The sequence below is a fragment of the Kitasatospora sp. NPDC042419 genome, from assembly GCF_056437345.1.
Genome location: NZ_JBWKAW010000031.1, coordinates 913 through 114,486, shown reverse-complemented (window position 1 = coordinate 114,486; position 113,574 = coordinate 913). Strand labels below are relative to the sequence as shown.

The following is a 113,574-nucleotide window of genomic DNA, read 5'->3' as shown; positions in this document are numbered from 1 at the left end:
GCCAGAAATTCGATGAGGACATCGCGTTCGCCCCGCCGACGCCAGCCCCACTCACCGCAGCTGCTTGACCCGATAGCTGCATGGGGTGTCTTGTCCGCAACGACGTGGTCGGGCCGGGTACGGGGCGCCCCGGCCCGACGCGGGGAACCCGGATTTCTTCCATCACGGCTTCCAGGCGGGTGCAGTCGTTGGTGTTGCCGCCCGTGAGGACGAAGCCGAGCGGGCGGCCGCGTCCGTCGCAGGCCAGGTGGAGCTTGGTGCTCAGTCCTCCACGGGATCGGCCGAGGGCGTGATCGCCCGCTTCGTCCCGGTCGAGTGCCCCCTTTTGCCGCCCGTGGCGTGCTGGTGGGCCCACACGATCGTAGTGATCGGCGGTGAGCTGATGCCCGCGGCGCAGCCGGCCCAGATGCGCACGACCGTCCCGGCGGAGTACGTGGGCCCCGGCGCCCGCTACGGGCTGGGCCTCGCCAGCCGCCCGCTCCCCTGCGGGGGCCTGTCCCGGGGCCACGGCGGCACCCTTCCCGGGTACGTCACCCGGGGCGGTGTGACGGAGGACGGCCGGGCCGTGAACATCGCCGTGACCGCGGTGCCCCCGTCGCCGGGGGCGAAGCAGCGGGTGGCCGACGCCGTCGACGAGGCGCTCTGCCGCTGAGAAGGTGCCGGGCAGTCGATCAACCGCGGGGCGCGTCCGGCGCGTCCGTGACGTGATGTGCCGGCGGTGGTCCTCGCGGTCGAGGCGTCCGCGAAGATCACCGCTGTGTGTCTGCGCGCGCAAGCCGCCCTGTGACTCGTCGACGAGTGCACGGCTGTGACCTGCACCGGTGAGGCCGGTTGGGCGGAACCCACCGGCCGCCCGGGCCAGAACCCACCAGGGCGGCGGAGAACTCACCGTACCCGCCCGACCTCGCCCGCCACGTCTGCCCGCGCCGCGACCGGGCCGCCGGCCCGGTGACATGAGAGCAGGTCCCAGGGGGTGTACGACCTCGACGGTGCGGTGGGCCGGAGCGCGAACTGCCCCGCCCGGGCCCGGGCCGGGCCGCCCCGACGGGAGCCGCCGCGAGGCCGGCTGCACCCCCCGCCGGGCCGTCCGGGGGTTCGGAGGTTCGGCGCCCGGCGCCCCGAAGGGCCGTGGGCCTCGGCGGCCACCGGGGCCGGGCACTGTCCGCGTCCGGCACGGTGGCCGCCGAGGCCCACGGCCCGTGCGGGTCCCGCCCGCGGGCGGGCTACGGAAGGGTGGGGAGGTAGTTCGGGGCGTGGCGGGCCTGGGTGGCCTGTTCGTAGGCGTAGGCGTAGCCGAGGAGGCGGGCGTCGCTGGAGCGGGTCCCGAGGAAGGAGACCCCGAGCGGCAGTCCCTGGTCGGTGTAGCCGGCCGGCACGGTGATCTGGGGGTAGCCGGCCACCACCGAGTTGTCGGTCGTGCTGGCGAACGGGCTGGGGGCGTCGGGCTGGAAGTCCACCGGCGTGGCGGGGAGCGTGGTGGGGGTGACGATCGCGTCGAGCTTGTGGGCCGCGAGGGTGTCGTCGATGGCGCGCCGGGCCAGGTCGACCGCGGCGGCGCGGTGGGCCCGGTACTGCGGGTCGTCCACGTTGCCGTCGCTCTGCTGCGCCATTTCGAAGTACTCCTGTCCGAACCTGGCCATGTCCTCGATGTCGGCGTGCTCCCGGTTGTAGGCGATGAGGCCCGCCAGGTCGGCCGGGTGGGAGCCCGGCGTGGCGGCGAGGTAGGCGTTGACGTCGTGCTTGAACTCGGTCATCAGGGCGGGGAGCAGGTGCTCGTGGAGCTTCTCGGGCTGCGGCACGTCCGCGCCCTCGACCACGGTGGCGCCCAGTGCCTTCAGCCGCCGGACGGTGGCGTCGAAGACCCGGTCCGCGTCGGGGCTGATGCCCGTGTGCCCCTCGCGCCAGACGCCGATCCGCTTGCCGCGCAGCGCCCCCCGGTCCAGCACCGTGCGGTAGTCGGCCGGGAGCGTGCCCGCGGCGGGTGCGGTGGCCGGGTGGAGGGTGGGCCACAGGCGCAGAGCGTGGGTGCGAGCGCCGGAGCGGGCCGGCGCCTTCTCGAAGGCGGTCTTGGTGGCGCCCTTGGCGGGCAGCTCGCACCAGGCGCGGTAGGCGGTGAGCTTGTCGACCGGGGTGTCGGTGCTCTCGTTCTCCCGGTCGACCTCGACCAGGAGCAGCGGCGCCTTGGCGCCGGGGTCGCGCAGCACCAGGTCGGTGAAGAGCGAGCGGCGGTGCGGGATCGCGTGCTCGACCTCGGTGGAGAACGCCTGAAGGTGCCCGAAGCCGGCGCGGGCGAGAAGGCCGGCGGTGGTGACGACGTCCAGGGCGTGCTCGGAGAACGCGGTGTCCGGGCCCTCTCGCTCGGGACGCGGCGCGGCGAGTTTAGTCCCGGCCGGAAAGGGCCGGTGGCTTCGCGGTGACCAGCCGCGGTCAGGGTCCCCGGCTTGCGCGCGGCCGGCTGGAGGCGGGTGAGCGGTCGGCGCCTGCTCTGGCGGAGGCAGCCTGGTCACTGTGGTAAGTCACACGCCGCTTCCTGTGCTGACTGGCAGTCAGTAGTCTGCTGGCTGCGCGCATTGCCGATCCGGGGGTGTTCATGCAAGGGCTCGGTCCGCACGATCCTCGCAGGGTCGGTACGTACGACATCGTCGGCAAGCTCGGCGAAGGAGGCATGGGGCACGTTTACAAGGGCCGGTCATTGGGTGGGCGCTGGGTCGCCGTGAAGGTGGCTCGACCCGAACTCGCTGCAGACCCGGGCTTCCGTCAGCGATTTCGCGCAGAGGTCGCCGCGGCCCGCAGGGTCGGGGGGTTTCATACGGCCCAGGTCGTCGACGCCGATCCCGAGGCTCCGCAGCCGTGGATGGTGACCGCTTTCATAGCAGGTCGCTCAGTCGACCGCGTACTTCTTGAGGACGGGCCGTTCGATGAACCGGCCCTGCGCTCGTTCGGAGCGGCCCTCGCCGAGGCGCTCCAGGCCATCCACGACTGCGGGCTGGTCCACCGCGACCTCAAGCCGGCCAACATTCTCATGTCCGACGACGGTCCAAGGGTCGTCGACTTCGGCATCGCCCGGGCCCTGCAGAACACCCGGCTGACCAACACGGGCACCGTCATCGGCACTCCGGGCTTCCTCGCCCCCGAGCAGATCACCGGCGGGGACGTCGGCCCGGCGGCCGATGTCTTCGCCCTCGGCGCTGTCCTGGCCCATGCCGCAGGCGCTCTCCCCTTCGGCCAGGCCGAACCCGTGGCGCTGATGTACCGGGCCGTCCACAACGAGCCGGACCTCACTGCGGTGCCCGCCGACCTGCGCCCGCTCATTGCCTCCTGCCTGGCGAAGAACCCTCTGCACCGCCCCTCGCCCGGACAACTGCTCGCCTTCCTCGCCGAACCCCGGCCTGCGGCGACAGGATCCGAAAGCACATCGCCGGGCGATGGTGCCGACCGTCAGGCGCCGACGGAGCCTGACCAACCCCACCCGGGCGCCGAGCAACCTCCCGGCACCACCCGCATCTCCCGGCCCGAGCAGGCCCGCAGCGACGCCGTAGTGCTCATGGACAGCGAACGCGCAATATTCCTCCCCCCACTGGGATATTTTCTGGGCGCCATTATTTGGCTGATCAACCTGTTCCGGATGCACAACCAGAAGTATCCGCCAGAACCTGTTTTCTACTGGATTTCAGGAATCTGTATCGCCGGTTGCATCGTAATGACCTTCCGCAGCACAGGCTGGCGAGCCCTGAAGCTCGATGACATAGCGGTAACCGTCATGGTCTCCAATAAGGCCGGCGCCGTCATCCCCTGGTCGGAAATAGTGTCCGTCACACCCCACGCGCAGGAGAGCCTGGGCCGGCAAACCATTCTCGTCAAATTGCGAACACCGGCCGGACTTCCCGTCAACCGCAAGGGCATAGAGGTCAGGACCCCGACCGAAGTCATCCTGCCCCTGCCCTCAGGCGCCCCGATGTCGCATGTGGATAGGCGCCGGGAATTTACCGCCGCGATAGCCCGCTTCGCCCGCCACGTCGACACCAGCAGCCTGTAGAGCCGTTCATCCAGTTCGGCGGCTCCCCCTGGCGGGGCACTCGCACCGGATCAGGGCCAGGCGGCCGTCGTGGAGCAGGACCGCGCACACCCGCGTCCGACCGGCCCGGTGTCCGCGATGGCGGTCACCGCCAGGACCAGGTCGGGCAGGCGGGTTCGTGCCAAACACCTCACGGCGCCAAGGCGTCAAGTTGTCGTCGGGGTCATTCATGGGACTGTCGAACGGACCGGATCTTCGTGCGCCAGAATCGCGGCATGGCGATGGCGCGGCACTGGTACTCCTCGGCTCCCGTTGTGGACGGTCTCTCGTTGCTGGGCGAGCCCGGGTTCTGGGCTGCGCACCTGGTCGACCTGTACGAGGGCGAGTCGCCGGAGGCCTTCGGCGTGGACGTCGCCGATGTCGGCGCCATGCTGGAGCGCCTGCAGGACAAGTCGGCCTGGCCCACGTTCACGGTCCCTCTGGCGAAGGGGTTCTCGATCGTCCTGCACTACAACAGCGGCGAGGACTTCACGAGCACGGACTGCTTCCTGGTCCGCTCAGGCAGCCCCGATGCGGTCCTGGCCAGCACGGGCCAGGACCGCACCGGTCCGGGCCTGTGCTGGCCGGAGCTCGCCGCGATCCTCCGTGCCCCGGAAGGGGTCGATGGTGTGACCGATCCGCATGCCCGTCTGCTCCTGCTCCTGCCGGTGCTGGGCGACTCGGCCGTCCCCGACGAGGCAGTGGAAGCCGTCACCGAGGCACTGGTCGCCCACGGTGCCCCGCAGGGGTGCCAGCCGCTGGCCCGGCACCTGCTCGGAGGCCACCCGATGTGGGGCGCCCAGACGTGGTCGTTCGACGCGGACGCGCGGAGCTGGATCTGCGACGGCGAGCACAGCCCACGACAGACCCCACTCGGTGACCACCTGCCCCAGGACCGGCGCGCCGAGTTGGAGGACTGCTTTGGGGCGGAACAAGATGCCTGAGCCGTATCAGGCGGCAACAGCGATCAGTGGGACGGGGAAAGCAGCCTGCTCGTCGAACAGCCGGCGGGCCTTGAGGCAGTGGTAGAGCCGACCGAGCATGCGGTTGAAGAGGTTTCGCTGCGCGGCGGCGTGCCAGTCGCCGGCATCGTCGCGGCGGCGCCGGTAGTGGGCCTTGGCACCGGGTGAGGCATTGAGCGCCGAGAACGCCCAGGGGTGGCCGGCGTGGTTGAGTCGGTCGTTCTTCATCCAGCGGCGGGTGATGCCGGACTTCTTGCCGGAGGTCCGGGTGACGGGCGAGGCGCCGGCGTAGGCCTTGAGGCCGCGGGGCGTCGGCGAACCGGTCGCGGTCGTCGCCGATCTCGGCCAGGACGCGGGCGCCGAGCTGCATGCCGAGGCCGGGGAAGCTGAGGATGATCTCGGCGTCCGGGTGCTGCGGGAACACCTCCTCGACCGCTTGGGCGAGGTCGTCGGCTGCGGTGCACGCGGCGGTGAGCTGCCCCAGGAGGGCGAGCATCTGCCGGCCGAGCGCATCCTCCACCAGGGCGGGCTGGTGAGCCCAGTCGGAGCGGAAGACCTGGCGCAGCCGGTCGGTGTCGGCCTCGATGCCGCGCCGGCGGCCGGCCCGCTGAGGGCGGCAGCCAGCTGTATGCGGGTCAGCCGGCGGCCTGGGCCGGAGTCGGGGCGACCTTGAGGATCTCGCGGGCCTCGGGGCGGCACAGACCGTTCTTCCACGGCTCGAAGGCGGCCAGTGCCGAGGGGTAGTACTCACGGAGCAGGGAGCGCAGCTGGTTGGCCATCTGCTGCTTGTTCCACGTCGCGTCCTGCTGGGCGCGGGCGAGAACGGCGACTGCGCGAGCCAGGTCGGTGTCGTCGGGCAAGGGGCGGTGGGCGTGCATATCGGTGCGAAGGATGTTCGTGAGCACGAGAGCGTCGCCCGGGTCGGATTTCTTGCGGGAGACGGCGTGGCGGTCGCGGTAGCGGCCGCCCGCGCCTACCCCGGCCCGACCAGTCCGCACTCGTACGCGAAGATCACCGCCTGCACCCGGTCCCGCAGACCCAGCTTGGCCATGACCCGGCCGAGATGCTTCTTCACCGTGGGCTCCGCGAGACCGAGGGCGGCGGCGAGTTCCGTGTTGGTCAGGCCGCGGGCGGCCCCCAGCAGGACCTCCCGCTCGCGCGCGGTCAGCACGCGCAGCCGCTCCGCGTCGCCCCCGCCGCCGCCGTCGTCGTCGTCCCCGGCGGCGGCGGGGAGGCGGTGCGCGAAGCGATCCAGCAGCCGCCGGGTCACCCGGGGGGAGACCACGGCGTCCCCCCGGGCCACGTCGCGGATCGCCCCCAGCAGTTCCTCCGGCCGGCTGTTCTTCAGCAGGAAGCCGGAGGCCCCGGCACGCAGCGCCTCGAAGGCGTACGCGTCCAGGTCGAAGGTCGTGAGCACCAGCACCCGCGTCCCGGGCACCTCGCGCAGCAGCCGCCGGGTCGCCTCGATGCCGTCGGTGCCCGGCATCCGCACGTCCATCAGCACCACGTCCGGCCGCAGCCGCCGCGCCAGCTCCACCGCCGCCGCCCCGTCGGCCGCCTCCCCGACCGGCTCCATGTCCGGCTCGGCGCGCAGGATCATGCCGAACGCCAGCCGCAGCAGTTCCTCGTCGTCCACCAGCAGCACCCGGACGCTCACGGCGCGCCCCCGGGATCCAGCCGTACGAAGACCCGCCAGCCGCCGCCCGGCCGCGGGCCCGCCTCCAGCACCCCGCCGAAGGCCGCGGCGCGTTCCCGCATCCCCGTGAGACCCCGCCCGGACCCGGCGGACCCGGCGGATCCGGGGCGCCCGGTCGCTGCGGCCCGCCCGTCGTCGGTCACCTCGACCGTGACCGCCCCCGGCGCGCAGGACACCCGCACCTCGGCGCGCGACCCCTGCGGCGCGTGGCGCAGCGTGTTGGTCAGCGACTCCTGGACGAGCCGGTGCACCGTCAGCTGCGCCGCGGCCGGCACTCCGGCGGCCTCGCCGTCCACCCGCAGCCGGGTCACGAGGCCCGCCGCCTCCATCCGCTCGCACAGCGCCCCGAGCTGGCCGATCCCCGGCGGCGACCGCCGGTCGTCCCCGGGCCCCGCGTCGGGACCGGCGTCGGTACCGGCGTCCTGGAGCAGGCCCAGCGCCCGCCGCATGTCGGTCAGCGCCTGCCGCCCGGTCTCCGCGATCCGGGCCGTCACGGCGGAGGCGTCGGCCGGCCGCGCGTGCCCGAGCGCGTCCGCCAGCGCCACCACCACCGACAGGCCGTGCGTCACGCTGTCGTGCAACTCCCGCGCGATCCGGGCGCGTTCCTCCTCCACGGCCCGACGCTCCCGCTCGTCGCGGTCCCGTTCCAGCCGCGCCAGCCGCTCCGCCCGCGCGGCCCGCCGGATCCGGGCGTTCGCCCCGAGCAGCGCGCTCGCGGCGACCGCCGCCGTCATCGCGGCGGCCGAGGCGGGGAACCGTCCCTCGGGCGCCCAGCGCGCCGCCGCCAGCACCGCCCCGGCCACCGCCACCAGACCCGCCGCCCACGCCGACCGGTACGGCGCTCGCGCGGTCACCGTACCGAGGGCGACCAGCAACGCCGCGTCGGCCGGCAGCTGAACACCCAGCAGCCACTGCGCGAGCGCCGCGGCGGCGATCACCCCGAACGCGGCCCGGGGCGCCCGCCGCCGCCACACCAACGGCAGCACCAGAGCGGTCTGCAGCGCGAAGCCCGTACCGTCCGCCACCCGCCCCGGCCCGAGCGTCACCAGGAACAGGGCCGCCGCGAGCGCGGCGTCCGCCACCAGGGGCGGCACCCGCCCCGGCACCCGCCCCGGCAGCCAGGCGAGGGCGCCCGGCGGGCCCGTCCGTACCGCGCCGGTCCCGGTCATCGTGTCCGTCCTCGCGTCCTCGTCGTCCGGCGTCCTCGCCGGAGCCCCACGGTAGGGCCCCCGCGCCCGCGAAGGCGTCCGCCCACCGGCGGAGACCGGGGAGACCCCGGGACACCGGGGGCTCCTCCGTGCGAAGGAGCGGAGGAGCCCTGGGGCGACCCGCGACCACCGGCGGGATCGTCCCCCGGCAGGGTGCCCCGCACCCCCCGGCGGCGAAACCCTGGTGGCGACCCCGCAGCCGCACCGCCCGAGGAGCCCGCCCATGCCCATGCCGCTGACCCGCCGCGCCCTGCTCGGCACGCTCGGCGCCGCCGCGCTCGCCACCGTGGCCGCCGCCCCGGCCCCCGCGCCCGGACACCGCCCGGCCGCCCCCGGTCCGGGAAGCCGCCCCGCCGCCCCGGCCGGGGGACACGGTCCCGCGCACGCCCCCGGCACCCCCGTCCCGCTGCGGCTGCCCGCGCCCACCGGGCCCTGGCCCGTCGGCACCGTCGCGCTGCACCTGGTCGACGACAGCCGCCCCGACCCCCTCCTCCCCGCCAAGCCCTACCGGGAGCTCATGGCCGGCCTCTGGTACCCGGCGGAACCCGGCGCCGGCCACCCGACGGCCCCCTGGCTGCCCCCGGCCGCGGCGGCCGACTGGGACGCGCACTGCGCACCGGCCCTCGGTGTCCCCGCCGGCGCCGCCGACTGGCGGGGGATCAGGACCCACGCCCGCACCGGCGCGCCCGTCGCCCGCCGTGCCGGCCGGCTGCCCGTGGTGCTGTTCTCCTCCGGCGACGGCGGCTCGCGCGCCCTCGGCACCACCCTGGTCGAGGAGTTGGCGAGCCGCGGCCACCTCGTCGTCGCCCTCGACTCCACGTACGAGGCCGAACAGGTCGAGTTCCCCGGCGGCCGGGTCGAACGCGCCCTCCCGCTCCCCGACGACCTCACCCCGGAGGTCATCGCCGCCCTCCTCGCCGGGCACTCCCGGGCCCGCCTCGCCGACGCCCGCTTCGTCCTCGGCGCACTCGACCGGCTCGCCCGCGGGGACCGCCCCGACACCGGCACCGACCCGCTCCCGGACGGGCTCGCCGAAGCCGCCGACCCGGCCAGGACCGGCGTGCTCGGGCAGTCCCTCGGCGGCTCCGTCGCCGCCCAGCTCGCCCACGACGAGCCCCGCGTCCGCGCGGCGGCCGACCTCGACGGCGCCCTCCTCGGCCCCGTCGCCGACAGCGGCCTCGCCAAGCCCTTCCTGCTGATGGCCTCCGGCACGAAGACCCTGCGCACCGAACCGAGCTGGGCCTCCTGCTGGGCGGCGTCCACCGGCCCCCGGCACGCTCTGCGGCTGCGGAACGCCGCCCACGGCTCGTACACCGACCTCCAGGTCCTCCTGCCCCAGCTCGTCCGCCGCCTCCCGGTCCCCGACGCGGCCGCACTCATCGGCACCGTCGACCCCCGGCGCTCCCTGGCCGCCCAGCGCACCGCCGTCGCCGCCTTCTTCGCGCGGTACCTGACGGGGCGGCCCACCGGCTTCCTCGACCGGCCCGGCGACGACTGGCCGGAGCTGGAGGTGCTGCGCTGAACCGGCCCGACCGGCCCGCGGGATGTGCGGGAGGTCCTGGTGACGCCGGCGGTTCCTTGGTGCAATGGCTGCTGTGACGACTCCCTTCACGATCCACCGCCCCGAGTTCCTGCGCCTGACGGGTCTGCTCGACCCTGTGGTGCCAGCGGCCAGCATGCTGTCGACGTGGGACGCGGGCGAGTGGGAGATGGCTGTCGAGGATCTCGCCGAGCGGTTCTCCGAGTACCACACGCCGCTGGCGAGTGCGGACCGGGCAGCCCTCCTGGCCCTGGCCGAGGCGTTCGGCTTGTCGGCCAAGGCCGCGGCGGCGCTCCGCTGGTGCCCCGACCCGCAGGCGGGCACCGAGCGGTGGTGGGAGGTCGAGGACTCGCCCCGGGCCGCGGCCCTCGCGGGCGAACTGCGCCGGGAGGTCGCACCGGGCCACCCGCTCCACGGCATCGCGCTCACCCCCTGGCTGGAGTGCGGGGCCTGCGACGACGTCCTGGTGCGCCTCGACGACGAGACCGCCCTGCCCGGCACGGGCCCGTACCGGGTCGCCGTCGTCCGGCCGACCTGGTCCCGCGGCCCCGAGGCACCGCCACGGCCCGCGACGGCCGTCTTCGACCGGGCACTGGACGCCCTCGACCGGCTCGAGTCCTGCTCCCCCACCGCGGGCTGAGCCAATCGAGCCGCGTACCAGCGGGGAGTTGAGGACCGGCGGCGCAGGTCCTGGTCGGCGGGAACCGGGCCGCGGCTGCTCAGGTCCAACCCAGCCGTCCGAGCGCGGTGGCAGGGCCCAGGGTGGGGCGGGTGGTGCCGGTCATCGCGCGGTGCCTCCGAAAGTCGGGAGCGGGGTGCCGGCGGCTGTCCCGGTCCGGGGTGGGCCGGGGCGGCGGGGTCTTGCGGGGCGGGTCAGCCGGTGACGGTCTCGGCGTGCCGGGTGAGGGCGTCCAGGAGCGCGCTCTGGTGGTCGGTCAGCTTGCCCTCGGTGCGGGCCCCCGCCTGCTTGCGCAGCCACGTACCGGGCCGGAACGCCGGGTCGTCGCCGAGGCCGGTGCGGTTCGCCGGGCCGTCCAGGGTGCCGCCGGCGGCGAGGTAGGCGAGCAGGCGGCGGTAGGAGCGGTTCCAGTCCGGCTCCAGACGCCACAGCTCGTCCAGCGCGTCCAGCTTCGACTCCTGGTCGGTGACGAGGTTGTCGGCCTTGCGCTGGCGGCGCATCCACGCACCGACCGCGTAGTCGTCGAGCTTCGCGGTCGCCGGGATCGCCAGGTGCCCGTGCTGGCGGTGGAACGCCTTCGCGTAGGCGTGGCCGCGTTCCCAGGCGTTGGTGTTCTTCGACCAGATCATGCCGAGCGCGTCCAGCTCCGAGACACGGGCGGGGTCGAGTAGGCCCTGGCCATTCAGGTGGCGCTGGCGGATGAGCCAGGAGATCAGCTCGGCGTGCTTCGTCTTGTCGGTGGGGTCGAGGTGGCCGTGCTCGATGTGGAACCTGGCCGCGACGGCGTGCATCCGCTGCCACTCGACCGCTCGCGGGTTGAACGCCCGCAGCTTCACCGTCTGCAGGATCCGAGCCGCGTGGTGCCGGGCGTTGATCCGCAGCCACTCGATCGGCGACTCGACCGGGGCCGGCTGCTGCTCCCCCTCCCCCGCCTCGGCGGCCGGCTTGGTCGCGGTGGTGTGCGCGGTGCCCTGGGAGCGGCTGGCGCGTAGTTCGGTGATCCGGCCGACCACCCGGGCGTCGTGGGCCGCGAGAGCCCTCAGGACCCGCCAGATCGTACGGAAGGAGGAGGCCTCGATCTCGGCGTCGGCCCCCGCTTTCACGGCCTCGCCAGCGTCGTGGACCTCGGCCGGATCCGCGGTGGCGGTGTCGTCGCCGGCCTCCGGCGTCGGGAGGTACACCGGGATGAGGACCCAGGAGACCTTGCCCTGCCGGTAGGACTGGCGCAGTGCGCGGCCGACGGCCTGGACGATGTCGATGACGCTCGACTTCGGGTCCGCGAAGCAGATGGCGTCCACGGCGGCGACGTCGATGCCTTCCGTCAGGAGCCGGCTGTTGCAGAGGATGCCGCACTCCTCGCCGTCCTCGCCGGTGTGGGCCTTGAACTCGGCGAACGCGGCCCGGCGGTCCTTGAGGCGGTCGGTGCCGGCCACCGCCTTCGCCCAGATCCGCTCCGGACGCTCCGCGTCGGGTAGCAGCTCCGAGGCCTCCAGCAAGGAGTTCGCGAACTCGCGGGCCGCCGATACCCGGGAGTGGAAGGTGATGACCCTCCTGAGTCCGAGGTCGGCGACCGCGCGCAGGGCGGCGATCTGCAAAGCGAGGCGCAGCAGTTCCTCGTTGGTGCGCTGGGTGCGCAGGTCGGCGACGGCGGGGAGGTCGAGGAGTTCGCGCAGGTCCTCGTCCGTGACCACCGGCACGAGGACGCGGTAGTCGGCGAGGTAGCCGTGCTCGATTCCCTGGCCGAGCGTCCAGGTGAACACGGTCTTACCGTAGATCTCCTCCGAGTCCATGGAGCACAGGGCGGGCAGCGCCTGGCCGCCGGCGTCGGCGAGGTCGGCCAGGCCGTCCTTCGCCCGCCGGTCGTCCGCGATCCTGGGCGTGGCGGTGAAGTACAGCCGGCGCTTCGCCGGGACCTGGGCGTCGGCATGGATCGCGGCCCACGCCTTCCCCTCCGAACCGGCCGTGCGGTGCGCCTCGTCGACGACGACCAGGTCCCAGGCCGACAGGCCGCACAGCCGGTGGGCCTGGACGATCCGCTCCAGCGAGGCGTAGGTGGCGTACACGGTCACCGGCTGGTTGTCGGGGGCGCCGTTGACCAGGTCGGTGATCCGGGCCGCCTGCGTGGTCACCTCGGCGCGGACGCGACCGCCCGCCTCCGCGCTCTCCAGCGCCTCCTCCCGCGAGCAGGCCGCGATGGCCAGGCCGCGGCGGCCGCCCTTCGTGGACCAGGACTCGGCGGTCTGCTCCAGCAGCTCGATCGTCGGCACCAGCACCAACACCCGGCCCCGAGCGGCCAGGCGCCGCGCGCAGCCGGCGGCGATCAGCGTCTTGCCCGAGCCGGTCGCCGCGACGACGGTGGCGCGGCCGCCGTCCTTCACCTCGCGCACCGCGGCGGCGACGGCGTCCTTCTGGAACCAGTGCAGCGGCAAGGGGTTCACGACAGCAGGGCCGGTCGGCTGCGCCGGGACCGGTCCGGCGTCGGTCCGGAACGCGGCCGGGACGTCCTGCTCGGTGAGGGTGGTCTCCACGGCGGTACTTCTCCTTCGGATGCCGAGACGGCTCGGCGGTGCGGGCGGGGCTGTGGAAGGGTCAGGGGCGGGCGGCCTCTCTACTGGTCCTCGGGGATCCAGCCGCGGACTTCGAGGTAGGCGATGTCGGCGTCCTCGACGGCGCGGCCGGTCTCCACCAGCCACTCCTTCATGGCCTCGGTGACGTCGCCGTGGTGGTCGGCGACCCGCCGGGACCACTCGGCGGCGTCGAAGCCGCCGCTGCTCGCGGAGCCGTAGGTGCGCTCCTCGGTGCCGTCCGAGCGGGGGATGAAGCCGCGGCGGATACCGCCGGAGTCCTTCTCCGACCCGGCCGAGTAGACGTACTGGTTGGCCTTCATCCGGACGGTGAAGGCGAGGCGGCCGCCGGCCTGGCCGGTCTCGTGGACGACCGGGGCGAGGTGGCTCGCTCCGGACTTGATGGCCTGCTTCCCGGCCCGGCCGGCCATCGACCCGCCGGCCTCGCCGACGGTGTCCTTGCCGCGCACCCGGGCCTTCTGGCCGGTCTTGGTTCGGCGGCGGCTGGTGTTCGCCTCGGCGATGCCGGACAGGGCCTCCTCGTCGCGCTCGCCGGCGCGCACCGCGCGGACCACTTGGCGCAGCGCGTCGACCATGCTCGCGCCCTTGCCCTTGGTGAAGAACTGCGAGACCAGCGAGGTGTCGCGGCCGAGCATCTTGGCCACCTGGCGCTTGGTGTAGCCCTGGTCCAGCAGCTCCTGGGTCAGGCGGGCGGCCTCGTTCGGGTTGTTCGGGTCGGCCGGGCTCACTGGTCAGTCCCCTTCTCGGTGGCGGCGAGTTCGGCGCGGCCCAGGCCGCGCAGCTGCAGGTACTGCTCCTGGCTGACCGGGTGCTCCACCGGGCCGCTCAGGTGGCCCTTGAGGAGGTAGTCGCCCACCTCGCCGCGGTAGGGCCAGGGCTGGCGCTCGGTCAGGGCGATGCCGTCGGTGCCGAAGTACACGACCGTGCCGGGCTTCGCGTGCAGGGCCCCGGCGTAGCCGATGACCTCCTTGCCCTGGCGGTACTTCATGTCCAGCAGCGCCGCCCGCGCGCCCGACCACACGTAGGCCGCCCACTCGGGGTGTGCGTACGGGTCGCGGGAGAAGCCGGCCTGCCGCTGCCAGGTGACCACCTCGCTGTCCTGGCCGAGGATCTCCACCCCGGCGGGGAGCGCCTCGCCGGGCGGGGTGGTGCCGGAGACCAGGCGCGGGCGCTGCGCGAAGCCGCCGAGGCCGAACAGCAGCACGCTGCGGACGGCGCGGGAGGCGAGGTACGCGGCGGTGCGCTGCCGCTCGTCGCCGTGCAGCTTGGAGAGGTTGGTCAGGTCCGCCCAGGCGGCCTTGAGGCGCTTGCCCCACTCGTCGAGTGGCTTGCCGTCCTCGAACAGCAGGCCGCCGAGGACCTCGATCCGCCACGGCGCGATGTGGTTGGACAGGGCGAGGTGGACCTCGGCGCCGCCCGCCCACGTCGTGAACGTGGCGCCAGGCTCGGAGGGGTAGCCCCAGGCGCGGTCACCGGTCACGGGGGCCGGGAGCAGGCCGACGTGCTGCCAGCCCTGCGGGACGGTGACGCGGATGTTCCAGTGCGAGCAGGACATCAGGGCCTTGACCTGCTCCGCCTCGGTCATCGCCGCGAACGCGGCGGCGGTGATCCGCCGGGGCGTGCCGACCGGCGACTTCCACAGGTGCTTGGCGTAGGCGAAGGTGCGGTCGTACTCCACCAGCGCCGGGAGCTGCTCCGGAACGCGCGGGGGCAGGATCAGCTCGGTGCGGCCCTGGCCGCCGGTCGCGTGCAGCAGGCCCCGCAGCTCCTCCGACAGGACCGGGTAGCCGCCCGCCCACTTGCCGGTGGTGGGGATGGTGCGCGACCACAGGTCCCGGCCGGTCTGGCTCGGGGATCCCATGAGGACCGCGTCGTCCCAGTGCCGGCGCAGCGCCTGCCACAGCAGCCGGAACGCGTCCCGGCAGGTGACGACGTCGGCGCCGTCCGGGTCGAACCACTCCCCCATGCTGCGGATCTCCGTGACCGGCCCGTCCGTGGCGCTCGCGGGGGCGTAGCGGCCGACCGGCTGGCGCTGGTGGACGAAGTGCCCGGCGAGCTTGTCCCGGCCGGAGCCGACGGCGGTGGTCCACCGCTCGCTGGGGGCGTTGAGCCAGGCGGCCACGGCGTCCTTGAGCGTGGAGTAGCGCTCGGCGCCGTCGTGCCACGGGGCACCCGCCGTGATGTAGATCCGCTCGGTGCCGGGTGCGGTCGCCAGGACGGCGTCCAGGATCTCCCCGGGGGTGCGGGCGCCGAGGTCGACCCGGACGACCTGGTCGCGGACCGCGAGCATCCCGTCCGCCGCGTCCAGGAATACCGTGGCGCGGGCCTGCTGCGTGTAGGGCGGGCGCTTGGAGACCAGGCCCGTGGTCACGGCCTCGAACCGCGCACCGGCCGGGCCCGCCGGGAGGGTGGGCAGCTCACGCGGACCTGCCTCGACCGCCGGACGCGGCGCGGCAGCGACCGGAGCGACCGAGGGAACCGACTCGACCGGCGCAGCGGCGGGGGCGGGAGCGGCGGGGGCGGGAGCGGCGGGGGCGGGCTGCTCGGCGACGGCCTGGTCCTCGACCTCGGTCGGTGCCCCGGTCACCGGGGCGGCCGGGGCCGGCTGCTCGACGACGGCGGCCGGGCGGGTCAGCGCCGGGGCGGGCGCGGCGGCGGGCTCGTCGACCGGCTCGGCCACGGGCGCCGGGGCGGGCACGGCGGCGGCGGCCTGGTCGTCGGTCTTGGCGGAGCGGACGGCGGCCGGGGTCGGGTCCAGCAGCGGCGCGAGGCGCACGACGTCGCCGACTGACAGCCCGGAGGCCTTCGCGATGGCCGGTGCCTGGGCGCCCTCGTACCCCGCGAGCCCGGCCACGCGGCGCGAGCGCTGGGCGGTGAGCTTGTCCAGCTCCTTCTGCGCGGCCGCGACCTGCTTCTCGACGGCCGTGATCTCGGTGCGCAACTCGCGCAGAGAGGCGAGTTCGGCGGTGTACGTCTTGCGGTCCATCAGCGGGTCACTCCCCCTCGGCGGCGGGCCGGTCGGTGGTGGTCGGGGTGGTGGAGACGTAGGCGATCGGGCCGCCGGAGACCGACGCCAGGCGGGTGCCGAGCAGCAGGCCCGCCAGGCGGGCGTCCTCGGGGTCGGTGGGGTCGGCGGCGTTCGCGGGGGCGGTGAGGTCGGTCAGGTAGCCGGCCATCCGGGCCTTCGGGAAGCGGAAGCGCCCCGCGGTGCCGACGGTGCCGTCGCCCTCCCACTCGGCCAGGCCGGTCAGCACCGCGACCACGAACCCGGCCACCGTCACCGGCAGCACCCCGCCGGCCGCGACGCGGGCCGGGTCGCACCGCCACCAGCCGGACAGCGCGGCCAGCAGCTGCGCCCGGTCCAGAGCGGTGCCGAAGCCGATCCACTCCCGGTCCGGCTCATCCACCTTCGCCGGGGCGTCCGAACGCAGCACCGCGACCTCGACCGCACCGAGCGCGGTCAGGTCGGCGGCGGGCCGGGCCTGCAGCTGCTGGAGCGCGGCCAGCGGGAACACCTGCCGACCCTGCTCGCGCACGCCCGGGACCACGCCGGTGGCCATCAGCTTCTTCACCGTCGGGATCGAGCACCCCAGGGCCGACCCGGCTTGACCGGTCGTCACGAACACACCCACAACCTCCACGCCTATTCATCCAACTCGAAAAGCTAGGGCGACTTTACGCCTCCCCACCGACACTTTCCACGCCTTTTTAGTAAGTCGTACAAGCATGCCCGGGGGCGGTCCGCCCTCCGCTGTCGGTGCCGGGTGCGACCGTGGTCGGTTGCCAACAGCGGAACGAGGCGAAGACGACGGCTCCGCGACAGCACAAGGCCGTGGTCCTGCTCGGCGTCGCCCTGGTTGGCGGCTACGTGTGCGGGAACCTCCCCCAAAGCCAGGGCCGCGCCCTGGGTCTGAGCCCGGCCCAGGTGACCGCGCTCGGCGTGGGCGTCGCCTACGCCATGAGCCGGGCATGAGCCCGGACAACGCAGCGGGCCCGGACCACCGTCGTGGGCGGTCCGGGCCCGCTGCGTTGCCGACCACACTCGCCGGGCTCAGGCGCTGTCGCCCGCCCAGTCCCAGCGGCGCGGGTCAGCCGGGCGCGGCTCGTAACGGGCGCGGCCGCCGTGTCCGTACTGGCCGAGCTCGGTGAGCAGCGCGGCCCCGTCGGCGAGCTGCTCGTCGTCCCAGCCCGAGTCCTGCTCTACGGCGAGCTGGACAACCGGCCCGCCCACCGGATCCTGTCCGCCTGCGCCGACCTGCTGCGCCGGCGCGACCCCGAGGCGGCCGCGGTGTGGTTCACGACGCTGGTCTACCTCAACCCCTTGACCCGCGCTCTCCCACCCCTAGCGTCCGGCACCACGGACCACCGAACGGCCCGGCGGCACCCACAGCGCCCCGGACCGCGGGGACCCGCGTCCGTACTCACTACCCGGGAGATGGAGAAGGACATGGTGGAGACGAGGCCGCGCGGCGAGGAACCGGGCGCGGCGGGGTGGGACGGCGCCGAACGGCGGGCTTCGGCGGCCCGACCGACGGTTCCGGAGCGGTCGCCCTGGTGGTCGCCGGACCGGTTGTGCGGCCAGGCCCTGGCCGGCCTCACCGGGAGCGTCGGGGCGTCGGCCGCGATCCGGGTGGCGCAGCTGCCGGCCGAGCGCGTCCGGATGGTCTGGCGCTGAGCCCGCTGTAGCCGGGGGCCGCCTGCGGGCGGCCCTCCCGGCCCGGGCCGGGAGGTCAGGGGGTGTCGCCTGCCCAGTCCCAGCGGCGCGGGTCAGCGGGCCGGGGTTCGTAGTGGGCGCGGCCGCCGGGACCGTAGGAGCCGATCTCGGTGGCCAGGGCGGCGCCGTCGGCGAGTTGCTCGCTGTCCCAGCCGGTGACGTCCAGGAGCAGCCCGTCGAGCGGGCCGGCGACGAGTTCCCGGTACCAGTGGCCCGGCCGAGGGCCGGGGTCGGGGTCGTCGTGGTCGGCCCCGTAGACCCTGCCCCGCATCAACGCCTCGTCGTCCATCGCGTCAGCATCCCAGCTGGGTCCGACAGGGCAGAGTCGTTCGTCGTCCGGCTTCGTGGGCTGGCCGGAGGGTCGGTGGAGAGAGAGCTGGCCGGGCTTCCCGTAGCGGCGCGGGGATCGGGACTTCGGCGATATCCGGCCGTCGCTTCAGGTGGCCGTGACCCCACGGGAGCGCGGCAAGCGGGGTGCCGTGACCGGCTCGCCGCTTCAGCTCGGGGTTCGGAAGCCGCGGGCCGGCCCTCTCCGAGGTGCCGGACTGCGACCGGTCCCGCGCCTGCCGCTACGCCAGAGCAGCGACGGCACCGAACCGCTCTCCACCGTCGGCAGCGAGGGTGTCGGCACGGCGGGGCGACGGCGCCGGTCGCGTCCGGCAGCCACAGCCCGGCCGTGCGCGGCCCCCAACCGTCACCGAGGCCGGACCATCGGCTCGTGGTGACCTCCAGGCGTAGCTGGGCGCCGGGCCAGGGGCCGTGGGTGAGCAGGACGGTGCCGGTGCGGCGCGGGTGGGCGGCGAGGCGGTCGAGGGTGCGTGGGGGTAGGTGGGTGGGGGCGGTGGTGAGGATGACGGGCAGGCGGCGGCGAGTGCGGTGACGACTTCGGCGAAGTGGTTGCCGGGGTGGTCGGCGACGACGAGTCGGCGCAGGTCGAGTCCGTAGCCGGCGGCTGCGGCGAGGCCGAGGGTCGGCATGGCGACGGCGGCGGTCCAGACGGTGGGGGCTTCGGCCGCGGGCCCGGCGGCGAGGGCCAAGTTCCCTGTTGAATCGGGGTGTTGAAGCCGCTCTGAACGGGTGTGGACGTGGCTGGTTGGCGTGTGTTCTGGGTCCCTGCGAAGGGAGCCGGTCAGGGTGTGTCGATGCCGGTGTCGGTCCTGTTGGGGTCCGGTCCGGAGGCGCGGGAGGCCGAGGCCGGCTCGCGGCCGGGGGATCCGGTGTTCTTGGCGCCGGACTGTCAGGTCGATGTGCTGCTGGGGCTGTTCGGGCAGTCGCGGACCTTCCGGGGTTACACCGTGGAGACCCGGCGGAACTACGCGACCGACATCGTGCTGTTCCTGGACTTCCTGTGGGGGCGGGGGCGGTGGTGGGTGCACGCCGAGCCTCGTGCCCTGGAGGACTACGAGCACTGGCGGCGGTTTGAGGCGTCGAACCCCGGGCGCATCGGTGACGCGAAGTGGAACCGGGAGCTGGCGGCGTTCAGCAGCTTGTTCGCCCGGGCCGTCCGGCAGGGCGTCCTGGCGCGCAGTCCCGTGGAGATCCGGCAGGCGGCCGGGCAGCGCGGCGGTACGACGACGGTGGCAGCCGCGCGGGCGGCCGGTGCGCGGCGGAGCACTTCTCGAAGACGTTCTGCACAACGTCTTCGGCGTCGTGCCGGTCACCGGTCCCCACCGGTCGCGCACCGGCGGGGCGGGCCCTCGCCGTGTCCGGCCCCTCCGGGGGGGTGACGCTGTGTAGGCGTACGGTGGGTGAACGGTGAACAACGCTGTTCCCGGCGGACGGGCCGGGCGTTCACCGCTCGTTGCCGGTGCGTCCACCCCCGCTCCCTAGCCTTCCGGGGCGCGTACCGCCGACCGACCGGACGGCGGGCCCTCACGTCTCCAGTGGAGTCAGCGTGGAACGACGTACCTTCCTGCGCGGCGCCGTCGTCGGTGCCTCGGCCGCGGCCTTCGGCGGCACCCTCATGCACGGCGCCGCCTACGCGGCCCCGGCCCAGAACGGCCCCAGCCCCTACGGTTCCCTGCTCGCCGCCGACGCCAACGGCATCCAGCTCCCCACCGGCTTCACCAGCCGGGTCATCGCCCGCTCCGGCCAGGTGGTCCCCGGCACCTCGTACACCTGGCACAGCGCCCCCGACGGCGGTGCCTGCTTCGCCGACGGGACGGGCTGGATCTACACCTCGAACTCGGAGATCAACCCCGGCGGCGGTGCGAGCGCCGTGCGGTTCAACTCCTCCGGCAACGTCACCGGCGCCTACCGGATCCTCTCCAACACCCGGCAGAACTGCGCGGGCGGCAGGACCCCGTGGAACACCTGGCTGTCCTGCGAGGAGGTCAGCCTCGGCTACGTCTACGAGACCGACCCGTACGGCGTGAACGCGGCCGTACGCCGCGACGCGATGGGGAAGTTCAAGCACGAGGCGGCCGCCGCCGACCCGGTCCGGCAGGTGATCTACCTGACCGAGGACGAGACCAACGGCTGCTTCTACCGGTTCGTCCCGAACACCTGGGGCAACCTGTCCGCCGGCACCCTGCAGGTCCTGAAGGCCGGGACCGCCACCTCCGGCTCCTTCACCTGGGGCACCGTGCCCGACCCCGACGGCTCCCCGACCGTCACCCGCGACCAGGTCTCCGGCGCCAAGCGCTTCAACGGCGGCGAGGGCTGCCACTACGCCAACGACACGGTGTGGTTCACCACCAAGGGCGACAACCGCGTCTGGCAGGTCAACCTCGCCAACAGCACGTACGAGCTGGCCTACGACGACTCGCTCGTCAGCCCCGGCACCGCGCCGCTGACCGGTGTCGACAACGTCACCGGCTCCACCTTCGGCGACCTGTACGTCGCCGAGGACGGCGGCAACATGGAGATCTGCATCATCACCCCGGACGACATCGTCGCGCCGTTCCTGCGGGTCACCGGTCAGTCCGGCTCCGAGATCACCGGCCCGTCCTTCTCCCCGGACGGCACCCGCCTCTACTTCTCCAGCCAGCGCGGCACCACCGGCTCCTCCACCGGCGGCATCACCTACGAGGTCACCGGCCCGTTCCGGACCTGACCGCTCCCCCGGCCCCCGACGCAGGGCGGTTTCCAGGGGCCGTTCGGTACCGCGGGAGGGTCAGCGCCGGGTGGCGTCCTCGATCCGCGCAGTTCCCGGTGGACGTGGCCGGGCTTCAGGCCGCGGTCGTCACGGTCTGCCCCGTACCGGTAGGCGGAGGATCGGATGGCGGCGTCCGCCTCCTCCTGGACCCGGGTGCCGGCCGGGCCGACGATCGCCGGGTCTGCGGTGGGAAGGTCGCCGGCCTCGTCGTCGCCGGCCTCGTGGTCGGGGCCGGCGATGTCGACCGGGATGACGACGTAGACCGGGATGACGACGTAGGCGGTCCTGCCTTCCGGGGAGCGTCAGGAGGTCCTCCCCCGCGCCCGGGCCGCGGGCCGCGCCGTCGAGGAGGCACCACCACAGGGTTGCACCAGGGTCGGTGCCCTCCTTCACGATGATCCGGCCCGTCGGTGCGGTGGACAGGATGAACTCCGCACCGACAAGCCGGTCCGCACCACGGAGGATCCCTTGAGCAACCGCATACCTACCGCCGTCACCGCCGCGCTCGTGCTGGGCCTCACCGCGAGCACGGTGGCGACACCGGCCCTGGCCGCAGCACCCAGCGCCCAGGTGACGGCGAGTCAGTCGTCCGGGCCGAACGCGAAGGCGTTGGAGGAAGCCCTCCTCGGGCTGCCCGGCCAGGACGCGAGCGCCGCCCTCGTACGCGTCGGTGGCCACGGAAGTTGGCGAGCAAGCGCAGGGGTGCATGACCTGGAGAGCGACCGCAAGGCACTGGAGCGGGCTCGGTTCCGGGCCGGCTCCACCACCAAGGTGGTCACCTCGGCCATGGTGCTGCAGCTCGCCGCAGAGGGCCGAGTCGATCTCGACGGCACCGTCCAGGAGTATCTGCCGGGCCTGTTGACGGACGCCTTCGAGCCGGTCACCATACGGCAGTTGCTCACCTTCACCAGTGGCCTCCAGCCAGGCGCCTCGCTCGGCCCGGAGAACGCCGAGGGGTACCGGAACCGCTTCAGGACCCTGACCCCGGAAGAGGTGGTCGCGGCGTCCGTCGCCAAGGGCCCGTACCGGGGGCCGGGGGAAGGCCCGGGCAAGAAGCAGCGGTACGGGAACATCGACTACACGGTGCTCGGCATGCTGATCGAGAAGATCACCGGCGACTCCTACGAGCACCAGGCGCAGGTCAGGATCTTCCGCCCGGCCGGAATGCGGCACACCTCCTTCCCCGACGACGCCGACCCGCGAATCCACGGCGCGCACAATCGCGGCTACCAGAAGCTGGCCGACGGGACGATCGTGGACGCGACCGAGTGGAACATGTCGGACCGGTGGGCGGCAGGCGACATGATCTCCACCACCGAAGACCTGGAGAAGTTCCTCGTCGCACTGTTCAGGGGCGAGCTCGTACCCCAACCCATCCTGGAGAAGGAGATGTTCACGGTTCCGGACGTCAACGGCGCCGTGATGAGCGCGGGACTGCAGCGCTTCGACGCGGGCGACGGACTGGTCATCTGGCTCAAGACCGGCTCCCGGCCCGGCTACAGCACGCTCATCGCGGCGACCAGGGACCTGTCACGGACCCTCGTCTACTCGGTCAACTCGATCGACGCCAAGGCCACGACCATGAACCCGGTCGGCGAGCGCATCGTCCGGGCCGCCTTCATGCCCGCCGGTCGCTAGGGCCCGTCCGACAGGTCAGGCAACCCGCCCGTCGGCCGGCCGTTCTGTCCGGTACGCGGGAAATGGCAGCTCAGCCGGCGCGCGCGGTCCACTTCGGCGGCGTCCACAACCGGGCATGGGCGCTGCCGACCTGGATCAGCGTTCCGGTGTGCCGGTCCTGACGCACCGGGCGGAACCCGTCGATCGCGAACACCCGCTGTCCGCTGGTGACGTCGACGCCCTGCAGACCGGCCTCGTCGGCGATCAGCAGATGCTCTCCGTCGGTGAAGAAGCCGAAATCGCCGACCGGCCAGGGGAACGTCGCGACCGCCTTGATCCACCGGACGCCCGGCGAGCGAAGTTCGATCGAGGTGGGGTCGAGGACGTGGACGGTACCGCTGCCGGCATCGTCCCGGTCATACACCGCGATCCGCCCGTCGTCGATCCACACCACCGGCCAGTTCCACTCCGAGACCTCGGGATACACCGCACGGCTGGGCCCGTCCTCGGACTCGTACGGGTTGTCGTGCAGCCACGCGGTCAGGCTCCACACCGCCGGCATCCCCCACGGCTGCCACACCCAACCGCCGTCGTGGACACGAGTCCCGTCAGGACTCAGCGACAGCGCGCCGTGGAAGTAGTCGAGGTCGTACTCCGCACCCTCCTCATCTCCGTCCGGGCCCTCCCGCGCCGTAAGCACCTCGCCGGACGCGAGATCGGTGACGTCCAACCGGTTCCAGTCCGTGCGATGGACGACGACCGCCCGGCCACCGTGTTCGGCGAACGCCAACGCGAAGGGGACGGTCTCACAGCAGTAATCCCCGCCGTCCAACGTCAACGCCGGCGAACCGGTGGTGAGATCGACGACGGTGCCGTACCGACCGCGGTCCTGAACCACCGCCGCCCAACGGCCGCATCGAGACACATGAAGCCGCAGTCGAACGCCGCCACCGTACTCGGACGCCGGCCTCTCCTCCCCACACCGGGCCACGTCCCGCACCTCGCCGGTCGTCGGCGTCCACCGCGCCAGCCGTCCGCCCTCGGACAGCACCAGCCACGCCGGCCCCGCGTCACCGAGGGCCGCCGGCAACGCCGCCACATCCACGACCGGCCGCAGCGCGTCGGGAACCGCCACGTCCACCGTGATCGTCGCCATACTGATCCCCTCGGTGCGCCCGTGCCGCCCCCGCGGCAACGTGAACAGCAGGTGATACGGCACCGTATCGGCAAAGTCGGTGAGCGCCGCGATGCCGGTCACGGCGGTGAGGCGAGCACGGATCCGGTCCATGCCGGGCTCATTCTCGCGCAGGTCCGCCTCGGTGTCGTCCGGCGAGAAGCTCGCAGTGACGGCTTGCATCCTGCTGTTCACCGTTCTCAAGAGCACCGTCAACCCGACCTGGACGGCGGCGAGGACCGGAGCGGCTGCCGGCCGGCCCGAGCCGCGGCCCGGCCCGCACGGCCCCGGCCCGCGAAGCCCGGCCGCAGGACCGCAGGGCCGCAGCCAGGGCGTCGAGAACCGCAACGGGCGCCCACCCCGGTGGGCGAGCAGTCACCGGGGCGGCCGACGGCCGGGCCCCGGTATGAGGGCGGCGGGCCGGCAGCGGGCGGCGGGCCGGGAGGCAGCGGCCGAGGACCGGCCACAACGGGCCGGGTGGGGTCCGACGACGCGGAGGCATACCTGCGCGACCTCATCGCCGCCAAGCACCCGGGCTGGCACGAGAACACGCTGGTGGAACTGCTCATCCGCCAGGGCCGGTACGACGACGCCATCAAGGCCGTCGAGCACACCTTCGACGACCTCTACGACAGCAACCTCCTCCAAGCTGCCATGGTCCTGCTCGCCGAACAGGGCCTGCACGACAAGGCCCTCGAACTCACCGAAGGCCGCAGCCCCGAGTTCCTCGCGGAGCACGAGGCGTTCTGGCTGCGCTCGGCATACGAGGCACCCCCTTCCGGGTGTGCCAGTACCTGCTCGATCGCCTCATCGGCCCGGCCGCACGCGGCCATCAGCGGAAGCCGGATCCAGACCGGGGACCCGGCCGCTGGACAAGCGCTACCGGGCCGCCACGGCGGTTCGGGCCGTCGCCGAGCGGGGCCTGTGCGACCTCGCACCCGACGACGTCCTCGATACACTCGCCACCGGCGGGGAAAGGCCCGAGTGGGCCGCGCAGATCACGCCGCTCGGCCGGACCGTGCTGACCTACCGGTCCCTCCAGGACAATCCCGGGCCGGGAAGTTGAGAGGGTGTCCGGTGGCCATCTCGGGGCGCAGCAGGTCGACGGCCTCGCTTGCGCCGCCGCTCCCGTCCCGGCCTCGTCCGGGCGCACCGACCGCCACCGGCTCAACCGTGGCGGAGACCGCCAGGCCAACCGCGCGCTGCACACAATCGTGCTGGTCCGCATGCGTCACGACCCTCGAACGCGCGACTACGTGGCACGACGCACCCTCGATGGACTCAAGACGAAGGACATCTTCAGATCAAGCGCTTCGTCGCGAGAGAGGTCTACCGCTACCTCACCAGCGCCTTCAGCGACGCGACCGGGCCGTCTCCTGCAGCTTGACGATCTACAGAGCTTCAGAGTCAAGCTGAGGCCGTCAGTCCTCCCGCCAGTTCCGGTACTCGTGCGGGGGGAGGTTCCAGGAACCGTCGCTGAAGGGATTGGGCAGCGCCCCGTCCAGAGCGCCGACGAGAAACTCGCCGAAACCCATCCCGTACCGGCGCCACGGGTCGGTTCCGTACGGCACCTGGCGCCTGAAGACGACGACGTCCCAGTTCTCGGGATCGAGCGAGTCGCAGATCCAGAACGCCACGTCACCGTTGACGGTCGTCGCGAAGGGAAGAAGTCTGCCCTCCTCGGACAGCTCCACGGCGCCGGCTCCGCCGTCCGGCTGCGGTTCCTCCCGCGGATCGAACCCGAGTCCGTCCAGCAGTTCGCTCTCGGGGCGGCCTTCCGCCGGCGGGATGCGGACCGCGAGGTACTCGTTCAGCTCGCCGCCGCCGAACACCGCGACGAAGTCCCGGTAGTCCGCCGGAACCCGCAGGCCCGTGCTCCGCGCAAGTTCCTCCCAGTCGACGACATCACCTTGAGCCTCCGAAATCCCGAGGATGCCGGACAAGCGACCGATCATCTGGTGCATGAATTCTCGTCTTTCCTCGTCACCCATCGCCGAACAACCCGGCGTCCTCGCCCGATCGACTTTCCATCGACAGGCCGAGATTCTTCCAGCCGCTTCCGGTCGTGTAGATCAGATTCGAAACGGTGTCCGAACTGGCACCAACCAGACGCCCGTTCCGATCCCATGCCACATAGGTCATCTCGATCTCATAGGGGCGAGCCTCCCCCCGGCATAGTGCGGGGTCACCTGATAGAGAACGACCCTTTTGTTGTCGATCTGCTTTTTCACCCGATCCTCAAAATTCGGCATGCTGGTTATCGGCCCCAGGCGATCAGTGTCGGCCCCAAGCTTCCCGACATAGGAATTTGCGTCACTTCCGCAAGGGAATAGGTTCGCCAGATTAGTACCGGAACCACCCAGTTGGTTTCCGAGGACGTGGCACGCATTCACATCGGATGCTTCCCCGCCCCAGTAGGACACCTGGTTGCGCGCCCGGTCGTAGCCGGCCGGCTTGATCCCACGCTTCACCTGCGTGACGCTACCGGGTTCTCACGGAGGTAGTCCTGGTCGAGGCACGCCGTCACGCCTGTCGCGCGTCCCCCGTTGCCGATGTCTATCTGTCCGGTGTTGACCCAGCCCGCATTGTCCAGGCGGCAGCCGGCACCACGACCCGGGTCGCCTCCGCCGGGCGGGTCGGGTTCAGGTCCGGGGGCCGTCTCGGCGCCGACGGCGCTACTTCTGCCAGCCGACGGTCTCGGGCAGCGGGCTGTAGAAGATGGTGGCACCGACGTTGGCGAGTCCCTTCCGCAGGCCGTAGGTGGAGGGTCCGCTGTAGAGCGGCAGCAGGGAGTACTGCTGAAGGGCCTTCTGCTCAAGCTTGTTCACGGCCTCGATCTGCTGGCCGAGGTCGGCGATGTCCCCGGTGGCGCGGATCTCCCGGTCCAGTTCGGGGGTGCCGGCTCCGGTGATGTTCGACTCGCGGTCCGAGCAGTAGAAGTCGCACAGGGACCGCGCGCCGAAGGGGTCCGTCGAGCGGTTGCCGGAGATGAACAGGTCGAAGCGGCGCTCGCTGAGCACCTTGGAGAAGTCGTTCGAGGAGACCTTGTTGACGTTCAGCCGCACGCCGACGGCCTTGAGCATCGCGGTGAACGCTCCGGAGACGGCCTTCTCGACGGGGTCGTCGCCGAGCAGGGTGTAGCCGAGTTCGAGTTCCTTGCCGTCCTTGGCGCGGATGCCGTCGGTCCCGGGCTTCCAGCCGGCCTCGTCCAGGGTCTTCCGCGCCCTTTCCGGGTCGTACTTCAGCACGGCGGAGACGTTGTCCTGGTAGCCCTGCTGGAAGCTGTAGAGGACCGCCGAGCCCGGCAGCGGCTCGCTGTAGTCGAGGCCCTGGAACCGGATCTTCGTGATCTGCGAGCGGTCGATGCTCTCCTGCACCGCCTTGCGGACCTGGACGTCACCGAGGAACGGGGACTTGGTGTTGAGGTACAGCGCGTACTCGAAGGGGCTGCCACCGCTGCGCACCTCGGCGTCCTTGACGGCCTTCACCTGCTTCAGGTTCTCCGCGTCGCCGACCGGGGCGTAGTCGATCTCGCCGTTCTTGAAGGCGTTGATCGAGGCGGCGCGCTCGAGGTTGACGTAGACGCGCTTGTCGAGCTTGCCCTTGCGGCCCCACCAGTTGGGGTTGCGGACGAAGGTGATGTTGCCGGACTGGGCGTCCCAGGTGCCCACGGTGTACGGTCCGGCGCCCCATTCGGGGTGCGCCGTCTTGACGTACGCCTTGTTGAAGTTCTCGACGGTGGCGGCCTGGGGGTGCAGGAAGGTGGTGAACAGCGCGGTCCAGGAGGCGTTGACACCCTTGAAGGCGATGACCGCCTGCTTGGCGTCCGCGCCCTGGGTGACGGACGTGATGCGGTCGTAGCCATCGGTGGAGGAGGCCGCGTACTCCTTGTCCGAGCCGTTGTTGGCCTTCCAGGTGGCCTCGATGGCACGCCAGTCGATCGGGGTGCCGTCGTTGAACACGGCCTTGGGGTTGAGGGTGATGACGACCTTCTGGTCGCCGCCCTCGACGGAGACCTTCACGTCGCTGTAGTAGTCCGGGTTGTACTGGACCTCACCGGTGGGCGAGTACGTGATGGCGTCGGCGTTGTACCAGGACCAGATCCGCAGCGCGTTGAGGGTGCCGTTGACGTTGAAGGGGTTGCCCTGCTCGTCGAAGGTGCCCGCGGTGGTGTAGGTGCCGCCGTCCTTGAGGTTCTCGTACGGCTGGGGGTTGTAGTCGGTGACCGAGGACGCGGCCTTCGCCGCGTTCTGGGTCTCCTTCCCCGAGGAGTCGCCCGAGGAGGACGAGGAGGAGCAGGCGGTGGCGGCGACCGAGACGGCCGCGACCAGCGCGAGGGGCAGAGCGAGCTTACGACGCACGGGATGTCCTTGGTTGGGAAGGGGGAGCGGCAAGAAGGGGGGCGGCGAGAAGGGGGAGCGGGCGAGAAGGGGGGAGCGGGTGTCAGACCGCGTGGCAGGCGTACCGGTGGTCGGAGCCGTCCGACGCGCCGAGCGTCGAAGGCCGTTCGGTGCGGCAGCGCGTCCGCACGCTCTCGTCGGCCTCCCGGTGGAGCGGGCAGCGGTCGACGAACACGCAGCCCGCCGGCAGCCGGGCGGCGCTGGGCTGCTCGCCTTCGAGGACGATGCGCTCGCGACGGCGCTCGCGCTCCGGGTCGGGCAGCGGGATCGCCGACAACAGGGCCTTCGTGTACGGGTGCCGCGGCCGGGCGAAGATCTCCTCGGTGGCGCCGGACTCGACGATGTGCCCGAGGTACATCACCGCGATCCGGTCGGAGAAGTAACGCACCACGGCCAGGTCGTGCGCCACCACGAGGTAGGCCAGGCCGAGTTCCCGCTTCAGCCGGACGAGCAGGTTGACGATCTCGGCCTGCACGGAGACGTCCAGGGCGGACAGCGGCTCGTCCAGGACCAGCAGTTTCGGCTCGCACGCCAGGGCCCGGGCGATGCCGACCCGCTGGCGCTGGCCGCCGGACAGCGCCGCGGGGAAGCGGTCGCCCACGGCGCGGTCCAGTCCCACCAGGTCCAGGAGCCGCGGGACCCGGGACCGGACGGCCGCCCGGTCGGCGCCGGCGGCCTGGAGCGGTTCGGCCAGCAGGTCGTAGACGGTCAGCCGGGGGTCCAGGGCGTCCGTCGGATCCTGGAGGACGATCTGGATCTCGCGCCGCAGCTCCCGCACCCGGGCCGCCGAGCGCAGCGTCGCGATGTCGGTGCCCGCCACCTCGATCCGGCCGCCCTCGGGGGCGCGCAGGCGCAGCACCTCGCGCAGCGTGGTGGTCTTGCCGCTGCCGGACTCCCCCACCAGGCCGAGGGTTTCGCCCGCGCGCAGCTCGAAGCCGACGCGGTTGACCGCGTGCAGGGTGCCCACCCGGCGCTTGAGGAGGGTGCCCTTGGTGACGGGGAACGTCTTGACCAGGTCCTCGACGCGCAGGACCACGTCGCCGACGGTCCGCTGCGCGGCGCGGGCCGGCGGTGGGGCAACGGCGTCCCCGGCCGGGTCCAGGCTGCCGTCGGCGATCTCCTGCGCGCGGTGGCAGGCGACGCGGCCGGGCCGCCCGGCGGGTGCGGTCAGGTCCGGTTCGGTGGTCCGGCAGACGTCGCGGGCCACCGCGCAGCGCGGCGCGAAGGCGCAGCCGTCGGGCAGGCCGACCGGGGAGGGCGGCTCGCCGCCGATCGGGATCAGGGGCCGTTCGACGCCGCTGTCCGCGGTGGGGACGGCGGCCAGCAGCCGGGCGGTGTAGGGCATGGTGGGGCGGCCGAAGAGCTCGTCGACGCCCGCGTGCTCGACGATCCGTCCGGCGTACATGACGGCGACGTCGTCGGCGTGGCCGGCCACCACGCCCAGGTCGTGGGTGATGAGGACGAGTCCGGCGCCGGTCTCGCGCTGGGCGAGGCGCAGCACGTCGAGGATCTGGGCCTGGACGGTGACGTCGAGCGCGGTGGTGGGCTCGTCGGCGACGAGGACCGCGGGCTTGTTGGCGATGGCCAGGGCGATGACGACGCGTTGGCGCATGCCGCCGGAGAACTCGTGCGGGAACGCCTTGGCGCGTTCGCGCGGGTCGGGGATGCCGACCAGGTCGAGCAGTTCCACCGCCTGGTCCCAGGCGTCCTTCCTGGACAGGTCCTGGTGCACGCGCAGGGCCTGGGAGAGCAGCCGGCCGACGCTGAGGACGGGTGTGAGCGCGGACATCGGGTCCTGGAAGACCATGCCGATGTCCTTGCCGCGGACCTTGGCGAGTTCCGTGTCGTCCATCGCCGCCAGGTCGCGGCCGCCGAGCAGGATCCGGCCGCCGAGCCGCGCGGTGGGCGGCAGCAGGCCCATGACGGCGAGGGCGGTGGCGGACTTGCCGGAGCCGGACTCGCCGACGATGCCCAGGGTCCGCCCGGGGAGGAGGTCGAAGTCGACGCCGCGTACGGCCTCCACCGGTCCTGCCTCGGAGGGGAAGGAGACGCGGAGGTCGCGTACGGACAGGACGGGTGCGGGCCGGGCGGGCCCGGCCTCGGGCCCGGTACGGGGGGCGGGTGCGAGGGTCATCGTCGGCCTCCTGCCGCGCCGGTGGTGGAGGTGGGGTCGAGGGCGTCGCGCAGGCCGTCGCCGACGAAGGTCATCGAGACGGTGAGCAGCACGGTCAGGGCGGCGGGGAAGGCGAAGAGCCAGGGGGCGCTGGTGATGGTGCCCGCGCCGTCGGCGAGCATCGTGCCCAGCGAGACGTCCGGGGTCTGGACGCCGAAGCCGAGGAAGGACAGGGCGGTCTCGCTGAGGACGGTGGAGACCACCCCCAGGGTGAGGTTGACGATGAGCAGGGAGCCCAGGTTGGGGATGATGTGGCGCAGGACGATGCGCAGGGGGCGCACGCCCATGAACTCCGCGGCGAGCACGTAGTCCCGCTCGCGCAGGGATGTCGACACCGACCAGACCACGCGGGTGGTGGACATCCAGCCGAACACCGTCAGGACGAGGATGAGGACCCGCCAGTCGCCCGCCAGCCGGTGCGAGACCAGGGCGAGGATGAGGAAGGAGGGCACGATCAGCAGGAAGTGGATGAGGGCGAGGGTGGCTTTCTCCGCCCGGCCCCCGAGGTAGGCGGCGCCCGCGCCCACGACCGCGGAGACGGCGACGGTCAGGACGGACACGGTCACCGCGATCACCAACGAGCGCTGGAGACCGTGCACGGCCGAGGCGTAGACGTCGTTGCCGCCCTGGTTGGTGCCGAACCAGTGCTCGGCGCCGGGGGCCTGGGTCAGGGCGGAGAAGTCGGCGTCCGAGAAGTGGTAGGGGGTGAGCAGTCCGCCGAACGCGCTGAACAGCACGAGCAGCAGGAGGATCACCACGCCGGCGACGGCGGTCCGGTTGCGCCGGAAGCGGCGCAGGTAGAGGCGGCGCCGGCCGAGGTAGCGCCCGTCGTGCCCGGTGGGCGGCCGCTCGGCGTCCGGCCCGGGGGCGGTGGCGAGGGCGCCGTCGGGGGTCGTGCCGGGGCTCACAGGGGTGCCCATCTCAGCTCACCCGCACTCTCGGGTCGAGGAGGACGGTGGTGGTGTCCGCGAGGATCGCGCCGATCGCGGTCAGGGCGGCGGCGAAGGCGGCCGTCGCCACGGTGCCGTGCACGTCGTTCTTGTTGATGGTCTGGATGAAGTACTGGCCCATGCCGTTCCAGCCGAAGACGGTCTCGGTGAGGACGGCGCCGGTGAAGACGGCCGGGATGCTGAAGGCCACGGACTGGGCGGTGGGGATCAGGGCGGTGCGCAGGGCGTGCCGGCGGATCGCCTGGGCGCGGGTGAGCCCGGTGGCCCGGGCGGTGCGCACGAAGTCGGAGTCGATCACATCCAGCAGCAGGGAGCGCTGGGTGAGGTGGTAGCCCACGTACCCGGTCAGGGTGAGCGTCAGCGTCGGCAGGATCAGGTGCGCCAGCCGGTCGCCGAGCGTCGCCCAGAATCCCTCCACGTCCGGAGACTTCTCGCCCGCGACGTACAGGAAGTGCCAGCCCGCCTGTTCGTTCAGCCGGATGGCGAGCAGGACCAGGGCGAGTGCGGCGATGGACACCGGGACGTTGAAGAGCGCCATGGACAGGGCCTGGGCGGCCCTGTCCCGCCAGCCGTACTGGCGCGAGGCGGTGTGGACGGCGAGCGCGACACCGACGACGACGGACAGGAGCGTCGCGCCGATCACCAACTGGGCGCTGACGAGGGAGCGGTAGCCGATCTCCCCGTTGACCTCCACTCCGACCGGGGAGCGGCCCCAGTCGAAGCGCAGGACCACCCCGGTCAGCCAGTCCCACCAGCGGTGGAGCAGCGGCTCGTGCGGGTCGAGGTTGTAGGGGGCCAGGGCCCGGGAGATCTGTTCGTCGGTGCGGACCGGGCGCAGTTCCTTGAAGTTCGAGCGCGGGTCGAGGAACGAACTGGCGAGGAAGTAGGTGGCGTTGGTGGCCAGCGCGATCACCAGGAGCCAGCCCGCTGCCCTGCGTGTCACGTATCGGAGCACGGATGCCACCTCCCCACGGGATGCGGCGGGTGCGGCTGGGAAGCGTCGGGTCTGGCGGAGCTGAGCATGGGGGTGGAGCTCTTTCGGTCCAGGAGGGTGCTTGCACTGTGGTGCAGAGGCCAAGTCTGTGTGCGAGCGACACGTGGCACCAGTGGTCCAGACATTTGGACACGAAGACGAAACGGCCCTGAAGTACACGGACGTGTCCGCGTCACACTTCCGTCATTTCGCAGGTGGGAGCGGGTACGGAGGCTGCAAGGGCGTGTGGCCGGGCGGTGCGACCGGAGCGGTGGGGGCGAGCCACGAGACGTACAGGTACATCTCGTCCGTCACCAGGCGGTTCGTCGGGCGGCTGCGGTCGATGCCGCAGTGGAGCCGGTAGTGGACGACGCGGCGCCGGCCGTTCTCATCGTTGCTCCGGCTGACCCCCGCCTGAGCGGGGGTCAGCCGGGGGCGACCGCCGCCGCAGTCACCGGGCTGGGGTCCTCCCCACGCCCGCGAGGGCAGCCGATCCGCAGGCGCCGGCCGCCCGGTCGCTCGGTGTCTTCCCACGAGCGGGGGTTCGCCGGAGTACGGTGTTGAGCGGTCGGTGTGGAGCACGTTCTCCCTGTTGCGTTGGGCTGGTCCTTCTTCCCATGGACGGGCGCGGGTCCCGCTTCAGCTGATCGCGAGTGGCACGGGGGCCGGGCCGAGCTTGTTCCGGCATGATTCGACAGCTCGATCGCCAAGCGCTACCCAAACTGCTGACTAGACGAAGCCAGCGTGGCCGTGGGCGAGGGCGGTGTGGTGGTGGGCGAGGGCTTCGCGGGCTCGGGTGGTTCGGGTCAGGGCCCGGGGCGGCCAGTACGGCCTCGTACAGCTCGGGCCCGATCGCCTCCCGCAGCACTGCCGGCTCAGCCAGGAAGCGGATACGGCCAGGACCAGGCTTTCTGTGTCGGCGGTAGCCGATATCTTGCGCTCGGCAGGATCGGGTACGAGCGGGTGGTGGCAGATGGAGCGGGGATCGGGGACGGTCGTCGAGGTGGGGTACGCGGAGGGCTGGGATCCGGCGTCCCGTACCCCCGGGCGGGCGCTGTCCGTCGGGGAGGCGCGGGCGCGGGACGCCGAGGGGCTGCCGTACGCGGTGATGCTCCGGGTGCCGGGGTGCGAGGTGCCGGCGGAGGTGCGGCTGGTGTCGTGGGGCGCGGGCTTCGTCGAGGTGTGGGCGTACGACGAACAGGGCCGCCGGACACTCGAAGCGGAACTGAGGCTGCTGGTCGACGAGGAGCGGCTGCTGAACCGGCGTGCGATCAGCTGGCGCCACCCGGATCCGGTGATGGCGGAATCCGCCCAGGACTGCCCTCGTACCGTGGTGGAGGTCTTCCCTGACGGTACGGGACGGATCTCGCACCAGCCCGAGGGCATGCGAGGCTCCTCGCTGGAGGCCGTGCTCACGGTGCCGGAAGAGCGGCTGTGGTCGGCCCGGCCGGAGTTCGGGAAGTGGCGGCCGCTTCCGGGCGGGGAGCACCTGCCGGACTGGGTGCGGGTGCACTTGGACGCTGCCGGGACGCCCGAGGCTTCCGTGCCGTGGCGTCGGGAGTCATCCCGCATGTTCTCGTCCATCGACTTCGATGCGCTCTTCCGGCCCGGTACGCGCATGTCCGATCCCTACGGCGACGAGATGACCGCCGTGGAGCCGAGGCGGTCCGGCACCCTGCGCGTGCCGAGCGGCCTGCTGGCCGTCGACTGCCCCCTGGACCATGACGGGCCGCACTTCAGCATCGCCGTCCCGCCGGGGGAGCACGTGCTCGACGAGGCGCAGGCCGCCTTCCTCGACGGCCGTGAGTCGTCCACGGCGGTCCGGCTGCGCGTCGGGGAAGCCCCGGCCGTGTCCTGGGAGATGGCCCTCAGGCCGTGCGACGACACCAGGCTGCTCGGGGAGGGCGAGGCGTACGGGTTCGGTACGGACGGCGCGACGGGCGCCTTCGCCGATGCCGGGGCGTGGGGCCCGCTCCAGCGGCTCTCCCGGCAGGCGATGGAGGACAACGACCCGGAGGCGTGGAAGTACAGCACCGGCTCCGCCTACTTCCTCCACACCCGCGAGCCCGGCTCCGGCGCCGAGCTGGCGGCGTTCGCGGTGGGCTCGGACGGGGTCCATCCCGTCTGGGTGGGGCGGTCGGCAGACGGGGACGTGGTCGGTGTGGTGGTGCTGGTCGAAGGAATGCCCGACCTCATGGCGCCCTGAGCCCGTCCTCCCCGCGCAGCCGGGGGTCAGCCGCTCGACGCCCACCTGAAGACGTGCGTGGCTGAGTCCTCCCCGCGCAGCCGGGGGTGATCCCCTGATGACGACCGTCGTGGCAGGCCCGAAAGGCTGCTCCCCGCGCGCGGGGGGGGGCAGCCGGACCAGAACCAGGAGGCGCGGACGAAGCCGCGCCGGTGTCACGCTCGACTCGGTGGTGCCCACCCGCCGGTTCGCCCCCCCGGGCCGACGATCCGCAGGACGCACCGTGCCCGTGCCGTTCCGTCGTGCCACCTCAGGCAGAGCCGCGCCGTCGGCCGGTGGCCGCCCGGCGCGGGAGCGCCTGCGCCTGTCGCGCCAGCGCCGGGCGGCCGATCAGGTCCTGCGCGAGATGACCATGATGTATTCGCAGGGAGCGTTCGTCCGGTTGGCGAAGCCGTGGTCCGCATCGGCTTGGAGGAACAGGGAGTCGCCTGCGTCCAGGGTCTCGGTGATCCCGCCGATCGCCACGGTGAGGGTGCCTTTCAGCACCACGAGTTGTTTCTCCGTACCCGGCGGGTACGCGGGCAGCAGCCCGGTGGAGACCTGCGCGGGGAGGTAGTGGACGACCATCTCGGCTCGTCCCGCGCCCGGGGCCGCCGACACGATGTGCCGCTCGAAGCCGGTTTCCGGGTCGCGGAAGACGGGGCGGTCGTTCTTGCGCATGGCGATGGCCACACCGGACGTGGCAGCAGCCGGCGCACCGACCAGCTCCGAGAGCGACGCATCGAGCGCGTGGGCGATCCTGGACGCGACGCCGATCGTCGGGCTCTTCTCGCCGCGTTCGACCTTGGACAGCATCGCCCGACTGACCGACGACTGTGCGGACAGCTGCTCCAGCGTCAGGCCCGCCTCCTCACGGCGTCGCCGCACGTTGCCGCCGAATGCGCCGGCCAGGTCGTCACTGCCCCGCGGTTCGGCCGCTCTTCCGTCTTGCCCGACCACCGTGCTCCTCGATCGATGTGTGCCTCGCTGCCCACAGTGTAAGGTTTCTCCTAAAGAAGATCTGATCTTCTATCAGAGACGCGCGGCGTGCGCCCAACACCACGGAGTGGTTCATGCGTTTGATTTCGAGCGGCCGTCACCATGCCACGTTCGAGTTCGGCGATCTGCGAGTGGTCTCGCTGCGAGACGGGTACATCGACATGCCACCGACACGGCTCCGCGACGAGGACGGACGCACCCTCGACGAGCTGCCGGCCGCCGTCCCGCTGGCCGGCGACAACCTGCGACTGTCGGTCAACGCCTTCTTCGTCACCGACGGCACGCGGTCGGTCCTCATCGACACCGGCGCATCCGACGCCTGGCACGACCCCACCATGGGATTGATCTACGACGCGCTCGACGAAGCGGGAATCGACCGCGCGCAGGTCACCGATGTGGCCATCACCCACAACCACGAGGACCACGTGAGCGGCCTGATCGCACCGGACGGTTCGGAGGCGTTCGCCGCACTGGAGCGCGTGTGGATCGGCGCGGGCGACGCCTCGGTGTTCACCGGGCGCCTCGAACCGATCCGGGACCGGGTCGTACCCGTGTCGGAGAAGGTCGCGATCAACGACTGGACCACCGCGGTCCCGACCCCCGGCCACACCCCCGGCCACACCGTCTACCACGTCCGGAGCAGCACCGGCCACCTCCTCGCGTGGGGCGACACCGTCCACGTCCCCACGCTCCAGTTCGATCAGCCGAACGTGTCCTGGGAGTTCGACGGCAACCAGACCCAGGCCCGCACCGCGCGAGCGGCCCTCCTCGAACAACTGACCCGACCCCACCACTACGTCGCCGGCGCCCACCTCGACTCACCCGGCATCGCCCGCGTGACCCCCTCCGGCGACGGCTACGCACTGGAGTACCTCGCGCCACCGATCGGCTGACCGATCCCGCCCTCCCCGCGCAGGCGGGGGCAGCCGTCTGTGGGCACTGTCGACCGGGTTGGAGACCGCCGTCCTCCCCGCAGACGTCAGCCAGGGAGTCAGCGGTGGACGGCAGGGTCGGCAAGGAGCCTCAGGGCAGCGATCGACACCGCGTACGCCCCGGTGAGTACAGCCGGAGCAGGCCGGCCGGGATGCCGGCCGGGATGTGCCGCGCGACGATCTCGGTGCCCTTCTCGACACCGGCCGACAGGGTGAGGAGCAGGCCCGCGGTGTCGGTCTCAGGATGCCCGGGTATGGCCGGCTTTCCCCTGGTAGTCGCCGCGGGCGAGCTCTCTGCCGATCCAGGACTGCGCGCTCGCCGCGATGCCCCATCGCAGGACGCGACCGTCCTCACGGACCGGCTCGCCGGTCGAGGTGTCCTCCACCACCCACAACCCGGGGCTGCGCCCCTCGGGCGGCTGCTGTACCACCCGGTACCGTGCGGCGTGCCTCTGCCGACCGGTCAGGCCGTCGCCGCGGCGGACCCGGATGACGGTCCGACCGGCCCCAAGGACGACCGGGAAGTCGAGCTGGCCGCCGTCGAATGCCGCCTCGACCACCGCCGGATTCGGCGTCTGCCGGCTGGTCTCCAACTTCGACACCTTCGACTGCACCCAGTGCTGACGTCCTGTCTATGGCAGTGGGCCCGCACTTCTTACAGGTCCCCGGCGGTTTTCTCTGCGGTTGCCGGTGGACACGGTGTTCGAGGGGAAGCAGCCCGGCCGCCGGGTGTGGGCGCAGCGGGCCGGGTGGCCGGGGCTGGAGCCCGATCAGCGGGACTTGCCGGCGGCGATCGGCAGCGAGGAGGACCGGGAGCCGGTGGCCGCGAAGGCCGCGGCCGAGGCGAAGCCGACGGTGTCCCGGACAGATCGGTTCGCCCGGGGCCCGGTGGCGCCGGCGCGGTTCGTGGCGCGGGGGCGGCATCCTCGGGTGCCTCGCCCGCACGAGGAGCCGGTGGAGGCCGTGGAGGCCGGCCCCGGGGGTGAGGAGCGGGCGGTGGTGTCGCACTTCGCGCTGGGTGCCTGGCTCGACAACCAGAGGAGCAGGAGGGCGAAGCCGACGGCGGGGCAGCTCGCGCAGCTCGCCGAGCGCGGCGTGGAGTGGGCGTGGAGTGGGCGTAGAACCCCACCGCCGTTCCTGCCGGCGCGAACTCCCCCACTGCGGCTGGCGTCGCGGACGCGATCGACCCGGCGTCCACATCCACCGCACCCCTGGGCCGGCTGCCCCGGGCGGACACCGCCGCCCGCCCGTGTCACGGGCGCAGCGTAGGGCCGTGCCTTCACGGTCTGCGGCCGGCCCCGCGAGCCTCGTCCCGCTGTCCGGGGAGCATCCGTGAACATGTCCGGTCGGCTGCGGTGGGGCGGAACTCACCGGCGGGCGCGGGTGGTTCGGGCGGTGGGTCCGGTTCCGTGGTCGCTGGGGGCCGTGCTCCTCGGTGCTCTCCCGGGCGGCTAAGCCGGCCTGGCGGACCGCGTCGGGTCTGCCGGCTGGTTCTTCCTACGGGCGCGGTGACGGGTGGGGTGAGGGGCAGTCGGTGTCGTGGGCGGGGAGGGCGCCGTCGAGGAGGTAGCGGTCGACGGCGGCGTCCACGCAGGTGTCGCGGGGGGCGAACAGGCCCGCGTAGACGGTGTGGCGGAAGGCCCCGCGCAGGGTCACGAGCCGGGAGCCGGTCAGGGCGCGGTGGGCGGAGAGCTGGCCGGGGTAGGTGGCGGCCGGGTCGCCGTCGGCGCCGACCAGCAGGACCGGGACGGCGTTGCGCACCCGGGTGGGCGGTTCCGCGGGCTCGGCGGGCCAGAAGGTGCAGGGGGTGAGGTTGCGGGTGAGCGGGCCGAACAGCGGCTCGTCGGCGCGGTGGGCCTGGATGTCGCGGTAGTAGGCGAGCGGGTCGCGCGAGGCGGCGCGGTCCGCGCACATGATCGCGGTCTGCGCGGCGGCGTAGCCTCCGGTGTCGGGGGACGCCAGGCCGGTCAGCACCGCCTCCAGCAGCGCGGTCGGCCGGGCCGGGCGGCCCTCGGCGGCGTCGAGCAGGACGCGCGCCAGGGCGGAGAACTCCTCGTAGGCGGCGGCGTCGTCGCCGGCCGACACCGTCCACAGCACCTGCGGCAGCGCCCGGGCGTCGATGCGGTGGGCGCCGACCGCCAGCGGGGCGCGTTCGGCGGCCAGGCGCACCCGCTCGACCGAGGCCAGCACCTCGGCGGTGGTCGCGCCCAGGTGGTGGCGGTCGTCGTGGCCGGCCGTCCAGGCGGCCCAGGCGGTGAGCGCGGCCCCCATCGCGGGCCCCTGGGTGGCGGTCAGGTCGGGACCGAAGCGGTCCGGGTCCATGGCGGCGTCGAACACCGCCCGCCCCACCCGGTCGGGGAACAGTTGGAGGTAGACCTCGCCGAGGTAGCTCCCGTAGGACGAGCCGAGGTAGGCGATCGTCGGCTCGCCGAGGACGGCGCGCACCAGGTCCAGGTCCCGGGCGGTGTTGCGGGTGGAGGCGTGCGGCAGCAGGGCGCGGTACGGGGCGCAGCGGGCCGCGAGGTCCTTGGCGAGTTCGGCGGCCCGGTCGAAGCCGAGGCGGTCGGGGCCGGCCGCGCCGGGGCCGGCCGTCGGCCAGCCGCAGTCGAGGGGGGTGCTGGCGCCGACGAAGCGCGGGTCCATGCCGACGATGTCGTAGCGGGCGCCGAGGGCGGGGGCGGCCTGCCGCAGGGCGAGGGCGAGGCCGCGGACGGGGACGCCGGGGCCGCCGGGGTTGTAGAACAGGGTGCCCAGCCGGTGGGCGGGGTCGGTGGCGGGCAGCCGGGAGAGGGCGATGCTGAGCGTCCGTCCGTCGGGACGGCGGTAGTCGAGGGGGACGGTGACCTCGGTGCAGCGGGCGCCGGCGGCGTCGAGGTCGGCGCCGGCGGTGTCGTCCGGGCCGGTCGCGCAGGGGTGCCAGAGCGGCTGCCGGCCGCGCAGCGCGGCGAGCGGGTCGGCGGTGGCGGCCGGCGGGGCGAGCGGGTCGGCGGTAACGGTGGCGGCCGGCGGGGTGGTGCCGAGTGCCGGTGCGGCCGACGCGGTGAGGAGGGTCATGGCCAGCGCCGCCACAGCGGCGGCCGGCTTGGCGGCGCGGATCACGGTGTCTCCCCTGGGGTGCCTCGGTGGGCCGTCGGGGCGACGGTAGGCGCCCGCGGCGGCCGGGCGCGTCCACCGCCGGTACCGGCCTCCCCCGCCGAAGTGCCCCTGAGGATCTGCTACTTCAGGACCACCCGCGGCCGCGGACACGTTCTGCCGCTGGTTCGTCGAGCCGGCGCTCTACGCGTTCGGGCGCCGCAGGGTCATGACAGCATAGCTCGGCTGTCTCCGTACGGGCACGACCGCGGAGACAGCCGGTGCCCGGCGGGCCTGGTACTGCGCACATCTGCCACTACGCGCCGGCCGGTCACCGGCTTACGCGCCCGGCGGAAGTTGCGATCCGACCCTGGATGAAGTGGACGACGTGGTGAACCAGTGGCTGGAGTCGTCCGGTACCCGGCACGTGTGACCGCGATGCCTCGGGGAGCCACGACCAGGCCTGAGGGCCTCATGACCAGAGGGCCGTGGCGCAACTCCTCGGGCTTACGGGACAACCCTGAGGTTCCCCCGCCACCAGGCCGGATGGCCTTGGGCGGCGCGTCCCTGTCCCGGCTTGAGCAGCGGCGTTCCCGAGGCGATCGGATCGGTACACCACTGGTGTACCGGCGGTGTACGATCGCGGTATGGCTGATGCGACGATCAAGGTCTCCCCTGACACACGCGATCGGCTGGCCGCGCTCGCGGCGGCCCGCGGCACCACGATCGGCGCCCAGGTGGCCCTGCTGGTGGAGCAGCAGCCCACCGCGGAGCAGATCGCCGAGCGCGTCGCCGAGGGCCGCCGGCTGCTGCGGGAGCACTTCGGGATGACCCTCGCCGACACCGAGCTGGACCGGGGACCGGACCTGCTGCAGCGGGTCTACGACATCGCCGCGGCCGACGCGCGCGCCAGGGTCACCCCGAGGCGCAGCGCGTGATCATCCTGGATTCCAGCGCCCTGTCCGCGCTGGCCGACGGTCACCCGCGTCTGCACCGGATCGTGGACGCCGCCCTGCACAGCCCGTTCCAGCACCTGATGGTCCCGGTGCTGTGTCTGGTCGAGGCCGAGGTCAAGGACGGGGGCGCCGCGAACGCGGTCCTGGCGCTGCCCGCGATCGAGTTCGAGCCGCTGGACGCGACGACAGCCGTGCTGGTGGCGACCATGGTCCGCGACGGCTACGGGGGCCCGGACCTGGCCCACGCCATCGCCACGAGCCTGCCCACCCCGGCGCGCCCGCTGCAGCACCTGATCCTGACGGCCCGTCCGGAGCTGTACCCGCCCGGGATCGCCACCGTCGACATCGACGACCCCCGCCTGGAGCCGTAGGTGACGGGAGCGTTGGGGGACGGGCTCGACGTGGGCGAGGGCGCGCGCGTCCTCGCCCGGGAGATCCTGCCCGCCGCGCTGCGCGGGGCCGTGCCGCAGGAGCGGCCGCTCGTCCTGCCCTTCCGCAGGGGTGGGCCGACTCACCCCGCCGACGCGGCCGCCGCGGAGGCAGCGGCCTCGGGCGGCCGCGCCGACGGGGTGCGCCGGTGGGGGGAACCCACCCGTGCGGACCCGACCGCGCCCGCCTGACCGGCCTCGGATGTCGGCACCGCGTGCGCCCGGTGTCGGTCACCGTCCCCGTGGCGACTCGTGGCGCCACGAGGACGGGAACGACGCCGGCACGAGACCGCGGCCTGCGGGGAATCGCGTGACCGTCGGCCCCGGGGTCAGCAGAGGTGCCAGGGGCCCCAGCCGTCGCTCATGGTGCGGCACCAGAACTGGTAGTCGCCGCTCCAGGCGCCGACGCTGGACGGATTCGGCCAGGCCACTCCGTACTTCAGGTCGAACCCGGCGCCGCCCAGGCTTGCCCAGGGGGCCCAGGAGCTGCCGGCCGTGGTCTGGGCCGAGGTCCAGACGGCGTGGTCGGTGCCCAGCCCGGTGACCTCCTTCCGGCCGTCCGCCCACGTCACGACCGTGGTCTGGCTCCCGCACAGGAGCACCCGGGAGGGAGCGCCGTAGGGGAACGTCGCCGTGCAGCCGCTCACCCCGTCGTAGTAGCCCGGAGCGGCCCCCACCTCGATGTCCACGTAGTGGTTGGCCGTGGCGCTCGCGGGAGCGGCGAGGCCGAACATTCCGCCGACGGCGGCGAAAAGGAGCGCGATCAGACGTACCTTCGTCTTCAAGGTCCCACCCGTCCATTCACCCCGGGGAATCTCCTCCGGGAAGTCCGGATTCTGTCAGAGCTCCTTCGCTCCCCCGTACCCCGAGAGAGGTAATTGTGCAGGCCCCTCTCGGTGAATTTCGGACAGCGCCGAAACTTCGGAATCGGTTCGAAACCCTGACAGATCGGCACGGCGTCGAGAGGGGGGCGGCGCCGTGTCCGTCCGTTCTGCCGGGCATGGGGTCCGATGAGGGGATCCGTTGACCGGTCGGGCCGCCGGCGGCGGCCGTCCGGGGGTGCCGGACGGCCGCGGGCGGGGCCGGGGCGGCCGTCGCTACACGAGGCTCAGTGGTGCGGGCAGCGGGAAGACCAGCTTGCCGCCGCGGGAGAGGAACCGGGCCTCGCGCTCGATGAATCCCTCCCGGTAGACCCAGGGGAGCACCAGGAGCTGGTCGGGCCGCCGGGCGAGGGCGTCCTGTTCGGAGACGATGGGGATGCGGGTGCCCGGGGTGAAGCGGCCGTCCTTCTCCGGGCTGACCTCCCCGATGCACGGCAGGCTGTCCTCTCCGATGCCGCAGTACTGGAGGATCACGTTTCCCTTGGTGGACGCGCCGTAGCCCAGGGTCAGCTTGCCGTCCTTGCGCGAGGTGTCGAGGAAGTCGCGCAGGTGGTCGCGGTGTTCGCGGACGCGTTCGCCGAACGACTCGAAGGGCGCCATGGTGTCGAGCGCCAGTGCGGCCTCCCGGGCGCGCAGGCGGTTCAGCGCCGCCTCGTCGCGCCGGTGCCCGGAGCCCTGCCTGGCGAGGGTGACGCAGAGGCTGCCGCCGTACACCTCGGTGATCTCCGCCCGCACGACTTCGAGGCCGACGCGCTCGGCCATCCACTCGATCTGGCTGAGTGCGTAGTACTCCAGGTGCTCGTGGCAGATCACGTCGTAGGCGGTCGCTTCGAGCATGGCCGGGAGGTAGCTCATCTCCAGCATCCACAGGCCGTCGTCGGCGAGTGTCGCCTTCACGTCCCGCATGAACCCCAGCGGGTCGGGCAGGTCGTAGAACATGGCGATGGAGGTGATGACCTTGGCCCGGCGGGAGCCGTAGTGCGCGGCGAAGACCTCCCGGGAGAAGAAGTCCGAGACCAGGTCGATGTGGTCGGGGTAGAACTCGCGCCACTTCTCGCCGGTCGGATCGACGCCGACGAGGGTGCGGCCGTCCGCCGGGTACTCGGCCAGCAGGGTCCCGTCGTTGCTTCCGATGTCCAGGACCAGGTCGTCGGGTCCGATGTCGACGAGCTTGGTGAGCTCGTCGACCTTGCCGCGGAGATGGTTGATCATGAATGGGCGGATGCTCGACCGGTAGCCGTACTGGTCGCCGTACATCAGGCCGAGGTCGGCGGTGTTCCGGAGCTGGACGAGGCCGCATCCCTCCGGCGAGCACTTGACCAGGTCGAGCGGGGCGGTCGGCACGACTTCCGCGCGACTGCGGGGGAAGACGCCGGTCAGTGCCTGTTCTCCCAGATCCAGCACCTGAAGCAGTGTCCGATTGCCGCACACGCGGCACTCCGCGATGTTCATGACTACTTACCTCTCTTGCCTTCTTCGTGGGCTCGTCCTGGCCGTTCACAGGATCGGGCGACCCAGCGGTGTCGGGTGGGGCGGGTCTTGCCAGCGCGTTCGAGGAGCACGGGCCGGGAATTCACTGCGGATACCCCTTCGCGAACGACCATATTTCGCGGATCACATAGTCGATCATTTCCTCGGTCACACCGGGGTAAATGCCGATCCACAAGGTGTCGTTGGCGACCTTGTCACTGTTGGACAGGCTGCCGGATATCCGGTACTCGACGCGTTCGTAGGCGGGCTGGCGGGTGAGGTTTCCGCCGAACAGCAGCCGGGTGCTGATGCGTTTCGACTCCAGGTGGAACTGCAGGTCCCGGCGGGAGTACGGCGCCGAGTCCTGCACCGTCAGCGCGAACCCGAACCAGCTCGGATCACTGTTCGGGGCGGGTTCGGGCAGGACGAGGCCCGGCACGCCCTGCAGCCCCGACCTCATCCGGAGCCAGTTCGCGCGCCGGCTGTCGCAGAACTCCGACAGCCGCTCCAGCTGGGACAGCCCCAGGGCCGCCTGCAGATCGGTCGCCTTCAGGTTGTACCCCACGTGGGAGAACACGTACTTGTGGTCGTAGCCGGCGGGGAGCGTGCCGAACTGCCAGCCGAAGCGCTTGTTGCACCGGTCGTCCTCCCCCGGTTCGCACCAGCAGTCCCGCCCCCAGTCCCGGTAGGACTCGACGAGGCGCGCGAGTTCCATGCTGCCGGTCAGGACGCAGCCGCCCTCGCCCATCGTGAGGTGGTGGGCCGGGTAGAAGCTGACGGTGCTGAGGTGCCCGAAGGTTCCCGTCTTCTTGCCGCGGTAGACGGAGCCGACGGCGTCGCAGTTGTCCTCCACGAACCACAGCCCGTGCCGGTCGGCCAGCTCCCGGATCTCGGCGGCCTCGAAGGGGTTGCCCAGCGCGTGCGCGATCATGACGGCCTTCGTCCTGGGGCCGATCGCCGCCTCCACCAGCTGCGCGGTGGTGTTGTAGGTGTTCAGGTCGATGTCGACGAAGACCGGCACCAGTCCGTTCTGGATGATCGGGTTGACGGTGGTCGGGAACCCCGCCGCCACCGTGATCACCTCGTCGCCGCGGCGCAGCGCGCGGTCGCCCAGTTCCGGTGCGGTCAGGACCGACAGCGCCAGCAGGTTGGCCGAGGAGCCGGAGTTGGTCAGGTGGGCCTTGCGCAGTCCGAAGTAGCCGGCCAGGGCCCGTTCGAAGCGGATCGCGTAGCTGCCGGAGGCGATCCGCAGGTCGAGTGCCGCTTCGACCAGTGCCATCCGGTCCGCCGCCGTCAGTACGGCGCCCGAGGCCAGCACCCGGTTCTCGCCGGGTACCCAGGTGGATGCCCGGGCCTCGGCCGCGTCGTGGTAGTCGTTGACCAGTGCGAGGATCTCGTCCTTGAGGTTGTCGTTCATCGGGTACCTTCCGCGGGGCGGCCAGCAAGGGGTTGGGTCTGGCGCTCTCCGGCGGTCTGCCAGATCCAGCGCAGGGTCTCCGGTAGCGTCCGGGCGGCCGACCAGTCCAGGTGGCGCCGGGCCAGGGTCGGGTCGGCGATCTGCCAGCGTGCGGCCTGGGAGCGTCCGCCGCCCTCGGGTGGTGGGATCAGGTCGATCGTGAACTCCACTCCGCTGGCCGAGGCGAGGCCGTGGACCAGGTCGTAGGCGCTGCCGGGGCGTCCGGTGCCGAGGTTGAGGACCGGTACGCCCGTGAGCCGCCGTGACACGGTCGCGCGCAGGACCGCTTCCGCCAGGTCGCGGGCGTCGGCGTAGTCGCGGTGCTGTCCGAGGTCGAACAGGGTGAGGCGCGCGGGGTGTCCCTCGCGCCGTGCCCGGTCGAGCGTCCGGACGGTCCTGCCGAGCAGGCTGGCGGGCGACATGTTCGATCCGATGGCGTTGAAGACGCGCAGGACGACGACGTCCAGTGAGGCCTGTCGGGCGATCTCGAAGATCCTCCGGGTGCCGCGCAGCTTGGTCCGCCCGTACTCCGAGCGCGGTGCCTCGGGGCAGCTCTCGTCGGTGGCGCGGGGGTGGGGCAGCGGCCCGTACTCCAGTGAGGAGCCGAGGTGCACCAGCCGGGCGGTGCTGGCGAGGTCGGCCATCGCCAGCGCGAGTTGCTCCGGGAGGTCGGCGTTGGCCGCCCGGAGCAGGGTGGCGTCGTCGCGCCAGATCTCGCCGGCGGTGTTGACGACGGCGTCGGGGGTGTACCGGTCGATCATCGAGGCGAACCGGGCCCGCAGCGGAGCGCTGTCGTCGAGTTCGGCGACCTCGCAGCCCGCCGGTGCGGCGGCCGGCCGCCTGGTCACCACGGTGACGTCCGTGCCCGCCGTGGACAGCCTGTCGAAGACGTGCCGACCGAGGAATCCGGTGCCACCGATCAGAAGAACCTTGGTGGGCAGGGTCCCGGCGGGGGACTCCGAGGTCATCGCCTTCTCCATCCTCTTCGACTTGACGTGGCGCCCGCTGCGGACGGCCGGCGCGGACGGGGTGCTCCCGCCGGCGGGTCCGGTCGTGGTGCCGGCCGTTCTAGGGGACCTCGATCCGTACGGCGACGCGTTCCACGTCGGCGGTGATCCGGGCCTGGTGCCGGCTCGCCCGCGCGTGGTCGGGCGTGGTCGATCCCGTCAGCACCGCGTTCGCGAAGTACCGCACGACGTTGCCGAACTGGTCGTCCGCCGGGAGCGTGATCTCCTCGCGGTGGTCCTGGCGCTCGATGCGCAGCACCGGTTGCGACGACGGCGGTGGTGTGAACGCCCGGTCGAGCAGCAGCAGGCCGCTGCCGCCGGCGAACGCGCAGCCGGTTCGGTAGGAGTGCTCCATGCCGAAGGCCAGGTCGGCCGTCACTCCCCCGGGTGTGCGGGCGAGGACGCGTCCGGAGACCACGGCGCCGGTGCGGGCACGGACCCGCAGTACGGCGTGGAGCACTTCGAGAGCGGGGCCAAGGTAGTACAGCGCGGCGCGGATCGGGTAGATGCCCATGTCCAGCAGGGCGCCGCCGCCGATGTCCGGGCGGTAGCGCATGTTCTCGTCGGGCAGCGGCGGAATGGTGAACACGCTGGTGAAGTCCCGCAGTTCGCCGACGGCTCCGTCGGCGAGCAGGGTCCGGACCCGGGTGTGCTGCGAGTGGTGCGGGAAGGCGACGTTCTCCAGGAGCACCAGGCCGCGTGATTCGGCGAGCGCCAGCAGTTCGTCCGTGCTCTTCGCGTCCCCCGTCAGCGGTTTCTCGGCGAGCACGTGCTTGCCCGCCCGCAGCGCCTCGGCGACCCAGTGCGCGTGCAGCATCGCCGGCAGCGGTACGTAGAGGGCGTCGATGTCACGGGCGGCGAGAAGCTCTTCGTAGCCCAGTACCCGGGGGGCGCCGAAGGCCGCCGCGAAGCGCCTGCCCTTCGCCTCGTCGCGGCTCGCGACGGCGGCGACCTCGATGTCGGGGCAGGCGGCCATCGCCGGCAGGGTGCGGCGCCAGGCGATGTCCGCGCAGCCGAGGACGCCGACGCGCAAGGGACCTTGTTCTGCGGCCATGGGAGTCCTCGTCAGGAGGGGGTGGTCGGTGCGGGCGTCGCCGGCCCGTGGGCGGAGCGCCGCCGCAGGATGGAGTCCGCGATCTCGCCGCCGCGCACGGCGATGTTCGACAGGAGGGAGGAGGTGAGTCCGTGGGTGTGTTCGGTGCCGCCCTGGAGGTAGATGCCGCAGGACACATCGGGTGTGGTCACGAGCCGGTAGTCGCGGTCGACCCGGTACCTTCCCGAGCCGTCGCGCAGGCAGTGGCCGTCGAGTTCGCCGAGTACGCCGCTCGGGTCCATGGCGTCGTAGCCGGTGGCGAAGACGAGCGCGTCCACGTCGAGGTCCCGGGAGGCGCCGTCGAGCAGCGACTCCATGGAGAGGCGCGACTCGTTCCCCATCCGCTTGACGTTCGTGACCCGGGCCATGTTGAGGAGGTGCAGGCGCTTGGTCCCGCGCAGTTCCTCCATGTACAGGCGCTGGTACAGGTCGCGGATGACTTCGTCGTCGGCGACCGAGTAGTTCGTGTTCCTGTGGTAGCGCCAGAAGGCTTCCCGGGCGCGTTCCGTACCGAAGTAGTAGTCGTCGACCGCCGCGGCGTCGAACACCCGGTTGGCGAACGGGGTGTCGTCCGCGATCGAGTACCCGTAGGACGGGATGACCGCGTAGACCTGTGCGTGCGGAAGGCTGTCGTACAGGAACCTGGCGATCTCGGCCCCGCTCTGGCCGGCCCCCACGACCGCCACCTTCCTGAGGGTGTCGGGGCGGGCGCGCCTGAACCTCTCCAGGAATTCGGAGCTGTGCCAGACCCGTTCGTCGGATGCCACGCCGTCCGGCACCTGGGGGACGAGGCCGGTGGAGATCACGACGTTGCGGGCGGCGACGGTCCTGGTGGCGCCCGTGCCGCGGTCGCGCACGTCGACCTGCAGGTACTGGGCGGTCGTGTCGGCGCTCTGCGGGGGCAGTCGGATTCCCGCGACCTCCGTTCCGTAGGAGACCGGGCCGGCGAGCCGTGCCTGCGCCCAGTCCAGGTACTGGTGGAACTCCTCGCGGGTCGGGAAGAACGTCTGGGTGTTGATGAACGGTTCGAGCCGGCCGGAGGCGTGCAGGAAGGAGATGAATCCGAACCGCGACACCGGGTTGCGGAGGGTGGCCAGGTCCTTCAGGAACGACACCTGCATCGTCGCCGACGGCAGCAGCATGTTGCGATGCCAGCCGAACGAGGACTGCCGTTCGAAGAACGCGGCGGCGACCGGTCCCGCGGGGGAGGCCGCCCCGTTCTCTTCCAGAGCGATGGCGAACGCCAGGTTGGACGGCCCGAATCCGACGCCCACGACGTCGTATGTATCAGCTGCGTTGACACCCATGGAAACACTTCTTCCGCTAGCGTGGCTGCGACGTGACTGCCCGGATCCGTGTGCGATCCGGGAGCGGCTCCACCGCCCTCCGTGAACTTTTCGGCAAAGCCTCCGGCACCCACCCGGTCACCCGCAATCAAGCTTCCGGGAAATCACATTGCGGCGGGCCGTTCCACGGAGGTCTTTCGTGTTTGACTTCGGCCCTGCATGCTTGCGTAATCACGTTGCATTGAAGACCTGCGGTGCGTCAAGGTTGATAGCGTTGAGGGCTCCCGCAAGAGGCCCTGTCGGTCCGTCGGCTGTCCTGCCGACGGGACAGGAATCCGGCCATTCCGATGCCATGGCTGCTCGACTTCGAGGGGTGACAAATCCGCATGTTCGTTCCCCGCCACTACCGCGAACCCGAGGGTTCCTGGATGAGCGATCTGATCCGCGGCAATCCGTTGGCACTGGCGGTGACCAACGGCGGCGACGACGGCCCGTTCGCCACCCATCTCCCGGTCATCCCGGACCACGGTACGGTGATCGACTGGTCGCAGGACCCGAACGGCACCGTCCTGCTCGGGCACTTGAACCGGGCCAATCCCCACTGGCGTGCGCTGCGGACCGGCGACGCCGTCCTCCTGGTGTTCACCGGCCCGCACGGGTACGTGTCGCCCGCGGTGTACGACGTGACGCCGGCCGCACCGACCTGGAACTTCACCTCGGTGCACGTGCACGGTGTGATAGAGAAGGTCGACTCGATCGAGGAGACGCTCGAAGTCGTGCGGGCCACGGCACAGACCTTCGAGAGCAGTTTCGGTTCCGGGTGGGACCAGTCGGAATCGATCGACTATTTCCGCAGTATCGTTTCCGGTGTCGGGGCATTCCGCGTCACCGTGACAGGCGCCGAGGGCATGTTCAAGCTCAGTCAGGAGCAGCCCCCCGAGGTCCGCGAACGGGTGGAGCGGTCATTCGGTGAACGCGCCTGCGGCCGGCACCGGGAAACCGCGGAGCTCATGGGCCGGCTTCCCCGGAACGGCCAGACGAATAGGGCAGGTGGAGGAGCGGCATGACGCGTCCCACAGACCATGGTCCGCGGATATCGACGAGGGTCGCGGCGCTGCAGGGCAACAGCCTGGGCGAGATATTCCTCATGGCGCGCGAACGCCGGGGAATCGACATGGCGCTCGGCACTCCCGGATTCCCCGACACCGCCGTCGACATCATCGGGGCGGCCAACGACGCGATTCGCGCGGGGAAGAACCAGTACGTCTTCCCCCCGGGTGATCTGCGGCTGCGGGAGCACATCGCCGCCACCCTGCCGGTGGCGACCGACCCGCAGACGGAGCTGACCGTCACCGTCGGGGGCACCGAGGCCCTCTTCCTGGCCCTGCACGCGCTCGTCGATCCCGGCGACGAGGTCGTCCTGCTCGATCCCGGCTACGAGCAGTTCAGGTCGACGGTCGCCTTCGCGGGCGGCGTGCCCCGGCACGTCCCGCTGCACGCGCCCGACTGGCGGTTCGACCCCGACGAACTGGCCGCCGCCTTCAACTCCCGTACCCGCGTGGTCCTCCTGAACTCGCCCGGCAACCCGACGGGCCGTGTGCTGACCCGTCAGGAGCTGGACCTGATCGCCGGGCTGGCCGAGCGGTGGGACGCGACCGTCATCTGTGACGAGGTGTACAGCAGCTTCGTCTTCGACGGCCGGGAGCAGACCTCGATCGCCGAGGTGCCCGGCCTCGCGGAGCGCAGCGTGCTGGTCGGCTCGCTCTCCAAGAGCCATGCGATCAGCGGGTGGCGGCTCGGTTTCCTGCGGGCGGACGCGGCGCGCACCACGGCGATGCGGCGGGTGCAGGAACTCACCACCAACGGCGCCCCGGGTCCGCTGCAGCTGGCCGTGGGCCACGCGGCCGGCTCGGCGGACCTGGTGGTGGCGTCCGAGGAGATGAGCCGCCGGCGCGACCTCGCCCTGGAGATCTTCACGGGGATGGGCATGAAGATCGCTCCTCCGGAAGGGGGGTGCTTCCTGCTGGCGGACATCGGCCCGCTGACCGGGGGGCGTCTGGACGGCCGTGCCTTCACCCTCGAACTCCTCGACGCGACCGGGGTCGTGGTCGTGCCCGCGGCCCCCTCCTTCGCCGATCCCGTCCGCGGTGCGCAGTACGTGCGCATCGCGTTCAACCGGCAGTTCGAGCTGCTGCACGAGGTGGAGCGCCGAGTCCGCGGCTTCCGGCCCTCCGACCAGTGACGAGGTGTTCCCGATGATCGAATCCACGATCGACCAGTTGGGCCCGCTTCCCGACATCCTGCGCCCCGGTCCCGAGGACGTCGTGCGCGTGGTCGCCGGCACGGGCCACCCGTTCTGGCTCGTACGCGGCTACACGCTGGGGCGCTCGGTCCTCGCGGACAAGCGGTTCAGCCGGGCCGCCGCGCTGCGGCCCGGCGCCCCGGCGTTCAACGACGCCCAGCCGGCGGCGGATTCCATGATGAGCATGGACGGCAACCGGCACGCCCGGCTGCGGCGCCTGGTCAGCGGCGCGTTCTCCACCGGCCGGATGGCCAGGATGAGCGCCTTCGTGACGGACCTGACCGACCGTCGGCTGGACGCGATCGCGGAGATCGGCAACGGCGCCGACCTGATCGAGCACCTCGCCCGGCCGCTGCCGCTGTCCGTGCTGACCACCATGCTCGGCATTCCCGAGGAGGACACCGCCCGCTTCGGCGGGTGGGTGGACGTGCTCTTCGACCTGGAGGTCACCAGCCCGCGCGAGAAGGCCCGGCGCCGTATCCAACTCATCGAGTACATCACGGAGTTGCTGGACCGCAAGCGCCGCGATCCCCGCGACGACCTGCTCAGCGACCTGACCGTCGCGCAGGACGAGGGCGAGCTGTCCACGAACGAACTGCTCACCCTGGGGCTCACCCTGCTGATGGCGGGCTACGAGACCACCACCGGCCAGATCGGCCTCTCGCTGCTGGCGCTGCTGACCGACCGCGCCGCCTACGAGGAGCTCCTCGCGCACCCCGAGTACGCCGGGAACGCGACGGAGGAGCTGATCCGGCTGACCCCCGCCACCCCGCTGACCTTCGTGCGCATCGCCACCGAACCGGTGCGGCTGGGCGACGTCACCGTGCAGAAGGGCGAGGGCGTCGTGGTGGCCCTGCTCCACGGCAACCGCGACGCCGGGGTGTTCGCCGAGCCGGCGGCCATGAACCTCGACTCCGGGCGCGACTCCCCGCCGCTCACCTTCGGGCACGGCGTGCACCGCTGCCTGGGCGCACCGCTGGCGAGGCTCCAGCTGCGCATCGTCCTCGAACGGCTCCCGCGGCGCTTCCCGGCGCTGCGGCTGGCCGACGTTGCGGAACCGGTGGTCTGGAAGGACGGCCTGGGCATTCGCGGCCTGTCCCGGTTGCTGGTCGACTCCGAATGAGGGAAGGCATGTCAGTCACGGACACCCACGGGGTCCCCGGAGCGGACCCGACGAGCGACGGGCGGCGCGAACCGATCGCGATCGTCGGGATGGCCTGCCGCTTCCCCGGAGGCGTGACCTCTCCTGACGGCCTGTGGCAGCTGGTCGCCGACGGTGTGGACGCCATCGGCCCGTTCCCGCGCGACCGCGGCTGGGATCTCGACCGCCTCTTCCACCCCGACCCCGACCACCCCGGCACCTCCAGCACGCGCGAGGGCGGATTCCTCTACGACGCGGCCGAGTTCGACCCCTCGCTGTTCGGGATCAGCCCCCGCGAGGCCGTCCGGATGGACCCCCAGCAGCGGCTGGTCCTGGAAACCTGCTGGGAGGCCGTCGAGCACGCCGGCATCGACCCCACCGCGCTGCGCGACACCCGCACGGGCACCTACTGCGGCCTCATGTACGCCGAGTACGGGACCCACCGGAAGGAAGCGTTCGCCATCACCGGCAGGCTGCCGAGCGTGCTGTCCGGCCGGGTGGCCCACGCGCTGGGCCTCGTGGGTCCCGCGATGACCGTGGACACGGCCTGCTCCTCCTCGCTGGTGGCCGTCCACCTGGCCGCCCGGGCGCTGCGCGACGGCGAGTGCGACCTGGCCCTGGCGGGGGGCGCCACGGTCATGGTCAACGCGGCGCCGTTCGTGGAGTTCAGCCGTCAGCACGGCCTGGCGCCCGACGGCCGCTGCAAGGCGTTCGCCGCCACCGCCGACGGCACCGCCTGGTCCGAAGGCGTCGGCATGCTCCTGCTGGAACGCCTCACCGACGCCCACCGCCACGGCCACCACGTCCTCGCCGTCATCCGCGGCTCCGCCCTCAACCACGACGGCGCCGCCAGCGGCCTCACCGCCCCCAACGGCCCCTCCCAACAAGCCGTCATCCGCGCCGCACTCGCCGACGCCCACCTCACCCCCGACACCATCGACGCCATCGAAGCCCACGGCACCGGCACCGCCCTCGGCGACCCCATCGAAGCCCACGCCCTCCTCGCCACCTACGGCACCCACCGCAACCCCCGACACCCCCTCCACCTCGGCACCCTCAAATCCAACATCGGCCACACCCAAGCAGCAGCCGGCGTCGCCGGCATCATCAAAATGACCATGGCCATCCACCACGGCCAACTCCCCAAAACCCTCCACACCGACCAACCCTCACCCCGCATCGACTGGACCCGAGGACACCTCAAACTCCTCACCCACACCCAACCCTGGCCCCACCACGACCACCCCCGCCGAGCCGCCGTCTCCTCCTTCGGCCTCAGCGGCACCAACGCCCACCTCATCCTCGAACAACCACCCCAACCCCCCACCCCCAACACCACCACCGACGAGGGCAGGGACGACGACGGCAAGGACGGGTCCTTTCCGTGGCTGCTGTCCGGGCAGACCGAAGGGGCGCTGCGTGCCCGGGCCGCGCAACTGCACAACCACCTCACCGCCCGCCCGGACCTGAGCGTCGCCGACGTCGGCCACTCCCTGGCCACCACCCGCACCACCACCCACACCCACCGCGCCGCCGTCCTCGCCACCGGGCGCACCGAGGCCCTGCGCGGCCTCGAAGCCCTGGCCCAGGGGCACGCCGCGCCCCAGGTCCTCACCCGCACGGCCGCCGCGGCCCCCGGCGCGACCGCGTTCCTCTTCCCCGGCCAGGGCAGCCAGTACCCCGGTTGCGGCCGCGACCTCCACGACCGCTTCCCCGCCTTCGCCCGCGCCTTCGACGAGGCCTGCGCCCATCTCGACGCGCACCTCGAACACGCCCTCAAGGACGTCCTGTTCGCCGCGCCCGGCACCCCCGAATCCGCGCTGCTCGACCGGACCGCCTACACCCAGCCCGCCCTCTTCGCCCTCGAAGTCGCGCTCTTCCGGCTCCTCGAACACCACGGCGCCGCCCCCGACCTGCTGCTCGGCCACTCCGTCGGCGAGCTGGCGGCCGCCCACGTGGCGGGTGTCCTCGACCTGGCGGACGCCTGCACCCTCGTCGCCCACCGGGGCCGCCTGATGCAGTCCGCTCCGGCGGGCGGGCGCATGGTGGCCGTCGAGGCGAGCGAGGAGGAGATGCTCCAGGCCTTGGCCCCCTACGGCGGCCGGCTGGACCTCGCGGCCGTCAACGGGCCGCGGGACGTGGTCGTCACGGGCGACGCCGACGCCGCCGCCGAGCTCGCGCAGGCGTGGCGCGCCAGGGGCCGCAGGACCACCGGGCTGAAGGTCAGCCACGCCTTCCACTCCCCCCACATGGACGCTCTGCTGGAGGACTTCCGGGACGTCGCCGCCCGGGTGGCCTTCCACGAGCCCCGCATACCGGTCGTCTCCGATCTCACCGGCCGCCTCGCCACCGGGGCGACGCTGACGGACCCGGACTACTGGGCGCGCCAACTGCGCGGCACCGTCCGCTTCCACGACGGCGTGCGCTTCCTCGAATCCCGCGGCGTCACCGAGTACGTCGAACTGGGCCACGGGGTGCTGTCCGTCCTGGCGCGCCGCGGCCAGGACCCCGACTCCCCGGGCGTCGTGACCCCCGTGCTGCGCCGCGGCCAGGACCCCGCCGCCACCGTCGCCACCGCCCTCGCCCGGCTCGCCCTGAACGGCGCCCGCCTGGTCCCGGGCGAGTCCTTCCCCGGCGGGCGCCGGATCGCGCTGCCCACCTACCCCTTCCAGCGCCGGCACTACTGGCTGGACGCCCCGGCCGCGGGCGACGGCGCCGCCCGCTCCCACCCGGTACTCGACGAGGCCCTGGAGCCCGCCGACGGCAGCGGGCTGGTGTTCACGGGCCGTCTCGACGCCGAGGACACGCCGTGGCTGGCCGACCACACCGTCGCCGGGACCCCGGTGCTGCCCGCCGCGGGCATCGCGGAGCTCGCCCTGAGCGCCGCCCGCCGCGCCGGTGCGCGGCAGGTGGCCGAACTCACCCTGGAACAGGTCCTGCCGGTCGCCCGGCCCACCGACATCCAGCTGATCGTCGGCGCCCCCGACGAGGACGGCGTCCGTTCGCTCACGCTCTACTCCCGCCCGGCGCAGGCCCACGACGCCGCGTGGACGCGGCACGCCACCGGAACGCTGTCGGCCGCGGAAGCGGCGGACGTGCCCGAACTCCCCTCGTGGCCGCCGCCCGGGGCCTCACCGGTGGCGGTCGACGACCTGTACCCGCGGCTCGCGGAGCGCGGCTACGCCTACGGCTACACCTTCCGGGGGCTGCGCGAGCTGTGGCGCGACGGCGGCGATCTCTACGCGGTGGTGGCGCCGCGTGCGAAGGCGAGCCGTGACGGCTTCCGGCTGCATCCCGCCGCCCTGGACGCGGCCCTGCACGCGCTGGCCGCCGCCGACGGGGGCGAGTCCCGGCTCCTGGTGCCCTTCGCGTGGCGCGGCCTGACCCTGCACGGGCCCGGCGACGGCCCGCTCCGGGTCCGGCTGCGGCGCGGCGCGGACGACTCCTGCTCCCTGTTCGTCGCCGACGACACGGGCGCGCCGGTCCTCAGCGCGGAACGGCTCGTCCTGCGCGAGCTCAAGCCACCCGCCCGTTCCTCGGCGGACGGCGCCGCGCTGCTCGCCCTGGACTGGACCGATCCCGCTCCCGGCACACCGCCGCTGAGCGGCTCGTCCTGGGCCGCGGTGGGCCCGGGCGCCGAGGCGCTGGCCGACCTCGTGCGGGCGGACGCAGCACCGCCGCGCGTGCACGCCGGCCTGGACGGCCTGCTCCGCTCCGCCGGCGAGGGCGCCGCGCTCCCCGAGGTCGTCCTCGCGTTCGTCACGCCTCCCCCGCCCGGCGGCCCCGAGCCGGCCGGGACCGCCGGGGCCGGCGCCCACGAGGTCCTCGGCCTCCTGCGGCAGTGGCTCTCCGACAGCCGGGCGGCCACCGGCAGGCTCGCCCTGGTGACCCGGGACGCGGTGTCCGTCCCCGGCGACACCCGCTGCGACCCGGCGCACGCCGCGGTGTGGGGCCTGGTGCGCGCCGCGCAGTCGGAACACCCCGGGCGGTTCACCCTGATCGACAGCGACGGCGCCCCGCAGTCCGTGCGCGCCCTGCTCACCGCCGCCGCCTCGCGGGAACCCCAACTCGCCGTCCGGGGCGGCCGCGTCCTCTCACCGCGCCTGCTCCCGCACCGGCCCTCCCCCTCCGGGCGCGCCCCGTTCGACCGGCACAGCCGCGTCCTGGTCACCGGCGGCCTGGGCGCCCTGGGGCGCCTCGTCGCCCGTCACCTGGTGGACCGCCACGGCGTGCGGCAGCTGGTGCTCCTCGGGCGGCGCGGCCCGCACACACCCGGCGCGGCGCAGTTCGCCGCCGACCTGGAGAGCGCCGGCGCGCGGGTGACGGTCGCGGCGGCCGACGCCGGGGACCGCGCCGCCCTGGCCGCCGTCCTGGACGGCCTCGACCGGCCCCCCACCGCGGTGGTGCACGCGGCCGGCGTCCTCGACGACACGCTCGTGCAGCGGCTGACCCCCGAGCGCCTGGACGCCGTCCTGCGGCCGAAGGCCACCGCGGCCCTCCACCTCCACGACCTGACCCGGCATCTGGACCTGTCCGCGTTCGTCCTGTTCTCCTCCTTCTCCGGCACCCTCGGACTGCCGGGCCAGGGCAACTACGCGGCGGCCAACGCCTACCTCGACGCGCTGGCGCTCAAGCGCCGTGCCGAAGGGCTGCCGGCCACGTCACTGGCCTGGGGACTGTGGGCCACCGGGGACGGCCTCGGCAGCGACCTGGGCACGACGGAGCTGCGGCGCCTGGCCCGCCACGGAGCCGCGGCGCTGTCGGAGGAGGACGGCCTGGCCCTGTTCGACGCCGCCGTCGCGGACACCGCGCCCGTCCTGCTGCCCGCCCGGCTCGACACGCGGGAACTGACGGCGCAGTCGGCCCCGCCGCTCCTGCGCGCGCTCGTTCCCGCCGACGCGCGCTCCCACCGCCCGCTGCCCGCCCCGCCGGTCCCGGGCGCGGCCGCCGCGCTGCGCCGCCGACTGGCCGACGCCCCCCGTACGGCGCGCCACCACCTCCTCCTGGAGGCGGTGCGCGCCGAGGTGGCCGCCGTCCTGGAGCTCTCCGGCCCCGATCAGGTGCCGGCCGGCGCACGCTTCCAGGACCTGGGCGTCGATTCCCTGACCGCGCTCGAACTGCAGCAGCGGATCACCTCGGTGACGGGTGTCCGACTGGCCTCGACGGCGGTCTTCGACCACCGCAGCCCCGCCGCCCTCGCGGATCGCCTGGCCGCGGAACTCGCCGCCGGGAACGGCGAGGATCAGGGCCCGGCGGAGCCCGGCCCCGAACCGCCGTCCGAGGACGCCTCGCTGGACACGATGAGCGCCGAGGAGCTGGTCCGCCTGGCCCTGGGGGCGGACCGCAGTGAACGCACCCCGACGAGGATCGACGGAGAGTCCCGATGACGGCATCGCACGACGAACTGGTCGACGCACTGCGGGCGGCCCTGAAGGACAATCAGCAGCTGCGTGCCGCGGCCGCGAAGGCCCAGCAGGACGGCGGCCCGATCGCCATCGTCGGGATGGCCTGCCGCTACCCCGGCGGGGTCGCGTCCCCGCAGGACCTGTGGCGGCTGGTGACGGACGAGCGCGACGTGATCGGGCCGTTCCCCGAGGACCGCGGCTGGGACCTGTCCTCGCTGTACGACCCGGACGCGGAGCGGCCAGGGACGTCGTACGTCAGGGAGGGCGGTTTCCTCGACGACGCCACGGGCTTCGACGCCGAGTTCTTCCGGATCTCACCGCGCGAGGCGCATGCGATGGACCCGCAGCACCGGCTGCTGCTGGAGACCGCGTGGGAGGCGTTCGAGAACGCGGGCATCGTCCCGGCGGCGCTGCACGGCAGCCGCACGGGCGTGTTCGTCGGCACCATGTACGACGACTACGGCTACCGGGTCCTGCCGTCGCCGGCCGAGTACGAGGGCTTCATGGCCCTGGGCAGCGCGAGCGGCTTCGCCTCCGGGCGCATCTCCCACACCTTCGGGTTCGAGGGTCCCGCGATGACCGTGGACACGGCCTGCTCCTCCTCGCTGGTGGCCGTCCACCTGGCCGCCCAGGCGCTGCGCCGGGGCGAGTGCGACCTGGCCCTGGCGGGGGGTGCGACGACCATGGCGACTCCGGTGTCGTTCGTGGAGTTCAGCCGTCAGCACGGCCTGGCGCCCGACGGCCGCTGCAAGGCGTTCGCCGCCACCGCCGACGGCACCGCCTGGTCCGAAGGCGTCGGCATGCTCCTGCTGGAACGCCTCACCGACGCCCACCGCCACGGCCACCACGTCCTCGCCGTCATCCGCGGCTCCGCCCTCAACCACGACGGCGCCGCCAGCGGCCTCACCGCCCCCAACGGCCCCTCCCAACAAGCCGTCATCCGCGCCGCACTCGCCGACGCCCACCTCACCCCCGACACCATCGACGCCATCGAAGCCCACGGCACCGGCACCGCCCTCGGCGACCCCATCGAAGCCCACGCCCTCCTCGCCACCTACGGCACCCACCGCAACCCCCGACACCCCCTCCACCTCGGCACCCTCAAATCCAACATCGGCCACACCCAAGCAGCAGCCGGCGTCGCCGGCATCATCAAAATGACCATGGCCATCCACCACGGCCAACTCCCCAAAACCCTCCACACCGACCAACCCTCACCCCGCATCGACTGGACCCGAGGACACCTCAAACTCCTCACCCACACCCAACCCTGGCCCCACCACGACCACCCCCGCCGAGCCGCCGTCTCCTCCTTCGGCCTCAGCGGCACCAACGCCCACCTCATCCTCGAACAACCACCCCAACCCCCCACCACCAACACCACCGACGAGGGCAGGGACGACGACGGCAGGGACGAGGGGGCGGCGCCGCTGCCGGTCGTCCCGGTCCTGCTGTCCGGGCACAGTCCGGCCGCGCTGCAGGCCCAGGCCCGCCGGGTCCTCGACGCCCTGACCGCGGCGCCGTCCGCCCCCGCGGACCTCCTCGACCTCGGCTTCTCCCTCGCCACCACCCGCAGCCACCTCGCGCACCGCGCGGTCCTGCTCCCGCGCGGGCGAGGCGACCTGCTCGACGGGCTGCACGCGCTGGCGGCGGATCCGGACGCGGCCGCGGCCGTGCGCGGCCGGGCCGCCGAGGGGCGCACCGCCCTGCTGTTCTCCGGGCACGACCTGCGCCGGCCCGGCACGGGCCGGGAGCTGTACCGGACCTTCCCGGCCTTCGCCCGCGCGTTCGACGCCGCCTGCCGCGCACTCGACGCCCACCTGGACCGGCCCCTGCGCACCGTCCTGTCCGACTCCGGGAGCGCCCTTCCCGACCACCCCGACCACCCCGAGCACGCCCGGCTCGCGCTCTTCGCCTACCAGGTGGCCCTGTTCCGTCTGCTGGAGTCCTGCGCGGTGGCGCCCGCGGCCGTCATCGGCCACGGCGTCGGCGCGGTCGCCGCCGTCCACGCCGCCGGCGTGCTCTGCCTCGCCGACGCGGCCGAACTGGCGGTGGCCCACGGCCGGTCGACGAACGGGCCGGCGGGAAGCGTGGCGGCGGCCGTGAAGAACCTGAACTTCCGGGAGCCGGAACTCACGGTGGTCTCGGGCCTCACCGGACAGGCGATGCGGGAGGACGAGTTCGCCGACCCCGAGCACTGGGCCCGCCAGGCCCTCGATCCGTTCCGCTTCGAGGACGGCCTGCACGCGCTGGGCGCCCTGGGCTGCAACCGGCTGGTGGAGGTCGGCCCGTCGGGCGAACTCACCGACCAGGCCGCCGGCCGCCCGGCCGGCCGGGGCGCGGCGACGGCGATCGCGGCGCAGCGCGGCCAGGAGCCGGAGGCCACCGCTGTGGTGGCCGCGCTGGCGCGGCTGCACGCGGCCGGCGCCGACATCGACTGGGCGGCCGTGTTCGCCGGTCGAGGTGCCCGTCGGGTCGCGCTGCCGACCTACGCGTTCCAGCGGCGCCGCTACTGGATCGAGGCGCCGCAGCGCGCGGCTGTCCGCCCGGCCGGGATCACCGATCTCGACCACCCGGTGCTGGCGGCCGCGACGGAGGTGCCGGCGCCGGACGGGGTGATGTTCACCGGACGGCTCTCGCAGGCCACGCTCCCCTGGCTGGCCGACCACCGGGTGGCCGGCAGGACGCTGCTGCCCGGTGCCGCCGTGCTGGACGCCGTGGTGGTCGCCGCCCGTGTGACGGGCGGGGACACGGTGGAGGAGCTCGTCCACGAGGAGGCGCCGGCCGTGCCGGACGGCGCGGAGTTCGACCTGCGGGTCTTCGTCGCGGCGGCCGACGCCGACGGCCGCAGCGCCGTCACCGTGCACGCCCGCCGGGCGGACACCGGGCAGGCGGCCTGGGTCCGGTGCGCGCACGGCACCGTCGCCCGGCACGGCACCGTCGCCCGGCTCGGCCCGGAGTCCGGCGCCGAGGCGCGCCGCAGCCTGCCCGCGGGGGCCGCGCCCGTGGGGGCCGAGCCGCTCGACGTGCCGCCCCGTGAGCTCTACCGTGCGCTTGCGGAGCGGGAGTTGGTGTACGGGCCGGCGTTCCGCGCGGTGGGTGCGATGTGGAGGTCCGGTTCGCAGATCGTCGCCGATGTGGCCCTGCCGGGCGGGGTGCGGACCGGCTCGCACGCCCTGCACCCCGTGCTCCTGGACGCCGCCCTGCACCCGCTCGCCGTCGAGGGCGGTGCGGGTCCCGGGATGCTCCCGCACATCTGGCGGGACGTGCGGGTGGAGGCCGGCGCGGGCGCCGCGGCCCGGGCGCGGGCGCGTCTGACACCGGTGGGGCCCGGCGTGGTCTCGGCCGAGCTCACCGGTCCCGACGGCGGGCCGCTGGCCTCGATCGGCTCCCTCGTCCTGCGGCCGGTTGCGGCCGCGGGTGCCGGTCCCGGCGGCGGGCAGGAGGCCGACGGCCTCCTGGTGCCGCGCTGGACACCGGTCCTCGGGCCTGCCGGCGCCGCGGGGGGCGAGCCGTGGAGCGGCCTCGCCGAGGCGCTCGCCGCGGGTGGGGCGGCCCCGCGGACGGTCGTGCTGACGTGCCGCGGCGACGGGGCCCAGGGACCGGCGGCCGTCCGGGAGACCCTGCTGGAGGTGCTGGACGCGGCCCGGGGATTCCTGGGTGACGGGCGGTGGCAGGACTCCCGGCTGGTGGTGGTCACCCGTGGCGCGGTCGCCGTGGAGGGCGAGCGGGACCCCGGCGCCCGGCCCGCCCACCGCGCCGTGTGGGGGCTGGTCCGGTCCGCGCAGGCCGAGTACCCGGGCCGGTTCGTCCTGCTCGACGAGGACGGCGCCGCCGCCTCCCGTGAGGCGTTCGCCGCCGCGCTGGCCACCGGCGAGAGCCAGCTCGCGCTGCGTGAGGGATCCGCCTACCGGCCGACCCTCGGCGGCGGCGCCGACGCCGCGGTCCCCGGGGGTTCCTGGGACCCGGCGAGGGCGGTGCTGATCACCGGTGGCCTCGGCTGGCTCGGCCGGATCACCGCCCGGCACCTGGTGGAGCGGCACGGTGTGCGGCAGCTGGTCCTGGTGGGGCGCGGTGCGCCCGGCCCCGACGCGGAGCGCGTCATCGCGGACCTGCGGGACCTCGGTGCCCGGGTCCGCACGGTGGCCTGTGACGCCGCCGACCGCGAGGCGCTGGCCGGGGTGCTGGAGCGGCTCGCCCGCGCCGGTGTCCGCATCGGCGGGGTCGTCCATGCCGCGGGTTTCCTCGAAGGCGCCCTGCTGGCCGACCTGACGGCCGACGGCCTCGAACGGTCGCTGCGTCCCAAGGTCGACGCGGCCCTCCACCTGCACGAACTGACCGCCGGCCTGGACCTGTCCGCGTTCGTCGTCTACTCCTCGATCGCCGGCACGCTCAACTCGGCGGGGCAGGGCGCCTACGCCGCCGCGAACGGGTTCCTGGAAGGCCTGATGGAGCAGCGGCACGCCGCCGGCCTGCCCGGGGTGGCCGTCGTGTGGGGTCAGTGGGACGTGTCGGGGGGTATGGGCAGCACCCTCACGAACGCCCAGATCGACCGCATGGCCCGGGCCGGTGTCCTGCTGATACCCGTCGAAGCGGGGCTGCGGTTCCTCGACGCGGCGGTGCACGGGCGTGAGCCGGTGGCCGTGGCGGGGCGCTGGGACCGCGAGGCGCTGGCCGTGCGGTACCGCGGCGGCACCCTCCCGCGGATCCTGGAGTCCCTGCTGCCCGCCGGCGCCGGGGAGCCGGGGGCCGGGCGGCGTCCGTCCTCGGCCGCGCCGGCGCACGACCCCGGGGACACCGCGGCCCCCGGGGGCACCGCGGCCGCGGACGGCGCGGGCACGGTGCTGGAGCGGCTCCTCGCCGAGGTCGCCGCGGTGCTCGGCCACGCCTCCGCCGACGCGATCGACCCGGACGTCGCGTTCGACCACGTCGGCATGGACTCGCTGGGAGCGGTGGAGCTGAGCAACCGGCTGACGGCCACCATGGGGCTGCGCCTTCCGGCCACCTTCGTCTTCGACTGGCCGACCCCCCGGCTCCTGGCCGAGGTCCTCGGCCAGGAGCCGCCGTCCGACGGACGGACCACCACCGAGAACGGGAACGGAGCCCCGACGCCATGACCGAGCACACCCCCACCGCCGCCCCTGGCGGGCCGACGAGCGCGTCCGACCTGGTGCGGGAGATCTACCTGGCGGGCCCCGACGGCCGCAAGGGCCGGCTCACCACCGATCTCACGGCGTTGGAGGAAGCGGCCCGTGCGGTCCTCGCGCCCGAGGTGGCCGGCTTCGTGGTCGGCGGCGCCGGGACCGGAGCCACGGGGCGCGCCAACCGGGACGCCTTCGGGCAGTGGCGGCTCCTGCCCCGGGCACTGCGCGGCGTCACGCGGCGCGACCTGGGCGTGGACCTCCTCGGCCAGTTCCTGCCCGCGCCGGTCCTGTTGGCGCCGATCTCGGCGCAGAGCGTGGTGCACCCCGAGGGTGAGCTCGCCACGGTCCGGGGCGCGGCCGACGCCGGGCTGCCGTTCGTGCTGTCCTCCTACTCCTCGCACAGCCTGGAGGAGGTCGCCGCGGCGGCCGGGCCGGGGCCGCGCTGGTTCCAGCTGTACTGGCCCTCGGACGACGAACTGGCCGCCTCGCTGGTGCGCCGGGCCGAGGCGAGCGGCTACACGGCGCTGGTCCTGACCGTGGACAATCCCTCCGTCGGCTACCGGCCCGCGGACCTCGACCACGGCTACCTTCCGCTGATTCGCGGCACCGGGCTCGCCAACTACACGAGTGATCCCGTGTTCCGGGCCGCGCTGGCGCCGCAGGCCGGCCCCGAGGCGGTCGTCAGGCACTGGGCCCGGGTCAACGGCAACCCGTCGCTGACCTGGGAGCGGCTGAACCGGCTGCGCGAGTGGACCGGGCTTCCGCTGCTCGTCAAGGGGGTCCTGCACCCCGAGGACGCGGTCCTCGCGGTGGCCAACGGGGCGGACGGCGTGATCGTCTCCAACCACGGGGGGCGGCAGCTGGACGGCGCGGTGGCCTCCCTCGACTGCCTGCCCGCGGTGCGGGCCGCGGTCGGCGCCGCCGTCCCCGTGCTGATGGACTCCGGTGTCCGCACCGGCACGGACGTCGCCAAGGCCCTGGCGCTCGGCGCGGACGCCGTCCTCCTCGGCCGGCCCTACCTGTACGGGCTGGCGCTCGACGGGCGTGCCGGGGTGCGGCACGTGCTGCGGTGCCTGCTCGCCGAGCTCGACGTGGCGTTGACGCAGATCGGCTGCGGCGGCGTCCGGTCCCTCGGTCCGGAGCTGCTCGCCGCGGCGGGGCCGCTGGGCGGGCCGCGGCCGTGGGCGCCCGGGGACCGCCGGTAGTGCGTCGTCGGGTCGGGTGATCCCGCCCGGTGGTGGGCCCGTGCCCGCCGCCGGGCGGTCGGCGTTGCGCCGGGCGCGGGGCGCGGGGGTTCCCGGTTCTGCCGCGGGTGCCGGGCCGGCACCCGCGGCAGAACCGGGTGGGGAGGGACCTGGCGGGGCGCTACCCGCGGTCGACGATCCGTTCCAGGTCCCGGACGACGTCGGCGGGCGAGGGCTGCGCCGCCAGTTCCTCGCCGAGCCGCCCGGCGGCCCGGGCGAACGACGGCTCCTCCAGCAGCCGCAGCAGTTGCTCGCGCACCCGCCGCCCGTCCAGGTCGCCCGGAGCGTCGCCCCGGATCCACAGGCCGGCCCCGGAGCGTTCCAGTCGCGGGCCGCGCTCGCCGATGTCCGTCATGGCGCGGCCGATCACCAGCTGCGGCACGCCGTGGGCGATCGCCTCCAGGAAGCCGGGCACGCCGCCGTGGTGGATGACGGCCGAGCACGACGGGACGACGGCGTGCAGCGGGACGAACTCCACCAGCCTGGTGTTGTCGGGGACCCGTTGCAGCTCCCGCTGGAACTGCTCGGGCAGGGTCACCACCAGCTCGATGTCCAGGTCGGCCAGCGCGTCCAGCATTCCCTGCATCTGTTCCAGGGAGGACGCGGCCGTCGCCGGGTCCATGGCCAGGCTGAGTCCGAAGGTGGCGAGCACGCGCCGCTTGGCGGGGTCGTGCCGGGCCCAGTGCGGGACGACCGACGGCCCGTTGTAGGGGACGTAGCGCAGCGGCAGGTGCGGGGCCGGTGACTCCAGCCGCATCGAGCCGATCATCTGCTCGATCGTGAACCGGCCGGTCGTCATCTCCTCGGAGAACTCGGTGCCGAACTTCTGCGCCCACTGGCCCAGCCAGTGCGCCAGCGGGTCCTCGCGGTCCTCGGGCGGCTGTTCCTGACGCACCCGCAGGAAGGTGCGGCGGGCCCGGTCCTCGACGGCCAGCTCGGTGCGCAGGCGCCCGTGCGGCACGCCGAGGGCGGTGGCCGCGATCGCGCCCGCGTGGCTGAGCCAGTCCCAGAGCACCAGGTCCGGCTGCCACCAGCGGCAGTACTCCACCAGTTCCTCGACCATCGCGTCGTTGGAGGCCCGCGAGGTGGCGGCCAGGAACCGGCTCCCCCACTTCAGGCGCTCCCAGGTGAGGACCTCCTCGCGGTCCTCGCACACGTCGACGAGGATGTCGTTGTCCTCGCCGTGGGTTTCGACGAGCTTGTGGAACAGTTCCCCCTGCTCGCGTGCGACCCTCCCGAGAACGGGCTCGTCGGGACCGACGGGCACCGCCGGCAGGCCGGAGGCGGTGACGGCGTCCGTCAGCTCCGGGCCGCTCGCGACGCGGACCTCGTGCCCCGCCGACTGCAGCGCCCAGGCCAGGGGCACCATGTGCTGCAGGTGGGTGCGCCAGGGAAAGACTACGAACAGGACGCGCATGGCGTTCTCCTCCTTCGGAGCGAACTCCTCCGTGGTTCGGGGTGCGGGGGCAACGGCCTAGTCGGTGAGCATGTCGAGCTTCGACACGGCCAGCAGGTCGTCCAGGCCCAGGAACTCCGGCCGCCGGTCCGGGTCCGCCCGCAGGCCGGGGTAGCGGTCCAGGAGGATCCGCAGGCAGAGGCTGCTTTCGAGGCGGGCGAGCGGCGCGCCGATGCAGAAGTGGATGCCGCGGCCGAATCCCAGGTGCGGGTTGGGGTCGCGGCCGGGATCGAACTCGTCGGGCCGCTCGAAGACCCGCTCGTCGCGGCTGCCGGCGCCGAGCCAGATCCGGACGAGGCTCTTCTTCGGGATCTTGACGCCGGCCAGCTCGGTGTCCTCGGCCGTCGCGCGCACGGAGGCCGCGAGCGGGCCGAGGAAGCGCAGGGTCTCCTCGGTGGCCCCCGGGAGGAGGTCCGGGTTCGCCCGCACCCGGGCGAACTGCTCCGGGTGGGCGTCCAGGCACAGCAGCATGTTGGCGATCGTCGCGCTGGTGGTGAGGTGTCCTGCGACGAGGAGCTCCCGGGAGAAGTTCACCACCTGGTTGTCGGTCAGGCGCTCGCCGTCGACCTCCGCCTCGACCAGCTTGGTGAGCAGGTCCTCGCGCGGCTTGACGCGCCGTTCGGCCGCGTGCGCGCGCAGGTACTCCATCAGTTCGGGCACCTGCCCCATGGCGGCCGCGATGTCCTCGTCGTCGCGCTGGGTGGCCGCGCCGTCCTTGACCGCGTCCTCCACGTTCACCTCGCCCGCGGCGGTGAGGATGGTGTCCACCCACTGCTTGAAGAGGTCGCGGTCGCTGCGCGGCACGCCGAGCATGTCGGCTATCACCATCACCGGCATCGGGTACGCCAGGTCCCCGACCAGTTCCAGGCTCCCCTTGCCCTCCGCCTCGTCGAGGAGCCGGCCGGTGACCTCGGCGATCCGCGGCTTGAGATCGGCCACCAGCTTCGGGGTGAACGCACGGCTGACGATCTTGCGGAGCATGGTGTGCTTGGGCGGGTCGGCCGCGCTCAGCGCGCCCTCGCTGAGGGTCTCGCCGTCGGGCGCCCCGAACAGCAGGGCCTCCACCCTGGAGGAGTACACCTTCGGGTCGCCGTAGACCTCCAGGATCTCGGCGTGGCCGTAGACGTGGACCACCCCGCTCTCGTCCACCGTGACGGGCCGCTCCGGTCGCCGGCCCCACATCCAGAAGAACGCGGGGTTCACTCCCCAGCGGTCGGCGAGCTGTGTCATCTCCATCGCTCCTGTTTCTCGTTCTGTACGGGCGCCCGTGCGGGCGGGGGTGCCGTGCGGCGGGGTGCTAGTCGCCCATGGCCTGGCGCAGGCTCCTGGGCCGCAGGTCGGTCCAGTTCTCCTCGACGTGGGCGAGGCACTTCGGCCGGTCCTCCGGGCCGAAGGCGATCCGCCAGCCGTCGGGGACGTTCGCGAAGGACGGCCACAGGGAGTGCTGGTCCTCGTCGTTCACCAGGACGTAGAACGTGCCGTTCTCGTCGTCGAAGGGGTTCGTGGTCACGCGGTCTCCTCCTCAGTCACGCAGGTAGCGGTTGACGATGGTGCAGATCTCGGCCGCGGGCTCGGGCTCGGTCAGGCCGAAGTGCGTGGCGTCGATGTCGAAGGTGTGCAGTTCGCCGTCGACGTACGGCTCCCAGGGCTCGGGCCGTGCCTCGGGGCTCTGCGTCGCGTTGAAGAACAGCACGGTGCCGCGGTAGGTGGGCTGGGTGTACTCCGCGACCATCCGGGAGTGCTCGACGATGACCGTGGCGCCGTTCTCGACGATGGTGCGGCGGTCGTCGTCGTCGGCGCCGCCCGGCAGGTAGTCGTCCAGGAAGTCGCGCGCCTCCGAGCGGGTGAGGTGGGCCTCCGCCAGGTGGGCGAACCCGCCGCTCGGAACGGCGTCGAGGAGCGCCACCAGGGACACCTCGTGGCCGCGCCGCTGGAGTTCGGCACCGACGGCGTGGGCCAGGGAGCCGCCCAGCGAGTGCCCGGCCAGCTGGAAGGGGCCGCGCGGCTGTACGGCGAGGACCTGCTGCGTGTAGTCGGTGACCACGGCCGCGAAGTCGGCCGGCAGCGGCGCGCCGTCGAAGCCGCGCGCCTGGATGCCGTACACCGGGCGGTCCCCCACCCGGGTGGCCAGCCCGAGGTAGGACCAGCACAGGCCGAATCCCGCGTGGAAGAGCCACAGGGGTGTTCCGCTCCCGCCGGTCCGCAGCGGCAGCAGGGTGTCGAAGGGGCCGCCGTCGCCGGGGTGCCGCAGGCCCCCGGTCAGGTGCTCGACCAGTTCGGCGACGGTCGGTGCCTGGAACACCGTGCGGATCGGGACCTCCGCGCCCAGCACCGTGCGGATCCGGCTGATCAGCCTGGTGGCGAGGAGCGAGTGGCCGCCGAGGGCGAAGAAGTCGTCGTCGACGCCGACCCGCTCCACGCCGAGGACCTGCGCGAACACGGCTGCCAGCAGCTCCTCCTGGGCGTTGCGGGGAGCCCGGTAGGCGGTGTGGCTGAGGAACTCGGGCGCGGGCAGCAGCCTGCGGTCGACCTTCCCGGTCACGGCCAGCGGCAGGCTCTCCAGGACCAGGACCGCGGAGGGCACCATGTGCTCCGGCAGCCGCTGGCCGGTGAAGGAGCGCAGGGCGTCCGGGTCGGGCCGCTCGCCTTCGGCCGGCGTGACGTAGGCGACGAGGTGGCGGCCGATGCCCGGCTGGTCCCGGGTGATCACGACGGCCTGCGCGACCTGCGGGTGGCCGGCGAGCACCGCCTCCACCTCGCCGAGTTCGATCCGGAAGCCGCGGACCTTGACCTGGTTGTCGACGCGGCCGCGGAACAGGAGACGGCCCTGCGGTGTCCAGGCCGCCAGGTCGCCGGTGCGGTACATCCGCTCGCCCGGCTCGCCGAAGGGGCAGGCCACGAAGCGCTCCGCGGTGAGGCCGTGGCGGTCCAGGTATCCGCGGGCGAGGCGTTCGCCGGCGACGTACAGGTCCCCGACGACGCCCACCGGTGCCGGGCGCAGCGCCGTGTCCAGGACGTACAGGCGGGTGTTGTCCATGGGGCGTCCGATCGGGACGGCTTCGCCGGGGTCGTCGGTGGCGGTGATGACGTGCATGGTGGTGGCGGCGGTGGTCTCGGTGGGGCCGTAGCCGTTGACGACGGTCAGGTCGGGGCAGGCGCGCAGGACCCGTTCCAGGGCGGCGGGGGTGACCACGTCGCCGACCGTCCACACTTCGCGGGCGCCGTGGAAGGCCTGCGGTGCCTCGTCGGCGAAGGCCATGAACTGGCCGGCCGGCATGACGAGTCCGGTGACCCCTTGTTCGGTGATCATGCGGGTGAGTGCGGCCGGGTCCAGGCGGCCGGGCGGGAGGAGGACGACGGCGCCGCCGCGCAGGAGGGCGGCCCACAGTTCGTAGGTGAAGGTGTCGAAGGCCTGGGTGTGGTGCATGAGCACGCGTTCCAGGCGGCTCTCGTCGTAGCCCCGGTCCGCCGACAGGAGTGCCAGTGAGCGGTGGGAGATGCCCACGGCCTTGGGTCGGCCGGTGGAGCCGGAGGTGTAGACGACGTAGCAGAGCTGGTCCGGGTGTGCGGGCGGGCGTGTGCCGAGCGGCCGGGCCGGGGTCGTCGCGATCTGCCGGGCGGTTTCGGGGTCGTCGACGACCAGGTGCGGGCAGTCGCTGTCGGGCAGTTCGGCGGAGGTGTGTGTGTCGGTCAGCAGGAGGGCGGGTTTCGCGTCGTCGAGCATGAAGGCGATCCGCTCGGCCGGGTAGGCCGGGTCGAGGGGCAGGTACACGCCGCCTGCTTTCGCGATGGCCAGGACGGCGACGACGTACTGCGGTGAGCGTGGGAGGGCGAGGGCGACCGGTGACTCCGGGCGGACGCCGTTGGCGGCGAGTACCCGTGCGAGGCGGTCGGCCTGTTCGTCGAGTTGCCGGTAGGTGAGGGTGGTGTCGCCGTCCAGGACGGCGGCGGCGTCGGGGCGGTGGGCGGCCCGTTGCTCGAACAGTGCGGTCACGGTGGTGCGGGGGGCCTGGGAGGCGGTGTCGTTGAAGCCGGTCAGGACGAGTTCGCGTTCGGCCGGTGTCATGGGGTCGATCCCGCTCAGGGGGGTGGCGGGGTCGGCGGCGATGTCGTGGAGGATCCGGGTGAGGCGGTGGGCGAGGCGCTGGACGGTCTCGGTGTCGAAGGCGTGGTCGCGGTGGCCCAGCATCAGTTGGAGGTCCGGGTCGGCGGTGGCGAACAGGGCGAGCGGGTAGTGCACCGCGGCTTCCCAGTCCATTCCGGTGATCGCGATGCCGGCCGCGTCGAGTGTCTCGTCGAGGTCGTCCCCGCCGGCCGGGTAGGACTCGAAGACCACCACGGAGTCGAAGAGCACGGGCAGGGCGACGGCCCGGTGGATCTCGGCGAGGCCGAGGAAGTGGTGGTCCATCAGGGCGGCCTGGCGCTCCTGGAGGTCGAGCAGCAGGTCGGCCGCGCTGCGGGCGGCCGTCGTGCGGACCCGGACCGGGAGGGTGTTGATGAACAGGCCCACCATCTCGTCCATGCCCGCCACCTGCGGCGGGCGGCCCGAGACGGTGGCGCCGAACACGACGTCCTGGCGGCCCGTGTGGTTCGCGATGAGCAGTGCCCAGGCGCCCTGCACCAGGGTGTTGAGGGTGATGCCGAGTTCGGCGGCGCGTCGTGACAGGCGGCGCGCGGTGTCGCGGTCCAGGTCGACGGGTGTCCTGCGGTGGCCGCCGTCCTCCTGCCGGCGGCTGCGGGGGGCCACCAGTGTCGGCTCGTCCAGTCCGTCGAGTTCGGTCCGCCAGGCCTGTGCGGCGCCGTCCGCGTCCTGCTGCGACAGCCAGTCGAGGTAGTCGCGGTAGGGGCGGACCCGGTTCAGGCGTGCGGCGTCCCCGGAGGTGGTGTACAGGTGCAGCAGGCTCTGCAGGACGAGTGGTGAGGACCAGCCGTCGTAGACGATGTGGTGGACGGTCATCACGAGTTCGTGGTGCTCGGCCGACCGCCGGACGAGGGTCAGGCGCAGCAGGGGTGGGGTGGTCGGGTCGAAGGGGGTGGTGCGGTCCTTCTCGCGCAGGTCGCGCAGTGCTTCCTGTTGTTCCGGTTCGGGCAGGGTGCTCCAGTCGAGGGCCTGCCAGGGGAGTTCGACGCGGTCGAGGAGTACTTGGACGGGTTCGCCGGCGGCGGTGGCCACGAAGGCGGTGCGCAGGCTGTCGTAGCGGTCGAGGAGGGCCTGGCCGGCTGCTTTCATGCGTTCGGGGTCCACCTGGCCGGTGAGGTGGAAGACCAGTTGTACCTGGTAGGCGTCGAATTCGGCGCCGTCGAGTCGGCTCTGGAAGAGCAGGCCGGACTGGAGGGAGGTCAGTGGCCAGACGTCGGTGACGGCGGGGTAGCGCTCCTCCCAGAGTTCCAGGTCGCGTTGGCGTACGCGGACCAGTGGGACGTCGGAGGGTGTCAGGCCGCCGGCTGCGGGGGTGGTGGCGTGTCGGGCGAGGCCTTGCAGGGCGGTGTGCCACAGGTCGGCGAGTTGTCGTACCTCTTCGCGGGTGAGCAGTCCGGTGGGGAAGGCGAAGTCGGCGGTCAGTTGGGGGCCGTCGGCGGTTTCGGTGGCGAAGGCGGTGATGTCCACCGCGGTCAGGGCGGGTGCGTCGGGTTGGGGTGCGAGGTCGTCGGTGTCGGCGGACATCGTCCAGGCGGTGTCGTCGTCGCGTGTGGTGGTGGGCCGGCCGAGGCGGCCGAGGTAGTTGAAGGCGACCTGTCCGTCGTCGTAGGTCTTGAGGATCTCGGCGGTCCGGGGGTTGAGGTGGCGCAGCAGGCCGTAGCCGATGCCCTTGTCGGGGGTGGCGCGCAGTTGTTCCTTGACGGCTTTGACGGCGTATCCGGCGGTGCGGCCGCCGGCGAGGGCGTCGTCGAGGTCGATGCCGGCGAGGTCGAGGCGCACGGGGTAGATGGTGGTGAACCAGCCGATCGTGCGGGTGAGGTCGGTGCCGGGGGCCGCGCTCTCCTCGCGGCCGTGTCCTTCGAGGCGGATCAGTGCGGTGCGTTCGTCGGTGCCGCGTTGCCTGTGCCAGGCGGCGAGGGCGAGGGCGAGGGCGGTGAGGAGGGCGTCGTCGACGCCGCTGTGGAAGGCGGCGGGCAGTGTGGTGAGGAGTGTTTCGGTGGTGCGGTGGTCGAGTGTGGTCCGTACGGTGTCCATGGTGGCGCGCGTGTCGACGGCGGGGTCGAGCGCGCGGGTGCCCAGTGGTGGTTCGGGTCGGTCCAGTACGGTGCGCCAGTGGTCGAGTTCGGCGGTGCGTTCGGGTGTCGTGGCGGCCTGTGTCAGGGCGTGGGACCAGCTGCGCATGGTGGTGGGGACGGCGGGCAGGTGGGGCGGGCGGCCTTGTCGTACGGCGTCCCAGGCCTGGGCGAGGTCGGAGAGCAGGATGTGCCAGGAGACGCCGTCGGTGACCAGGTGGTGGAGGATGACGACGAGTCGTCCGGCGGTGTGCGGGCCTGCGTCGCACCAGACGAAGCGGGCTGTGTGGCCGGTTCGGGCGTCGAGTTCGCGGGCGGCGGTGGCGATTTCGGTTTTCGTCTCCCGGCGCCAGGCGGGGTCGTTCCAGTCGCCGGTGCAGGGTTTGCGGCGGATGAGGGGGGCGACGTCGACGGTGCCGGGTGCGGCGGCGTCCAGGCCGGGTTCGCCGGCGTGGTCGCGCAGGCGGGAGCGGAGCATGTCGTGGTGGTCGACGACCGCGGTGAGGGTGGTGATCAGTGCGGTCTCGTCGATGCCCGTGGGTAGTTCGAGTGTCGTGGACATCGTGAATCCGTCGTGGTGTCCGACGTGTTCGTGGATCCGGTGCATGACGGGGAGCAGGGGCATCCAGCCGAGTCCGTTTCCGGCGGGTTCGCGGCGGTCGGTGGGGGGTTGTGCGGCGGTGGCGGCTTCGGCGAGGGCGGCGACGGTGCGGTGTTTGAACATCAGGCGTGGTGTGATCGCCACGCCTTGTTCGCGGGCTCGGGAGACGACCTGGATGGAGCGGATGCTGTCGCCGCCGCCCGCGAAGAAGTCGTCGTCGATGCCGACGCGGTCGTGGCCGAGGATCTCGGCGAAGATCGTGGCGAGCTTCGTCTGTGCTTCGGTGCGGGGGGGCCGGTAGCTGGTGGCCTCGGTGGTGGGTGGGGCGGGCAGGGCGGCTTTGTCGAGTTTTCCGTTGGCCGTCAGCGGGAGGGTGTCGAGGGGCAGGATGACGGCGGGCACCATGAATTCCGGCAGTTTCCCGGAGAGGAAGGCGCGCAGGTCGTCGGTGTCGAGGTGGTGGTCGGGGGCGGGGGTGGGCAGCGCGTATCCGATGAGGCGTTGGCGGCCGTCCTTGCCGCGGTGGGCGGTGACGGCGGCCTGTCGGACGTGGGGGTGCTGTTCCATGGCTGCGGTGATCTCGCCGGGTTCGATGCGCAGGCCGTTGATCTTGATCTGGTCGTCGCTGCGGCCGAGGTAGTCGAGTTGCCCGTCGGGGCCTTGGCGCACGATGTCGCCGGTGCGGTACATGCGGGTTCCGGCGGGGCCGAAGGGGTCGGTGACGAAGCGTTCGGCGGTGAGGTCGGGGCGGCCCAGGTAGCCGCGGGCGAGGCTGGGTCCGGTGATGTAGAGCTCGCCGGGGGTGCCTGGTTCGACGGGGGTGAGTCGGTCGTCGAGGACGTGCAGCCGGTTTCCGTGGATCGCGGTGCCGATGGGGGTGCGGCCGGTGCCCAGTGGGGTGCTGACGGTGCCGCAGACGGTGGTCTCGGCGGGGCCGTAGGCGTTGACGAAGCGGCGTCCGGGTGACCAGGTGGCGGCCAGGGCCGGCGGGCAGGCCTCGCCGCCGACGGTGACGGTGCGCAGGGCGGTGAGGGTGGCGGGTGCGTCGGGTGGGAGTGCGGCGAGGACGCTGGGCGGCAGCATGACGTGGGTGATGTCGAGTGCGGCGAGGTTGCGGGCGAGGTCCTGGCCGACGAGGCGTTGTTCGCGCGGGACGACGAGGGTGGCGCCGGTGGTGAGGGTCTGCACGTATTCCCACAGGGCGGCGTCGAAGCTGGGTGCGGCGACCTGGAGGACGCGGGAGTGGGGGTCCAGTGCGAGGCGTTGGCGTGTGGTGCGGCTGAGGGCCGCGAGGCCGGTGTGGGTGACGACGACGCCCTTGGGCCGTCCGGTGGAGCCGGAGGTGAAGATGAGGTAGGCGGGGTGTTCGGGGGCCGGGGCGAGGTCGGGGTCGGTGGCGGGGCCGTGCTTCCAGGCGTGGGTCACCTCGGGGGTGTCGACGCTCACCAGGTCGGTGTCCGGGTGTGCCGGCAGCCCGGGTGCGATGTCCGTCGTGGTCAGCAGGAGGGTGGGGGCGGCGGCGTCGAGCATGAACCGGATGCGGTCGGCCGGGTAGTCGGGGTCGAGGGGCAGGTAGGCCGCGCCGGTCTTGAGGATGCCCAGGAAGGCGGCGACCTGGTCGGCGCCGCGTGGCAGGGCGACGGCGACGGCCTGTTCGGGGCCGGTGCCCCGGGCGATCAGCCAGTGGGCGATGCGGTTCGCCTGTTCGTCGAGTTCCCGGTAGGTGTGGGTGCGGCCGCCGTGCTCCACGGCCGGTGCGTGGGGGGTGCGCAGCAGTTGTCGCCGGAACAGGTCGGGGAAGGTGGCGGCGGGCAGTTGCGGGTCGGTGTGCTGTTCGGTGGTGGGCGGGGTGCCGGGTTCGCGGGTGGTGGGTTCGCCGGCTGCGGCGATGTGTTGGGCGGGGTCCTGGACGGCGGCGGTGAGCAGGCGTTCCCAGCGGGTGATGACGGTTTCGATCGTCGAGGCGTCGAAGAGTTCGGTGGAGTACTCGACGGCGATGTGGATGCCGTCGGGTGCGGTGCGGTCGCGGAACTTCTCGGTGAGGCTGAGTGTGGCGTCGTAGCGGGAGGTTCCGGTGCCGACGCCTTCGCTGGTGACCCGCACGCCGGGCAGTTCGAAGTCGGTGTCCTCGGTGTTCTGCAGGATCAGGGCGACCTGGAAGAGGGGGTTGACGGAGGCGGAGCGTTGCGGGTTGAGCTTCTCCACGAGGGCTTCGAAGGGGATGTCCTGGTGGGTGTAGGCGGCCAGGCTGGTGCGGCGTGTGCGGTCGAGCAGTTCGGTGAAGGTGGGGTCGCCGGAGGTGTCGATGCGCATGACCTGGACGTTGACGAAGAGGCCGATCAGGTCGTTGAGGTTCTGGTCGATCCGGCCGGCGATGCCGCTGCCGAGTGCGATGTCGGTGCCTGCGCCGAGTCGGGTGAACAGGGCGGCCATGGTCGCCTGGAGGACCATGAAGGGGGTGGTGGCGGTGGCCCGGGCGAGCTTGACGATGCCTTCGTGGAGGGTGGCGTCGAGGGTGTGTTCGAGGAGGTCGCCGCTGCGGTCGAGTTCGGCGGGGCGGGGTCGGTCGGTGGGGAGGGTGACGGTCTCGGGTAGTGCCGCCAGTTGTCCGGCCCAGTAGCGGTACTGGCGGCTGAACAGGCTGTCGGGGTCGTCGTCGCCGCCGAGGAGTTCGCGCTGCCACAGGGCGTAGTGGGCGTACTGCAGGGGCAGGGGGGCCCAGCGGGGGGCCTCGCCCCGGGTGCGGGCCGCGTAGGCGGTGGCGAGGTCCTTGGCGAGGGGTGTCGCGGACCATCCGTCGGCCGCGATGTGGTGGATGACGAGGACCAGGGTGAACTGTTGGGGGCCGGTGGTGAACAGGGCGGCCTTGAGCGGGATCTCGGCGGCGATGTCGAAGGGGTGGCGGGCGGTCGCGGCGACGGCGCGGGTCAGGTGCCGGGCGTCGGGGACCGGGCGTGCGGGCAGGGCGATGCGGGCTTCCTGGGGGCCGAGGACGTGCTGGTGGGGTCGTCCGTCGATCTCGCGGTAGACGGTGCGCAGGATCTCGTGCCTGGTGACGAGGTCGTTGACGGTCTCTTCCAGGGCCCGCACGTTCAGGTCCCCGGTGAGTCGCAGGACGATCGGCATGTTGTAGGTCGCCGCGCGGCCCTCGAACTTGTGGAGGAACCACAGCCGTTGCTGGGAGAAGGACAGCGGGAGGTGTTCGGGCAGTTCCGCGGGAGGGGCCAGTGGTGCGCGGGCGGTTGCGGCCCGGTCCAGGTGCGGGGCGAGTTGGGCCACGGTGGGGGCGGCGAAGAGGGTGCGCAGTTCCACTTCGGTGCGCAGTGCGGACCGGATGCGGTTGACGAGTTTGATGGCGGTGATGGAGTGGCCGCCGAGGGCGAAGAAGTCGTCGTCGACGCCGACCCGGTCGAGGTGGAGGACTTCGGCGAACAGCTCGCACAGGAGTTCTTCGCGGGGTGTGCGGGGGGTGCCGCCCGCGGTGGTGGTGGTGAAGTGCGGTGCGGGCAGGGCCTGCCGGTCGAGTTTGCCGTTGACGGTCAGGGGGACGGAGTCGAGGGTGACGACGGCGGCGGGCAGCAGGTGGGCGGGCAGTCGCTCGCGCAGGTGGCCGCGCAGGGTGGCGGCGAGGTCCGTGCCGTCGGTCGGGGTGGTGGGCACGACGTAGGCGACGAGGTGGTGGTCCCCTTCGTCGGCTGTGCCGCGGGCGATGACGACGGCCTGGGCGACGTGCGGGTGGGTGGCCAGGGCGTTCTCGATCTCGGCGGGTTCGACGCGCACGCCGCGGATCTTGACCTGGTTGTCGTCGCGGCCGACGTATTCGAGTTGGCCGTCGGCCGTCCAGCGGGCGAGGTCTCCGGTGCGGTACATGCGGGCGCCGGCGGGGCCGTGGAGGTCGGCGACGAAGCGTTCGGCGGTCAGGGCGGGGCGGGCGGCGTAGCCGCGTGCGATGTCGCCGGCGACGTAGAGTTCGCCCGTCACGCCGGGTGGGACGGGTGCGAGGCCGGGTCCGAGGACGTAGGTGCGCAGGTTGCCGATCGGGGTTCCGATCGGGATGCCGGCGGTGTCGGGGCGGGGTTGTCGGGTCGGGACGGTGTACGTGGTGGCGTAGAACGACTCGGTCTGTCCGTAGGCGTTGACGATGCGTGTGCCGGGGCGTTCCCGGCGGATGTGGTCGACCAGCCCGGTGGGGAGTTTCTCGCCGGCGAAGACCAGGGTGGCGCGGTCCGGGAGGGCGGGTATGCGGCCGCCCAGGGCGGCGAGGACCGACGGCACGGTGCTGATGACGTTCGCGGTGACGGTGCGGCGTTCGGCGAGTACGAGGGCGTCGGCGGCGATTTCGACGCGGCCGCCGTTGACCAGGGTGGTGACGGTTTCGAAGACGGACACGTCGAAGTTGACGGAGGCGGCCGCGAGCATGTGGGTGTCGGCGTCGATGCCGACCCGCTCGGCGAGGCGGGTGACGCCGTTGACGACGTTGGCGTGGCTGACGACCACGGCTTTGGGCAGGCCCGTGGAGCCGGAGGTGAACATGACGTAGGCGGCGTTGTGGGGTCGTGTTCCGGTGGGCCGCCGGGTGGCCGGGCCGGTGGTGAGGTCGACGTCGTCGAGGAGCAGGGTCGGGACGTCGGTGTCGGGCAGCCCCTCGGCGGTGGCGCGGTGGGTGAGCAGGAGGTGGGGTCGGGCGGCGGCGAGCATGTGGTCGACGCGGGAGCCGGGGTTCTGCGGGTCGATGGGCAGGTGGGCGCCGCCGGCCTTCCAGATGCCGAGCAGGGCGGTGACGAGGTCGGCCGTGCGGGGCATCGCGAGGCCGACGACGCTCTCGGGTGCGACGCCGCGTGCGGTCAGCGCGTTCGCGAGGCGGTCGGCGCGGGCGTTCAGCTGCGCGTAGGTGAGTGTGACGTCGCCGCAGGTGACCGCGGGCCGGTCGGGTGTCTTGGCGGCCTGTCGCTCGAACAGGTCGGCGATGGTCGCGTCGGGGGTTTCGGCGGCCGTGCGGTTGACGTCGAGGAGGACGCGGTCGCGCTCGGCGGGCTCCAGCAGGTCCAGGGCGCTGAACGGCTGTTCCGGGTCGTCGGCCAGGTGGGCGAGGACGCGTCCCAGGCGGCGGGCGACGGCGGCGGCCCGCTCCGGGGTGACGAGGTGGTGCTGGTACTGGAGGGAGAGGGCCAGGCTCGGTTCGGCGGACGCCATCACCACCAGCGGGTAGTGGGTGCCGCTGAGCGGGCTCAGTGCGCTCACGCGGATTCCGGCGGCCGTGTAGGCGTCGTCCAGTGCCGCGCTGTCGATGGGGTAGGACTCGTAGACGACGAGGGTGTCGAAGAGTGCGCGCAGGCCGGTGAGGCGGTGCGTCTCCAGGAGGCCGACGTGGTGGTGGTCCAGGAGGGCGCTCTGGCGTTCCTGGAGTGCGGTGAGGATGGTGCGCAGGCGGTCGCCGGGGGCGCAGTCCAGGCGGACCGCGAGGGTGTTGATGAACGTGCCGACCATCTCGGAGACGCCGTCGACCTGTGGGGGGCGTCCCGAGACGGTGGCGCCGAAGGTGACGGTGCGCTGTCCGGTCAGGCCGGACAGGAGCATGCCCCACGCCCCTTGGACCAGGGTGTTGAGGGTCAGGCCCAGCTCGCCGGCGCGGCGCGAGAGGCGGTCGGACTGCTCGGGGGTGAGCGGCACGTCCAGTTGGCCGACTCCGGCGGGTTCGCCTTCCCGGGCGGGGGCGTCGGGGACGAGCAGGGTGGGCTCGTCGATGCCTTCCAGTTCCCGCTGCCAGGCGCGGGTCGTCGCCGCGGGGTCCTGGTGGGAGAGCCAGGTCAGGAAGTCGCGGTAGGCGGGTGCCCGGTCCAGTGCGGCGGCGTCGCCGTTCGCGCGGTACAGGCGCAGCAGGTCCAGCATCAGGAGGGGGACCGACCAGCCGTCGAAGAGGACGTGGTGGGCGGTGAGGACCAGGTCGAAGCGGTCGGTTGCGAGTTTGAGGAGGGACAGGCGCAGCAGGGGTGCCCGGGCCGGGTCGAAGGGGGTGGCGTGGTCGGCGGTGAGGAAGCGCTTGCGTTCCTGATCGCGTCGTGGTTCCGGCAGGAGGGTCAGGTCGAGTTCCTGCCAGGGCGGTTCGACGCCGTCCTGGACGATCTGGAGCCGGTCGCCCGCGTCGTCGGTGACGAACGCGGTCCGCAGGTTGGGGTGGCGGTCGAGGAGGGCCTGTGCGGCCGCCCGCATCCTGCGCGGTTCGACGGCGCCGGTCAGGTGGAAGGCGAACTGCATCCGGTAGACGTCGACGGCCGCGCCGGCCAGTTCCGCGTGGAAGAGCAGCCCGTCCTGCATCGCGGTGACGGGCCAGACGTCGGTCATGCCCGGGTACTGCCGGTGCCAGCGGTCGAGCTGGTCCTGGCCCGTCCGGACCAGGGGGACGTCCGAGGGGGTGAGGCCGCCGGCGTCCGGTTGCGCGGTGTGGCGGGCCACGCCCGTCAGGGCGGTGAGCCACAGGTCGGCGAGTTCGCGGACGTCGGCCCGGTCGAGCAGCCCGGACGGGTAGTCCAGGTCGGCTTCCAGTCGCGGGCCCTGCTCGGTGTCGACGACGTGGGCGGTGACGGACAGGGTGGCGAGGGCGGGCATGTTCCCGTCGAGCGGGGGTGTGAGGGTGACGGTGTCCTCGACCTGGGTGAAGCCCAGGCCGTGCAGGTCCTGGGGCATGTTGGCCGAGGCCGTGTAGCGGCCGAGGTAGTTGAAGACGATCTGTCCGGTTCCGTGGCGTGCCAGGACCGCCCCGGTGTCGGGGTTCAGGTAGCGCAGCATGCCGTAGCCGATGCCCTTGTCGGGGACGGCGAGGAGTTGCTCCTTGACGGCCTTGACGGCGGCGCCCGTCGCCGCTGTGCCCGTGAGTGCCTGGTGGGGGTCGATGGCGGACATGTCGAGGCGGACGGGGTACATGCTGGTGAACCAGCCCATGGTGCGGGAGAGGTCGGCGCCGGGGACGACGTCCTCCTCGCGTCCGTGGCCTTCCAGGCGGATCAGGGTGGTGGGTTCGTCGATGCCGCGGCGGCGGCGCCAGAGGGTGACGGCGAGGGCCAGTGCGGTCAGCAGGCCGTCGTTGACGCCGGCGCGGTAGGCGGCGGGCAGGGTGGTCAGCAGGGCGCGGGTGGTGTCGACGGGCAGGTCGAGGCGGACTCGTTCCAGGGTGGCGACGGTGTCGGCGGCCGGGTCGAACGGCCTGGTGCCGAGGTCGGGGTCGGGTCCGGAGACGATCCGGCGCCACAGGGCGAGTTCCGCCGTCCGCTGTGCGGTGGCGGCCTCGGTGAGCGCGTGCGTCCAGCGGCGGAAGGAGGTGGCGGTCGCGGGCAGCTGCGGGGGGTGGCCGTCGCGGATCCGGCGCCAGGCGGCGGCGAGGTCGGGCAGCAGGATGCGCCAGGACACGCCGTCGACCACGAGGTGGTGGAGCAGGATGCCGAGGCGTCCCGGGGTCGCGGTGCCCGCGTCGAACCACACGAACTGCGCCATCACGCCGTTCGCGGTGTCCAGTCGGTCTGCCGCGGCGTCGAGTTCGCGCTCCGCGCGCCGGCGCCAGGTGTCGTCCCAGGTGCCGTCGCTCGGGACCCGGTGGACCAGGGGGTGCACGTCGGTGGTTCCGGGGGCGGCCACCTGCAGTCCCGCCGCCGGGGCGGGGGCCCGCCTGGAGCGCAGGATGTCGTGGCGCTCGAAGGCCGCGGACAGTGTGCGTTCCAGGGCGTCGCGGTCGATGCCGGTCGGAAGGTCCACCGTCATCGCCATGGTGAACCGGTCGGCGTTAGCGCCCAGTTCGTCCAGGTAGTGGCCGACGGGCGGCAGGGGCACGAAGCCGACGCCGCCGCCGGGCAGTTCCGCCAGTTGCGGCTCGGTGCGGGCCCCGCTGGTGGCGACGCGGGCGAGTTCGGCCACGGTGCGGCGCTCGAAGATCTGCCGGGGGGTGACCTCGACGCCCTGGGCCCTGGCCCGCGCGACGACCTGGATGGAGCGGATGCTGTCGCCGCCGAGCGCGAAGAAGTCGTCGTCCACGCCGACCCGGTCCAGGCCGACCACGTCGGCGTAGACCCGGGCGAGGACCTCTTCGCCCGGTGTGCCGGGGGCGCGGTAGGCGGAGCCGGTGAACTCCGGTTCCGGCAGTGCCCTGCGGTCCAGTTTGCCGTTGGGGGCCAGCGGCAGCCGCTCCAGCATGACGAACACCGAGGGGACCATGAACTCGGGGAGCCTGGCGGACACGAACGTGCGCAGGTCGCGCGGTGAGACGGTGGCGGTGAGGTCGATGTCGAGGTCTGCCAGGCTCGCCACCTGCGCGTGCGCCGGCTCCCTCGCGGCCGTCGGCACGACGTAGCCGACCAGGTGGTCGCGGCCTTCGTGTCGGTGGGTGGTCACCAGGGCCTGTGCCACGGCGGGGTGGGCGGTCAGCGCGGACTCCACCTCGCCCGGTTCGATGCGGAAGCCGCGTACCTTGACCTGCGCGTCGTCGCGGCCGACGCACTCCAGTCGGCCGTCGGCCCCGCGGCGGGCGAGGTCGCCGGTGCGGTACATGCGCGCACCGGCCGGGCCGAAGGGGTCGGACACGAACCGTTCGGCGGTCAGCCCGGCCCGGCCGAGGTACCCGCGTGCCAGGTTCCCCGTCACGTACAGCTCGCCGACGACGCCGGGGGCGAGCAGTTGGAGGCCGGGGCCGAGGACGTAGGCGCCCATGCCGGCCAGCGGGACGCCGACGGGTGCGGTGGCCGCCGTGGCCGTCCACGTCGCGTCGGCGGTGAAGGCGGTGGCGTAGAACGACTCCGTCTGGCCGTAGGCGTTGATCACCCGCACGCCCGGGATCGCGTCCTGGACGCGCTTGACCAGCGAGGCGGGGAGGGCTTCGCCGGCGAAGACCACCGTGTCGGCGCGGATCGTTCCTGCCGTCTGGTCGAGGAGTTCGGAGAGGACCGAGGGGACCGTGCTGATGACGCCGCCGGACCAGCCGCCCCGCTCGCCGATGACGAGGACGTCGCGGACCACTTCGAGGACGCCGCCCTTCGCCAGGGTGGTCACGATCTCGAAGACGGACACGTCGAAGTTGACCGAGGTGCCGGCGAGGACGCGCGTGCCCGCGCCGATGCCGACGATGTCGGCGAGCCGCAGCACGCCGTTGACGACGTCCCGGTGGGTGATCACCACGCCCTTCGGGGTGCCGGTCGACCCGGAGGTGTACATCACGTAGGCGGCGTGCGCGGCGGTGGCCGTGGTGGCCGGTTGCGCCGCCGGGCCGGCCGTGTCGAAGTCCACCTCGTCGACGCACAGGCGGGGGATGTCCGCCGCGGGGAGCGCCTTCGCGCCGGCGGTGTCGGTCAGTACCAGGTCCGGGCCCGCGTCGGACAGGATGTGGCCCAGCCGTGCGCCGGGGTACCGGGGGTCGATCGGCAGGTAGGCGGCTCCGGCCTTCCAGATCGCGAGGATGCCCACGATCAGGGCGGCCGAGCGCGGCAGGGCCAGGCCCACCAGGCGCTCCGGTCCGATGCCGCGGGCGGTCAGCTCCCGTGCCAGCCGCCCGGCCCGCGCGTCGAGTTCGGCGAAGCTCAGCTCCTGCCCGCCGTCGACGACGGCCGTCGCGTGCGGGGTCCGCGCCACCTGACGCTCGATCAGTGCGGCGCAGGTCGGCGCGTGGGTGTCGGCGGCCGCGGCCGGGGTGGCGCGCAGCGCCCGCTCCCGTTCGCCGTCCGTCAGCACGTCCGTCAGCGCGACGGCGCGCGACGGCGCGTCGAGCAGGTCGCCGAGCAGGCGCACCAGGCGGGCCACGAAGCCCTGCGCGGTGGCGCGGTCGAAGTGGTCGGTCGCGTATTCGAGGTGGATCGACAGGCCCGGGGTGTCGGGCTCGTCGAAGAAGCTGAACTCCAGGTCGAACTTGGCCGTCGACGTCCACAGCGGGGTGATGCGCGCCCGCACGCCGCCCGGCAGGGCGAAGTCCAGGCGGGCGCCGGTCGACCAGGTGAACATCACCTGGAACAGCGGGTGGTAGGCGCTGGAGCGCTCCGGGTTGAGGGCCTCCACCACGCGTTCGAACGGCGCGTCCTGGTTGTCGTAGGCCGCAAGCGCCTTGTGCCGCACCTGGGCGAGGAGCTGGTCGAAGGTCGGGCGGCCCGACAGGTCCGTGCGCAGGACCCAGGTGTTGGCGAAGAAGCCCACCAGGTCGGCCAGGTCCGGGTCCTGGCGGCCGGCGACGGTGGAACCGAGCGCGATGTCCTCGCCCGCGCCCAGCTGGTGCAGCAGGACGGCGAGGGCGGTCTGGAACACCATCGGCACCGACGCGCCGGTGCGCTTGGCCGCCGCCCGCGCCCTGGCCAGCAGTTCCTCGTCGACGGCGCCTTCGACGACATCGCCGCGGCGGCTCGGCCGCGGCCCGCGCGGCCGGTCCGCGGGCAGCGGCGTCGACTGCGGCAGACCCGCCAGCGCGCCGCGCCAGTAGTCGAGTTGGGTGGCGAGGAGGCTGTCCGGGTCGTTCTCGTCACCGAGCAGATCGCGCTGCCAGAGCGTGTAGTCGGTGTACTGGACCGCCAGTTCGGGCCAGTTCGGGGCGCGGTCCTCGATGCGTGCGGTGTAGGCGGCGCTCAGGTCCCGCACGAGCGGGGCGACGGACTCGCCGTCGCAGGCCATGTGGTGGACGAGCAGCAGGAGGTGGTGTTCCTCGGCGCCGGTGCGCAAGAGGACGGCGCGGACCGGGATCTCCTCGAACGGGGTGATCGCGACCGCGGAGGCCTTCCGCACCGCTTCGTCCAACTCCTGCGGGGCGACGTCGACCAGCCCGATGTCCAGCCGCACCTCGCCGGCCGGCACCACCTGCTGGGCGGGGACGCCTTCGGCGCTCTCCACGATCAGGGTCCGCAGACTCTCGTGGCGGGCCACCACGTCGCGCACCGCGGCGGTGAGCGCCGTGGTGTGGACCTGTCCCGTGAGCCGGATGAGGAACGGCACGGTGTATATCGCCGACGGCCCCTCGATCCTGTCGATGAACCACAGGCGTCGCTGTGCGAAAGACAAGGGGATCATCACTCGGCACTCCTGATTTATCCGGTCCACGGGCGTGATCGATTCATCGCTGGTTTCGCATGCAAACATCTTCGGTGGCCGCCCGGATCCCGGGCGGCCCGTTCGGCGGTCCGTTCGGCGGCCCGTCCGCGGGTCCGTTCGGCGGTCCGTTCGGCGCTCCGTTCGGCGGCCCGTCCGCGGCCGCTGCCGGGCGCCGGTGGCGGTGCGACGTCCCCGGCCCCGAACCGGCCGCCGGGCGGGCCCGGGTGGTCGAGCGGGCCCGGGTGGTCGAGCGGGCCCGGGTGGTCGGGCGGCGCCCGGTTCGGGGCCCCGCCGAAAGCGGCAGGCAGCGGCGCACCGGGGCCGCCCGGCCCGGCCGCCGGCGGCCGGGCCGGACAGGACCCGCGCACGGCACGGGCACGACCGCGGCCCCCTCCGCGGCCGCTTCGGCGGCCGCTTCGGCGGGAAACGGGCCGGCACTCACCCGCTCGCACGCAATTCGGACTCCCGGACGGCCGGCATCCCCTCGCCCCGCTTCCACCGAGCCCGATTGCGAGCCAATGGAACACGCATTAGGCAACCACGTCGACCCAATATCGTGTCAACCGTGACCGGGCCGGTCGCCGGGCGGCGGAGGTGTCCCGCCAACAGGACACCGGAGCACCGGAGCACCGGTTTCGGTTGACTCACCGCACGGGGATGTGAGGTATGTTCAGGCACATCCCCAGCGCATTCCTCCGCCGCACCGCCCCCCGCCGATCTTTATACTCCTTTCACCGTTTCAAGAAATAGGAGTCCACAGCATGCGGCTTGAGATCCTAGGACCGGTCCGTGTCGCTAACGGAAATACCGTCAACGCCGTAGGGGCGCAGAAGGTCGAGATTCTGCTGGCGACGCTCGCCATCCGCTCCGGTCAGGTCGTCAGCGTCGACCAGCTCATCACCGAGATATGGGGCGACGAACCACCGCGCAGCGCCATCGGGAGCCTGTACGTGTACGTCTCCCAGGTCCGAAAGCTGCTCCGCCGTCCCGGGGCGGCGGAAAGCCCCGTCGTCACCAATTCCTCCGGATACATGCTGACGCCGGGTCCGGACGAACTCGACCTCCACGACTTCACCCGCCTGGTGAAGGAAGGCCGGGTCCGGCTCAGGAAGGGCGAGCACGAGGACGCGGCCCGCAGCTTCGAGGACGCGCTCGCCCTGTGCCGCGGGCCGCTGCCCACGGCGGCACGCGGCCCGATCCTGCAGGGCTTCCAGGCCTGGTTCGACGAGATCCAGCTGGAGTGCCGGGAGGGGCAGATGGAGGCGCACATGGCCCTCGGGCACCACCGCGAGCTCGTCAGCGACCTCTACCTCCTCAGTACCGAGCACCCCCTGCGCGAGGTGTTCCACCGGCAGCTCATGGTGGCGCTCCACCGAAGCGACTGCCGGGGCGACGCCCTGCTCGCCTACCACCAGGCCTGCCGGACCCTGCGGGAACAGCTGGGCGTCGAACCCGGCCCGGCGCTCAAGGACATCCAGCGTTCGATCCTGATGGACAACGGCCGCTGACCGGCCGTGCCGGCCGAGGCAGGCCCGTGCCGGCCCCGGACGCCGCCTGCCGGCCCCGGACGCCGCCTGCCGGCCGAGGGGCCCCGTACCCGGCCGGCCGCGGGCGGGAGGGTCCCGGTGCGCGGCCGGTGCGCCCGGCGGGCGTCCGCGCCGCGGCCGGGCGGAGGCCGTCGTCGACGGGGCGCCCCTCAGCGCGAGCCGGCGCGGTCCACGATCCGCTCCAGGTCCCGGACGACGTCGGCGGGCGAGGGCTGCGCCGCCAGTTCCCCGCCGAGCCGCCCGGCGGCCCGGGCGAACGACGGCTCCTCCAGCAGCCGCACCAGCTGCTCGCGCACCCGCCGCCCGTCCAGGTCGCCCGGAGCGTCGCCCCGGATCCACAGGCCGGCCCCGGAGCGCTCCAGTCGCGGGCCGCGCTCCCCGATGTCGGGAATGACACTGCCGATCACCAGCTGCGGCACCCCGTGCGCGATCGCCTCCAGGAAGCCGGGCACACCGCCGTGGTGGATGACGGCCGAACACGACGGGACGACGGCGTGCAGCGGAACGAACTCCACCAGCCTGGTGTTCTCGGGAACCCGCTCCAGCTCCCGCTGGAACTGCTCGGGCAGGGTCACCACCAGCTCGATGTCCAGGTCGGCCAGCGCGTCCAGCATTGCCTGCATCTGCTCCAGGGAGACGGCCTGGTGCCTCGCCGCCTGCTCCAGGCTGAGTCCGAAGGTGAGCAGCACGCGCCGCTTCGCCGGGTCCTGCCGGGCCCAGTGCGGCACGACCGACGGCCCGTTGTAGGGGACGTAGCGCAGCGGCAGGTGCGGAGACGGCGACTCCAGCCGCATCGAGCCGACCATCTGCTCGATCGCGAACTGCCCGGTCACCATCTCCTCGGAGAACCGGGCGCCGAACTTCTGCGCCCACTGGCCCAGCCAGTCCGCCAGCGGGTCCTCGCGGGCCTCGGGCGCCTGTTCCTGACGCACCCGCAGGAAGTGCCGCCGCATCCGGCCCACCACGTCGAGTTCGGTCAGCATGCGCCCGTGCGGCACGCCGAGGGCGGTGGCCGCGATCGCGCCCGCGTGGCTGAGCCAGTCCCAGAGCACCAGGTCCGGCTGCCACCAGCGGCAGTAGTCCACCAGGTCCTCGACCATCGCGTCGTTCATGGCCGCCTGGGTGCGCTGCGTCATCTGGTAGCCCCACCGCAGGCGCTCCCAGGTGAGCTCCTCCTCGCGGTTCTCCGACAGGTCGGTCAGAAGGTCGCCCCGCTCCGCGAGTTCCTGGACCTTCGCCATCACCTCCGGGACCAGAAGCGCGTCGAGCTTCTCCACGACCGGCTCGTCGGAACCGACGGGTACCGCCGGCAGGCCGGAGGCGGTGACGGCGGCGGTCAGCTCCGGGCCGCTCGCGACGCGGACCTCGTGCCCCGCCGACTGCAGGGCCCAGGCCAGCGGCACGAGAGCCTGGAAGTGGGATCGCCATGGAATACAGGTGAACAGGATTCTCAAGCCGATCAGCCCTTTCAGGAACTCCGTACCCACCGGACACGGGAGACCCTCGCCCGGGCGCCTTGGGCCGGTCTTGGCCCTCTCTTGACGCCCCCGGACCGGGGCCCGCGCGGCACACCCGAGGCTCCCGCGCGGGCCCCGGTGCCCCGCTGCCCCGGTGCCGGTGCCCGCCGCGCTCGGGGCCGACTCCCCCGAGGCGCCCCGGTGCCGGTGCCCGCCGCGCTCCCCACGGGGCCGACTCCCCCAAGGCGCGCATGAGACCGGCTTTGGACGGGCCCCCGACGATGCGGGGACACCGATCACGAGGAGGCACGGAGCGGATGAAAGGCATCATTCTCGCCGGCGGCAACGGCACCCGTCTGCAACCCCTCACGTTCGCGGGGTCCAAACAGCTCGCTCCGGTCTACGACAAGCCGATGATCTACTACCCGCTCTCCGTGCTCATGCTGGCGGGCATCCGGGACATCCTCGTCGTCACGCGTCCGACCGACCTCCCCGCGTTCCGGGCCCTCCTGGGCGACGGCCGGCAGCTGGGGCTGTCCATCGACTACGCCACGCAGGACAAGCCGCGCGGCATCGCCGACGCCTTCCTCGTGGGCGAGGACCACATCCGCGGCGAGCGGTGCGCGCTGATCCTCGGGGACAACCTCTTCCACGGCGCCAACCTGCCCACCCTGCTGCGGCGCACCGCGCTCAAGATGAGCGGCTGCGTGCTGTTCGGCCACGAGGTGGCCGACCCGGAGCGGTTCGGCGTCGCCGAGATCGACGCGCGGGGCGAACTCGTCTCCATCGAGGAGAAGCCCCACAAGCCGCGCTCGAACCTCGCCGTCCCGGGGATCTACTTCTTCGACGCCCAGGTCACGGACATCGCCAGGGACCTGGAGCCGTCCCCCCGGGGCGAGCTGGAGATCACGGACCTGCTGCGCGTCTACCTGGAGATGGGCACCGCCGAGCTGGTGTGGCTGGGCAGGGGCGTCACGTGGCTGGACACCGGCACCCACGAGTCCCTGCTGGAGGCGGGCACGTTCGTGCGGGACACGCAGCGCCGGCAGGGCACCCGGCTGGGCTGCATCGAGGAGATCGCCATGCACATGGGGTACATCGACCCGGACGAGTGCCGGGCGCTGGGGGCGAGCATGGGCAACTCGCCCTACGGCGAGTACGTCATGGAACGGGCCCGCCTGTGCAGCGCGGGCCTGCTGCCCCCGCTTCCCTCGGAGGCGCCGTGAGCCCTCCGGTCACCGGCGCCGCCGGGTCCACCGGCTCCGCGCGCGGACTCCGGGCCGGCCGACGCCATCGCCCGGTGCCGCGACCACCGCGACCTCCGGGAGCGGCGGGAAGCGCTCGGACGTCGGCGGGCCGCGCGGGAGCGCGGGCCGGGAGGACGGGCCGGGAGGACGGGCAGCGGTCACGGGGCCTCCTGTCGGTCCGCCCGTGCGGGCATCGTCGATGACTGCAGGCCCCGTGCCGAATGCGGTGCGGCGTCTACTCCGCGAGGATCTCCGCGGCCGCGCTGTCGAGCGTGACGAGCACCCACTGCTCCAGATCGATCCCCGCGTGCGACGCGGCACTGTGCCACCGCCGCATGTGGCCGACCGGAACGGCGAGGCGCTGGGTCGGCTCGGTGTCCTGGTCCTCGCCGGCGATCTCGCTCTCCTGCGCGAGACGCACGGCCTTGCGCAGCTGCTTGGTGCTCCACTCGTGCGCCTCGCACTGGTCGAGCCAGTGCTCCTGCTCCGCCGTCGACAGCGAGGCCACCTCGGCGTGGTGCTGGAAGCTCAGCGAGGCCCGTCGCCGGTCGATGGCGAAATGCCGGGAAACCCAGGCGTAGTTACGCAGCGTCTGATACTGGAGGCCGACCGCGCGAATTCCCCGCTCGTAACGGTCGCTGTAGTGGTCCTTTCCGTAAATCAGCCAGTCGCCGAGCCACCAGGAGGAGGAGTTGATGATTCCCGAAAGTCTTCTTCCGGCGTTCTCCCAGTTCTCGAAGGTCAATCCGGCAGGGATCTGAAGACCGACGTTCGTCGTCAGGACCTGGCTGCGATGCGGACTTTCGACGGGCCCCCGCTGCTGCCCCACGACTGTCACGACATCATTCGGGCGACGTAAAGTGGTTCTTGCATCGGATCGCGGTATAGCCATGTTCTTCCCCCTATCGAACGCTGTGCAGGCCACGTGCGAGGCGGATGAATCCCGTGCCGCGCCGGAACAAACGGCCCACAAGTGCTCCAGCCTGGCTCAACGCCTTTATGGCACTGGACAAGTAGATCCCATGAGTTGTGTACGGGCAAGGGTTCGACTGACATCGTCAGCGAGGCGTTCGGGCATGATCGGGCGGCCCCGGCGGGCACCACACGAGCCCCACCCGCATGACCCGTACCACCCCGTCCCGGCCCCGGCCCTGGCATCGAAGGGCCGTGGAGGAACCACACCCCGACTTCGACGGCCGGGGCGGCGCAGGGGTTGAGGATCGTGGTGGTCGACCGGTAGGGGACGCTGCGCCCCGCACCCCGCCCGTCGTCGGTGGCGGGCCGTCGGCGGCGAGCCGACCGCGGACCGTCGCCGCAGGGGGAACCGTGGAATGTCCGCCGGGATTCCAGGTCGGCGCGCGCAAGCCGCTCGGGCCGCAACTCCCGGAAACCCCACGGCTGTCCAGTCGACAGGACAGCGTCATGTCCGACCGGGCGGACCGCGGACGGCACGCGGGCCGCGGCGCCGGACCCCGGAGAGCCCCGCGCGGCCCCGCACCGTCCCCGAATCGGGCCCCGCACCGGCCCCGCACCGGTTCCGCACCGGTTCCGGACCGGCTCCGGACCGGCTCCGGCGGCGAGGTCGGGCGGCGCGAACCGGACACCTGTGAGCGCATGTTCACCCTCGCTGATCCTGCGTAAGCTGCCTCGCGAGCACGTACCGGGCCCACGAGAGCCCCCACGGGCCTCCCGAGCCCCCTGCGCGAGCGCCGGGCGCCGAACACGTCGCCGAACACGTCGCCGTCCGCAGGCCGCGGGCCGACCGGCTCGTTCCCGTGACCGACGCGCCGCAGCCGGCCCCGTGGCGCCGGAGGATCACGAGCGACCCGGTCGCGTGACGCCGAGAACGGCGCAGTGGCCCGGATCCATCGACCGGACAAGGAGCGCGCAGTGACGAACGCACCCGGCCCAGGCGCCGCCGACCGCGGCGGTTGGATACGCCGCTACCACACCCCCGGGCATGACGCCCCCGCCCTCGTCTGCTTCCCGCACGCCGGGGGCGCCGCATCGGCGTACTTCGCCCTGTCGGCCGCCCTTTGCGCGGGAGCCGAGGTGCTGATCGTGCAGTACCCCGGACGCCAGGACCGCCTGGAGGAGCCCGCCCTGACGGATCTGGGAGAGCTCGCGGACGGAGCCCTCGCGGCCCTGGAGCCCTGGACGGGCCGCCCGTTGACGCTGTTCGGGCACAGCATGGGCTCCCTCGTGGCCTACGAGGTCGCACGGCGACTGGAGCGGGGACCGGGCCCCGGCCCGGCCGGACTCATCGTCTCGGGCAACACGGCGCCGTCGGTCGAGCGGGACCAGGGCGTCCACCGGATGGACGACCGGGCGCTCGCGGCATGGATGTCGGAGATCGCCGGCACGCCGCCGGCCGTGCTGGCGAACAAGGAGCTCCTGGCCACCCTCGTCCCCGCCCTGCGCGGCGACTTCACCGCGCTGGAGACGTACCGCCACCCGGAGGGCGGCCGCGTCGCGTGCCCCGTCAGCGGCTACGTGGGCGACCAGGATCCGCACGTGCCGCGCGAGGGCTTCCTGCGCTGGGCCGAGCACACGACGGCGCAGTTCACCGCCCAGGTCTTCGAGGGCGGCCACTTCTACATCGAGGGCCAGGTGCGGGAGGTGGCCCGGAGCATCCTGCGGGACCTCTCCGCCTTCGCCGAGCGGCGCCCGGCGCGGCACCCCCGCGCCTGAGCGGGCGAGGCACCGCCCCGCACCGGCTCCGCCACCCGCCACCCGCCACCCGCCACCCGCCACCCGCCACCCGCCACCGGAGAACCTATCTGACGCACCGTCAGCCTACCGCCACCGCCCGCCCCTTCGTGCCACCACCCGCCCACGGACCCCTGCGGGCAGCCCCGCCGACACGCCCGCCGAAACACCCTCCGGCGCGCGCGCCGGGGGGCGCGCCGGCCTCCGGGCGGCGCCCGGACGGGTCCGCCCAATCAAGATATATCTCGATGGTTGACACGCGATATATCGCGTGCCACAGTCCTAGGGCAGGGTTCGGCCGCAGGCACTGTCCAGCCTGTGCCGCCGAGTGCCCACACATGTCCGCAACCCTTTCAGACCACAGGAGTTGCTCTATATGCCAGAGGCCATCCACGCCGAGGGCCTGGTGAAACACTTCGGCGACGTGCGAGCGGTGGACGGTGTCGACCTGGTCGTCCCGCAGGGAACCGTGCTCGGTCTGCTCGGCCCCAACGGCGCCGGCAAAAGCACCACCGTGCGGATCCTCACCACCCTTCTCAGGCCCGACGCCGGGCGCGCGACCGTCCTCGGGGCGGACGTCGTCAAGGACCCGGACACGGTGCGCCGCTCGCTCGGCATGGCGGGGCAGTTCGCCGCGGTCGACGAGTTCCTCACCGGGCGAGAGAATCTTCAACTGATCGGCCAGCTCTATCAGTTGAGGAAGCGCGACGCGGTGGCCCGCGCCAAGGAACTGCTGGCGCTGTTCGACCTGGAGGACGCCGCCGACCGGACCGCCAAGACCTACTCCGGCGGCATGCGGCGCCGTCTCGACCTCGCGGCGGCCATGCTCATGAAGCCGGCCGTGATGGTCCTCGACGAGCCGACCTCGGGCCTGGACCCCACCAGCCGCCTGGTGCTGTGGGAGGTCATCCGCGCGATGGTCGCCGACGGGACGACGCTGCTGCTGACCACGCAGTACCTGGAGGAGGCCGACCAACTCGCCGACTCGATCTGCGTCATCGACCACGGCCGCGTCCTCGCCTACGGCACGAGCGACGAACTCAAGGCGCGCGTCGGCAACGAGCGGGTCGAGCTGACCCTCCCCGAGGGCGAGGACCTCACCGGCGCCGGCCTGGTGATAGCCGCGGAGGGCCGGGGCGAGGTGTCCATCGAGGAGCAGGCCCGCAAGCTGATCGTGCCGGTCTCCAACGGCTCCCGCTCGCTCGGCGGCATCATCCGCAGGCTGGACGAAGTGGGCATCCCCTTCGACGACATCGCGCTGCGCCGTCCGACCCTGGACGACGTGTTCATCGCCCTCACCGGCCGCTCCGCCGACACCGGCGGGGCCACCGAGGACGTTTCAGTGAAGGAGTCCGGAAAGTGACCGTCCTGTCCGAGCCGCCCGCCGTCCGGCCGCCCACGGGCGGCGCCGTCGGCCAATCAATCCGCGACTCGCTCATCATCGCCAAGAGCGGGCTGACCCGGGTCAAGCGTGCGCCGGGCATGATCCTGTTCATGCTGATCCAGCCGACCATCTTCATCGTGATGTTCACCTTCGTGTTCGCCGGCTCGGTCAACATCGGCGGCACCACGGACCGTGCGGCGTTCCGTGAGTTCAACGTGGTCGGCATCATGGCCCAGACCGTCATCTTCTCGGTCATCGCGACCGCCGCGGGCATCGCCGACGACATGCGCAAGGGGCTCGTCGACCGGTTCCGCTCGCTGCCGATGGCACGCGGCGCGGTGCTCACCGGCCGCACCCTGTCCGACGCGGTGACGATCGCCCTCGTCCTGGTGGTGCTGGGCTCCGTCGGCGCGGCGGTCGGCTGGCGCTTCCACGAGGGCGTGCTCAAGATGCTGGCCGGCTTCGCGCTGCTGTTCCTGCTGGGTTACGCCTTCACCTGGGTCGGCGCACTGACCGGACTGGCCTCGCGCTCCCCGGAGGCGGCCTCGTCGGCCCCCATGCTGTGGATCCTGCCGGTGTCGTTCATCTCCAACGCCTTCGTGGACCCCACCCGGATGTCGACCCCCCTGCGGTACATGGCCGAATGGAACCCCTTCAGCGCCACCGTGCAGGCCGCCCGCACGCTGTTCGGCAACCCGGGCACCGGCGCGAGGGACGCCTGGCCGATGCAGCACCCGATCGAGGCGTCGCTGATCTACTCGGTGATCATCATCGTCGTCTTCCGCACTCTGGCCGTGCGCAAGTACCGGCGCACCGCCACGTCCTGACGGGCCGCCACCACGGCGGACGACGGGAGCGGGGCAGGGGACGGATCCCCTGCCCCGCTCCCGTCGTCCGCGCGAGGCGTCACCCGTCCCCGGCCGGCCGCTGCGCGTAGTACGGCACGTAGGCGTCCAGGAGGTCGTCCAGGTAGTCCGCCGCGCTGCGCAGCCCGGGGCGGAAGTCGGGAACGTGGCGCCGGAGGCGGCGGATCGAGACGCGGGTGACCGCCGTGCCGCCGGGAACGCAGGTGCGCACCGCCCTCGTGCCCAGCCGCCTCTCGATGCCGTCCAGGATCGCCTCCACGGGCTGCGGCGCCCCGGACGCCACGTTGAGGACCTCGTCCCGCACGCCCTGGCCGAGCAGTCGCCCGATGGCGTCGAGGAGGTCGTTCACGTCCAGCAGGTCCCGGTGGACGCCCTGCTGCACGCGCACGGCACCGGCGAGCACCTGCCGCGTCAGCCCGGGCAGCAGCTGGTGGGCCCGCTGGTGGCGGCCCACCAGATGGCTCAGCCGCAGGATCAGGTGCGGGACCCCCGACTCGCGGATCGCCGACTCCAGCGCCAACTTGTTCCTGCCGTAGCCCGCGGGCGGGGCCGCCAGATGGTCCCCTTCGGCGCACAGGGCGCCGGTGGACCCGTACACCGCGAACGAGGCCGAGGAGAAGAACAGCACCGTGCGACGGCGCTGCCCGCACTCGCGCAGGACCTCGTGCACCAGCTCGGCCTCCCGGACGAACTCCTCGGGCGCGACGGTGGAATGACTGGACACGCCGGCGGCGATCGCGGTGACCTCGGGAAACCGCTCCGCGAAGGCCTCCGATAGGCACCGGGCGAGAAAGCCGCGACCGATGATCTGCACGTTGCTCCGACTCCTCGGCTCGGGAACGCCGCCGCGCCGATCCGCCTCACGGGCTCCCGGGCCGAGGAGGGCGGATCAGCGGAACAGCGAATGACGTACCGTCAGTTTCCGCATGCCGACCGTCCCGTGGATCCGGATCCGCGGACCGCCGGAACCGGCGGAGCGGCCGGGCTTGTAGGACAGGCCCTTGAGGCCGGTCTCCACGTCCTCCAGGTCGACGGTCGAGCCGCGCGGCACGATGATCCTCACGCGCCCCACGCCGACCAGCAGTTCGAGGTCGACGACCGGATCCTCGATGACCGCCCGGGACAGGTCCAGGTACACCCGGCCCAGGGGCGAGGCGACCGTGAGCTCCGCGGGCACCCGCCACCGACCGCGCCGCAGGATCAGCCCGCTCACCCCGGCGATCGTGAACCGGTCCTCCCGACTCCTCGCCGGCAGCCCGGCCACGGCCACGTCGAGCTGGCCCCGCGTCCTGGCGCTCAGCACCTGTTCGAGGCACTGGTCCAACTGCTGGTGCGTGAGCTGCCCCTTCGCGTACGCGTCCTTCAACAGCTGTGTGGTCCGGTCACGGTCATCGTCGCCGATGAGCGTGTCCGGGTCCTTCGGCCGGGAGGCCATGTCGTCAACTCCCATGTCAGGTCAGTGAAGTGCCCGCAGCTTTCCGAAGAGCAGGCTCCCACTGCACGGGTATGCCCGGGCCGGCTCGGGCCCGTGTCACACGATCGGACGAATCAGGTCCCGTCCCCCGTGCCCCTCCTGCGCAACCGCGGCGAACGGTCCCTCGGAGCATTGTCGACGATGCGCGCCAGCGCCGCAACGTCGGACGCTCCGTACACCTCGTTGATGAGCACCCTGACCCCCAGCTTCCTTCCGATCCGGCCGGTGAGACCGGACGCCAGCAGCGAATCGCCGCCCAGATCGAAGAAGTTGTCGCCGACACCCACCCGGTCGACGTGCAGGACCTCCGCTATCAAGGCGCACAGCTCCCGCTCCGCCGGGGTGCGCGCAGGCGTGAAGTCCCGGTGCGCGCGCCCGGGTTCGGGCAGCGCGTCCCGGTCCAGCTTGCCGTTGCGATTGAGCGGCAGCGCCTCCAGCAGGACGTAGGCGGACGGCAGCATGTACTCCGGCAGCACCTCGCGCAGGCCGTCGCGCACGTCGTCGACCAGCGCGGCCCGCCCCGACCACCGCCGCCGGGCCGCCGCCGCCGTCGTCGCCTTCGTCGTCGTCGCCGTCGCCGTCGTCGTCGTGCCGGGGCCCGGGGCCGCGGCGCGGCCGCCCGGGCGCCGGGCGTAGACGTTGTAGAGCACCGTGTCGTGCAGCAGGCCGCCGTCCTGTTCGCACACGACGTCGAAGCCGTGGCCCTTGAGGAGCGCCTCGACCTCGGCCAGCCTGCCGTCGACGTCGTGGAGTTCGACGGCGAGCTGCCGGATCCTCGGCCAGTGCTCGGGGCGGATGCCCTTGAGGACCTCGTGCTCGGCGCCCTCCACGTCGATCTTCAAGAGGTCGATCCGCTCGATGGCCTCCTGCTCGACGACCTCCGAGAGGGTCCGCACGCGGCAGGTGAACGTCCGGCTCTCCAGGCGGGATTCGACGACCTCCTCGATCAGGTCCCGCGCGGCGGCGCCGGGCCGCTCGCCGTCGGCCGGCTGTGCCTTGTTGCGCAGGTAGGCGCGCACCAGGTCGCGTGCCTCGGGCGCGGTCGCGGCGCGGGTGGAGTTGACGGTGTTGTGCGGGTAGAAGGTGAAGGTCTCCTCCTGCGCGGTCGCGCCCAGCGCGCAGTCGAACAGCGTGACGTCCAGGCCGTGGAGTTCGACGTTGCGGCGCAGGGTCTCGTGCAGCGGGGGGAGCGGTTCGAAGGCGTAGAGGCGGCCGTCGGGGTTGCGGTCCGCGGCGAACAGGGTGAACAGGCCGATGTTGGCGCCCACGTCGACGACCGTGTCGCCGTTGTCGACGGTGATGCCGCCGCGCAGGTACTCCTCGCGCGTGAACACCTCGTCGTAGACGAAGTCCGTCTCGCTCCTGTTGTGGTGGAACACCGTCATGCCGTTGGGCAGTTCGCGCACCGGCGGGTGGGCGTCGCCCTCGGTGCGTTCCAGGCGGAGCAGTTCGAGGACCGCGGGCGCGCGGTCCGCCGCGGGGACGAGGTAGGCCACCAGGCGCCGGTCGCCGTCGCCGTGGTCGCGGACCTGGACCCGCGCGTCCTGGAGCGCCGGGTGTTCGGCGAGCCGGGTCTCGATCTCCCCGAGCTCGATCCGAAAGCCCCGGACCTTCACCTGGTCGTCGTTGCGCCCCAGGTACTCCAGCGTCCCGTCGGGCAGCCACCGCACCAGGTCCCCGGAGCGGTACATCCGTGCGCCGGGCACCTCGGCGAACGGGTCGGCGAGGAAGCGCTGGGCGGACAGTGCCGGCCGGTTGAGGTAGCCGCGCGCCACGCCCGCGCCGGCGACGTACAGCTCGCCGACCTCGCCGACCGGGGCCGGCCGCAGGTTCCGGTCGAGTACGTGGGTGCGCAGGTCCGGCAGGCGCCGGCCGATCGGGCTGACGGACCGGTCCGTGTCGGCCCCGGTCAGGAGGTGGTGGGTGGTGTGCACCGTGGTCTCCGTGATGCCGTACATGTTCACCAGCCGGGTGCCGCGGTTGACCTCGCGCCGCGTCCACGCCTTGAGGAGCGCCGGGTTCAGTGCCTCGCCGCCGAACACCACGACCCGCAGGGCGTGCGGCGCGCCGTCCTCGCCCTGGGCCGCGATCAGCTGCCGGAAGGCCGTCGGCGTCTGGTTCAGCACCGTCACCCGCGAGGAGCACAGCAGCCGGTACAGCTCCTTCGGGCTGCGGGCGACCTCCTGCGGCACGACGACCAGGGTGCCGCCGTGCAGCAGCGCGCCCCACATCTCCCACACCGAGAAGTCGAAGGCGAACGAGTGGAGCAGCGCCCACACGTCCTGTCCGCCGAAGCCGAAGTGCTCGCGCGTGGTGGTGAACAGCCGTACGACGTTGCGGTGTTCGACCGTGACGCCCTTCGGGGTGCCCGTCGAGCCGGAGGTGTGGATGACGTAGGCCGCGTGGGCGGGCCGGACACCGGTGTCCGGCAGGTCCTCGGCCGGAAGTGCGCTCCACCGCTCGGCGTGCGCGCGCACGTCGAGGACCGGGACCGGCCACCGGGCGCGGTCCTGGTCCGGGTGGCGGGCGCTGTCGGTCAGCAGCAGGCGCGGCGCGCACTCGCGCAGGACCAGGGCCGCCCTGTCGGCGGGGGCGGCGGGGTCGATCGGCACGTACGCGCCGCCGGCCTTGAGCACCGCGAGCACGGCGACGACCAGGTGCTCGGTGCGCTCCAGGCGCAGCGCGACCGGGGTCTCGGGTCCCACGCCCAGGTCCCGCAGGTGGCGGGCCAGGCGGTTGGCGCGTGCGTTCAGTTCGCGGTAGGTGAGGGTGCGGTCGGCGGCGGTGACGGCGGGCGCGTCGGGGGTGGCGGCCGCCACGGCCTCGAACCATTCGTGGATGCAGCGCTCGGGTGGTTGCGGTGCCGGTGCCGGTGCCGGTGCCTGGTGGTGCTCGGTGGGGGCCTGGTGGTGTGCCGTGTCGCTCGGGGCGGGCAGTTCCCGGGTCGGGGCGGGGTGCCCGGTGCCGGTGCCGGTGGCGGTGCCGGTGGTGGCGGTGGTGGTGGCGGTGGCGGCGGCGGTGGCGGCGGTGGCGGCGGCGGTGGCGGCGGTGGTGGCGGCGGTGGCGGCGGTGGTGGTGGTGGTGGTGGTGGTGGTGGGTTGTGGTGCGGGTGGTTCGGTGAGGAGGTCGCCCAGTGGTGTCCGGGTGTCGGCGGCGAGGCGTTCGAGGACCCGCCCGTGGAGTTCGGCGATCTTGTGTGCGTGTTCCTGGTCGATCAGGTGGCACTGGTACTGCAGGTTCAGGCGCAGGCGGTCGCCGTCGGGGTGGGCGAAGACGGTGAGCGGGAAGTGGTTGAGGGAGTGCAGGGCGATGCCGGTGACGGCGAAGCCGGCCGCCCGGGCCGCCCGGGCGGTGGCTTCCTTGTCGTGGGGGAAGGACTCGAAGCCGATGACGGTGTCGAAGAGTGCCGGCAGTCCGGCGGCGCTCTGGATCGCGCCGAGGGGGCAGGGCGGGCGGCCCAGGAGGGTTCCCTGGCGTTGCTGGAGGTGTTCCAGCAGGTGTGCGGCGCTCTCGTGGGGGTCGCAGCGTACCCGTACGGGGACGGTGTTGATGAAGGTTCCGATCATGCGGTCCGCGTCGGGCAGTTCGGCGGGCCGTCCCGCGACGGCGGCTCCGAAGACCACGTCCCGGTGGCCGGTGAGGTGGCTGAGGACGACGGCCCAGGCGCCCTGGACCAGGGTGTTGAGGGTGATCCCGAGGTCGGCGGCCCGGTCCGGCAGTGCGAGGGCCGCGGCGTTCGACAGGGGGATGTCGATGCGGGCGGTGCCGGCGGCCGGACCGGCGGTGGCGGCCGGTCCGGCCGTGGCGGTGGCGGCTGGGCCTGCGGGGGTGGTGGTGGCGAGCAGTGTCGGCCGGGTCAGGCCGGCCAGCTCCCGCGCCCAGGCGCGGGCCGTCTCCTGGGTGTCCTGTCGGCCCAGCCAGGCGAGGTAGTCGCGGTAGCTGGGGGCGGGTGGGAGCGCGGTCGGGTCCTGGGTGGCGTAGAGGCGCATCAGGTCCTGGGCGAGCAGGGGCAGGCACCAGCCGTCGAGGGTGGCGTGGTGGGCGGAGAGGACCAGTGCGTGGCGGTCCTCGGCCAGGGTGAGCAGGGACATGCGCAGGACCGGTGGCACCGTGAGGTCGAAGTGGAGCGCGAGGTCGTTGGGCAGGAACTGGCGGTAGGCGGTGTCGCGCATGGTTTCGCCGAGGCCGCTGAGGTCGAGGTACTGCCAGGGCAGTTCGACGCCGTCCACGATGTACTGGACGAGGGTGCCGTCGGGGCCGGGCGCGTAGGCGGCCCGCAGGGCGGGGTGGCGGTCGAGGAGGGCCTGTGCGGCGGTGCGCAGGCGTGCGGGGTCGAGTCGTCCGGACAGGCGCAGGGTGTACTGGACCTGGTAGGTGTCGACGTCGGCGGAGGTCTCGTGTTCCATCAGGGAGTGCACCAGCAGTCCCTGTGGCAGCGGTGCGAGGGGCCAGATGTCGGACAGGCCCGGGTAGTGCTGCCGGTGGTCGTCGAGTTCCTGTTGGGTGACGCCGCTCAGGAGCACGTCGGAGGGGGTCAGGCCGCCGGCGCCGGTGCGGGCGGCGTGCCGGGAGATCGCGTCGATTGCCAGGTTCCACAGGTGCGTCAGTTCCTGGAGTTCGGTGGTGGTGAGGGCGCCGGCGGCGGCGGTGAAGTCGGCTTGGAGGCGTGGGCCGTCGGGGGTGTCGAGGAGGGCGGTGCGCAGGGCGAGGTCGACGTCGGCGGCGGCGCCGGCGGCCCGTGGCACGGTCCATCCCTCGGCCGGGGTGAATCCCGCACCGGGCGGCGCGGTGGCGGGGGCCGGGAAGCGGCCCAGGTGGGCGAAGGAGGTCCGGCCGCTCGGGGAGCGCTCCAGGGCGGCGGCGGTGGTGGGGTTGAGGTGGCGCAGGAGGCCGTGGCCGATGCCGCGGTCGGGCAGGGCGCGCAGGTGTTCCTTGACCGTCTTGAGGGCGGTGCCGGTGGCGGGGCCGCCCGCGAAGGCCTCGTGCAGGTCGGTTCCGGTGATGTCGAGGCGTACCGGGGTGGCTGTGGTGAGGCGGCCGGCGGTCCGCGAGGGGTCGGCGCCGGCCACGCCGGCCGTCGGTCGGCCGGGTTCGTCCAGGCGGATCAGCACGGTGGACGCATCGGCGCCGTGGGCTGCCCGTCGCTTCGCGAGCGCCATGGCGAGGGCGGTGAGCAGGCCGTCCTCGACGGTGCAGCGGAAGGCCGGCGGGAGGGCGGTCAGGAGGGTGTGGGTGGTGGTGGCGGGGAGCAGGAGGCGGGCGTTTACCGGTGCGGGGGGTGTGGTGTCGGCGGGGTCGCGGTGGGCGGTGGCGTGGGCGGTGGCGAGGGCGGGGTCGGGCCCGTCGAGGGCGGCGAGCCAGGTGTCGAGTTCGGCGACGCGTGCGGGCCGGTGTGCTTCCCGGGTGAGGGCGCGGGCCAGGGAGCGCAGTGGTGCGGTGACCGGGGGCAGTGCGATGTCCCGGCCGCGTTCGAGCTGTTGCGCGGCGGTGGCGAGGTCGGCGAGCAGGATGCGCCAGGAGTGGGCGTCCACCAGGAGGTGGGGCAGGACGATCAGCAGCCGGCCCGTGTGGTGGCTGCCCGCGTCGAACCAGGTGAACTGCGCCACCGGGCCCCTCGCCGGGTCCAGTCGGGCGGCGGCGGCGTCGAGTTCGCTCTGCAGGAGGTGTCCCCACTCCTTGGCCCGTTCGGTGTCCGGTGCGGCGTGCCAGGGGGCGTCGGTGGTGACGCGGTGGATCAGGGGGTCCGCGGTGACGGTGCCCGGCGGGGCGACGAGGAGTGCGCCTTCGTCGGTGCGGGTGACGCGGGCGCGGAGCATGTCGTGGTGGTCGATCAGCGCGCCCACCACGGTGGTGAGGCGGGTCCGGTCGAGGCCGTGGGGGAGGTCGAGGAGTGTGGCCTGGCAGTGTCGTGCGGCGCCGGGTCCGAGTTCGTGCAGGAGGTGGGTGGCCGGCAGGTGCGCCGGCAGGTGTGGCGGCTCGTCGGCGCTTCGGGGGGCGGGGTGCGGTCGTGCGGCGGCGATCGCGTCGGCGAGGGCGGCCACGGTGCGGGCCTCGAAGATCTGCCGGAAGGAGACGTCCACTCCTCGTGCCCGCAGCTGTGAGGCGACCCGCAGGGCCTGGATGCTGTCTCCGCCCAGGGACAGGAAGTCGTCGTCGATGCCGACCCGGGTGAGGCTGAGCGCCTCGGCGAAGCAGTGGGCGAGGACGGTCTCGGCCGGGGTGCGGGGGGCGCGGTAGTCGGCGGCGCGCAGTTGCGGGCGGGGCAGCGCGCCGCGGTCGGTCTTGCCGTTGGGGGTGAGCGGCATCTCGTCGACGACCGTGATCGTTGCGGGCACCATGGCCTGCGGCAGTCGCCGGGCGAGGTAGGCGCGCAGTTCGGCCGCGCCGAGTCCCGGGCCCAGGGTGAGCTGTCCGGTCGCGGCGGCGGGCTCCTCCCGCGGGGCGCCGGTGTCGGGCTCCGGTACGACGTAGCCGGCCAGGTGTCGTCCTGCGGTGCCGTTGTCGTGGACGACGGCGGCGGCCTGGCGCACTCTCGGGTGGGTGGCCAGGGCCGCCTCGACCTCGCCGAGTTCGATGCGCTGTCCGCGCAGTTTCACCTGGTCGTCGCTGCGGCCCAGGTATTCCAGTCGGCCGTCGGCGCCGGTTCGGGCCACGTCGCCGGTGCGGTACATGCGTGCGCCCGCGGGGCCGTGGGGGTCGGCCAGGAAGCGTGTGGCGCTCTGGGCGGGGCGCCCCAGGTATCCGCGGGCCAGGCCCGGTCCCGCCAGGTAGAGGTCGCCGGCCTGGCCGTGGGCGACGGGTGCGAGGTCCTGGCCGAGCAGGTAGGCGCGGGCGTCGGTCATCGGGGTGCCGATCGGCACCGCGCCGTCGCGCAGCGGTCCGGCGAAGGTGGCCCACACGGTGGCCTCGGTGGGGCCGTAGGCGTTGAACAGCCGTCGCCGCGCGCCCCATCGGGCCACGAGGGCGGGGGTGCTCGCCTCTCCCCCGACGACCAGGACGCGCAGGTGGTCCAGGGATTCGGCGCTGCCCGGGGGCAGGGTGGCGAGGACGCTGGGCGGCAGGGTCGCGTGTGTCACCCGGCGCTGTTCCAGGAAGGCGGCCAGGTCCTCGCCGACGAGTTGTTCCTGGGCCGGCAGGACGAGCAGGGCGCCGGTGGTCAGGGCGCTCACCAGGTCCCAGACCGACATGTCGAAGCCGAGTGCCGCGTACTGCAGTACCCGGGCGCCCGTGCCGGTGGCGAGTTCGCCGACGCGTACGGCCTCGGCCCGCAGTGCGGCGAGTCCGCGGTGGGTGACCGTCACGCCTTTGGGGCGGCCGGTGGAGCCGGAGGTGTAGATGACGTAGGCGGCGTTGGCCACGCTCAGCGGGGTGGTGCGGTGCGAGTCGAGGGGGTTGGTGTGCGGTGCGGTGCGGCGTGGTGCGGCGGTGTGCGGTGCGTCCACGGCCAGGACGTCCGCGTCGAGGTCCGCGGGCAGCCGGTCGGCGGCGGCCCGGGTGGTGAGCACGGCCTTCGGGGCGGCGTCGGCCGCCATGTAGGCGATGCGCCGGTGCGGGTGGCCGAGGTCGAAGGGCAGGTAGGCGGCGCCGGCCTTCAGGATGCCGAGCAGGGCGGCGATCTGCTCGACGGAGCGCGGCATCGCGAGGGCCACGGTGTGTTCGGGGCCGATGCCGCGGCCGATCAGCCAGTGCGCGTAGCGGTTCGCCGAGGCGTTCAGCCGCCGGTAGGTCAGGGTCGTGTCGGCGCACTCGACGGCCGGGTCGTGCGGCGCCTCGCGTACGCGTGCCTCGAACAGTTCGGTGAAGGTGGCCGGAGGAACCTCCGTCCCGGCGGGCGGCGCGTCGGCGGACGATCCTCGTGGGTCGCTCACGAACTTCTCCAGGGTCTCGGGGCGGTTGTGGGGGTCGAGGACTACCTGGCTGGGCTCAAGGAGACCGGCAGACTGCTGTACCCGTGCAGGAAGTTGGAGTGGACGGGCCTGGCCGGGCCCCTCGGCGCGGCCTGGGCGACGTGGGTGCGCAGGGCCGAGAGGAGGGCGGCGATCTCGGCCCGGCCGAGGTGGGCGCCGGGGCAGAAGTGCGGTCCGTAGCCGAACGCCAGGTGTTTGTTGGGGGTGCGGCCCAGGTCGAAGGAGGCGGGGTCGGTGAAGAGGTCGTCGTCGTAGTTGGCCGAGCTGTTCCAGAGCGTGACGACGTCGCCGGCGCGCAGGAGCCGGCCCCCGATCTCGACGTCCTCGCGGACGCGGCGGCCGAAGTGCATGGCGGGGGTGACCCAGCGCAGGACCTCTTCGACGGCGCTGTCGACGGTGACGTCGCCGCTCTTGAGGCGCCGCCACTGCTCGGGGTGCTCCATCAGGGCGCGCATGCCGCTGATCATCGAGAGCCTGCTGGTCTCGTCGCCGCCGATGATGATGCTGTAGCAGTTGAAGATGATCTCCTGCTCGGTGAGGGGCTCGCCGTTGATCGTGCTGGTCACCAGGACGCTGAGGACGTCCTCGCGCGGGTCCTTGCGCCGCTGCGCGGCCAGTTCCGCGAAGTAGAAGAGCAGTTCGTTGCGTGCGACGACCGCCTCGTCCGCGGAGCTGCCCTCGTCCTCGGTGCTGAGTGCCTCCTTCGTCAGGACGAGCAGGTCGTCGCGGTCGGCGGCGGGCACGCCCAGCAGGTCGGCGATGGTGGCCATCGGGATGCGCTCGGCGACGTCCTTGGCGAAGTCGCAGTCGCCGGCCTCGACGGCGTCGCGCACCAGGGCGTCGGTGCGCTCGCGCACGGCGGCGACGACCGGCTCCAGGGCCCGGGGCGCGAACGCCTTCAGCATCAGGTTGCGCAGTTCGCGGTGGCGTTGGCCGTCCGTGACGGCGAGCATCTTGCCCGCGGCGGAGTCCCCGCCTTCCAGCAGGGTCGCCAGCACGTTGCCGGACTCGGAGGTGAAGCGCCGGTTGTCGCGGTAGACCTCCATCACGTCGTGGTAGCGCGAGAGCACCCAGAAGCCGGGCACGGCGCGGCCCCGCACCTCGTGCCAGTGGACCGGGCTCGCCGACCGGAAGCGGCGCCACATCTCCACGAGTTCGGCATCGGGTGCGAGGAAGGTACGCGGGTCGGTCAGGTCGGCGCAATCAACGCTCAGGGTGTTCACGATTGTTCTCCCGCCTTTTCCTGGCACTGGGAACTCACAACGGATTCCGGGGTCCGCCGGCGGTGCTCGGCGCCCGGACGGACTTCGACGCGGACTGCGACGCGGACTTCGGGGTGAACTGCGTCGCGGAGTGCGTCGCGGACTTCGAGGTGGACTTCGAGGCGGACTGCGTCGCGGAGTGCGACGCGGGCCGTCACGCGGCCGGCCCCGGTGCGGGCCGGCCCGGATTTCGCCCGGCTCCCCCGCTGTCCGGTCGCCAGGACAGTCGCGGGTGTCGGGGAATTCCTCCGGGGCCCGCGCCGGGGCGGCGGCACCGACCTTGTCCGGCAAGACCCTCGGTGGGAGCATGGCCGGGCGGTTCGCCGCCCGATCGAATGGGCCGGCCGATATTCCCGGACCGCCCTTTTCGAACTCCATGGAGTCCACGTGACCGAGAATCTTTCCACCCCTGCCGGGCAGGGCGACGACGGCGCGTCCGGAAATCTGGACGGCTACTTCTGTGTCGCCGTGATACCCGAACCGGGCATCACGGAGACGAGTGGGGAAGCGGTCGCCCGAGCCGAATCCCAGGGGCTCGTGATTCCGCTCTCCCAGGTGTACCAAGCGAAGTCCTGGGTTTCAACGGGCGCCAACACCCCGCTGCTGCGCCAGGACGTGGTCAACGGCATAGGCCTGGACAACCTGGAGGCCCTCGCCGGGGCTTCGGGACTGTCGGTCGACGACGTCGTCGCCGAGGCGATCGAGAAGCTGCCGGCACTCGTGGACGGGGCCTCCCCCCGGGGCACCCTGGTCGTCGACCCCGAGAACCCGCCGGCGGTCGCGCTGGGGATCGCGCGGATCCTCCTCGCGAAGCTCTCCGCGTAGCACGGCGGCGCTGCGCGGGGGTCCCCCTGCGTGGCGCCGCAGCGCTGCGCGAAGGTCCCCGGGCGGGCGCTACGTCGCTGCGCGGAGGTCCCCCGGGCGGGCGCTACGTCGCTGCGCGAGGGTCTCCGGGTGGCGCTGCGTCGCTGCGCGGGGGTCTGCGGGCGGGCGTTGCGGCGGGTGGCGCCGTGGCGCCCGCCCGTTACGCCTCCTCCAGGGTGTTCAGGAACATCAGCAGGGTACGGGCCTGTGCGCTGACGTAGTGGCTGTAGCGGGTGAACGCGGCGAGCTGGTCGCGGGAGACCCAGCGGAAGCCGGGCGGCTCCTGGCGGGGTGCCTCGCTCTCGGTGGCCTCGACGACGAGGTAGCGGCTGACCGCGTTGAGGAAGCGGCCCCCCTCCTCCGAGTGCAGCGCCGAGTAGCGGATGCGTGACGGCGCGGCGGACCTGACCAGGTCGAGGAAGGGCGGCCGCTGCCCGGCGGGCAGGTGCTCGTGGTTGCGCGGCACGCACTGCACGGTGGGGCCGAACTCGGCGTCGGAGAAGCCCGCCTCCGCGCGGGCGGTGACCAGGACGTGCGGCACGCCGTCGAAGGTGCGGGTCAGGAACGCGACGACGCCCCGGTCGTTGGGTTCGAACAGCGGCTGGGTCCACTCGCCCACCTCCCGGTTGCCCGCCCGCACCGCCACGGCCATGACGCGGAAGTACCGCTGGTGGTCGTGGTGGATGGAGTACTCGTCGCGCGTCCAGCCCGGGATGTCGGCCAGCGAGACCGGCACCCCGACGATCGGGGTCACCGAGCGGCGCGCCGCGAGCCAGGACAGCAGTTCCGTGTCGGTGTGCAGGGCGAGGGAGGCACCCGCCCCGTACAGGCCGGCCAGGGCCGAGCGGGCGTCGAAGTTCATGGTGTTGTCGTGGCCCAGCAGTTCGTGGATCTGGCCCAGGGTGAGCCAGCGGAAGTCCTCGTGCTCGGGGACCGGCTCCCGCACCTCCACGACCATGTTGCGGTTGCGCTTGCGGCGGAACCACGAGCCGTGCTCGCTCTGCAGCACGTCCGACAGGATGCGGCCGCGGGAGCGGTCGGTGAAGTACTCCAGGTAGCGGACGTCCGCACCCTTGTGGATCTTGGTGTAGTTGCTGTACGTGGCCTGCACGGTGGGCGAGATCTGCACCATCCCGGGATTGCCCGGCTCCATCTTGGCCTGCATCAGGAAGTGCAGGACCCCGTCGAACTCCCGCGCGAGGACCCCCAAGATGCCGACCTCGGGCTGGGTGATGATGGGCTGGTGCCAGCTCACTCGTTCGGGGCGCTCGCCGACGCTGACGCGCAGCCCCTGCACGGTGAAGAACCGCCCGCTGCGGTGCACGAGGTCGCCCGTCTCCGACGAGAACGACCAGCCGTCGAGGTCCTCGAACGGGATGCGCTCCACCGTGAAGTCGACTTCCTTGCGGCGCCGCTGCACCCAGGCGGTGACGTCCTCCACCGACTCGCCGCGCCGTGCGGCCGCGGACCGCATGATGCGCTCGGGCAGCGCGGGATCCTCGCGATCCGTGAGCTGCCGCCGAACCTGACTGTCCCTCACACTGTGCATCGTCGGCTCCCCGCCACGTCGATGATGCCGTCGGCATCGCTCTGCCCTGCGGCGAGAGTGTGGGCGCCCCGGCTTGGGCCCAGCTAGGGCCCGCCTTGCCGATCGACCCCCGGGGCCCCCTTGCCGATCAACCGGGGCCGACCCTGCCGATCAACCCCCGGGGCCGCCTTGCCGATCAACCCGGGGGGCCGCCTTGCCGATCCCCCGTGGGGGCCTTGCCGATCACCCCCGGGCCGAGAGGGCCGCCCGGCAGGGGCCGGCCCCTGCCGCGCCCCCGCGCGCGGCCCGCGGCCGGCCCGGGTCCGGCGCGGGCCGGCGGGCGGCGGCCCGCGACCGGCACAGGCCCGGCGGGCGGCGGCGCAGGTCCGGCCCGCGACCGGCGCGGGCCAGCGGGCGGCGGCGCGGGTCCGGCGGGCGGGCAAGAGCGGCCCAAGACCGGCTTCAGGCCCTGCGCCGAGGGTTCTCGACATCCCGCCGTCGACGAAGGAGTTGGTGCTGTGCGCGTCCTCATCGTCTCCTGGCCCTGGAGGACTCACTTCCAACCGATGGTCCCGTTGGGCTGGGCGCTGCAGGCCGCGGGGCACGAGGTGCGTGTCTCCAGCAGCCCGGACCTGATCGAGTCCCTGACCTCGTCGGGCCTCATCGCGGTCCCCGCCGGGCCCCCCGACGTCCTGAAGACGATGTACGAGCAGTTCACCGAGGAACAGGTGGACCTCGTACGGACCCTGGAGCAGCTCGGCTCGCGCGACGACTTCTTCTTCGACTTCGCGCTGGCCACCGAGGAGGCGCTGACCTGGGAGCGGCTGCGGCTGCGGACCAGGTACTTCACGCAGATCCTCAAGGGCGTGAACGACCCGATGGTCGAGGACCTGGTCGACTACTGCCGGTGGTGGAAGCCGGACCTGGTGGTGTGGGAGTGGATGAGCCACGCGGGCGCGATCGCGGCCCGCGCGACGGGCGCGGCCAGCGCGCGCATCCGCTCCGAGATCGACGTCGACGCCTGGTCGCGGCGCGCGTTCCTGCGCCTGCGCGACCGGCAGCCGCCCGAGGAGCGCGAGGACGCGTTGGCCGACTGGCTGGGGCGCCGCGCCGAGGAGTTCGGGGCGTCGTACTCCGAGGAGATGGTGACCGGACACTTCACCATCGACCACATGCTGGATTCCATGCGGCTGGACTCCGACGTGCCGCACCTGCCCCTGCGCTACGTCTCCTACCACGGTCCCGCCGTCGTCCCCGCATGGGCCCGCCACACCCCGGGGAAGCGGCGCGTCCTGGCGACCTTCGGAATCAGCCAGAACAAGGGCAGGGAATACCAGGCCGTTTCCGTCAGGCAGTTGCAGGACATCCTCGACTCCCTGGCCGACCTGGACATCGAACTCGTGGTGACGGCACCGGAGAAAGTCCGCAGAAACCTGAAACACATTCCCGCCAACGCGATGCTGACGGAATTCGTCCCCCTGCACGCGGTGATCCCCACCTGCGCGGCCGTGATCCACCACGGCGGAATTCCCGCATTCATGGAGTCGATCGCCAACGGCGTCCCGCAGTTGATGGTCGGCCGCGTCGTCGGCGACATCGACCTGCGCGCCCCCCTGCTGGAGAACGCCCGGGCGGGCCTCTACCTGTCCCGGCCGCACCTGTCCGGGCCACGGGTCCGCGCGTCCCTCCTGCGGCTGCTGGAGGACCCGGCGTTCCGCGCCGGCGCCGACAGGCTCCGCAGGGAACAGGCCGCCCGGCCCGCACCCGGCGCACTCGTCCCCGCACTGGAAGAGCTCGCCGCCCGCCACCGCACCCGCTGAACCGGCCCCGTCCCGCCCTCGGCACCGAGAAGGAACACCACCATGCAGTCAGAACGAATGGCGCAGCTGCGGGACATGGCAGCGGACGTCTTCACCGTGGAACCCGAAGAAGTGGAGCGGGCCGCCAGCTTCGCCGACGACCTGGGCGCCGACTCGCTGCTGGCCGTCGAGCTGATGAGCCGTATCGAGCGGCGGTGGGGCGTCATGATCGAGGCGGGTGACCTGGAGAGGATGACCGACCTGCGTTCCACGTACGAGGTCGTGGCCGACGCGGCGGGATGGTAGCCGCGGTGCACCGCGTGGTCATCACCGGCCTCGGGCCGGTGTCGAGTATCGGTGTCGGAGCGGACGGGTTCGGGCGTGCCGTGCGGGCGGGCAGGAGCGGGATCTCGCGGATCTCCTCCTTCGACGTGTCGGGGTTCGACCACCAGATGGCGGGCGAGGTCACGGGCTTCGACCCCGCGCGGCTGCTCACCCGGCTGAAGGTCGCCGACTGGGGACGGGCCTCGCTGTTCGCCGCGTGCGCCGCCCGCCTGGCGGCCGACGACGCCGGCATCCGGGACTTCGGCGACGACGCCGCCGTCCTGATGGGGACGACGTCGGGCGAGATCGCGAACGTCGTGGCGATGACGCAGTCCTGGTACCTGGACGGCCCGGCGGTCCCCGACCGCGCGCTGGCCGCGCAACTGCCCGCCGGCCGCCTGGCCCTGGCCGCCGCCCAGGAACTCGGTGCCACGGGCGAGACGATGACGTTCTCGGCCGCGTGCGCGGCGGGCAACTGCGCCATCGGCTACGCCTACGACCTCGTCCGCGCCGGAGAGGTCCCCCTCGCGGTGGCCGGCGGCGCCGACGCGGTGAGCCGCTTCACCCATGCCGCGTTCAGCCGCCTGGGCGCCCTCGCCAAGGACACCTGCCGGCCCTTCGACCGGGAACGCGACGGCATGCTGACCGCGGAAGGCGGTGCGGCGCTCGTCCTGGAGACGTTGGACGGCGCACTCGCACGCGGCGCCCGCATCTACGCCGAAGTCCTCGGATACGCGGTCGGCTGCGACGCCCACCACCCCTCGGCCCCCGAGCCGCACAGCGTCGCACGGACCATGGACAGCGCGCTGCGGCGCAGCGGTGTGAGGCCGGGGGACGTCGACTACATCAGCGCGCACGGCACCGGCACCCGGCTCAACGACCGGGTGGAGGCACAGGCGGTGCGTCGCGTCTACGGGGCGGCGCCGCCGCCGGTCAGCTCCCTCAAGTCCATGCTGGGACACACCATGGGGGCGGCCAGCGGTTTCGGCGCCATCGCGTGCGCGCTGGCGGTGAGCGGGGGTTTCATCCCGCCCACCATCAACCACCGTCACCGGGATCCGGAGCTGGACGGTATCGATCCCGTGGCCGGTGGCGCCCGCCGGGCGGCCGTGCGCGTGGCCCAGAACAACGCCTTCGGTTTCGGCGGCAACAACGCCATCGTCCTCTTCGGGAGCGCTCCATGCACATCGTGATCTCGGGCCGGGGAGCGGTCTGGCCGGATCCCGTCGTCCGGGCGCACACCCCGCCGTCCGGTCCGGCGTTCACCGCCGCGTCCTTCGACGGTCAGGCGCTGCTCGGGCGCAGGGCCGCCCAGTACAACCACCGCAGCGCCCAGTTGGCGATGGTCGCGTGCGGCCGGGCGATCGACGACGCGGGCCTGCGGGTGGGCGAGGAGAACCGCGACCGCATCGGTGTGACGCTGGGCACGGCGGCGGGCAGTGTCACCGGCATGGCCGAGTTCGGCACCGACACGTTCTCCCAGCCGCGTCCGCACCTGGTCGCCGCCGCGAAGACCTCCCACTGCGTGCTCAGTTCACCGGCGGGCGCGACAGCCATCGCCTACGGCCTGCGGGGCCCCAACGCGACGGTCGCCTCCGGGCCCGCGACCGGCCTCGCCGTGCTGCGCCACGCCGCGGTGATGCTGCGGGCCGGGCACGCCGACGCGGTGGTCGCGGGTGCCTCGGAGGAGTTCGGCGGACCGACGTCGTGGCTGGCCCGGGCGGCCCGCGGTGAGCGGGTCGTCCAGGGCGAGGGCGCGGCCGCTTTCGTCCTGGAGGACGGGGACGCGGCCCGGGCCGCGGGCCGCGGGCCGCTGGCCGTCCTCGCCGCCGTGGACGTGCGGGCGGTGCCCGACCTCGGCGCGGGACGGTTCACCCACGCGCTCGCCCGGACGCTGGAGCGGGCGGGTGTGCGGGCGGCGGAGGTGTCCGCGGTGGCGCTGCGGCACACGGGCGTGCCGCAGGTGGACGAGGCGCAGCGCGGCGCGCTCGCCCGCGCGTTGCCCGGGGCGGTACACGTCAGCGACGAGGAACGGATCGGGGACTGCTACAGCGCCCACGCGTTGCTGCAGCTCGCACGCCTCCTGCAGGAGGCGACGCTGCCCGCCGTCGTCGTCGCGGCCGACCCCGACGGCCTGCTGGCCCTCGCCGTCCTGACGGGCGCGGCCCAGTGAGCCGCACACCGCGCCAAGACCCCCGGCAGGCCGACACCGAGGCGCCCCGGCAGGCCGACGCCGCGAAGCCTCGGCGGGCCGGCACCGTAGACCCCCGGCAAGCCGACCCCGCGGAACGGCGGCGGGCAGACGCCGTAGACCCCCGGCAAGCAGACGCCGCGGCACCCCGGCAGGCAGACACCGTGGAACGGCGGCGGGCCGGCACCGCGGAACCCCGGCAAGCAGACGCCGCGGCACCCCGGCAGGCAGACACCGTGAAACGGCGGCAGGCCGGCACCGCGGAACCCCGGCAAGCAGACGCCGCGGCACCCCAGCAGGCAGACGCCGTGAAACGGCGGCGGGCCGGCACCGTAGACCCCCGACAGGCAGACACCGCGGCACCTCGGCGGGCCGGCACCGTAGAACCCCAGCAGGCAGCCACCGTGGCACCCCATCTTGCAGACGCCGCGGAGCCTCGGCGGGCCGGCACCGCGGAACCCCGACAGGCAGACACCGCGGCACCCCGGCGGGCCGGCACCGCGGAACCCCGACAGGCAGACACCGCGGCACCCCGGCGGGCCGGCACCGTAGACCCCCGACAGGCCGACGCCGTGGAACCCCATCGGGCCAACGCCGCGGAACCTCGGCGGGCCGACGCCCCGGACCCCCAGCAGGCCGACACCGCGGAACCCCGTTGGGCAGACACCGTGGCACCCCAGCAGGCAGACACCGTGGACCCCCATCGGGCAGACGCCGCGGAACGGCGGCGGGCAGACGCCGCGGAACGGCGGCGGGCCGGCACCGTGGGCCCCCGGCAGGCCGACACCGCGGAACCCCATCGGGCAGCCACCGTGGCAGCGCGGCGGGCGGGTGCCGTGGAGCCGCTGGTCCCCGTCGTGGACAACCTCGGTGGATACCTCCTGGCCGCCGCCGCCCGTACACCGGACAAGGCCGCCGTGGTGGAACCCGACGAGAGCGGGACGCTCACCGAGGTCTCCTACCGGCAACTCGCCGCGCTCGTGGAGGAGTACACCCGCGCCCTGGAGCCGCTGGGCCTCGACGTCGGCGACCGGGTCGTGGTGGAGGCACACACGAGCGCGGCGGCGGTGGCGCTGCTGCTCGCCTGCTCCCGGCTGGGCCTGCCGTTCGTCCCGGTCGGCCCGCAGACCCCCGACAACCGCCTCCTGGCGATCCTGCGATCCGTCGAGCCGGCGCTCTACGCCCGGGCCGACGGCCTCCGGCGGCGTGACCTGCCGTGGGCCGGCGCCACCGCACGCTTCGGACGCAGCGGGTTGACCACCCCGCACCCGCCGCACCCGCCGGCCCGCCCGAGCCGGCGACGCCGGCCGGTACTCGCCGTCGACACCGCCTACATCGTCTTCACCTCCGGATCCACCGGCCGCCCCAAGGGCGTCGTGATGAGCCACCGGGCGATCGTGACGTTCCTGCGCGCCGTGATCGCCGACGGACTGGTCGCCGACAGCGACCGCGTCGCCGTCACCTCCCCCCTCCCGTTCGACTTCGCGCTGTTCGGGATCGGCATCGCCCTCGGCAGCGGCGCGACCCTGGTACCGGTCGGGCGCGAGTACCTCGACTCGCCCCGGCGCATGGTCGCCTTCCTGCGCGACACCGACGCCACCCAGGTCCACGGCGTGCCCTCGCTGTGGCGCCCGGTCCTGCGCCACGACCCGCACCTCCTGAAACGGCTGGACAAGGTCCGCTGCGTGGTCTTCGCCGGCGAGGGCTTCCCCCTCGCCGAACTGCGCCGGCTCCAGGAGACGCTGACCGGCACCCGCCTGGTCAACGGCTACGGCGCGACCGAGTCGATGGCCGCCTCCTTCACCGACGTACCCGACCCGCTGCCCGCCCACCAACACACGCTGTCGATCGGACACGCCCACACCGGAGCCGAGATGATCCTGGTCGACACGGCCGGACGGGTGGTCACACAACCGGGCGTCGTCGCGGAGATCCACCTGCGCAGCCCCGCACTGTTCAGCGGCTACTGGGACGACCCCGCCGCCACCGCCCGGGTGCTGGTGCCCGACCCGCGGGATGCGCGGCACGGGCAACCGGTCCTGCGCACCGGCGACCTCGCCTACCTCGACGAACACCACGAGCTGTACTTCGTCGGGCGCGCCGACTCCCAGGTCCAGATCCGCGGCCACCGGGTCGAACCGGGCGACGTGGAGAGCGTCCTGGTCCGGCTGCCCGCCGTGACGGCGGCCGCGGCCACCCTCGTGCCCCGCGGCGGCGACCTGGTCCTGATGGCGGGCGTCGTCCTCGACGACACCGCGGCCCCCTTCGACGAGGACGCCGCACTCGCCCACTGCGCCGCGCACCTGCCCGGCTACATGACACCGCGCCGCATCCGGCCCCTGAGCGACCTTCCCCTGACCGAGAACGGCAAGGTCGACCGGGCCCTGCTCGCCCGCCTGGTGACCACCGCCGCCCACGACGGGCCCACCCACACCGATCCGGCACCGAGGAGCCCCGCATGACGTACACCCTGTCCCTGGAGCGCCGCGTACGGCTCGCGGACATCGAGGCGATCGCCGCCGCACAGACCCCCGCGCTGGGCCTGGACGGCGCGGTACGCGGGCGGGTCGACGCCTCCCGGCGCACCCTGGAGAAGTTCGTGGCCGACGGCCGGATCATCTACGGCGTCACCACCAGCATGGGCGGCTTCGTCGACTGGCTCGTCCCCGTCTCCCTGGCCCGCCGCCTGCAGGAGAACCTCCTCAACGCGGTGGCGACCAACGTGGGAACACGCCTGGACGACGCCACCGTCCGCGCGATCATGGCCTCCCGCATCACCTCGCTCGCCCGCGGCAACTCCGCCATCTCCCTCACCAACCTCGACAAACTCATCGCGGTCGTGAACGCGGGAATCGTGCCCTGCGTACCGGAGAAGGGCTCACTGGGAACCAGCGGCGACCTCGGCCCCCTCGCCGCCATCGCCCTGGTCTGCATCGGCCAGTGGAAAGCCCGACTGAACGGCGAGGTCCTGCCCGGCGCCGAAGCGCTGCGCCGCGCCGGCATCGCCCCGATGGAACTCAGCTACAAGGAGGGCCTCGCCCTCATCAACGGCACCTCCGGGATGGTCGGCCTGGGTGCCCTGAACGTGCAGCGGGCCCGCCGCCTCCTTGGGACCTACCTGCTGGTGTCCGCGCTGTCCGTGGAGGCACTGGGCGGCAAGACCAAGCCGTTCGACCCGCGCGTCCACCAACTCAAACCCCACCACGGACAGCGCGAGGTCGCCCGGTACCTGTGGGACACACTCGGCGACTCCCGACTCGCCGTCGACGAACTCGACGTCGAACAACTCCTCGCCGACGAGATCGCCGACACCGCGAAAGCCGGCTCCCAATCGATCGAGGACGCCTACTCCATACGCTGCACACCCCAGATCCTCGGACCGGTCCTGGACAGCCTCACCGCCGTCGAACGCACCGTCGAGGACGAACTGAACTCCTCCAACGACAACCCCCTCGTCGACCCCGACGAAGCCGAGGTCTTCCACAACGGCCACTTCCACGGACAGTACGTGGCCATGGCGATGGACCACCTCGTGATCGCCCTGACCACCCTCATGAACCTCTCCAACCGGCGCATCGACCGCTACCTCGACAAGAGCAACAGCAACGGCCTGCCGCCCTTCCTGTGCCGGGAGGACCCGGGCCTGCGGCTGGGGTTGATGGGCGGGCAGTTCATGACCGCGTCACTGACCGCGGAGACCCGGGCGATGGCCATGCCGATGTCCGTCCAGTCACTGTCCACGACCGCCGATTTCCAGGACATCGTCTCCTTCGGTTTCGTCGCCGCACGCCGCGCGCGGGAAGTCCTCGACAACGTCGCCCACGTCGTGGCGTTCGAGCTCCTGTGTGCCTGCCAGGCCGTCGACATCCGCGGCACCGACGGCCTGTCCTCCGCCACCCGTGTCCTGTACGAACGGACCCGGGAGATCGTGCCGTACCTTGACCGTGACATCACGATCACCGAGTACGTCGAAGACCTCGCCGGCCGGCTGCTGACCCACCCCGGCCTGGGTTGAGGACCGGACCGGCATGCCTGCCCCGACACCCAAACCCACCACACCCACCCCGCCCCCGGCCGCACCCCCAGCCGGGTGTGGGCCCAGGCCCGGGCCCGGGCCCACACCCGAACCCCCGCCCGGGCTTGGGCCCGGGCCCGGGCCCGGGCTTGGGCCCGGGCCCGGGCCGAGCACCACCCTGCCCACCCCAACACCCAAAGCCACCACGCCCACCCTGCCCACATGCCCTGCCGGGCCCGGGCCGAGGACCACCGGGCCCGCGCCCGCGCTGCCCACGCCCCCTGCCGGGCCCACACCCAAACCCGGGCCCGGGCTTGGGAGGAGCACCACCGTGCCCGCCCCAACACCTAAAACGACCACGCCCACCCTGCCCACGGCCGAACCCGAACCCGAACCCGGGCCTGGGCCTGGGCCTGGGCCTGCGCCTGGGACCGCCACGCCCGCCCTGCCCACACCCGGACCTGGACCTGCGCCTGGGACCGCCGTGCCCGCGCTGCCCGAGCCCCCGGCCGGGCCCACACCCACACCCGGGCTTGGGCCGAGCACCACCACGCCCACACCAACACCCAAAGCCACCACGCCCACCCTGCCCACGCCCACGCCCGGGCCTGAGCCGAGGACCGCCCTGCCCGCACCCGAACCCGGGCCGAGGACCGCCATGCCCGCCTCGACACCGAAAACCACCACGCCCGCCCTGCCCACACCCGGACCTGGACCTGCGCCTGAGACCGCCGTGCCCGCGCTGCCCGAGCCCCCGGCCGGGCCCACACCCACACCCGGGCTTGGGCCGAGCACCACCACGCCCACACCAACACCCAAAGC

At 73.0% G+C, this 113,574-nt stretch carries 68 protein-coding genes and 5 pseudogenes; 34 read left to right on the top strand and 39 right to left on the bottom strand.

The window, feature by feature from the left end:
- Positions 1 to 175: 175 nt before the first annotated feature.
- Positions 176 to 366: pseudogene (locus AC067J_RS36755) on the bottom strand (IS5/IS1182 family transposase); the annotation flags it as partial.
- Positions 367 to 382: 16 nt separating this feature from the next.
- On the opposite strand from AC067J_RS36755, the gene AC067J_RS36750 reads away from it, so the two are divergent.
- Positions 383 to 652, top strand: a complete 270-nt coding sequence (locus tag AC067J_RS36750) for a hypothetical protein (RefSeq protein ID WP_478306808.1) — start codon at positions 383 to 385, stop codon at positions 650 to 652.
- 571 nt (positions 653 to 1,223) lie between these two features.
- Here the strand turns inward: AC067J_RS36750 and AC067J_RS36745 are convergent.
- The gene (locus tag AC067J_RS36745) at positions 1,224 to 2,507 is read right to left on the bottom strand and encodes an amidase family protein (RefSeq protein ID WP_478306803.1); all 1,284 of its coding nucleotides are present in this window, start codon (positions 2,505 to 2,507) and stop codon (positions 1,224 to 1,226) included.
- 83 nt (positions 2,508 to 2,590) lie between these two features.
- On the opposite strand from AC067J_RS36745, the gene AC067J_RS36740 reads away from it, so the two are divergent.
- The gene (locus tag AC067J_RS36740; protein WP_478306807.1) at positions 2,591 to 4,036 is read left to right on the top strand and encodes a protein kinase domain-containing protein; all 1,446 of its coding nucleotides are present in this window, start codon (positions 2,591 to 2,593) and stop codon (positions 4,034 to 4,036) included.
- Positions 4,037 to 4,290: 254 nt separating this feature from the next.
- Positions 4,291 to 4,998, top strand: a complete 708-nt coding sequence (locus AC067J_RS36735) for a hypothetical protein (protein WP_478306801.1) — start codon at positions 4,291 to 4,293, stop codon at positions 4,996 to 4,998.
- Between the two features lie 6 nt (positions 4,999 to 5,004).
- On the opposite strand, the pseudogene AC067J_RS36730 reads toward AC067J_RS36735, so the two are convergent.
- The 3 genes and pseudogenes from AC067J_RS36730 to AC067J_RS36720 form a co-directional block, all read right to left on the bottom strand.
- Positions 5,005 to 5,987, bottom strand: a pseudogene (locus tag AC067J_RS36730) (transposase); the annotation flags it as partial.
- 2 nt (positions 5,988 to 5,989) lie between these two features.
- Positions 5,990 to 6,673, bottom strand: a complete 684-nt coding sequence (locus AC067J_RS36725) for a response regulator transcription factor (RefSeq protein ID WP_478306800.1) — start codon at positions 6,671 to 6,673, stop codon at positions 5,990 to 5,992.
- Positions 6,670 to 7,881 (bottom strand): sensor histidine kinase, encoded by a 1,212-nt coding sequence (locus AC067J_RS36720; RefSeq protein WP_478306798.1) that lies wholly within the window; start codon positions 7,879 to 7,881, stop codon positions 6,670 to 6,672. Before AC067J_RS36720 ends, AC067J_RS36725 begins: the two co-directional genes overlap by 4 nt.
- A 262-nt stretch (positions 7,882 to 8,143) precedes the next feature.
- Between AC067J_RS36720 and AC067J_RS36715 the strand changes: the two genes are divergently transcribed.
- Positions 8,144 to 9,442, top strand: a complete 1,299-nt coding sequence (locus AC067J_RS36715) for an alpha/beta hydrolase family protein (protein WP_478306796.1) — start codon at positions 8,144 to 8,146, stop codon at positions 9,440 to 9,442.
- Positions 9,443 to 9,515: 73 nt separating this feature from the next.
- Positions 9,516 to 10,100: a hypothetical protein gene (locus tag AC067J_RS36710; RefSeq protein WP_478306794.1), complete on the top strand. Its 585-nt coding sequence runs from the start codon at positions 9,516 to 9,518 to the stop codon at positions 10,098 to 10,100.
- A gap of 233 nt (positions 10,101 to 10,333) precedes the next feature.
- Here AC067J_RS36710 and AC067J_RS36705 read toward each other — a convergent pair whose 3' ends face one another.
- From AC067J_RS36705 to AC067J_RS36690, 4 genes are all read right to left on the bottom strand, one after another.
- On the bottom strand, positions 10,334 to 12,667 hold the full coding sequence (locus tag AC067J_RS36705; protein ID WP_478306792.1) for a helicase associated domain-containing protein: 2,334 nt from the start codon (positions 12,665 to 12,667) through the stop codon (positions 10,334 to 10,336).
- An 80-nt stretch (positions 12,668 to 12,747) separates the two neighbouring features.
- Complete coding sequence (locus AC067J_RS36700) at positions 12,748 to 13,452, bottom strand: helix-turn-helix domain containing protein (protein WP_478306790.1); 705 nt, start codon at positions 13,450 to 13,452, stop codon at positions 12,748 to 12,750.
- On the bottom strand, positions 13,449 to 15,710 hold the full coding sequence (locus AC067J_RS36695; RefSeq protein WP_478306788.1) for a hypothetical protein: 2,262 nt from the start codon (positions 15,708 to 15,710) through the stop codon (positions 13,449 to 13,451). The genes AC067J_RS36700 and AC067J_RS36695 overlap by 4 nt, the downstream gene beginning before the upstream one ends.
- 7 nt (positions 15,711 to 15,717) lie before the next feature.
- Positions 15,718 to 16,344 (bottom strand): DNA-binding protein, encoded by a 627-nt coding sequence (locus AC067J_RS36690; RefSeq protein WP_478306786.1) that lies wholly within the window; start codon positions 16,342 to 16,344, stop codon positions 15,718 to 15,720.
- 152 nt (positions 16,345 to 16,496) lie between these two features.
- On the opposite strand from AC067J_RS36690, the gene AC067J_RS36685 reads away from it, so the two are divergent.
- Complete coding sequence (locus AC067J_RS36685; RefSeq protein WP_478306784.1) at positions 16,497 to 16,697, top strand: hypothetical protein; 201 nt, start codon at positions 16,497 to 16,499, stop codon at positions 16,695 to 16,697.
- A 78-nt stretch (positions 16,698 to 16,775) separates the two neighbouring features.
- Here the strand turns inward: AC067J_RS36685 and AC067J_RS36680 are convergent, their stop codons facing one another.
- A complete protein-coding gene (locus tag AC067J_RS36680; RefSeq protein ID WP_478306783.1) occupies positions 16,776 to 16,955 on the bottom strand; it encodes a hypothetical protein in 180 nt (59 codons plus the stop codon).
- 216 nt (positions 16,956 to 17,171) lie between these two features.
- Between AC067J_RS36680 and AC067J_RS36675 the strand changes: the two genes are divergently transcribed.
- Positions 17,172 to 17,399, top strand: coding sequence for a hypothetical protein (locus AC067J_RS36675; protein ID WP_478306781.1), 228 nt, complete (start codon positions 17,172 to 17,174; stop codon positions 17,397 to 17,399).
- Between the two features lie 55 nt (positions 17,400 to 17,454).
- Here the strand turns inward: AC067J_RS36675 and AC067J_RS36670 are convergent, their stop codons facing one another.
- Complete coding sequence (locus tag AC067J_RS36670) at positions 17,455 to 17,727, bottom strand: hypothetical protein (protein ID WP_478306779.1); 273 nt, start codon at positions 17,725 to 17,727, stop codon at positions 17,455 to 17,457.
- A gap of 847 nt (positions 17,728 to 18,574) precedes the next feature.
- On the opposite strand from AC067J_RS36670, the gene AC067J_RS36665 reads away from it, so the two are divergent.
- From AC067J_RS36665 to AC067J_RS36655, 3 genes are all read left to right on the top strand, one after another.
- Positions 18,575 to 19,165, top strand: coding sequence for a hypothetical protein (locus tag AC067J_RS36665; RefSeq protein WP_478306777.1), 591 nt, complete (start codon positions 18,575 to 18,577; stop codon positions 19,163 to 19,165).
- Between the two features lie 167 nt (positions 19,166 to 19,332).
- Positions 19,333 to 20,493, top strand: coding sequence for an alkaline phosphatase PhoX (locus AC067J_RS36660; RefSeq protein ID WP_478306776.1), 1,161 nt, complete (start codon positions 19,333 to 19,335; stop codon positions 20,491 to 20,493).
- A 510-nt stretch (positions 20,494 to 21,003) separates the two neighbouring features.
- Positions 21,004 to 22,173 carry a serine hydrolase domain-containing protein gene (locus AC067J_RS36655; RefSeq protein ID WP_478306774.1) on the top strand — a complete coding sequence of 390 codons (1,170 nt, stop codon included), beginning with the start codon at positions 21,004 to 21,006 and terminating at the stop codon, positions 22,171 to 22,173.
- A gap of 70 nt (positions 22,174 to 22,243) precedes the next feature.
- On the opposite strand, the gene AC067J_RS36650 is transcribed toward AC067J_RS36655, so the two are convergent.
- Positions 22,244 to 23,521: a YncE family protein gene (locus tag AC067J_RS36650; RefSeq protein ID WP_478306772.1), complete on the bottom strand. Its 1,278-nt coding sequence runs from the start codon at positions 23,519 to 23,521 to the stop codon at positions 22,244 to 22,246.
- A 180-nt stretch (positions 23,522 to 23,701) separates the two neighbouring features.
- A complete protein-coding gene (locus AC067J_RS36645) occupies positions 23,702 to 24,064 on the bottom strand; it encodes a hypothetical protein (RefSeq protein WP_478306771.1) in 363 nt (120 codons plus the stop codon).
- Positions 24,065 to 24,441: 377 nt separating this feature from the next.
- Here AC067J_RS36645 and AC067J_RS36640 point away from each other — a divergent pair.
- Positions 24,442 to 24,713: pseudogene (locus tag AC067J_RS36640) on the top strand (transposase); the annotation flags it as partial.
- Between the two features lie 34 nt (positions 24,714 to 24,747).
- Here AC067J_RS36640 and AC067J_RS36635 read toward each other — a convergent pair.
- The 6 genes from AC067J_RS36635 to AC067J_RS36610 form a co-directional block, all read right to left on the bottom strand.
- Complete coding sequence (locus tag AC067J_RS36635; RefSeq protein WP_478306769.1) at positions 24,748 to 25,290, bottom strand: SMI1/KNR4 family protein; 543 nt, start codon at positions 25,288 to 25,290, stop codon at positions 24,748 to 24,750.
- 19 nt (positions 25,291 to 25,309) lie between these two features.
- Entirely contained in the window at positions 25,310 to 25,468 is a 159-nt protein-coding gene (locus AC067J_RS36630; protein ID WP_478306768.1) for a hypothetical protein, read from the bottom strand.
- A gap of 533 nt (positions 25,469 to 26,001) precedes the next feature.
- Positions 26,002 to 27,687: an ABC transporter family substrate-binding protein gene (locus AC067J_RS36625; protein WP_478306766.1), complete on the bottom strand. Its 1,686-nt coding sequence runs from the start codon at positions 27,685 to 27,687 to the stop codon at positions 26,002 to 26,004.
- Between the two features lie 82 nt (positions 27,688 to 27,769).
- Positions 27,770 to 29,860, bottom strand: coding sequence for a dipeptide ABC transporter ATP-binding protein (locus tag AC067J_RS36620; protein ID WP_478306764.1), 2,091 nt, complete (start codon positions 29,858 to 29,860; stop codon positions 27,770 to 27,772).
- The gene (locus AC067J_RS36615; protein WP_478306762.1) at positions 29,857 to 30,819 is read right to left on the bottom strand and encodes an ABC transporter permease; all 963 of its coding nucleotides are present in this window, start codon (positions 30,817 to 30,819) and stop codon (positions 29,857 to 29,859) included. Before AC067J_RS36615 ends, AC067J_RS36620 begins: the two co-directional genes overlap by 4 nt.
- Position 30,820: 1 nt before the next feature.
- A complete protein-coding gene (locus tag AC067J_RS36610; RefSeq protein WP_478306760.1) occupies positions 30,821 to 31,804 on the bottom strand; it encodes an ABC transporter permease in 984 nt (327 codons plus the stop codon).
- Between the two features lie 991 nt (positions 31,805 to 32,795).
- Here AC067J_RS36610 and AC067J_RS36605 point away from each other — a divergent pair.
- Entirely contained in the window at positions 32,796 to 34,028 is a 1,233-nt protein-coding gene (locus AC067J_RS36605) for a DUF4241 domain-containing protein (protein ID WP_478306758.1), read from the top strand.
- 369 nt (positions 34,029 to 34,397) lie between these two features.
- Here AC067J_RS36605 and AC067J_RS36600 read toward each other — a convergent pair whose 3' ends face one another.
- Complete coding sequence (locus AC067J_RS36600) at positions 34,398 to 35,006, bottom strand: helix-turn-helix domain-containing protein (protein WP_478306756.1); 609 nt, start codon at positions 35,004 to 35,006, stop codon at positions 34,398 to 34,400.
- A gap of 113 nt (positions 35,007 to 35,119) precedes the next feature.
- On the opposite strand from AC067J_RS36600, the gene AC067J_RS36595 reads away from it, so the two are divergent.
- Positions 35,120 to 35,938, top strand: coding sequence for an MBL fold metallo-hydrolase (locus AC067J_RS36595; RefSeq protein WP_478306754.1), 819 nt, complete (start codon positions 35,120 to 35,122; stop codon positions 35,936 to 35,938).
- A 278-nt stretch (positions 35,939 to 36,216) separates the two neighbouring features.
- Here the strand turns inward: AC067J_RS36595 and AC067J_RS36590 are convergent, their stop codons facing one another.
- The gene (locus AC067J_RS36590; protein ID WP_478306752.1) at positions 36,217 to 36,570 is read right to left on the bottom strand and encodes a hypothetical protein; all 354 of its coding nucleotides are present in this window, start codon (positions 36,568 to 36,570) and stop codon (positions 36,217 to 36,219) included.
- A 904-nt stretch (positions 36,571 to 37,474) separates the two neighbouring features.
- Complete coding sequence (locus AC067J_RS36585) at positions 37,475 to 39,076, bottom strand: alpha/beta fold hydrolase (RefSeq protein WP_478306750.1); 1,602 nt, start codon at positions 39,074 to 39,076, stop codon at positions 37,475 to 37,477.
- A 620-nt stretch (positions 39,077 to 39,696) separates the two neighbouring features.
- Here AC067J_RS36585 and AC067J_RS36580 point away from each other — a divergent pair.
- Genes AC067J_RS36580 through AC067J_RS36570 form a run of 3 tightly spaced genes read left to right on the top strand, consistent with a single transcriptional unit; the run spans position 39,697 to position 40,625 of the window.
- Positions 39,697 to 39,987, top strand: coding sequence for a hypothetical protein (locus AC067J_RS36580; protein ID WP_478306748.1), 291 nt, complete (start codon positions 39,697 to 39,699; stop codon positions 39,985 to 39,987).
- The gene (locus AC067J_RS36575; protein ID WP_478306746.1) at positions 39,984 to 40,376 is read left to right on the top strand and encodes a PIN domain-containing protein; all 393 of its coding nucleotides are present in this window, start codon (positions 39,984 to 39,986) and stop codon (positions 40,374 to 40,376) included. Before AC067J_RS36580 ends, AC067J_RS36575 begins: the two co-directional genes overlap by 4 nt.
- Positions 40,377 to 40,625 (top strand): hypothetical protein, encoded by a 249-nt coding sequence (locus AC067J_RS36570; protein WP_478306744.1) that lies wholly within the window; start codon positions 40,377 to 40,379, stop codon positions 40,623 to 40,625.
- Positions 40,626 to 40,762: 137 nt separating this feature from the next.
- On the opposite strand, the gene AC067J_RS36565 is transcribed toward AC067J_RS36570, so the two are convergent.
- The 6 genes from AC067J_RS36565 to AC067J_RS36540 form a co-directional block, all read right to left on the bottom strand.
- The gene (locus tag AC067J_RS36565) at positions 40,763 to 41,218 is read right to left on the bottom strand and encodes a DUF8189 domain-containing protein (RefSeq protein WP_478306742.1); all 456 of its coding nucleotides are present in this window, start codon (positions 41,216 to 41,218) and stop codon (positions 40,763 to 40,765) included.
- Positions 41,219 to 41,530: 312 nt separating this feature from the next.
- Positions 41,531 to 42,766 (bottom strand): class I SAM-dependent methyltransferase, encoded by a 1,236-nt coding sequence (locus tag AC067J_RS36560; protein ID WP_478306741.1) that lies wholly within the window; start codon positions 42,764 to 42,766, stop codon positions 41,531 to 41,533.
- A 121-nt stretch (positions 42,767 to 42,887) separates the two neighbouring features.
- Positions 42,888 to 44,201 (bottom strand): lipopolysaccharide biosynthesis protein RfbH, encoded by a 1,314-nt coding sequence (gene rfbH / locus AC067J_RS36555; RefSeq protein ID WP_478306739.1) that lies wholly within the window; start codon positions 44,199 to 44,201, stop codon positions 42,888 to 42,890.
- On the bottom strand, positions 44,198 to 45,208 hold the full coding sequence (locus AC067J_RS36550) for an NAD-dependent epimerase/dehydratase family protein (protein ID WP_478306737.1): 1,011 nt from the start codon (positions 45,206 to 45,208) through the stop codon (positions 44,198 to 44,200). The genes rfbH and AC067J_RS36550 overlap by 4 nt, the downstream gene beginning before the upstream one ends.
- A gap of 100 nt (positions 45,209 to 45,308) precedes the next feature.
- A complete protein-coding gene (locus AC067J_RS36545) occupies positions 45,309 to 46,301 on the bottom strand; it encodes a Gfo/Idh/MocA family protein (RefSeq protein WP_478306735.1) in 993 nt (330 codons plus the stop codon).
- An 11-nt stretch (positions 46,302 to 46,312) separates the two neighbouring features.
- Positions 46,313 to 47,647 carry a lysine N(6)-hydroxylase/L-ornithine N(5)-oxygenase family protein gene (locus tag AC067J_RS36540; protein WP_478306734.1) on the bottom strand — a complete coding sequence of 445 codons (1,335 nt, stop codon included), beginning with the start codon at positions 47,645 to 47,647 and terminating at the stop codon, positions 46,313 to 46,315.
- Positions 47,648 to 48,012: 365 nt separating this feature from the next.
- Between AC067J_RS36540 and AC067J_RS36535 the strand changes: the two genes are divergently transcribed.
- The 6 genes and pseudogenes from AC067J_RS36535 (at position 48,013) to AC067J_RS36510 (ending at position 62,823) form a co-directional block, all read left to right on the top strand.
- The gene (locus AC067J_RS36535; RefSeq protein WP_478306732.1) at positions 48,013 to 48,693 is read left to right on the top strand and encodes an FMN-binding negative transcriptional regulator; all 681 of its coding nucleotides are present in this window, start codon (positions 48,013 to 48,015) and stop codon (positions 48,691 to 48,693) included.
- On the top strand, positions 48,690 to 49,868 hold the full coding sequence (locus tag AC067J_RS36530; protein WP_478306730.1) for a pyridoxal phosphate-dependent aminotransferase: 1,179 nt from the start codon (positions 48,690 to 48,692) through the stop codon (positions 49,866 to 49,868). Before AC067J_RS36535 ends, AC067J_RS36530 begins: the two co-directional genes overlap by 4 nt.
- Before the next feature lie 13 nt (positions 49,869 to 49,881).
- Positions 49,882 to 51,051, top strand: coding sequence for a cytochrome P450 (locus AC067J_RS36525; protein WP_478306728.1), 1,170 nt, complete (start codon positions 49,882 to 49,884; stop codon positions 51,049 to 51,051).
- 65 nt (positions 51,052 to 51,116) lie between these two features.
- Positions 51,117 to 56,456: pseudogene (locus AC067J_RS36520) on the top strand (type I polyketide synthase); the annotation flags it as partial.
- Positions 56,453 to 61,591, top strand: a complete 5,139-nt coding sequence (locus AC067J_RS36515; RefSeq protein WP_478306727.1) for a type I polyketide synthase — start codon at positions 56,453 to 56,455, stop codon at positions 61,589 to 61,591. The pseudogene AC067J_RS36520 and the gene AC067J_RS36515, both read left to right, overlap by 4 nt.
- On the top strand, positions 61,588 to 62,823 hold the full coding sequence (locus AC067J_RS36510) for an alpha-hydroxy-acid oxidizing protein (protein ID WP_478306725.1): 1,236 nt from the start codon (positions 61,588 to 61,590) through the stop codon (positions 62,821 to 62,823). The genes AC067J_RS36515 and AC067J_RS36510 overlap by 4 nt, the downstream gene beginning before the upstream one ends.
- 160 nt (positions 62,824 to 62,983) lie before the next feature.
- Here AC067J_RS36510 and AC067J_RS36505 read toward each other — a convergent pair whose 3' ends face one another.
- The 4 genes and pseudogenes from AC067J_RS36505 to AC067J_RS36490 form a co-directional block, all read right to left on the bottom strand.
- Entirely contained in the window at positions 62,984 to 64,279 is a 1,296-nt protein-coding gene (locus AC067J_RS36505; RefSeq protein WP_478306723.1) for an activator-dependent family glycosyltransferase, read from the bottom strand.
- Between the two features lie 57 nt (positions 64,280 to 64,336).
- Positions 64,337 to 65,548: a cytochrome P450 gene (locus tag AC067J_RS36500; protein ID WP_478306721.1), complete on the bottom strand. Its 1,212-nt coding sequence runs from the start codon at positions 65,546 to 65,548 to the stop codon at positions 64,337 to 64,339.
- A 67-nt stretch (positions 65,549 to 65,615) separates the two neighbouring features.
- The gene (locus AC067J_RS36495; RefSeq protein ID WP_478306719.1) at positions 65,616 to 65,828 is read right to left on the bottom strand and encodes an MbtH family protein; all 213 of its coding nucleotides are present in this window, start codon (positions 65,826 to 65,828) and stop codon (positions 65,616 to 65,618) included.
- A 12-nt stretch (positions 65,829 to 65,840) separates the two neighbouring features.
- Positions 65,841 to 82,145: pseudogene (locus tag AC067J_RS36490) on the bottom strand (amino acid adenylation domain-containing protein); the annotation flags it as partial.
- Between the two features lie 794 nt (positions 82,146 to 82,939).
- Here AC067J_RS36490 and AC067J_RS36485 point away from each other — a divergent pair.
- The gene (locus tag AC067J_RS36485) at positions 82,940 to 83,686 is read left to right on the top strand and encodes an AfsR/SARP family transcriptional regulator (protein WP_478306717.1); all 747 of its coding nucleotides are present in this window, start codon (positions 82,940 to 82,942) and stop codon (positions 83,684 to 83,686) included.
- Positions 83,687 to 83,874: 188 nt separating this feature from the next.
- Here AC067J_RS36485 and AC067J_RS36480 read toward each other — a convergent pair whose 3' ends face one another.
- On the bottom strand, positions 83,875 to 85,179 hold the full coding sequence (locus AC067J_RS36480; RefSeq protein ID WP_478306716.1) for an activator-dependent family glycosyltransferase: 1,305 nt from the start codon (positions 85,177 to 85,179) through the stop codon (positions 83,875 to 83,877).
- Between the two features lie 320 nt (positions 85,180 to 85,499).
- Here AC067J_RS36480 and rfbA point away from each other — a divergent pair, with 320 nt between their 5' ends.
- Positions 85,500 to 86,408: a glucose-1-phosphate thymidylyltransferase RfbA gene (gene rfbA / locus AC067J_RS36475; protein ID WP_478306714.1), complete on the top strand. Its 909-nt coding sequence runs from the start codon at positions 85,500 to 85,502 to the stop codon at positions 86,406 to 86,408.
- Between the two features lie 256 nt (positions 86,409 to 86,664).
- On the opposite strand, the gene AC067J_RS36470 is transcribed toward rfbA, so the two are convergent.
- Positions 86,665 to 87,258, bottom strand: coding sequence for an LmbU family transcriptional regulator (locus tag AC067J_RS36470; protein ID WP_478306713.1), 594 nt, complete (start codon positions 87,256 to 87,258; stop codon positions 86,665 to 86,667).
- Positions 87,259 to 88,319: 1,061 nt separating this feature from the next.
- On the opposite strand from AC067J_RS36470, the gene AC067J_RS36465 reads away from it, so the two are divergent.
- From AC067J_RS36465 to AC067J_RS36455, 3 genes are all read left to right on the top strand, one after another.
- Positions 88,320 to 89,120: a thioesterase II family protein gene (locus AC067J_RS36465; protein WP_478306711.1), complete on the top strand. Its 801-nt coding sequence runs from the start codon at positions 88,320 to 88,322 to the stop codon at positions 89,118 to 89,120.
- 394 nt (positions 89,121 to 89,514) lie between these two features.
- Complete coding sequence (locus tag AC067J_RS36460; RefSeq protein ID WP_478306709.1) at positions 89,515 to 90,501, top strand: ATP-binding cassette domain-containing protein; 987 nt, start codon at positions 89,515 to 89,517, stop codon at positions 90,499 to 90,501.
- The gene (locus AC067J_RS36455) at positions 90,498 to 91,349 is read left to right on the top strand and encodes an ABC transporter permease (RefSeq protein WP_478306707.1); all 852 of its coding nucleotides are present in this window, start codon (positions 90,498 to 90,500) and stop codon (positions 91,347 to 91,349) included. The genes AC067J_RS36460 and AC067J_RS36455 overlap by 4 nt, the downstream gene beginning before the upstream one ends.
- Before the next feature lie 79 nt (positions 91,350 to 91,428).
- Here the strand turns inward: AC067J_RS36455 and AC067J_RS36450 are convergent, their stop codons facing one another.
- The 4 genes from AC067J_RS36450 to AC067J_RS36435 form a co-directional block, all read right to left on the bottom strand.
- Entirely contained in the window at positions 91,429 to 92,202 is a 774-nt protein-coding gene (locus tag AC067J_RS36450; RefSeq protein ID WP_478306705.1) for an NAD-dependent epimerase/dehydratase family protein, read from the bottom strand.
- A gap of 75 nt (positions 92,203 to 92,277) precedes the next feature.
- Positions 92,278 to 92,838: a DUF1707 SHOCT-like domain-containing protein gene (locus tag AC067J_RS36445; RefSeq protein ID WP_478306704.1), complete on the bottom strand. Its 561-nt coding sequence runs from the start codon at positions 92,836 to 92,838 to the stop codon at positions 92,278 to 92,280.
- A 98-nt stretch (positions 92,839 to 92,936) separates the two neighbouring features.
- Positions 92,937 to 100,730 (bottom strand): amino acid adenylation domain-containing protein, encoded by a 7,794-nt coding sequence (locus tag AC067J_RS36440; RefSeq protein ID WP_478306702.1) that lies wholly within the window; start codon positions 100,728 to 100,730, stop codon positions 92,937 to 92,939.
- Between the two features lie 41 nt (positions 100,731 to 100,771).
- Positions 100,772 to 101,992, bottom strand: coding sequence for a cytochrome P450 (locus AC067J_RS36435; RefSeq protein WP_478306700.1), 1,221 nt, complete (start codon positions 101,990 to 101,992; stop codon positions 100,772 to 100,774).
- A 426-nt stretch (positions 101,993 to 102,418) separates the two neighbouring features.
- On the opposite strand from AC067J_RS36435, the gene AC067J_RS36430 reads away from it, so the two are divergent.
- Positions 102,419 to 102,856: a YidB family protein gene (locus AC067J_RS36430; protein WP_478306698.1), complete on the top strand. Its 438-nt coding sequence runs from the start codon at positions 102,419 to 102,421 to the stop codon at positions 102,854 to 102,856.
- Between the two features lie 199 nt (positions 102,857 to 103,055).
- Here AC067J_RS36430 and AC067J_RS36425 read toward each other — a convergent pair whose 3' ends face one another.
- The gene (locus AC067J_RS36425) at positions 103,056 to 104,369 is read right to left on the bottom strand and encodes an NDP-hexose 2,3-dehydratase family protein (protein WP_478306805.1); all 1,314 of its coding nucleotides are present in this window, start codon (positions 104,367 to 104,369) and stop codon (positions 103,056 to 103,058) included.
- A gap of 572 nt (positions 104,370 to 104,941) precedes the next feature.
- On the opposite strand from AC067J_RS36425, the gene AC067J_RS36420 reads away from it, so the two are divergent.
- The 6 genes from AC067J_RS36420 (at position 104,942) to AC067J_RS36395 (ending at position 112,752) form a co-directional block, all read left to right on the top strand.
- Positions 104,942 to 106,243, top strand: a complete 1,302-nt coding sequence (locus AC067J_RS36420; protein WP_478306696.1) for an activator-dependent family glycosyltransferase — start codon at positions 104,942 to 104,944, stop codon at positions 106,241 to 106,243.
- A gap of 42 nt (positions 106,244 to 106,285) precedes the next feature.
- A complete protein-coding gene (locus AC067J_RS36415; RefSeq protein ID WP_478306694.1) occupies positions 106,286 to 106,528 on the top strand; it encodes an acyl carrier protein in 243 nt (80 codons plus the stop codon).
- Between the two features lie 5 nt (positions 106,529 to 106,533).
- A complete protein-coding gene (locus AC067J_RS36410; protein ID WP_478306692.1) occupies positions 106,534 to 107,739 on the top strand; it encodes a beta-ketoacyl-[acyl-carrier-protein] synthase family protein in 1,206 nt (401 codons plus the stop codon).
- Positions 107,727 to 108,719: a beta-ketoacyl synthase N-terminal-like domain-containing protein gene (locus tag AC067J_RS36405; RefSeq protein ID WP_478306690.1), complete on the top strand. Its 993-nt coding sequence runs from the start codon at positions 107,727 to 107,729 to the stop codon at positions 108,717 to 108,719. Before AC067J_RS36410 ends, AC067J_RS36405 begins: the two co-directional genes overlap by 13 nt.
- An 854-nt stretch (positions 108,720 to 109,573) precedes the next feature.
- On the top strand, positions 109,574 to 111,199 hold the full coding sequence (locus AC067J_RS36400; RefSeq protein ID WP_478306688.1) for an AMP-binding protein: 1,626 nt from the start codon (positions 109,574 to 109,576) through the stop codon (positions 111,197 to 111,199).
- The gene (locus AC067J_RS36395; RefSeq protein WP_478306686.1) at positions 111,196 to 112,752 is read left to right on the top strand and encodes a phenylalanine aminomutase (D-beta-phenylalanine forming); all 1,557 of its coding nucleotides are present in this window, start codon (positions 111,196 to 111,198) and stop codon (positions 112,750 to 112,752) included. Before AC067J_RS36400 ends, AC067J_RS36395 begins: the two co-directional genes overlap by 4 nt.
- Positions 112,753 to 113,574: the final 822 nt, after the last annotated feature.

Coding starts and splice junctions, on each gene's coding strand:
- AC067J_RS36750 (WP_478306808.1), top strand. CDS start 383: ATGCCCGCGGCGCAGCCGGCCCAGATGCGCACGACCGTCCCGGCGGAG.
- AC067J_RS36740 (WP_478306807.1), top strand. CDS start 2,591: ATGCAAGGGCTCGGTCCGCACGATCCTCGCAGGGTCGGTACGTACGAC.
- AC067J_RS36735 (WP_478306801.1), top strand. CDS start 4,291: ATGGCGATGGCGCGGCACTGGTACTCCTCGGCTCCCGTTGTGGACGGT.
- AC067J_RS36720 (WP_478306798.1), bottom strand. CDS start 7,881: ATGACCGGGACCGGCGCGGTACGGACGGGCCCGCCGGGCGCCCTCGCC.
- AC067J_RS36715 (WP_478306796.1), top strand. CDS start 8,144: ATGCCCATGCCGCTGACCCGCCGCGCCCTGCTCGGCACGCTCGGCGCC.
- AC067J_RS36695 (WP_478306788.1), bottom strand. CDS start 15,710: ATGGACCGCAAGACGTACACCGCCGAACTCGCCTCTCTGCGCGAGTTG.
- AC067J_RS36675 (WP_478306781.1), top strand. CDS start 17,172: ATGGTGGAGACGAGGCCGCGCGGCGAGGAACCGGGCGCGGCGGGGTGG.
- AC067J_RS36670 (WP_478306779.1), bottom strand. CDS start 17,727: ATGGACGACGAGGCGTTGATGCGGGGCAGGGTCTACGGGGCCGACCAC.
- AC067J_RS36635 (WP_478306769.1), bottom strand. CDS start 25,290: ATGCACCAGATGATCGGTCGCTTGTCCGGCATCCTCGGGATTTCGGAG.
- AC067J_RS36630 (WP_478306768.1), bottom strand. CDS start 25,468: ATGACCTATGTGGCATGGGATCGGAACGGGCGTCTGGTTGGTGCCAGT.
- AC067J_RS36620 (WP_478306764.1), bottom strand. CDS start 29,860: ATGACCCTCGCACCCGCCCCCCGTACCGGGCCCGAGGCCGGGCCCGCC.
- AC067J_RS36615 (WP_478306762.1), bottom strand. CDS start 30,819: ATGGGCACCCCTGTGAGCCCCGGCACGACCCCCGACGGCGCCCTCGCC.
- AC067J_RS36605 (WP_478306758.1), top strand. CDS start 32,796: ATGGAGCGGGGATCGGGGACGGTCGTCGAGGTGGGGTACGCGGAGGGC.
- AC067J_RS36595 (WP_478306754.1), top strand. CDS start 35,120: ATGCGTTTGATTTCGAGCGGCCGTCACCATGCCACGTTCGAGTTCGGC.
- AC067J_RS36580 (WP_478306748.1), top strand. CDS start 39,697: ATGGCTGATGCGACGATCAAGGTCTCCCCTGACACACGCGATCGGCTG.
- AC067J_RS36560 (WP_478306741.1), bottom strand. CDS start 42,766: ATGAACATCGCGGAGTGCCGCGTGTGCGGCAATCGGACACTGCTTCAG.
- rfbH (WP_478306739.1), bottom strand. CDS start 44,201: ATGAACGACAACCTCAAGGACGAGATCCTCGCACTGGTCAACGACTAC.
- AC067J_RS36550 (WP_478306737.1), bottom strand. CDS start 45,208: ATGACCTCGGAGTCCCCCGCCGGGACCCTGCCCACCAAGGTTCTTCTG.
- AC067J_RS36545 (WP_478306735.1), bottom strand. CDS start 46,301: ATGGCCGCAGAACAAGGTCCCTTGCGCGTCGGCGTCCTCGGCTGCGCG.
- AC067J_RS36540 (WP_478306734.1), bottom strand. CDS start 47,647: ATGGGTGTCAACGCAGCTGATACATACGACGTCGTGGGCGTCGGATTC.
- AC067J_RS36535 (WP_478306732.1), top strand. CDS start 48,013: ATGTTCGTTCCCCGCCACTACCGCGAACCCGAGGGTTCCTGGATGAGC.
- AC067J_RS36530 (WP_478306730.1), top strand. CDS start 48,690: ATGACGCGTCCCACAGACCATGGTCCGCGGATATCGACGAGGGTCGCG.
- AC067J_RS36525 (WP_478306728.1), top strand. CDS start 49,882: ATGATCGAATCCACGATCGACCAGTTGGGCCCGCTTCCCGACATCCTG.
- AC067J_RS36515 (WP_478306727.1), top strand. CDS start 56,453: ATGACGGCATCGCACGACGAACTGGTCGACGCACTGCGGGCGGCCCTG.
- AC067J_RS36510 (WP_478306725.1), top strand. CDS start 61,588: ATGACCGAGCACACCCCCACCGCCGCCCCTGGCGGGCCGACGAGCGCG.
- AC067J_RS36505 (WP_478306723.1), bottom strand. CDS start 64,279: ATGCGCGTCCTGTTCGTAGTCTTTCCCTGGCGCACCCACCTGCAGCAC.
- AC067J_RS36500 (WP_478306721.1), bottom strand. CDS start 65,548: ATGACACAGCTCGCCGACCGCTGGGGAGTGAACCCCGCGTTCTTCTGG.
- AC067J_RS36485 (WP_478306717.1), top strand. CDS start 82,940: ATGCGGCTTGAGATCCTAGGACCGGTCCGTGTCGCTAACGGAAATACC.
- rfbA (WP_478306714.1), top strand. CDS start 85,500: ATGAAAGGCATCATTCTCGCCGGCGGCAACGGCACCCGTCTGCAACCC.
- AC067J_RS36460 (WP_478306709.1), top strand. CDS start 89,515: ATGCCAGAGGCCATCCACGCCGAGGGCCTGGTGAAACACTTCGGCGAC.
- AC067J_RS36445 (WP_478306704.1), bottom strand. CDS start 92,838: ATGGGAGTTGACGACATGGCCTCCCGGCCGAAGGACCCGGACACGCTC.
- AC067J_RS36425 (WP_478306805.1), bottom strand. CDS start 104,369: ATGCGGTCCGCGGCCGCACGGCGCGGCGAGTCGGTGGAGGACGTCACC.
- AC067J_RS36415 (WP_478306694.1), top strand. CDS start 106,286: ATGCAGTCAGAACGAATGGCGCAGCTGCGGGACATGGCAGCGGACGTC.
- AC067J_RS36405 (WP_478306690.1), top strand. CDS start 107,727: ATGCACATCGTGATCTCGGGCCGGGGAGCGGTCTGGCCGGATCCCGTC.
- AC067J_RS36395 (WP_478306686.1), top strand. CDS start 111,196: ATGACGTACACCCTGTCCCTGGAGCGCCGCGTACGGCTCGCGGACATC.